Consider the following 113,951-nt stretch of genomic DNA (forward strand, 5'->3'; position numbering starts at 1 on the left):
GCTCCTGCCCCGCTTCGCGCTGCGGACCGGACTGATGGACCCGGGCGCACCGGCCGACGGGGTGCGCTTCTCGCTGGGCCGGGGCAGGTTCCTGAGGTGGCGCGACGAGTACGAGGACTCGGTCTCGGGCGACTGGGGCGGCACGGGCCACGGGGACCATTCGGGCGGCTGCGGTTCGGGGGGCGGCGGCGGCTCGGACTGAGCGCGCGCACATGGGCTCCGTACACACGTAGGGCCCGCACACCACGGGCCCGTACACGTGGGGGCTCGCACACGTGGGGCCCGCACACGTGGGGCCCGTACACAGGTGAGAGCGGCCCGTCCCCCCGAGGAGTGGGACGGGCCGCTCTCGGCCCTGGGCGCCGGGTCCGTCAGACCTTCAGCGTCCTGACCGCGGTCGGGGCGTGCCCCGGCTCCGTGGCCACCTCCTCGAACTCCACCACGTTGGAGATGTCGTTGGTGCCCGACATCGAGATGTTGGTGACGCGCTCCAGGATCGCCTCGACGACGACCGGCACCCGGTGCTCGGCGGCCAGCTTCTTGGCCTGCTCCAGGGCCGCGCCCAGCTCGTTCGGGTCGGTCACCCGGATCGCCTTGCAACCCAGGCCCTCGGCCACCTTGACGTGGTCGACGCCGTAGACGCCCAGCTCGGGCGAGTTGATGTTCTCGAACTCCAGGTTGACCTGGAAGTCGATGTCGAACGCCCGCTGCGCCTGGCGGATCAGGCCCAGGTAGGAGTTGTTCACCAGGACGTGCACGTACGGGATCCGGTGCTGCGCGCCGACGGCCAGCTCCTCCAGCATGAACTGGAAGTCGTAGTCGCCGGAGAGCGCCACGACCTGGGCGTCCGGGTCGGCCTTGGCGACGCCGAGGGCGGCCGGGACGGTCCAGCCGAGCGGGCCGGCCTGGCCGCAGTTGATCCAGTGCCGCGGCCGGTAGACGTGCAGCATCTGGGCGCCGGCGATCTGGGAGAGGCCGATGGTGGAGACGTACCGGGTCTCCGGGCCGAAGGCCTTGTTCATCTCCTCGTAGACGCGCTGCGGCTTGATCGGGATGTCGTCGAAGTGCGTACGGCGCTGGAGGGTGGCCTTGCGCTCCTGCGCGGAGGCGGCCCACGCGGAGCGGTCGGGCAGCTTGCCGGCCGCCTTCAGCTCGCGCGCCACCTCGACGAACAGCTCCAGGGCCGCCTTGGCGTCGGAGGCGATGCCGTAGTCCGGGGCGAAGATCTTGCCGATCTGGGTCGGCTCGACGTCGACGTGGACGAACTTCCGCCCGGCGGTGTAGACGTCCAGCTTGCCGGTGTGGCGGTTGGCCCAGCGGTTGCCGATGCCGAGGACGAAGTCGGACTCCAGGAAGGTCGCGTTGCCGTAGCGGTGCGAGGTCTGGAGGCCGACCATGCCGGCGTTCAGCTCGTGGTCGTCGGGCAGCAGGCCCCAGCCCATCAGGGTCGGCACGACCGGGGTGCCGGTCAGCTCGGCGAACTCCACCAGCAGGTCGGCGGCGTCGGCGTTGATGACACCGCCGCCGGCCACGATCAGCGGCCGCTCGGCGGCGTTGAGCAGGCCGATCGCCTTCTCGATCTGGGCGCGGGTGGCGGTGGGCCGGTAGACCGGGAGCGGCTCGTAGGTCTCCGGGTCGAACTCGATCTCGGTCGTCTGGACGTCGATCGGCAGGTCGATCAGGACCGGGCCGGGACGGCCGGAGCGCATCAGGTGGAACGCCTGCTGGAAGACCCCGGGGACCTGCGCGGCCTCCAGGACGGTGACCGCCATCTTCGTCACCGGCTTGGCGATCGAGGCGATGTCGACGGCCTGGAAGTCCTCCTTGTGGATCACGGCGGTCGGCGCCTGGCCGGTGATGCACAGGATCGGGATCGAGTCGCCGATCGCCGAGTAGAGACCGGTGATCATGTCGGTGCCGGCCGGGCCCGAGGTGCCGATGCAGACGCCGATGTTGCCGGGGTGGGTGCGGGTGTAGCCCTCGGCCATGTGCGAGGCGCCCTCGACGTGACGGGCGAGGGTGTGCTGGACACCGCCGGACGCCTTGAGCGCCGCGTAGAAGGGGTTGATCGCCGCACCGGGCACACCGAACGCGTCGGTGACGCCCTCGCGCTTGAGGATCTCAACTGCCGCTCGGGCAGCGGTCATACGAGCCATCGAGTACTCCTGATCCGGCTGTCGGATTCGCACTCCCGTCGCGCCCCGCGGTGAGCTTCTTCCGTAGCAACTTCCGTATAGCGAAATTTGTTTTCTACGATCTGGAAGTAATGTAAGTGGGCAGCCGGGGGCCGTCAAGAGAGGACGATGGGGTCATGTCCGAGACCATCTCGGTGTGCTGCACCGCCTGCGGGCGCCGGCACCGCTACACGGCACCGTCGTACCCCTGCGTGTGCGGGGCGCCCGTCGCCCCGGAGCTGGATCCGCGCGGGGCCGCCACCGCGGTCACCCGGCGGGCCTGGGACGAGGAGTGGATCGGGGTGCGCTGCGCGGCCTGCGGGACCGAGAGCCGGTGGCCGCGGCCGGAGCTGGGCTGCCCCTGCGGGACGGTGCTGTGCGTGCCGGTGGACGCCGCGGCCGCGGGCCGGTCCGGGCGCACTCCGGGGTCACGGGTCCCGGCGCACCGGGCCGTTCCGGTCCGCACCGCCCGCGACGCGGTCACGGCCGCCGTGCTGTACCTGCGCGGCCTCGGCCACCGGGACGTGCGCCGCGCGGACCAGCGCCCGCTGTCCGGCATCGGACTGGCGGCGCCCGGCCTCGTCGTCCAGGTGGATCCGACGGTGGGCCCGGCCTCGGTGCGGGACGTGGAGTGCCTGTGGCTGACGGCCATGGCGGAGTCGGCGCGGGGGGTGTACTTCTCGCTCGCCGGGTACGCCGAGGACGCCCGGGTCCGCGGCGACCTGCTGGACGTCGCGCTGTTCGTGCTCGACCCGTCGGGCGTGCCGCGCCCGGCGAACGCGCCGGCCGTGGCGCTGGACGCCACGGCCGGCCGGGACTGACGCGGCGGCTACCTCGCCGCGAACCCGAAGGTGGTGCCGGAGGCGGGGAGACCGCCCTGTCCCGGCTGGTAGGCGGTGACCGCGGTGTTGGTCTCGCCGAGGGTCACGTTGGACATCGGCAGGGCGTACAGCGCACCGGTGCTGGTCGGACCGTAGGGCATGCCCACGTACAGGTGGGTGCCGGTGAAGTGGAGACTGGAGCCGAGGCGCTGGTTCGCGCCCGGGGTCCCTGGGATGCCGTCGCCGTCGCCGGACTCGATCCACTTGTCGTTGGCGCCGGGCGAACCGAGCAGCGAGAAGACGTGCACCGCGCCGGCACTGGCCGCCGAGCCGAGTGCCTCGTCCGGGATGCCGACGGCCAGCTTCATCGTCGCCGTGGTGCTCACCGCGCGCGGCGCGGTGTTGACGGCGGTGAGGGTGGACCCGAAGTGGTCGCCCGCCTCCGAGGCACCGGAGACGTCGTCCTCGTTGGTGCCGGAGTAGAAGCCGTTGAGCTGCTTGTAGGTGCCGTCGGCGGCGATCCGGAAGGTGTAGACGCTGCCCGCCTCCGCCTTGTTCGCACCGTTGATGCTCAGGGTCTCGCCCGGTGAACCGACCGCGAGGATCGACTCGTCGGCGCGCGCCGCACCGGACGGACGGTACGGGGCGAGGGCCAGGGCCGCGCCGAAGCGGTCACCGGCCTCGGCACCGCCGGAGACGGTGTCCAGGTCCTGGTCGAGACCGAACAGCGGGGTGGGCCGCTTCTCGCTGTTCAGCGTGTGCGAGAAGACCGCGAGGTTGCCGGCGGCGGCGTCCGCGCCGATGGCCTCCTCGGGCGCGCCGATGACGAGGTGGTTGGCGTCGGCGGCGAGCACCGCGCCGAAACCGTCGTTCGCCTCGACGGCGCCGGGCACGTCCAGCCGGTCCTGGTGGATGCCCGCGTTGGTGCCGCCCCGGACGTAGTAGACCTGGCCCGCCTTGGCGACGGTGCCGAGGCTCTCGCCCGGTACACCGATGGCGAGGAACGGCTCACCGGCGGCGGTGGTACCGGCCGCGAGTGCCTGCCCCATCAGGTCGCCGGTCTCCGACGCGGAGGCGCCGATGGTCCCGTTTCCGGCCCCCTGCTCGAAGTGGGTGGCCTTGGTCGCCGAGGTGCCGAGACCGCCCCGGCCGCCGTGCAGGATGTCGACCATGCCCGCGTCGACGGCCTCGCCGAGGTTCTCGCGCGGAGTGCCGACCGCGAGGTCGCTGCACCCGTCCTCGTCGTAGTCGACGACGGCCAGCGCGGTGCCGAACTGGTCGTTGCCCTCGGAGCCGCCGGGGACCCAGTCGAGGTCCTGGGTGATCTCGGCGGTGCCCTTGCCGCCGCCGTAGACGACCCTGACCAGGCCCGCCTTGGCGTGTGTGTCGACGTCCGCCATCGGGTCGGCGACGGCGACGTCCTCGACGCCGTCGCAGTTGAAGTCGGTGATCCGGTTGGCGCCGGTCTTGGACGCCACCCAGGAGCCGAGGTCGTCGACGCGGGCGACGATGCCGCCGGTGCGCGTCTCGGCGGCGTCGATGCCGAAGCAACCGCCCTGGTAGGAACGGCTGCTCAGGGCGGCCAGCCGCCGGGTGCCGTCCGCGGTGCGCACCAGCGGGCCGCCGGTGTCGCCCATGCAGGCGGCCGCGCCGTCCTTGCCGGTCACCGTCGCGGTGGTGGCGTCCGGCGCGTCCACCGAGAAGACGCCGGTGTGCAGGTTCAGCGGCGCCCACTCGGACGCGCTGCGGCCGTACCCGGCGAGCGTCAGCTCCTCGCCGGCGGTGGGGGCGGTGGTGGCCAGGGCGAGCGGGGTGACATTGGTGACCGGGCGGTTCAGCCGGGCCAGTACCACGTCACGGTCGGTGCGCGGCACCAGCTCCACGACCTTGCGGACCGCGCCCCCCGTGCCGGTGAGGTCGGCCCGGCCGATGGTCGCGGTGGTGGCGAGGGCGGGCTTGCCCGGGGGCACCGCGAGGCTCTCGGCGGGGTTGTCGGCGAAGCAACTGGCGGCGGTCAGCAGCCACTCGGTGTCGACCAGGACGCCGGAGCAGCCGCGGTCGTGGCCGCCGATCACCAGCTGCGCGGTGTAGGCGTGCGTGGTGTCGGAGTCGGCGGCGGCGGGGCCGGTGACGGCGGCGGCCGGTGACGCCGTCATGAGCGCGGAGCCCGCGGCAAGGGCGACCGCTAGTGCGGCGAAGCGTATGGATCGGGGGTGGCCCACTGGTCTCGCGCGGTGCACGGATAACTCCTCAACTTTCAATCAACGAAGTGCCAGAAATATGCCCCCACCCCGATGCAGACCGTGGCCGACCCAAACATCCAGTACAACGAGGGCATATTGACCGGAACTTTGTCCCAGGGTTTTTCTTCCTGTTCCGCGATATCGGCCGCAACTCTTTTCGCAACGGGTACGAACATAACGACGAACATCAAGAGGGCGCCACAGTAGATGTACAAGGTGTGCGCGACGGAATAACTCTTCACCACAGCACTGGGCAGCAGGAAAACCCAGCCCGCAGGCGGGACCAGGACCATGCGCAGCCTTGCCTTGGGTGTCGGCATGACCCATGCCATCGCAGCCATGTATATGACAGTGACGCCTGCCGAAACCAGGAACCATTGGGTTGTGGTGATGTCAGCAGTCACGGTCGGAAGCCTCCTGAGCAGGATATTTCCCGCTGCTCCTCGAGCATTGAAATCCCGCCCAGGAGACTACCATTGTCATTTCACCAAGGCGTCAGATCGTGCCAGGTATCGCTGACGGCGTCACCCACGGCCCTTCCGGCATCAACAACCGTACTGGTGGCCGGGGACAGGATGGCCGCACCCACGCGCCGGGCCTGGACGCCGACCGACATGGCACCCGCCCCCAGTCCGCGGAACGCGTCGTCGATCGCGCCGACAGTGCCCCCGAACTTGCCCCAGGGAAGACCGGTGGTGAAAACACCGATCGCGACACTGAATGCCGAGGTGAGGAATTCCTCGGACATGATGCCGTCGGTGAAACCGTAGATGACCGTGCTGGCGACGCCCGTGAGGAAGGAGACGCCTCCGAAGAACGCGAAGCCCGCCTCCCCGAACGGCGGCGGGACCAGAAGACTGCCCGCGGCGGCGTATCCGGTCCACGTGGAGATGGTGCCGAGCGTGGAAGCGGCGCTCCGCCACTCGTCCTTGTCGGCGCCGAGGAAGGTCCCCGGCTCCTTCACCCCGTCGTTCTCCGCGGTGTCGGCCTGGTCGATGGCGTTCTGTTTGGCCTTGTTCGCCTCCTCCTTGGCCTTCCTCGCCGCCTCGATCTGCTCCTGCCTGCGCTTCTGGTGGTAGATCTGCTTCGCCTCGGACGCGGCCGCCGCCGCCTCCCTCGCGTCCTTGCCTGCCTGCGTCGCCGAGGCACGGGCCGAGTTCGCCGAGGCCTGGGCGTTGTTGGCGGACACCACCGCCGATGCGGCGGCCGCGGTCGCCCGGTTGGCGGAGTAGTTGGCGTGCCGGGCGGCGGTGCGTGCGGTCAGGGCCGCGTTCTTCGCCTTCTCGGCGGAGGCCTGGGCCTCCTTCGCCGACTTCTCGGCGTCGTCCGCGTGGGCGTCCGCCTGCTTCTTGTACTCCTCAGCCTGCTCGGCGGACTTCGAGGCGGCCGTGGCCCACCGCTGCGCGTCCTCTGCCGCCTTGCGTGCCTCCGCCGCCACCTTCTGCGCGTAGGCCGCGTTCGTCACCGCGTCCTGAGCGTGCTTGGCCGCCTGGGCGAGCAGCGCCTGCATCGCGGCGATGTGCGCGGCGGCGTCCGCGTCGATCTGCAGCATCCGCTGGTACACAGTGTTGACGAAGTTGCGGCGCATCCAGCTCGGGCCCTCGAGCGCCACGGTAGCGGCCGTCTTGGTGTACGGACCCGCGGAGTCGAGCTTCGAGAAGACGGCTACGTTGTCGTCCTCCGCCAGCGCCGGCCCGTACTTGACGGTGAAGAACTCGTGCACCGCCTTCGCCGAACCGTCGTTGAGCGCCTCGGTCGCCGCCTGGGTGACCGCCTTGCCGGGATTCTCACCGAGGATTCGGAAGATCGCCGCGGTCTGGTCCTCCCGGGCGGCGTCGATGGCGCCGGTGGTGAGGAACGCGGTGGGGGCGGCATCGTCCGAGGACTCCAGCGCCGTCTGCGCCGCGCTCGCCACGTCGACGGTGGAGACCTGGGCGATGAACAGGACGGTCTCGCGGTCGTCCTGCTTCTGCGCGATGGACCGGTCCGTGTCGACCCAGTTCAGGACCGATTCCTCGCCCGCGGCGAGGGCGAACGCCGCCGCCTCGCGGGTCCAGGTGCCGCTGGAGGAGCACAGGCTGAAGCAGGCCTTGCGGCCCTGCTCGACGGCGGTCGCGCGGTCTCCGGCCGCGAGTGCCTGCTCGGCCGCCGCGATCAGGTCCCGCGTGGCCGAGTCCATGGCCTGCTGCTGGGTCAGCTGATTACGGGCGTTCTCGTTGTCCTGCTGCTCGATCCTGGCGAGCTCGACGGCCTCCGCCTTGCCCTGATCGGCGTATTCCTCGAGCTTGGCCAGTTCCGCCTCGCGCGCCTCCTTCTCCACGGCCTGGGCGTCCAGCACCGCCTTTATCGCGGCGTCGGCCGCCTCCTGGGCGTCGGCGGCCCAGGCGGTGCTCTTGTTGGCGAAGTCGACGGCCTGGCCCGCGGCCTTCGCGGCCTCCTCGGCCGCGGCGGCGGCCTTCTCGGCGTGAGCGGCCGCGGAGTTGGCCGCGTCGCGCGCGGCTCCGGCCGCGGCCGCCGCCTTGTTGGCCAGGGACTGTGCCGCGGAGGCGGCGCGGGTGGCACGAGCCGCCTGGGCATCCGCCTGCTGGGCGGCGGCACGGGCGGCGGCCGCCTCCGCCTTGGCGGCACCGGCGGCACCGGCCGCGGTGGCCGACGCGTTGGCGGCGACCGCGGCGTCCCGCGCGGCTGCGGCGGCCGAGTTGCCTACCACCACGGACTGGGCGGAGGCGATCTTGGCCTGGTCGGCGGCCGCGGCGGCCGTCCGTGCCTTGGCGGCGGCGTTGCGGGCGGCGACGGCGGCGTTCTTCGCGGCCGCCGTCTTCGACGCGTCCTTCGACGCGGCCATGGCGGCCTGGTAGGCCGTGGAGGCGGCGCGTGCGGCCGTGGCCGCGGCGGACGTCGCCGCGTGGGCGGCCCAGGCGGCCTTGCGGGCCGCGGTCTGGGCCGCGTAGGAAGCGGAGATGGCGGTCGTCGCCGCGTTGGCCGCGCCCTTGGCGGCGCTGGCCGCCTTGCGGGCGGCGGCGGCGGACTTCGCCACGTCCTCCTTCGCGGCCTGCGCCTCGGCGGCGGCCTCCTGTGCCGCCGCCTTGGCCGCGGCTGCGGCCTTCTTCGCCTTGTCCGACTCCTCCTTGGCCTTCTCCGTCGACAACTCGGCGCGCGCGGACTGCCGTTGGGTCACGGCGACGAGCTGCTCGATGGACGCGGCCTCCTCGTCGCGCGCCCGGGCTATGTTCTGGCCGATCTCCAGGAACCAGCGGATGGCGTCGGCACTGCCGTCGTTCAGCGCGCGCTGCGCGTACGTGGTCAGTTCGGGTCCGGCGCCGTTGAGGAGCTTGAACACCTCGGCCGTCTCGTCCTCGAGGCGCGCCGTGAACTGGGTCTCGGTGATGAACTTCAGCAGGGCGTCGCCGGAGCCGTCGTTCAGCGCGGTGTCGGCGGCGGCCTTGACGCTCCTGCCGCCCAGGCCCTTCAGCGTGAAGGTGAGGGCGCTCATGTCCTCCCGCTGCGCCGCCTCGTACCCACCGGCGAGGAAGGCCTCGATGGCCGCGTCCCCGGCGGTCAGAGCGTCGGAGACGGCCGCCGTGGTGCCCTTGCCCGCGAGGGCGAGCGCCTTGAAGAGGGCGACCTGGTTGTCCTCGGCGACTGCGGCGGGCAGCTTCGTGGCGACGAACTCCTCGACGTCGGCGTCGGTGCCGACGAGAGCGGCGGCCGCGGCGGCCTTGGTCGCCTTTCCGCCGGTCTGCCATGCGGTCACCGCTCGCGCGCGGGCGGTGTCGGGAAGCGACGGCAGGTTGGGGGCGTCACCCGACGCGGCCGTGGCGGCGAAGACCCGGGCGGTGGCGGTGAGGGGCAGCGCTGCCGCCGCCGTCGTGGCGGCAGCCACGCTCAGGACCCGGCGTCTGCTCCAGTACGTGGTGTTCAAGAATCGACTCCCGATCGTTCTGCGGTCGGCGGCCCTTGGGCATGCCTGAGCGCCACCGACGGTGGATGAGAGGAAGAACGAGACGTGCGCTGCCGCGACGCAGCACCCTGCCCACGGGAGAACCGGCCCGGCACAGGGCACACGAAGGCCCCGGGCCGGACGGGCATGACCCCCCACGGCGACCGGATCACCGGATCACCGCCGACAACGATGTCCCGGCAGGACGGCTGCGAGGCGGCGGCGACTACTTGGTGGTGGTGATCTCCAGGAGCATGTGGTCGCGGCCCTCGGGATCGGCGGTCTCGCCCACGTTCGTGAGCGCGCCGGCGGGGATTTCGTAGTGCGACTCTTCGTTGTCGACGGTCATCGTCACGTCGGCGGACTGGTCCGCGGCACCCTTGATGCCGTACACCGCGGGAATCTCCACGCTGAGGTAGCCGCTGTTCCCGGTGACGCGGAAGCAGACGTGTTCGGGCCGGTAGCGCACCCACAGCTCCATGAGGCCGCTCTCGCTGCCGCACTCGGCGAGCACGATGTGCCCGTCGCCCCGCTTGAGGACGAGGCCCTGTTCTTCCTGGATCTTGTCTGCCCCGGGGTAGTTGAAGTCCTCGACGGCGTAGCCGGGGCCCTCGTCCGCGACGGTGGCGGTCGCGGGCGGAGACGGCTGGGCCGAGGAAGAGGCGGTCCAGGCGACGGCAGCCGCCGTCGCCAGACAGACGGCCACACCTGTACGAGCGATGGGTCTCAAAGCACGTCCTAACTGGCTGAGCGCCCTCGGAGGAGTGACTGAGTCCGCAGGCAGGACGAACTCAGGGCGCACTCCCGGACGGCGCCACGAGACTTTGTCAACTCGCCTTATCCAAACAACAGTTCCTTCACATGTCCACCAGATCAAAACGGACGATCACCGGGATTGGCGGGCGAACCGGCCCTCTTGTCTCACGCTCCGTACCGCTCCCGCAACTCCACTTTGCGCACCTTCCCCGACACGGTCATCGGGAAGGAGTCGAGGAGCTGGAGGCGGCTGGGCACCTTGTAGTGGGCGAGCTGCCCGGCGCAGTAGGCGCGCAGTTCCTCCAGGGTGAGCGGGTCGGCGGCGTCGCGCACGACGACGCAGGCCAGGACCTCCTCGCCGTAGCGTTCGTGCGGGACGCCGACGACCTGGACGTCCGCGATCTTCGGGTGGGCGTACAGGAACTCCTCGATCTCGCGCGGGTAGACGTTCTCGCCGCCCCGGATGATCATGTCCTTGATGCGGCCGACGATCTCCACGTATCCGTCCTCGCGCATCACCGCGAGGTCCCCGGTGTGCATCCAGCGGCCCGGGTCGACGGCCTCGGCGGTCTTCCCGGGCTCCTCCCAGTAGCCGAGCATCACGCTGTAGCCGCGGGTGCGCAGTTCGCCCGCCTCGCCGCGCGGCAGGGTCACGCCGGTGACCGGGTCGGCGACCTTGACCTCGATGTGCGGCAGGACGCGGCCGACGGTGCCGGTGCGGTGTTCGAGGTCGTCGTCCATGCGGGTCTGCAGGGAGACCGGGGAGGTCTCGGTCATGCCGTAGCAGATGGAGACCTGCTCCATGTGCATCTCGGCGACCACCCGCTTCATCACCTCCACCGGGCAGGGCGAGCCCGCCATGATGCCGGTGCGCAGGGAGGTGAGGTCGTAGGAGGCGAAGTCCGGCAGGTTCAGCTCGGCGATGAACATCGTCGGGACGCCGTACAGGGACGTGCACCGCTCCCGCTGCACCGCCTCCAGCGTGGCCGCCGGCTCGAAGGACGGGGCCGGGATGACGATGCAGGCGCCGTGGGAGGTGGCGCCCAGGTTGCCCATGACCATGCCGAAGCAGTGGTAGAAGGGCACCGGCAGACAGACCCGGTCCTGCTCGGTGTAGCCGACCGTGCGGCCCACCCAGTAGCCGTTGTTGAGGATGTTGTGGTGGGAGAGGGTGGCGCCCTTCGGGAAGCCGGTGGTGCCGGAGGTGTACTGGATGTTGACCGGGTCGTCGCAGCTCAGTTCGGCGGCGAGGGCGTCGACCCGCTCCTGCTCCACCGCGGCGGCGCCCGCGGTGAGCGCGTCCCAGGACGGGTCGCCGATGTAGACGGTCTCGCGCAGCGCGGGGCAGCGGCCGCGGACCTGCTCCACGATCGCCCGGTAGTCGCTGCTCTTGTGGGCGAGCGAGGCGACCAGCAGGGTGATGCCGGACTGCTTGAGGACGTACTCCAACTCGTGGGCCCGGTAGGCCGGGTTGACGTTCACCATGATGACGCCGATGCGGGCGGTGGCGTACTGGACGAGGACCCACTCGGGGCAGTTGACCGCCCAGATGCCGACCCGGTCGCCCCTCGTGACGCCCTTCGCGAGCAGCCCCCGGGCCAGCTCGTCGACGGCTGCGCCGAACTCGGCGTAGGTCCAGCGCCGTCCGGACGGGACGTCGACGAGGGCCTCGCGGCCCGGGTGGGCGGCGATCGCACGGCCGAGGTTGGCGCCTACGGTGTCGCCGAGCAGCGGGGTGGTGCTGGTGCCGTGCGCGTACGACGGCTGGGGCGCGGGTGCGGTCACCGGAAGTCCTCCTCGCGGTACTCGTTCGCGGAACCGGCCGCCGTGGCCTCGCGCAGTTCGATGCGGCGGATCTTGCCGGAGACGGTCTTGGGCAGCTCGCCGAACTCCAGGCGGCGCAGCCGCTTGTAGGGGGCGAGCGTGTCGCGGGAGTGCTCGAAGAGCACCTTCGCGGTGTCCGATCCGGGCTCCCAGCCCGCCGCGAGCACGATGTACGCCTTCGGCACCGCGAGGCGCAGTTCGTCCGGGGCGGGCACGACCGCGGCCTCGACGACCGCCTCGTGCTCCAGCAGCGCGCTCTCCAGCTCGAAGGGGCTGATCTTGTAGTCGGAGGCCTTGAACACGTCGTCGGCCCGGCCCACGTAGGTGAGGTAGCCGTCCTCGTCGCGGGCGCCGATGTCGCCGGTGCGGTAGTAGCCGCCGGCCATCGCCTCGGCGGTGCGGTCGGGGTCGCCGTGGTAGCCGGTCATCAGGCCCACGGGGCGGCCGGACAGGTCCAGGGCGATCTCGCCCTCGGCGGCGCCGGGCGCGCCGGTCACCGGGTCGAGCAGCTCGACGCGGTAGCCGGGGCTGGGGCGGCCCATCGAGCCGGTCTTCAGCACCTGGCCGGGGCTGTTGGAGACCTGGACGGCGGTCTCGGTCTGGCCGAAGCCGTCCCGGATGGTCCTCCCCCACAGGCGGCGGACCTGTTCGATCACCTCGGGGTTGAGCGGCTCACCGGCGGCGACGACCTCGCGCGGCGGGGTGGCGAGCCGGGTGAGGTCGGCCTGGATGAGCATGCGCCACACGGTGGGCGGGGCGCAGAAGGTGGTCACCCCGGCCCGGTCCATCTCGGCCATCAGGCGGGTCGCGTCGAACCGCGTGTAGTTGTACAGGAAGACGGTCGCCTCGGCGTTCCACGGCGCGAACAGGTTGGACCAGGCGTGCTTGGCCCAGCCGGGCGAGGAGATGTTGAGGTGGACGTCCCCGGGCTTCAGGCCAATCCAGTACATGGTCGCCAGGTGGCCCACGGGGTACGACACGTGGGTGTGCTCGACCAGCTTGGGGCGGGCGGTGGTGCCGGAGGTGAAGTACAGCATCAGCGGGTCGTCGGCGGCGGTCGGGCCGTCCGGGGTGAAGGTGTCCGGGGCGCCGTACACGTCCTCGTAGGCCCGCCAGCCGGCGGCCGGCGTTTCGCCGCCCACGGCGACGCGCGTGTAGTCGCCCGGCACGTCGTCGAACTTGCCGGTGTCCTCGGCGCGCGCGATCACGTGCGCGACCCGGCCGCGGTCGACGCGGTCGCGCAGGTCGGCGGGGCCGAGCAGGGTGGTGGCCGGGATGACGACCGCGCGCAGTTTCATCGCGGCCAGCGCGGTCTCCCACAGCTCGGCCTGGTTGCCGAGCATCACGAGGATGCGGTCCTCCGGGCCGACGCCCCACTCGCGCAGGCGGTTGGCGACCCGGTTGGAGCGGGCGGACATCTCGGCGAAGGAGACCCGGACCTCGCGGCCGTCCTCCTCGACGATGTGCAGGGCGGTGCGCCCGTTGCCCTCGGCGATGACGTCGAACCAGTCCAGCGCCCAGTTGAAGTTCCCGGGGCGGGGCCACCGGAACCCCTCGTAGGCGGCGGTGTAGTCCTCGCGGTGTTCCAGCAGGAAGTCCCGTGCGGTGCGGAACAGCTCCGTGGCCGTCGTCATCTGTCCTCCTCGGTGCCGGACCTTGCCGGGCGGCTCTGTGCCATCGTGTAATCCGTGATGTGGGTCTCACTACCCCCGAACGGGGGTGTGCGTCCCGCAACGGTCACGAGGGAGGGCGGAACGGGTGGCGGTGGACGCGGTGGACGCGGCGCAGATCCGCAGCGCGCTGGTGCGGCTGCGGCGCACGACCGGGCTGCCCGTCGCCTTCGGCGGTCTCGTCGAGTCCGGACGGCGCCAGGTGCGCATCAGCGAGCTGAGCGGCACGGCCACGACGGCGCTCAGCGCGCTGGCGGTGACGGCCGGCAACGGGCTCGGGGGCCGGGCGGTGGCGCTGTCGCGGCCGTGCGCGGTGACGGACTACTCCGTCTCCCGGCAGATCAGCCACGAGTACGACCTGCCCGTCGCCGCCGAGGGCCTGCGCTCGGTCCTCGCGGTGCCGGTGGTCGTACGGCGCCGGGTGCGCGGCGTCCTGTACGGCGCCCTGCGCACGGCCCAGCCGCTGGGCGACCGCACGCTGGGCGCGGCCGTGGCGGCGGCGCGGGACGCGGAGCAGGCGCTGGTGCTGCGGGACGAGGCGGACGACCTGCTGGCGGCGGCCGCACCGGGTGCGGCCGGGCCGGGTGCGTCCGCCCCGGGTGCGGCGGGCGGCGCGGGCTGGGAGCAGGTGCGGGAGGCGCACGCCGCGCTGCGGGCGCTGGCCCCGAGGATCACGGACCCGGCGCTGCGGGACGAGCTTTGCGCGCGTGCGGTCTGCTGGTGGCGGGGGACGGCCCCGTGCCGGGGCCGCGGCTGGCGCCGCGCGAGGTGGACGTGCTGGCCTGCGTGGCGGCGGGCGCGACGAACGGAGCGGCGGCCGAGCGGCTCGGGGTGGGCCCGGAGACCGTCAAGAGCTATCTGCGCTCGGCGATGCGCAAGCTGGGCGCCCGCACCCGCACGGAGGCCGTCGCGGCCGCCCGCCGGACGGGGTGGCTGCCGTAGGAGACGGGCCGGGACGCCGGGCCGGCGCGGGCCTTGTCCGGCCGTGCTCGATTCCACCGGTGGCCCGTTTGTTGTTCGGGTCACCTCGCCGACCCTCCGTAACGCGATGCGCCGTTGCCTAATATTGGCCCGGACACGCCACACGGAGGGGAGCGGTCACCGTGCCACGGGACTTCGCGGAGGCTGCCGGAGGCCGCTCCGACCTGGTCATCGGGCGGGAGGGGTCGTTCGGCGCGGCACGTGAGCAGCTCGCCCGGGGCGGCAGTGTGCTGCTGCACGGCCCCGCCGGAATCGGAAAGTCGACGGTCCTGCGCACCCTGGCCGCGGAATACGCCCGCACGGCGCACACCGTACTGCGCTGCTCGGCCACCGAGTCCGAGTCCCATCTCCCCTTCCTCGCCCTCGCCGACCTCCTGGGGCAGGTCCTCGACGAGGTCTCCGGGGCCTTGCCCGCCGCCCAGCGCACCGCGCTGGAGTCGGCGCTCACCGGCCGCGGCGAGTCCACCCTCCAGCGCGACGGGCTGGCGCTGCGCCTGGCCGTGCTGTCCGCGCTGCGCGCGCTCGCCGCCGAGGGGCCCGTCCTCGTCGTCGCCGACGACCTCCAGTGGCTCGATCCGGCCAGCGCGGAACTCCTCGGCTTCGCCGCCCGCCGCCTGGGCGAGACCCCGGTACGGCTGCTGTGCGCGGTACGGACCGAGGGGACCGAGACGGACGACGCCGAGTACGACCGCCATCTGCGGGCCTCCCCGCCGGACACCCGCGCGGTCCGCCTCGGGCCGCTGACCCGCGCCCAGGTGTCGGCGCTGCTCGACGAACGCGGCTACTCGGGCCTGCACCGTTCCACCGTCCGGGACATCCACCGCACCAGCGGCGGCAACCCGCTGTTCGCCCTGGAGCTGGGCCGGGCCCTGGCCGAGAGCCCCGCCGCACCGCGTCCGGGCGAGCCGCTGCCGGTGCCGACCTCGCTGCGCGCCCTGGTCCTGTCCCGCCTGGAGATGCTGTCGGGCGAGGCCCGCCGCACCCTCCTGGTGGCCAGCGCCGGCGCCCGCCCCACCCCGGCGCTGCTGCGCGCGGCCGGCCGGGAGAACGCCGAGGCGGAGACCGCGCAGGCGGCGGCGCTCGGGCTGCTGGCGCCCGACCCGGAGGGTCCGACCCTACGGTTCGCGCACCCGCTGATCTCGGCCGCGCTGTACGCCGAGGCTCCGGCGCCGGAGCGGCGGGCCGCGCACGCCGCGCTGTCCACGGCCGCCTCCGACCCGATCGAGCGCGCCCGGCACCTGGCGCTGGCCACCACCGGCACCGACCCCGAGGTGGCGGCCCGGCTGGCGGAGGCCGCCGCGCTGGCCCGGGACCGCGGGGCGCCGTCGGTGGCCGCCTCGCTGGGGCTGCTCGCCGCCCGCCACACCCCGGCGGACGGCACGCCGGGCCCGGACGAGCGCCGGCTGACGGCCGCCGAGGACGCGATCACCGCGGGCGAGCAGGACCTCGCCCGGGACGTCGCCCGGGAGGTGCTGACCCGGGCCACCGCGCCCGGCGAGCGGGTGCGGGCCTGGATGGCGGTGATCGAGGCGGCCGGACAGGCCATCGGCGAGGTCGACGCCGTCTTCCCGCAGGCCCTGGCCGACGCGGGCGACGACCCCCGGCTGCTCGCCCTGGTCCACTACCAGCTGGCCTGGCGCTCCCTGGTGGTGCAGGGCGACTTCGCCCAGGGCCGGGAGGAGGCCGCGCACGCGGCCCGGCTGGCGGCGCGGGCCGGGGACCGGAGTACCGAACTGCTCGCGCTCGCGTTCCAGGCGCAGGCGGAGACGCTGATGGGTCATCCGGGTGCTCCGGCGACCATCCAGCGGGCGCTCCAGGAGCCGCAGGACCCGCGGGTGGCGTGCCATCACAACGGGGCCGGCTCCTCCCGGTTCCGGTGGCTGGTGATGAGCGACCGGCTGGCCGAGGCGCGGACCACCGTCACCGCGCTGCTGCGCGAGGTGCGCCGCCGCGGCATGGCCGAGAGCGAGGTCCACTACCTGCGTTTCCTCGCGGAGACCGAGCTGCACTCCGGCCACTGCGGCCGGGCCCTCGAACTGTCCCGGGAGAGCCTCACCCTGGCCCGCGACGCGGGCATCGGGGAGGGCGCGGGCGCGATGCAGGCCGCGCTCGCCGAGGCCGCGGGCGGCGACCCCGACCGTGCCCTGGAGCTGGCCCGGGAGGCGGTACGGCGGTCGGAGGGCGACGGCGACGCCGTGTACCTGTCCCGCGCGCTGGCCGCGCTCGGGCACGCGCACCTGGTGGCGGGCGACGCGGCGGCGGCCGTACGGGCGCTGCGCCGGGTGCGGGAGCTGGAGGCGGGGGCCGGCATCACCGACCCGGCGCGCGGCCGGTGGCAGGGCGATCTCGCGGAGGCGCTGGTGCGCACCGGGGAGCCGGCCGAGGCCATGGACGTCATCGAGGTCGCCCGGGCGCACGCGCTGCGGCTCGGGCGCCAGAGCGTGCTCGCCGTCCTCGACCGGTCCGAGGCGCTGGTGCGGGCGGCGCGGGGCGAACACCGGGCGGCCGTCGCCCGGTTGACGTCGGCGCGGGAGCGGCTGGCCGGGCTGGGCTTCGGTCTGGAGGAGGCCCGGGCGGTCTTCGCACTGGCCGAGTTGCACGCCGAACGGCCGGGGCGGGCCCCGGAATCGGCGTCCTACGACGAGGCGGCGCGGCTGTTCCGGCGGTGCCGGGCGCTGCCCTGGCTGCGGCGGGTGGAGGCCGCCGTCGCGGTGCGGGCGTCCGGACCGGCCCCGGTGCCGGCCGCCGAGCCGGACGGTCTGGCGGGGCTGGCCTCGATGGAGCGTCAGGTGGCGGCGCTCGTGATGGAGGGCGCGACCAACCGGGAGATCGCCGCCCGGCTGTTCGTCAGCGTGAAGACCGTGGAGGCGACGCTCACGCGCGTCTACCGCAAGCTGGGGATCCGGTCCCGGGTCGACATCGTCCGCCTGGCGGCGGGTCGGCGCCCCGACTGACAACGGCCGGGTTTACCGGCGGTAAACCGAGGGTTTTCCCTGCCCGACGCCCTTAGGGGGTTCCCTCATTGGGCGGTCCGGACCGCCGGTTCTAGCGTGAGCCTGTGCCGCTCGCCCGGGCAAACGGGGGTCTGTCCCGAGACCCCCGTCAAACCCCCCCACGCCCGTGCGACCCCCCACCGGCTACCCCTTGAGGAGACTCATGCCCGGGCTCACCCGCTCCAGACCGAACGCCACCGTTTGACACCCTGAGCATCCCTCAGGTGCAAGACCGGGGGCGCTGCGGGCCTCCACGAGCGGCCCGCAGCGCCCCTCTCCATGTCAGTCCCGTACGGTCCCGAAGCGGACGTCGTACGCGGTGCCGGTGTGCATCGTCGCGAGCATCCGCTCGCCCTCGGCCACGATCTCGTCCCGCTGCCGCTTCGGGGGGCGGTCGAAGGCCTCGACGACCAGGGCGTCGTCCTCGAGCTTCCACAGTCCGGCCACGAAGCCGTCGACGAGCAGGACGCGGTAGGCCTGGTTCTTCTTCCAGGTGCGGCCCTTGTGCGCGGGCGGTACGACGCGGGCCCGGTCGGCGTGGGAGAGGAGCAGGTTGTCGAACTCGGGCAGGAAGCGCGGCGGGGCCGGAGTGTCCGGGTCGGGGCGCGGCGCGTCGGGGAGGTCGAAGAGTTCGGTGCCGCCGGGGTCGCGGAAGGTGACGAGTCGGGGGCGCAGCCGCTCGAAGGCGTCCCGGAGCCGGGTCAGGCCGGCCCAGGTCTGCATGTCCTTCACCGACGCGGGCCCGAAGGCGGCCAGGTAGCGCAGGACGGTGTCGTCCGGTGCGGGCTCCGGGCGCGCGGGGCGGCCCAGCCAGTGCTCGGCGGTGGTGAGCGTGACCTGACCGCTCCGGCCCCACAGGCCGCGCGGCGTCACCTGGACGAGCGGGAGCCGGCAGCGGGCGGCGACGGACAGCGCCTGCGGGTCGGCGGCGGGCCACTCGGCGAGGAGGGCCGCGCGCAACTGCGCCGGGGTGCGCGGCTCGGCCTCGACCAGTTCCCGGGAGAGGCGGGCGAGCCGGTCCAGGTCGACGCCGGTCAGGCCCTTGCGGAAGGTCCTCAGCTCGCGCTCCCGGGCCTGCTGCACCAGTGGCCGCAGGGTGAGGCAGTCGTCGGCGGTGTGGGTGTGGATGGTGGAGCGCAGGGTGACGAGCCGGGCGACGCGGCGGTCGGCCATCGGCCCGGACAGGTCCTCGGGCGTGAAGCCGTCGAGACGGGCGGCGAGCGCGTAGTACGGGGGCTTCACGTTCTGGGCCTGGAGCCCGACGAGGTGCGCGACGGCGGCCTCGGCGGACATCGCCGCCCGGCGCAGCAGCAACTGGCGGGCCAGGGTGGCGCGGTTGAGGGCCCGGATGCCGAGGACGGGGCCGGTCGTTCCTGCCTTGGTCGTCATGCCCTGCACGCTAGCGGGGAACGAGGACGGGTCCTGTCCTCTTTCCCCGGCGAGCGCCGGGGTCCGCGGCCGGACGGGGGCACGGCGCGCTCCCGGAGCCGGGCCGGGCGCGGTCGCGCAGGCCGGCGAGGCCGTCCCGGTCCAGCGGCACCGTCCGCGCCGCCCGGTGGGACAGGCGTCCGGGCGGTCGCCCGGCGGCCGGCGGCGCCGTCTCCCCGGCCCCGGGGACCCGCTGACCCGGCGTACGCGGTCGCCGTGCCGTTGGTTGCGGGGCCGTCGGCTGGGCACCCGGTGGCACTGTGCACGGACGGGACGCAATCCTGGTGACCGGCTGGTTCAGCTTCCTGCACGGGGAGGCGACGGCCGGGGACGTGCTGGCGCTGGCGCGGGTGGAGCGGGTGCTGCGGGACGCGGGGTTCGTGTACGACGTCGTGTGGAGCCCCGGGTTCCGGGCCGGCGGTACGCACTTCGCGGACCTGGACCCGGCGGCGTACTCCCGGCTGGTGTTCGTGTGCGGGCCGGTGCACGGGCCGCAGGTCGAGGAGTTGCACCGGCGGTTCGCGCACTGTGTGCGGATCGCCGTCGGGGTCTCCGTGGTCGATCCCCGCTCCCCCGCCGTCATCGGCTTCCACCGGGTGCTGGCCCGGGACGCCGCCGGTACCGGTCCGGGCGTGGACCTCGCGGCCCGTGCTCCGGCGCTCCCGGCCGTGCCCGTCGTCGGGGTGGTGCTCACCCACGGGCAGCACGAGTACGGGGGGCGGCGACGCCACGAGGAGGTGGCCGCCGTGCTGACCCGCTGGCTGGCCGGGCGGGACTGTGCCCGGCTGGAGCTGGAGACCCGGCTGGACGCGCACGACTGGCGGCTGTGCGGCACACCGGCCCAGCTGGAGGCCGTACTGGCCCGCCTCGACCTGGTCGTCACCGACCGGCTGCACGGTCTGGTGCTCGCGCTGCGGGCCGGTGTGCCGGTGCTGGCGGTGGATCCGGTCGAGGGCGGCGCGAAGGTGACGGCGCAGGCCCGTGCCTGCGGCTGGCCGGCGCTGGTGGCCGCCGAACGGCTGGCCGGGGCGGCCGCGGAGGGGGTGCTGGGGCCCTGGTGGGACTGGTGTCTGGCCGACGGGCGGGCGGCGGCGGCGCGGATCGCCGCGCGGTTCCGGGCGGCGGACCCGGTGCCGGACGCGGCGGACGGCCTGCTGGCGGCCTTGCGGGACACGTCGGGAGCGGCGCCGGGGCGGTGACGGCGCCGCCGGGCGGTCGGTCGGGTGCCGGTACGGCGGCGGGCCCGGATCAGCCGGTGTAGCTGCGGGCCGTCGAGTCGCGCTGGGCGGGTTCCAGGGCACGCAGCCGGGCCTCGACCTCCGGCGGCAGCACCCGGCGTTCGCGCAGCACCCACGGCAGGGCGGCCGTCGCCTCCGCGAAGGCGCGCAGGGACGCGGTGTCGCGGGGGACGGTGCGGGCCAGGTGCAGGGTGCGGCGCAGGGCGGGGCCGACCGGGCGGCGCAGCCAGGTGAACCACAGGGTGTTGCGGATGCCGTGGGACCGGCGCACGGTCGAGTCCCGCGTCCCGGACGGGTGGTGATGGATCGTCAGCTGTTCGGCGTACGTCAGCCACCAGCCGTTCGCGGCGAGGTCGGCGGCGAGCAGCTCCTCCTCGCCGCCCAGCCACAGCCGGGGGTGGAAGCCGCCCGCGGCCCGGAAGGCGTCGGTGCGCAGGACGGTCGCGGCGGCCAGGAAGGAGCCGAGCGCCGGTCCCGGGAGCCAGTCGGGGCGGGGCACGGGCGAGTCGCGCAGTTCCTCGACGATCGGGTCCTCGGCGCCCTCCGGTTCGACCAGGATGCGGGCGGTGACCGAGCCGACCGCCGGGTACCGGTCGAGCAGGTCCGCGGCCCCGGACAGGGAGCCGGGCGCCCACCAGGAGTCGTCGTCGCAGAAGGCGACGTAGGGGGTCGTGACCTGGCGGACCGCCAGGTTGCGGCCGACGGCGCCCAGGTTGCGGCCGGGGCGCAGAAGCCGTACGCCGGGGTGGTGGCGGGCGACGGCGGCGGCCGTGCCGTCGGTGGAACCGTTGTCCGTGACGATCACCGCCGGCCGCTCGGGGAGTTCGGCGAGCCGGTCCAGGGTGCGCAGGAGTTCGGGGCACCGGTTGTGGGTGATGACGACGACGGTGGTCCGGGCGTCCGTCATGAGACCGCTCCGCCCGGTCCGTCGGCTCCGTCGAGGAGGCGTGCGGCCCGTTCCACGTGCGGGGGCAGGGGCCTGCGGGCGCGCAGCGCGGCGGGCAGGCGGGTGAGCGTCTCGCGCAGGGCGTGCCGGGCGTGCGGGTCGCGGCGGGCGTCGGCGGCGAGGGCCCGGGTGCGGGCCAGCGCGTGCGGCAGGGGGCGGCGCAGCCAGGCGGTGAGGAGTTCGTTGCGCCGTACGACGGCCGGACGGCCGGTGCGCGGGCGGGGGTGCGGGTGGTGGTGGGCGATGACGTCGGGGCAGTGCGTGACGCCCCAGCCGCGGGCCGCCAGGTCGTAGGCGAGGAGGGTCTCCTCGCCGCCGAAGAAGAGCAGCGGGTGGTAGCCGCCCGCGTCGAGGTAGGCGGTGCGGCGGGCGACGGCGGCGCAGCCGAGGAAGCCGAGCACCTGGGTGCCGGGGAGGTCGGTGGCCGTGCCGAGGGGGGAGTCGGCGAGCAGGTCGTTGAGGGGGTCGGCGGCGTCGCCGGGGCCGACGAGGGTGCGGGCGGAGAGCAGGCCGAGCCGGGGGTGGTCGTCGAAGTGCCGGGCGGCGGCGCCGAGGGCGCCCGGCGCCCACCAGGAGTCGTCGTCGCTGAACGCGACGTAGGGGGTGTCGAGGGCGCGCACGCCGTGGGTGCGGGCGAGGGCGCCGCGGTTGGACGGCAGGGGGAGGACGCGGACCTCGGGGAAGTCGCGGGCCAGCATGGCGCGGGTGTCGTCGGTGGAGGCGTTGTCGACGACGAGGACGTCGGGCCGTTCGGGCAGGGCGAGCAGGTTCCGGACGGTGACGGCGAGGCTCGCGCGGCGGTTCCTGGTGGCGATGACGATGCCGACGGGGGCGGGTCGGGTGGAGTCGGAGTGGTGCCGTTCCGGGGTGACCGTCGGGCCGTGGTGCGCGGGGTGGTTCATGGTCCCTCTTCCGGGGCGTCCGGGTCGTCCGGGGGGTCGAGCGCGTCGAGCGCGTCGAGTGCGTCACATGCGTCGAGTACGGCGTCGGGGGTGATCCGCAGCAGCGCGGGGTCGGTGCGGCGGCCGTGCGGGTCGCCGTCCGGGCCCGGATGCCACAGCGCGCGGTGGCGGGGGTCGGGCGGCGGGCCCCAGCGGCTGGGCGGGACCGGGCCGAAGAGGGTCACGGAGGGCGTGGCGTGGGCGACGGCGAGGTGGGCGATGCCGGTGTCGCCGCTGACGACGGCGCGGGCGTCCGCGACCAGGGCGGAGAGCCGGCCGTAGGGCAGGCCACCGCCGAACACGTCCGTGTCGGGCAGATCGGCGCGCTTGGCCAGCCGGGCCACCAGGTCCGCCTCGTCCGCCCCTCCGGTGACCACCACCCGGCGTCCGCGGGCACGCAGCGCCTCGGCGACGGCCGCGTACCGTTCCACGGGCCAGCAGCGGGCGGGGGCGCCCGCCCCGGGGTGCAGGACGACGGCGCCGGGGGCGGGGGACGGTGCGTCGGGGCGCGGCAGCCGCAGGTCGCGGGGGTCGGCGTCGATGCCGTACGCGCGCAGCAGCCGGCACCACCGCTCGCGCTCGTGTTCCTCGGCGTACCAGGGCGGGCCGTCCACCTCGGGGGTCCCGGGGTGCGCGAACGCCAGCAGCCTCCGCGGGCGCAGGCCGGCGAGGAGGCGGTGACTGGGCGGGCCGTTGCCGTGCAGGTCGACGGCGACGTCGGGGGGCGGCCCGGTCCAGTCCAGGGTGCGCGGGACGGCACGCCCGGGTGCGGCGGCGGGCAGTACCCGGTCCACGGCGCCGGTGGCCGCGGCCACGGGGGCCAGTTCGGCGGGGGCGGCCAGCACCAGTTCGTGCCCGGGGTACGCCCGCCGCAACGCCCGCAGGGCGGGCACCCCGGCCAGCAGGTCCCCGAGCCCGAGGGCACGCAGCACGAGCACGCGGGGGACGCCTCCGCCCCCGACGGCGACCGAGTCCGGTCCGCCCCGCACCGCCCCGGCGACCGGCGGGTGGACGGGGTCCCCGGTCATCGGCCCGCCGGCCGACCCGGGGATTCCGGATCCGCCGGATCCGCCCTCCCCGGGCCGGGACGGCGGCACCACCGCACCCGTACCGGCCTCCCGGCCGCCCGCGGACACGGCACGGCCGTCCACCGGCCGGGCCGGGGTCTCGCCGCGGACGGCGCGGGCCTCGTGCCCCCGGCCGGTCGCGGCCGGGTCCCCGCCGCGCCGCCCGGCACCGGCGCTTCCGCCGGCCTCCGTCCCGACCGGTTGGCCAAGGGCCGGGCTAGGCCGGTGGAGGGCCGGGCGCGGTGGTCGGCGCGGGCCGTGCTCCGCGGCGGGTGGGCTGCGGTCCCGGCGGACGGAGCGCGTGCGTCGGCGTGGGCGGGGCGGTCGGGTGGCTCGCGGGGGCCGCGGGCGGGGAGGTGCCCGGCGCGGTCCCGGCGAGGGGCCGGGCGGGGGCGGCGGGCCTCATCGGGCCCCCTCGGCGGCGCGGGCCAGCAGGGCGGTGGAGGAGCGGCCGTCGAGGTAGGGCAGGAGGACCGCCTGTCCGCCCCACTCCTTCAGGAGCCCGGCCTCGGGGAGGTCGGCGCCGGCGTAGTCGCCGCCCTTGACCCAGACGTCGGGGCGCAGTTCGCCCAGGAGGCGTTCGGGGGTGTCCTCGTCGAAGACGGCGACCGCGTCGACGCAGGCGAGGGCGCGCAGGACGCGGACGCGGTCGGCGAGGGGGTTGACGGGGCGGCCGCCGCCCTTGCGGCGCCGGACCGAGGCGTCGGAGTTGACGCAGACGACCAGGCAGTCGCCGAGCCGCCGGGCGGCCTGGAGCAGGCCGACGTGTCCGGCGTGCAGCAGGTCGAAGCAGCCGCCGGCGGCGACGACCGTGCCGTGTCCGGCGCGGATCCGGGCGGCCAGGGCGCCGGGGTCGTCGGTGTCGGGGAGCGCGGCGAGCGCCCGTTCGGAGCCGGCCGGCGGCACGGCGGCCGCGCCGCCCGCGGCGACGAAGGCCGTGGCGGCGCCCACCGCGCCCTCGACGGCCTCACCCACCAGCGCGCCGTCGGCGAGCAGCCCGGCCGCGGTGGCCGCGAACCGGTCCCCCGCGCCGCAGGAGTCGCCGTGGTGGGCGGCGGGCGCGGGGACGAGGAGGGGTGTTCGCCGTAGGACAGGAGCGCGCCGCGCGAGCCGAGGGTGACCGTCACGGCGGCCACCCGCCAGTCGCGGACCAGGGCGGCGGCGTTGAGCGCGGCGGCCCGCAGCCCGCCGCCCGGGCGGCCCTCGGACGGCGCGAAGCCGTGCGCCTCCTTCTCTGCGGGCGTCACCAGGCGGGTGCCGGCAACCGGCGGTCCGCCGCGCGGGTGCGGGTCCCAGACCAGCGGCGGGCGCGCGGTGAGCACGTCGCGCAGGGCGTCCGCCGCGCCGCGGCCGTAGTCGGAGACCAGGACGGCGCGGGCGGAACCCAGCGCGTCGCGGGCCTCGTCCGTCGCCTCGCGGACCCGGCCGCCGCCGCGGTCGAGGCGGACCACGGGGCGGTCCTGGGCGAGGACCCGGGTCTTCTCCGGCACCGTGCCGGTCAGCGGCAACGGGATCAGCTTCAGCCAGGGGGCGAGCAGTTCGCGCAGGGCGAGACCGGCCGGGTCCTCGCCCACGCCCGCGATCAGCGTGACCTCGCGGCCGTCGCGGGCGGCGAGGTACGCGGCGAGGGCTGCGCCGCCCGGGCGGATCCGCTCGGCGCACTCCTGGACGACCGGGACGGGCGCGTCCGGTGCGAGCCGGTCGGCGGTGCCGGTCAGGTCGCGGTCGAGCAGCGCGTCGCCGACCACGACCAGGGGGGTCCTGTCCGTCCTGACGGCCATCTGTCCGGTCACCTCCGCTTCCGCTGCGCCGCGCGCCCAGCGCGCCCCGTACCCGCCGCGCGCTCCCTGCCCGCCGCGCGTCCCGTGCTCGCCGCGCTCCCCGCGGCCCGTGTGCCGCGCACGCCCCGCTCCAGGGCCGCGTCGAAGGCCGCGCAGATCATGTGGACGGCGACCAGGTGGATCTCCTGCACGGTGGCCGTGGACGGCGCCTCGACGCACAGGGACTCGTCGCTGCCCGCCATGAGCGGGTTGGGGGCGCAGCCGGTGAGCGCCCACACCCGGACCCCGGCCGAGCGGGCCGCGTCGGCGGCGGAGAGCAGGTTGGCGCTGGCGCCGCTGGTGGACAGCAGCATCAGGACGTCGCCCTCGCGGCCGTGGGCGCGGACCTGGCGGGCGAACACCTCGTCGACGCCGTAGTCGTTGGCGATGGCGGTGGTGGAGGAGGTGTCGGCGTGCAGGGCGATCGCGGAGAACGGCGGACGGTCGTCGCGGTAGCGGCCGACGAGTTCGGCGGTCAGGTGCTGGGCCTGGGCGGCGCTGCCGCCGTTGCCCGCGGCGAGCAGCCGGCCGCCGCCGCCCAGTACGGCCGCGAGCCGGTCGCCCCAGCGTTGGGTGACGTGCGCGGAGGCACGGAACGCGCCGAGTGCTTCCAGGAGTTCGTCGCAGTGCCCGGCGACGGGCGGCTGCGGCGTCACGACGCCACCCCTGTCGTCACCGCGTGTTCGGAGCGGGTCAGGCGGTACACCTGTTCCGCGCCGTCGGCGACGCGCGCCCAGGTGTAGTGCCGCAGGACGCGTTCGCGGCCGTTCCTGCCGTACTGGCGGCGCAGCCGCTCGTCGGCGAGGAGTTCACGGGCCGCCTCGGCCACGGCCTCGGGGTCCTGCGGGGCGACCAGGCGGCCGGTGATGCCGTCGGCGACGGAGTCGCGGTGGCCGCCGACGTCGGTGGCGAGGACGGACACGCCGCACGCCATGGCCTCCAGCGGCACGATGCCGAACGGCTCGTACACCGGGGTGCACAGCACCAGGTCGGAGCTGCGGAGCAGGGCGGGCATGTCGTCCGGGTCGACCGCGCCGAGCAGCCGGACCCGGTCGGCGACGCCGGCCCGGCGGGCGATGCCGGTCAGGCGCCGGGCCTCGGGGTCGGCCTCCAGGGCACCGGCCGGCGGGCCGCCGGCGATGAGGAGTTCGGCGTCGGGGATGTGGGCCAGGGCGCGGACGGCCTGGTCGTAGCCCTTGCGGGGGACGAGTCGTCCGCAGGCCAGCAGCCGGTGCCGCAGGCGTCGTTCGGGGGTGCGGCCGGTGTCGGCGGCGGGGTGGAAGTGCTCGGCGTCCACGCCACAGGGCACGACGGAGACCTGCCGGGTCGGGACGCCCATGTCGCCGAGTTCGACGACCTCGTCGGTGCAGGTGGCCAGGACCCGTTCGCAGGTCCGGCCGAGCTGCCGTTCGATGCCGATGCGCTCGTAGGGGCTGGTGTCGCGCATGCCCTGGTGGCGGCGCTTGACGGTGCCGAGGGCGTGGAAGGTCTGGACGAGGGGGACGCCGTGCGGGGCCGCGCCGATCTGCGCGGCCATGCCGGACATCCAGAAGTGGGCGTGCACCACGTCGGGTCTTTCCCGGGCCCAGGCGCGGGCCAGGTGGGCGCCGAAGGCGGGCATGTGGGGGAAGAGTTCGTCCTTGGGGACGGACACGGGTGGCCCGGCCGGCACGTGCTCCACGACCGTGCCGCCGGGCAGGGGCACCCGGGCGGGCAGGTCGGTGGCGTCCCGGCGGGTGTAGACCGTGACGTCGTGGCCGCGTCCCGCCAGCTCCTCGGCGAGACGGGCCACGTAGACGTTCTGTCCACCGGCGTCGACGCCGCCGAGCGCGGCGAGCGGGCTCGCGTGCTCGGACACCATGGCGATCCTCATCGGGTCACCTCCTTGAGCAGCCGCTCCCAGTCGTCCAGGAAGCGGGGCAGCCCGTAGTGGGCCAGGGCCGCCGCACGGGCCGCCTCGCCGACCGCCCGCGCGTGCGGCGGGTCGGCGAGGAAGTCGCGTACGGCGTCGGTCAGTACGTCGATACGGTTGGAGACCACCCCGGCGCCGGGCGGCACGGCCTCGGTGACCTCGGTGGTGGCCAGGGCGACCACGGGCATGCCCAGGTGCATGGCCTCCAGCAGGGACAGGCCGAGGGAGGTCCAGCGGACGGGGTGGACGTAGACGCGGCGGCGGGCCAGTTCGGTGTGCAGCTCGCTCTGCGGGACGTCCTGGGTGCGGCAGCGGCCGGGGTCGACGCCGAGGTGTTCGGCGAGGCCTTCGGTGCGCATGCCGAACACGTCGAGCGGCGCGGCCCGGGAGAAGACGGGAAGCAGGTCGGTCCCGGTCGTGCGGCCGCGCCTGATCGGCTCGTTGACGACGACGGCGGCGCGGTCCAGCTCGCCGGTCCAGCGGTGGCCGGGGTCGACGATGCCGTGCTCGACGACGGTGGTCGGGGTGGCACCCGCGTCCCACATCAGCCGGTTGAAGTGGGTGACGTGGACGAGTGTGACGCCCGGGACGTCCGCGGCCGGGTGGCGGGTGTGGGGCACGTCGCCGTCGGGGGCGTTGTGCTCCAGGTAGACCAGCGGCGGGCGGCGGCCCAGCCAGCGGTCGACCAGGGCGAGTTCGTGCGGGCGCTGGAGGATCACGAGGTCGATGTCCTCGTCCCGCAGCCGCTCCGGCGGTACTTCGACGACGGAGTCGGGCCAGTCCCAGGTGCGGGCGCGGCCGAGGCCGTCGGGACCGCGGTCGGGGGTGACGGGGACCAGGTAGGTGTGCGGGCCCTGCACGAAGGCCGTGGTCCACGACCCGTGCACGTGCCACATGAGGATCCTCATGTCTCCCCCATCGGTTGCGCGACGGCGATCAGCTTCTCGACGGCGGCGGCCACGTCGGTGGCGGTGACGGTGTTCAGGCAGGGATGCCCGGGGACGGGGCAGTCCCGGGCCCTGCTGTCGGCGCAGGGCGCGTCCTGGTCGCCCAGCAGGACGTAGGGGACGCCGTACGGGCGCCAGCGCTCGGCGGGTACGACGGGGGCGAACAGGGAGACGACGGGGGTGCCGACGGCGGCGGCGAGGTGGGCGGGCGCGGTGTTGCCGGTGACGACGGCGGCGGCGCCCGCGAGGACGCCGGCCAGGGTGGGGGCGTCGGTGCGGCCGCCGAGGTCGGTGCCGTGGGCGCCGGCGACGTGCGCGGTGAGGCCGCGCTCGCCGAGGCCGCCGGTGACCAGTACGCGGTGTCCGGCGGCGGCGAGTTCGCGTACGGCCTCGGCGGCGCGCCCGGGACTCCAGGCGCGGGCCGGGACGCTGGCGCCGGGGTGCAGGACGACGTAGGGGCCGGGACCGGTGAGGGCGTCGGCGCGCGGCGGGTGCGCACGCGCAGCCGTCCGTCGTCGGGCGCGGGGAACCCGGCCGCCTCGGCGAGGTCGAGCGCGGCCTCGGCCTCGTGGGCGTGCGGGGCGCGGTGGTGGCGCAGGTCGAGGAGGGAGCCCGGGTAGTCCTCGCTGTCGGCGGCGATGTACCGGACACCGGCCAGGCGCAGCACCAGGGCGGTGGGCAGCGGGGACTGGTGGAAGGAGGTGAGGATCAGCGCGGTGTCGGCGTCGACGCGTTCCACGAGCGCGTCGATGTCCGCGCGGCTGACGTCGGGCGGCTCGAACCCGCCCCAGGGCGCCTCCCACACGAGCACCTCGTCGACGCCGGGCAGCAGCCGGGCGGCGGGCGCGCCGCGGGACCCGCACACCATGGTCACGTGGTCGGCCCGCGCGGCGACGGCGCGCACGGCGGGCCCGGCGAGCAGCACGTCGCCGAAACTGTCGAGCCGGGTGACGACAGCCTTCACGACGACCTCCTGCGTCTGTCACCGACGCCCGGCCCGCGTACCGACCCGGCATCCGGTACGGCACGCGTACGGACCGGCTCGGCGGTGTCCGCGGGGGGCGGCCGGTGGGCGGCGTCACCGGGGCGGAAGACGCCCGGTCCGGGAGCCGTGGCGAACGGGGTCCCCGCGGGGCCGGAACGGTCGTCGTCCCGGGCGGCGGCGGTCCCCGGACCGGTGCTCGCCGGGCCCGTCCCGTACGCCGCCTCGATGGGCCGCTCGTCGGCCGTCACCCGGCCCCTGGGCGGGCCGCTGACGAGGGCCCGTACGGCGGTGAGGAGGTCGGGGGCGACGTGGGCCGCGGCGGCCGTCTCCGCCGGGCGGGTGCGGTCGTTGGGGACGAGGATGCCGTGGGCGCCGGCGCGTTCGGCGGCCTCGGTGTCGGCGCCGATGTCGCCGATGACGACGCAGGCGGCGGGGGCGGCACAGACGCGGCCCGCCGCCCACAGGATCAGGCCGGGCTGCGGCTTGCGGCAGTGGCAGCCGTCGTCGGGGCCGTGCGGGCAGACGGCCCAGACGTCGAAGGGGCCGATCAGGTCGTCGACGCGGCGGTTGACCCGCCGGACGTCGGCGTCGCTGATCAGGCCGCGGGCCACGCCGGACTGGTTGGTGACGACGCCGACGCGGATGCCGTGTGCGCGCAGCAGTGCCACCGCCTCGCGGGCGCCCTCGACCGGACGGACCCGCTCCGGGTCGCCGTTGTAGGGGACGTCGTGGACGAGGGTGCCGTCGCGGTCGAAGAGGACCGCCTTGACCGGGTTGTCGGCGGGGGTCATGCGGCCACCTCCCGCCACGCGGGGGCACCGCGGTGGCGCCAGAGTCCGCTGAGCCGGTGCCAGGTCGCGGCCGGCGGAATGAGCACGCTGGTGATCAGCATGGTCGTGATCTCGTGCGGGGTGCGCGGTCCGGGCCCGATGCGGGCCCAGGCGAACTCGGCGGTGCCCGCGGCCCAGCCGGCCCCGGCGAGGGCGGCGGCCCGGGGCGTCCGGCCGCCGCGAGGACGAGGGCGGCGGTTCCGGCGGCGGTGATCGCCGCGTGCCGCCGGATCCGGCCCCGGGGCGCGACCGCCTTGGCCCACCAGTCGGGGCCGTGCAGCCGCCGCATCAGGGCGTCGTCGGCGTTGCCGCGCTGCTGCTTCAGGGAGACCCAGCGTGCGGCGGGGCGTACGGGGTGGCGGGTGGTGCGGCGGCCGCGCCGGATGCGCCAGCCCGCGTCGAGGACGCGCAGCGCGAGGTCGGCGTCCTCGCGGAAGGCGCGGGTGAAGCGTTCGTCGAAGCCGCCGACCTGTTTGAGCACGTCGGTGCGGTAGGCCATGTCGGCGGTGATCCACCGGGCCTGCGCGAGACCGGCGGTGCCGCGCTCCCAGTCGGTGGGGCGGCGCTCCCCCGGCAGCGGTACGGCGATCACGCCCTGCACGGCGCCGGTGTCGGGGGCCGCCTCGGCGAGGTCCTGGAGCAGCTGGTCGCACCAGTGCGGGCCGACCTGGACGTCGTCGTCGAGGAAGGCGGTCCAGGGCGAAGCGACCGCGCGGGCGCCGGTGTTGCGGGCGGCGGCGGGCCCGCGGCCCCCGCTGCGCAGCACCACCGTGCGTTCGCGCAGGTCGCCCAGGACGGTCAGGGCGTGTTCCAGCGCGTCCGGGTCGGCGTCGGGGTCGGGCCGGTCGTCGACCAGGACGATCTCGTCGGGGTCGGGTCCGTGCGCGGCGACCAGCGCGGCCAGGCAGTCGGCCAGCGTGTCGCGCACGAGGGTGGGGACGACGACGGCGTAGCCGGTGCGGGGGCCGCCGGTTCCGGGGGCGGTGCTCATGCGAACGCCCGTCCCCGGCGCACCGCGAAGGGGCCGATGGCCAGCAGGTCGACGGGTGCCGAACCGAAGCACTCCAGGGCGTCGCGAGGGTCGTCGACCATCGGCCGCCCGGCGGTGTTGAGGCTGGTGTTGACGACGACCGGCAGCCCGGTGCGCCGTTCGAAGGCGGCCAGCATCCGCGCGACGAGCGGCTCGCGGCGCTCCTCGACGGTCTGAATGCGGGCGGTGCCGTCCACGTGGACGACGGCCGGGATGCGGTCGCGCCAGGCGGGGGCGACGTCGTGCACGAAGAGCATGTACGGGCTGGGGACCGGCCCGCTGAAGATGTCGGCGGCCCGGTCGGCGAGCACCATCGGCGCGACGGGGCGGAACTCCTCACGTCCCTTGACGTGGTTGAGGCGTTCGAGGTTCTCCGACCGGCCGGGGTGGGCCATCAGGGAGCGGTGCCCGAGGGCGCGCGGCCCGAACTCGCTGCGGCCCTGGAACCAGGCGACGACGCCGTCCCGGGCCAGCTCCTCGGCGACGGTCTCGGCGATGTCGTCCGGCTCCTCGTAGGGGATCGCTGCCGTCTCCAGCCAGGCGCGGATCTCCTCGTCGCTCCAGCCGCGCCCGAGGTCGGCGCCGGGCATCGGTTCGGGCGCGGCGCCCTCCTGGGCGGCGGCCACGTGCAGGGCGCCGCCGAGGGCGGTGCCGGCGTCGCCGGCGGCGGGCTGCACCCACACGTGCCGGTACGGGCCGCGCGCGGCGATCTTCGAGTTGGCGACGCAGTTCAGCGCCACGCCGCCGGCCATGGTCAGGGCCTCGCCCCCGGCCTCGCCGTGCAGCCAGTGGACGAGTTCGAGGAGCAGTTCCTCGAGGACGGCCTGGGTGCTCGCGGCCAGGTCGGCGTGGTCCTTCGTCCAGTCCTCGGCCTTGGCGCGCGGCGGGGCGAGGGCCGCCCAGTCGACGCCGTTCGCGCGGAAGCCGCCGTCGCCGGTGGCGTGGATGTGCTCACGGAGCCGGTCGCGGTGGCGGGGGGTGCCGTAGGAGGCGAGGGCCATCACCTTGTACTCGTCGCTGCTGCGCAGGAAGCCGAGGTGCTCGGTCAGTTCCTCGTAGACCAGGCCGAGCGAGTGCGGCAGCGCCTGGGTGGCGAGGACGTCGAGCTTGCCGTCGCGGTAGCGGCCGGCCAGGTGGGAGGCGGACTCGCCGCGGCCGTCGAGGACGAGGACGTCGTTGTCGGGGTGCGGCGAGGCCGGTCCGGCGGAGGCGGCGTGCGCCACGTGGTGCGGGACGAAGACGACCCGGTCGGGGTCGAGCCCGGGCAGCGCGTCGGCGAGGAACTCGGGGGCCCGGCGGGCGTACTCGAGCCGCAGCGGGTCCCAGGGGTCGTCCAGGCCCATGTCGCGGGCGGGCCGGGCGAGTTTGGGGTCGAAGGAGTAGGCGACGGCGTCCAGTTCTCCCGGCCGCACCCCGGCGTGCTCCAGGCACCACCGCGCGGACAGCTCCGGGACCTCCCACGCGGAGAAGGGCACCGGGCGCTTGCCGTGCTTGCGCCGGCTGAACCGCTCTTCCTCGGCGGCCGCGACGGTCCGGCCGTCGACGACGAGCGCGGCGGCCGGGTCGTGGAACAGGGCGTTGATACCAAGGATGCGCATGGGGCGGGCTCCTCTCTCGGCGTCGCGGGTGCCGCGGGGCGGTTGCCTCAAACACTTGGAGACAGGTCACTTCCGGAGAAAAGCGGATGTATCACCGTAAGTGATCGTCTTGGGCCTGCGTCAGGCGGCGACGGCGTGCGCGAACCAGCCGATGGTCCGCTCCAGCCCCTCGTTCCAGCTCACGCCCGGCCGCCAGCCCAGCCGTTGCCGGGCCAGGGTGGTGTCCGGCTTGCGTCGGCAGGGGTCGTCGACGGGGCGTTCGACGAAGCGGATGCGGGAGCCGGAGCCGGTGAGGTCGACGACCCGGCGGGCCAGTTCCAGCATGGTGATCTCGTCGTCGCCCCCGATGTTCATCGGGCCGCTCTCCCCGGACGCGGCGAGGGCCAGGACGCCCGCCACGGTGTCGTCGACGTAGCACAGGGAGCGGGTCTGGCCGCCGTCGCCGGCGACGGTGAGCGGCATGCCGTCCAGCGCCTGCGCGATGAAGGTCGGGACGGCCCGGCCGTCGCCGGTGCGCATACGGGGGCCGTAGGTGTTGAAGATCCGGACGATGGCGGTGTCGGTGCCGTGCACCTGGCGGTGGGCGGTGACCAGGGCCTCGGCGAAGCGCTTGGACTCGTCGTAGACGCTGCGCGGGCCGATCGGGTTGACGTTCCCCCAGTACGTCTCGCGCTGCGGGTGCTCCAGCGGGTCGCCGTAGACCTCGGAGGTGGAGGCGAGCAGGAAGCGGGCGCCGTCGGCGTGGGCCCGTTCCAGGGCGTTGCGGGTGCCGGTGCTGCCGACGTCGAGGGTCTCCAGGGGCAGCCGGAGGTAGTCGACGGGCGAGGCGGGGCAGGCGAAGTGCAGGACCAGGTCGAACCGGCCGGGCAGGCCGCGCAGGGCCGCCGGGTGGGTGGCATCGCCCCGGACGAACCGGAATCCGCGCCGACGCTCCAGGTCGGCCACGTTGGCGCGGGAGCCGGTGGCCAGGTTGTCGAGGCAGACGACCTCGGTACCGGCGTCGAGCAGACGGCCGCACAGGTGGGACCCCACGAACCCCGCTCCGCCCGTCACCAGGGCCCGACGCCAGGCGCGTCGGCTCACGGAGGGCTCGCTCATGGAGGGCTCACTCACGGGGGTCTCGCTCACGAAGGGCTCGTTCACGGGGTCTCCTCGCTCTCGCCGTCACTTGCATGCCGGCTGAGTAACCCGGTGAAGACCACCACTACCCCGAACGCGCATTCGAAGGGGGCACTATAAACCGCGTATATACACGCAGCGTATAGTCCTCGCATGCCTTCGCTGACCAGGAAGATGACGAAAACGGGGACCAGGTTGCGTGTGCTCGCGACCTTCGCGGCCGCGACCTCACTGACCCTCGCGCTGAGCGGCTGCACGAAGCTGGAGACGCAGTCCCCCAGCTCCGTCCGCAACGCCGCCGGCACCGGGGCCGCCGTGCCGGCGGACACGGCCGGCACCCAGGCCCGCGCGGGCCTGCTCGGCACCGTGGACTGCGCGCACACCAAGTGCATCGCGCTGACCTTCGACGCCGGGCCGAGCGAGAACTCCGCCCGGCTGCTCGACATACTCAAGGAAAAGAAGGTCCCGGCGACCTTCTTCCTGCTCGGCAAACGGCACATCGACAGGTACCCCGAGCTTGTCAGGCGCATGGCCGACGAGGGCCACGAGGTGGCGAGCCACACCTGGACGCACAAGATCCTCACGGACGCCGAGCCGGACGAGATACGCGAGGAGCTGGAGCGCCCGAACAAGGAGATAGAGCGCCTGACGGGCAAGCGGCCGACCCTGATGCGCCCGCCGCAGGGCCGCACGGACGACACGGTGCACGACATCTCCCGCGAGCTGGGGCTGGCGGAGGTGCTGTGGACCGTGACCGCCAAGGACTACAAGACGGACGACTCCGACCTGATCACCGAGCGGGTCCTGGACCAGTCGTCGCGGGACGGCATCATCCTGCTGCACGACATCTACGACGGCACGGTGCCCGCGGTGCCCGGGATCATCGACGCGCTCAAGAAGCGGGGCTACGTCTTCGTGACGGTCCCCCAGCTGCTGGCCCCGGGGAAGGCCGAGCCGGGCAAGGTCTACCGCTGAGTCGTGCCTACGATCGTCCGGTGGCCGTCTTCTCGCTCGAACGCACCGTTCCGCTCACCCCGGACGAGGCCTGGCGCCGCCTCACCCGGTGGGAGCGGCACGGCGACACCGTGCCGCTGACCCGGGTCACCGCCCGCCCGCCCGGCCCCACCCGACCGGGCACGGTGGTCGTGGCCCGCACGGGGGCCGGGCCGCTCGCCTTCGACGACACCATGGAGGTCACGGTCTGGCGGCCGCCGCGGGGGGACGCCCCAGGCCGGTGCCGGCTGGAGAAGCGCGGCCGGGTGGTCGGGGGCTGGGCGGAGATCGAGGTCGGGGCCGGGCCCGGCGGCCGGGCGCGCGTCGTGTGGCGCGAGGAACTGGACGTCCGGCTCCTCCCGTCCTTCTTCGACGGCCTCCTCGCCCGCTCGGGACGCCACGTCTTCGGCCGCACGGTCACCCATCTGCTGCGGCACCCGTGAACCGGAGGTTGCGGGCCGGGGACGGGGCGCGGTCGAAAGCGCGCCGCACGCCTCGCGGAGGCCGTTTCCCGCGTACCGTGCCGGCATGTCTCTCAGAGCGCGCACCGTCACCCAACTGTCCCTCTCGGGTGCATTGTTGACCCTGGCCGTGACCGCCCAGCCCGCCTTGGCCGCCGACCGCGGCCACTCGGTCCCGCTGCGCATCGCCACCTACAACATCCACGCCGGGGCGGGCTCGGACGGCGTCTTCGACCTCGACCGGCAGGCCGCCGCGCTGCGCGCCCTGGACGCGGACGTGATCGGCCTCCAGGAGGTCGACGTGCACTGGGGAGCCCGCAGTCAGGGGCTCGACGTGGCCGGGGAGCTGGCCCGGCGGCTCGGCATGCGGGTGTCCTTCGCGCCGATCTACAGCCTCGACCCGGTGACGGCGGGGGAACCCCGGCGCGAGTACGGCGTGGCGGTGCTCTCCCGCTTCCCGGTCCGTTCCGCGACGAACCACGAGATCACGCGCCTGTCCACGCAGGACGAGAACCCGGTACCGGCGCCCGCGCCCGGATTCGGCGAGGTGACGCTCAAGGTGCGCGGGGTTGCGGTGCAGGTCTTCGTGACCCACCTCGACTACCGGGCGGACCCGGCGGTGCGCCGGGCCCAGGTCGCCGACACCCGGCGGATCATGGCCCGGGAGCGGGCGGAGCTGCCGGGCGCGCACCAGTTCCTGCTGGGCGACTTCAACGCCGAGCCCTCGGCACCCGAACTGGCGCCGCTGTGGCAGGAGCTGGGCGACGCGGGGGCGGGGACCCCCGCCACGTATCCGGCCGAGGCCCCCGTGAAGCGCATCGACTACGTGACCGCGGGCAAGGACGTGCGGATCCGGAGCGCCGCGGTGCCGGAGGAGCCCAGGGCATCGGACCACCGCCCGGTGGTCGCGGACGTGTCCCTGCCCAGGAGGACGCCCGGCCGGGACTGAGACCGGCCCTACCCCGCGAGCGTGTCCAGGACGTCCGCGACCGGGGTGGGGTCGAGCGGGCCGACGTGTGACGCCTCGGGGAAATCGTGCACGCGGAAGCCGTTGCCGGGGGTGGCCGCGTCGGCTTCCGCGATCATCCTGTCCTGGAGCGCGGTGGCGATCGTACGGTCCCTGCCGAATCGCAGGTACGTGCGGGGGATCCGTCCCCACCTGCCGGCCCGGCCGACCGCTCGGCCCGCATAGGCGGCGACGGGCTCGTCGGTCTGCATGCCGGCCAGGATCCGGCGGAAGTCGGCGTCGGGGTAGTCCGCGCAGATCATCTCCTTCAGGAGGGCCAGCTCACCGCCGACGCCCGTACGGAAGTTCAGCCGCAGCACCCCGAGCCGGTCGGGGTCGCCCACCGTGAGCTCCACCGGGCTGACGGCGTTCGCGTTCTCGGGTGCCGCCGTACAGGCGTCCGCCGTGGGCAGGACGCGGCTGGGACAGAAGGCCGCCATGTAGCAGATGTGGTGAAGCAGGTGCGGGACGGCTTCGCCGACACGGCTGACCGAGACGCCGCCCAGGCTGTGCCCGACCAGCACCACCGGGCCGTTCCGTGCGGCCCGCCGCACGACACCCGTGACGCGCGCCTCGTAGTCGTCCAGCCCGAGGCCCTTCAGCGGGGAGGGCTCGACCGCCATCGCGGTGAGGTCCTGCCGCTGGTAGGACTCGGCCACGAAGGCCTCCGCTCCGTGCCGCGGCTGGTCCACGGTGACGACGCGGTGGCCGCGCAGCACCAGTTCCCGCGCGATCGGCGTCCAGAACGCGCCGGCGCTGTGCGTACCGTGCACCAGCACGTAGGTGACGGGTCGGCGACGCGGGGCCGCCGCGGCCGGCGAGGTTCCGGGCCCGGTGGCCAGCGCCATGCCTCCCACCGCGAGGCCCAGCCCGCGCAGCGCCGTCCGCCGGGTGGCGCCTTCTCGTTCTTCGTTCGTGTCATCCGTCATGAACGCAACGCTATGAAGGGCCCGTTCGGCCCACCAGCGGTCCAGCACCCCCACCGGGGTGGCCCCAGGACCACCCGGCCGGCGGGCCGTCGTGGTGGATGGGGGTGTGGGCGCCGGTCAGGGAGGTGCCCGTGCCGCCGCGGCGGGCCGCGACGATCTCGGCGGCGATGGACAGGGCCGTCTCCTCGGGGGTGCGGGCGCCGAGGTCGAGGCCGATCGGCGACCTGAGGCGGGACAGCTCGGGCTCGCTCACCCCGGCCGCACGCAGGCGCGACTCACGGTCCAGGTGGGTGCGGCGGGAGCCCATCGCGCCGACGTACGCCACCGGGAGGCGCAGCGCCAGCCGGAGCAGCGGGATGTCGAACTTGGCGTCGTGGGTGAGGACGCACAGCACCGTGCGCGCGTCCACGGCGGTGCGCGCCAGGTACTCGTGCGGCCACTCGACGACGACCTCGTCCGCGTCCGGGAAGCGGGCCGGGGTGGCGAAGACGGGGCGGGCGTCGCACACCGTCACGTGGTAGCCGAGGAACTTGCCGGCCCGCGCCAGCGCCGAGGCGAAGTCGATCGCGCCGAAGACGATCATGCGGGGTGCCGGGACGGAGGACTCGATCAGCAGGGTGAGCGGTGTGCCGCAGCGCGAGCCCCGCTCACCGATTTCAAGGGTGCCGGTGCGCCCGGCGTCCAGGAAGGCGCCCGCCTCGGCGGCGGCCGTGCGGTCCAGCTCGGGGTGGCCGCCGAAGCCGCCGGTGCGGGAGCCGTCCGCGCGGACGACCAGCGCACGGCCCAGCAGTGCCGCCGGGCCGCTCACGACGCGTGCCACGGCCGCCGTCTCCCCGCCCGCGGCCGCGGCGAGGGCCGCGGCCAGGGCCGGGCGGACCGGGTCGGCCGCCCGCACCGGGGTGACGAGGACGTCGATGACCCCGCCGCAGGTCAGGCCCACGGCGAAGGCGTCCTCGTCGCTGTAGCCGAAGCGCTCCAGGACGGTGTCGCCGTCCTGGAGGGCCTGTCGGCACAGCTCGTACACGGCTCCCTCCACGCACCCGCCGGAGACCGAGCCGACCACCGTGCCCCCGGCGTCCACCGCGAGGGCGGCGCCGGTCGGCCGGGGGGCGCTGCCGCCGACGGCCACCACGGTGGCCACGGCGAAGTCGCGCCCCTGCTCGACCCACCGGTGCAGCTCTTCGGCGATGTCCAGCATGTTCCGGTCCTCCTCGGCCGACGGGTACGGGAAGGGTTCCCGTCGTGGCGGCTAGTGCACGCCCAGCCAGCCCTCGATCGGGTTGAGGGCGAAGTAGACGACGAAGATCACCGTCAGGGCCCACATGAACGCCCCGATCTCCCGCGCCTTGCCCTGCGCGACCTTGATGGCGACGTAGGAGATGACTCCGGCGGCGACACCGGCCGTGATCGAGTACGTGAACGGCATCAGGACGACGGTCAGGAAGACCGGGATCGCGGTGGCCCGGTCGGCCCAGTCCACGTGCCGGGCGTTCATCATCATCATCGCCCCGATGACGACCAGCGCGGCGGAGGCGACCTCCTGCGGGACGATCGCGGTGATCGGGGTGAAGAAGAGGCAGGCCGCGAAGAACAGGCCGGTGACGACCGAGGCGAGCCCGGTGCGGGCCCCCTCGCCGACGCCGGTCGCGGACTCGACGAAGACGGTCTGGCCGGAGCCGCCCGCCACGCCGCCGATGGCACCGCCCGCGCCGTCGATGAACAGCGCCTTCGACAGGCCCGGCATGCGGCCCTTGTCGTCGGCGAGCCTGGCCTCGGTGCCGACGCCGATGATGGTGGCCATCGCGTCGAAGAACCCGGCGAGCACCAGCGTGAAGACGATCATGCCGACCGTCATCGCGCCGACCTCGCCCCAGCCGCCGAACTCCAGGTCGCCGAAGAGCGAGAAGTCCGGCATGGAGACCGCGCTGCCGTGCAGTTCGGGTGCGCCGTTGGCCCACTGCTTGGGGTCGATGACCCCGGTGGCGTTCAGGATCGCCGCGACGATCGTGCCGGTGACGATGCCGATCAGGATGGCGCCGGGCATGTTTCTGGCCTGCAGCATGAAGATCAGCAGCAGGGTGCCCGCGAAGAGCAGGACCGGCCAGCCGGCGAGTTCCCCGGCCGGGCCGAGGGTGAGCGGGGTCGCCTCGCCCGCGTGCACGAAGCCGCCCTTGACCAGGCCGATGATGGCGATGAACAGGCCGATGCCCATGGTGATGCCGTGCTTGAGGGCGAGCGGGATCGCGTTCATGATCATCTCGCGGAGCCCGGTGACCACGAGCAGCATGATCACCACGCCGTACATCACACACATGCCCATGGCCTGCGGCCAGGTCATTTGGGGGACGACCTGGCCGGCGATCACGCCGGACACCGAGAGCCCGGCGGCCAGGGCGAGCGGCACCTTGCCGACGAAGCCCATCAGGAGCGTGGTGAGCGCCGCGGCGAAGGCCGTCGCGGTGATCAGGGCCTTCTGGCCCAGGGTGTCCCCGGCGGCGTCCTTGCCGGAGAGGATCACGGGGTTGAGCAGGACGATGTAGGCCATCGCCATGAAGGTGGTGATGCCGCCGCGCACCTCACGCGCGACCGTGGATCCCCGGTGGGATATGTGAAAGTACCGGTCGAGCCAAGACCGTCCGCCGGGGACGCGGGAGCCCGCGCCCGCGTCTTCGGCGGTGATCTCGGGCTCCACTGACTGCTGGGTCATGGGGCCGTCTCCCAAGGTTCATAGGTGCACCCGGCCGGCCGCTGGGGCGGCCGCGGGATTTGGGATATGCACGACCCGGGGGACGGCCCGAGACGAACGCATGTGTGGTGGTACTGGTACTGGTGACACTGGTGGTACTTCAAGTGCCGCGAGCGGAGCGGGACTTGGTCGGTGCTCCGGGCGGCGCGGAGGGTGTGACGTTCCGTGCGCCGCCCGGAGGGTCCTGGGGGTGCCGATCGGAGCCCGCCGTGCCGGTGAGGTGTTCCGGTCGTACGGGCGTGCGGTCGAGCGCCAGCCCGGTCGCGTCCCTGATGGCCGCGAGGACCGCCGGGGTGGACGACAGGGTGGGTGCCTCGCCGACGCCGCGCAGCCCGTAGGGCGCGTGGTCGTCGGCGAGTTCGAGCACGTCGACCGGTAGGGCCGGCGTGTCGAGGATCGTGGGGAGGAGATAGTCCGTGAAGGACGGGTTGCGGACCTTGGCGGTCACCGGGTCCACGACGATCTCCTCCATCACCGCGATGCCCAGGCCCTGGACGGTGCCGCCCTGGATCTGGCCGACCACGGAAAGGGGGTTCAGCGCCTTGCCGACGTCCTGGGCGCAGGCCAGCTCGATCACCTTGACCAGGCCGAGTTCCGTGTCGACCTCGACGACGGCGCGGTGCGCGGCGAAGGAGTACTGGACGTGTCCGTTGCCCTGGCCGGTGCGCGGGTCGAAGGGTTCGGTCGGCCGGTGCCGCCACTCCTCCTCGACCTCGACCGCCTCGTCCTCCAGGACGTCCACGAGATCGGCGAGGACCTCGCCGCCGTCGGTGACGACCTTGCCGCCCTCCAGGAGGAGGTCGGCGGTGGCCCAGGCCGGGTGGTGGGAGCCGAGCTTGCGGCGCCCCAGCTCCAGGACCCGTTCCCGCACCAGCTCGCAGGCGTGCTTGACGGCGCCGCCGGTGACGTAGGTCTGCCGGGAGGCGGAGGTGGAGCCGGCCGAGCCCACCCGGGTGTCGGCGGGCCGGATGGTGACCTGGGTGACGCCCAGCTCGGTGCGGGCGATCTGCGCGTGGACGGTGACGCCGCCCTGGCCGACCTCCGCCATCGCCGTGTGCACGGTGACGACGGGGCGGCCGCCCGCGACCTCCAGGCGGACCCGGGCCGTGGAGTAGTCGTCGAAGCCCTCGGAGAAGCCGACGTTCTTGATGCCGACCGCGTAGCCGACGCCCCGTACGACGCCCTCGCCGTGGGTGGTGTTGGACAGGCCGCCGGGCAGCTGCCGTACGTCGGCGCCCTCGCTGGACTCCCACTGGCGCTCCGGCGGCATCGGCATCGCCTTGACACGGCGCAGGAGTTCGGCGACCGGCGCCGGGGAGTCGACGGGCTGCCCGGTGGGCATGAGCGTGCCCTGCTCCATGGCGTTGATCCGGCGGAACTCCACCGGGTCCAGACCGAGTTCGGCCGCCACCTTGTCCATCTGCGCCTCGTAGGCGAAGCACGCCTGGACCGCGCCGAAGCCCCGCATGGCGCCGCACGGCGGGTTGTTGGAGTAGAGGGCCAGGGCCTCGATGTCCACGTCCTCGCACACGTAAGGCCCGACCGACAGCGAGGCGGCGTTGCCGACGACCGCCGGGGAGGCGGAGGCGTAGGCGCCGCCGTCCAGGACGATGCGGCACTTCACATGGGTGAGCCGGCCGTCCCGGGTGGCGCCGTGCTCGTAGTGGAGCCTGGCCGGGTGGCGGTGGACGTGGCCGAAGAAGGACTCGAAGCGGTTGTAGACCATCTTGACGGGCTTGCCGGTGCGGAGCGCCAGCAGGCAGGCGTGGATCTGCATCGACAGGTCCTCGCGTCCGCCGAAGGCGCCGCCGACGCCGGACAGCGTCATCCGCACCTTGTCCTCGGGCAGGCCGAGCACGGGGGCGATCTGGCGCAGGTCGGAGTGGAGCCACTGGGTGGCGATGTAGAGGTCGACGCCGCCGTCCTCGCCGGGCACCGCGAGACCCGACTCGGGGCCGAGGAAGGCCTGGTCCTGCATGCCGAAGTAGTAGTCGCCCTCGACGATCACGTCGGCGCGTGCGGCGGCCGCGGCGGCGTCGCCGCGCACGATCGGCTGGCGGTGCACGATGTTGGGATGCGGGACGTGGGGGATGATGGGGGTCCCCCCGGCGCCGGAGCTTGTCGGAGGCGAGAGGGGGAGGTCGTCGCGGTGCTCGTGGACGAGGACCGCGTCGGGGGCGGTCGCGGAGGCCTCGTCGGTGACGAGGGGCAGCTCGCGGTACTCCACCTTGATCCTGGCGGCGGCGCGGCGCGCGGTCTCCGGATGGTCGGCGGCGACGATCGCGACCGGCTCGCCGTGGTGACGGACCTTGCCGTGGGCGAGGACCGGGGTGTCCCGGATCTCCAGCCCGTAGTGGCGCACGTCGGTCGGCAGGTCGTCGTACGTCATGACGGCGTGGACGCCGGGGGTGGCCAGCGCCTCGCCGGTGTCGACGGAGACGATCTCGGCGTGCGCGACGGTGGAGCGCAGGATCTGGCCCCAGAGCATGTCCTCGTGCCACATGTCGGACGCGTACGCGAACTCGCCGGTGACCTTGAGGACGCCGTCCGGGCGGAGCGTGGACTCGCCGATGCCGCCCTTGGTTCCGGAACCCTGGGTGAGGCCGGCGGGTGCGCCGTTGGCAGCCATGTCAGGCCTCCTCGGACCGGCGGGCGGCGGCCAGGCGGACCGCGTCCATGATCTTCTCGTAGCCGGTGCAGCGGCACAGGTTGCCCGACAGCGCCTCGCGGATGTCCTCGTCGCTCGGGTTCGGGTGGCGCTCCAGCATCTCGTCGGCGGCGACCAGCAGTCCGGGGGTGCAGAAGCCGCACTGGACGGCACCGGCGTCGATGAACGCCTGCTGCACGGGGGCCAGTTCGATGTTCTCGCCGGTCTGCGAGTCGGTACCGCCGGCCTGCCACCGCCGTGCCGCGTCCAGCGAGGCGCTCGCCCCGTCGCGGGTGCCGGTGGCGGCGCCGCCCTCGGCGCGTTGCCGGGCGGACTCCGCCAGGCCCTCGACCGTGAGGACCTCGCGGCCCTCGGCCTGGCCGGCCGCGACCAGGCAGGAGCACACCGGCACGCCGTCCAGGCGGACCGTGCAGGAGCCGCACTCGCCCTGTTCGCAGGCGTTCTTGGAACCGGGCAGACCCATCCGCTCGCGCAGCACGTACAGCAGGGACTCGCCCTCCCACACGTCGTCGGCCTGCTGCGGACGTCCGTTGACCGTGAAGTTGACGCGCATCACGCGGCTCCTTCCGTGGTGCGGCGGGCGCCGCGGTACGACTCCCAGGTCCAGGTGAGCGTCCGGCGGGCCATGACGCCGACCGCGTGGCGGCGGTAGTCCGCGGTGCCCCGGACGTCGTCGATGGGGTTGCAGGCGGCGGCGCACAGGTCCGCGAACCGTTTGACCGCCGACGGGGTGACGATCTTCCCGTTCTCCCAGAAGCCGCCCTCGTCGAGCGCCGCGTTCAGGAACTCCTCGGCGGCCGTCGCGCGGACCGGGGTGGGCGCGGCCGAGCCGATGCCGGTGCGGACGGTACGGGTGGCGGGGTGCAGGGCGAGACCGAAGGCGCACACGGCGATGACCATGGCGTTGCGGGTGCCGACCTTGGAGAACTGCTGCGGTCCGTCGGCCTTCGCGACGTGCACGGCGCGGATCAGCTCGTCGGGCTCCAGCGCGTTGCGCTTCACGCCGGTGTAGAACGCGTCGATGGGGATGCGGCGGGTGCCGCGCACCGACTCGGCCTCGACCTCGGCGCCGGCGGCGAGCAGCGCCGGGTGGGCGTCGCCGGCCGGGGACGCGGTGCCGAGGTTCCCGCCCACACCGCCGCGGTTGCGGATCTGCGGGGAGGCGACCGTGTGCGAGGCGAGGGCGAGACCCGGCAGCTCGGTGCGCAGGTTCTCCATGATCCGGGTGTAGGGCACGGAGGCACCGAGCCGTACGGAGCTCTCGCCGACCTCCCACTCGGCCAGGTCGCCGACGCGGCCCAGGTCCATGAGGTACTCGGGCCTGCGGTGATCGAAGTTGATCTCGACCATCACGTCGGTGCCGCCCGCGATCGGCACCGCGGTGGGGTGCTCGGCCTTCGCGGCGAGCGCCTCCTCCCAGCTGGCGGGGCGAAGGAAGTCCATGACCGGCTCTCTTCCTCGTCTGATCGGGTGCGCGTTGCTCGGGGCGTCGGTGAGCGGGGCGTACGGATTGAGCCAACTGCGGGTACGGGAGGCCCGGCTCGTTCATGTGCTGTTCACGTGGAATGGCCTCAGTACACCGTCGTGTACTCCACCAGGGTCAGTCGCAGAAACCATGAAGGAGTTGGCTGGCCAGGGCGGGCATCTTGTAGATTCGTATGAACGGAGGTGCTCAATTGCCTCCCTGTTCTCCTCTGGAATCGGGCGACACAGCCGCGTGACCTGGAACACTTCGAGACAAAGAACGGCGGCGACGAGAATGCGGCTGCGCGCACTGCTGGACACCGACGCGCTGGGCCTCAAGCTGCTCGGCGGCGAGGACGAGCTGGACCGCACGGTCCGGGGCGTGATGACCACCGACCTGCGCGACCCCAGCCGCTACCTGTCGGGCGGCGAACTGGTGCTCACCGGTCTGGCCTGGCGCCGCGGCGCCGCCGACTCCGAGCCGTTCGTCCGCCTCCTGGTGCAGGCCCAGGTGGCGGCGCTGGCCGCCGGTGAGGCGGAGCTGGGGGACGTGCCGGAGGACCTGGTGGCCGCGTGCGCGCGGCACCGGCTGCCGCTGTTCGCGGTGCACGAGTCGGTGGCCTTCGCGACGATCACCGAGCACGTAGTGCGCCAGGTGTCCGGAGAGCGGGCCGGGGACCTGGCGGCCGTGGTGGACCGGCACCGCCGGATGATGACCTCGGGACCGGCGGGCGGGGGCCCCGACGTGGTCCTGGACCTGCTCGGCTCCGACCTCGACCTGCGGGCCTGGGTGCTCTCCCCCACCGGGCGGCAGGTCGCCGGGCCGAAGGACGCGGAGCCCGCGCTCTCCGCGCAGGTGTGCGCCGAGCTGGCGGCCGAGCACCTGGCGGCCACCCGCACGGGCCGGCGCGCACCGCACCGGGTGACCGTGGGCGCGACGACGTACAGCCTCTTCCCGGTGCGCGGCCGGGGGCAGCCCCCGGTCACGCCGCCGGGGGCGCGCTCCCCGCAGGGCGCCGGTGCGGGGCGCGACGTGCGCGAGACGGTGCTGTCCGACTGGCTGCTGGTGGTGGAGGCGGACGCCGGGGACTGGGCCGAGGAGCGCCTCGACCTGCTGTACGGCGTCACCCAGCTGATCGCGGTCGAGCGGGACCGGCGGGACGCGGCGCGCACGGTGCGGCGGCGGCTGGCCCAGGAGGTCCTGGAGCTGGTGCAGACGGGTGCCGCGCCGGCCGAGATCGCCGCCCGGCTCCGGGTGGCGGCGCCGGTGCTGCTGCCCGGCCTCGGCGCCGCGCCGCACTGGCAGGTCGTGGTGGCCCGGGTGGAGTGGGAGGACGGCGACGAGCAGACCGGCCGGGTCGCGCAGACCCTGCTGGAGGAGATACTCGTCGACCCGCACGCCACCGGGCCCGAGCAGTCGGACCGTATCGCCGTGGCGCACACCGGTGAGGAGGCGGTCGCCCTGGTACCGCTGCCGGCGGTCTCCAGCGAGCACGACGGCTCCGAGGCGGGGGTCCTCGCGGAAGCGCTGCTCGCCTCCGTACGGGAGCCGCTGACGGCGGGGCTGGACGGCGACGGGCGCGTCACGCTCGGCGTCAGCGCGGCCGTGCACTCGGCGGAGGGGCTGCGCGGGGCGCTGGAGGAGGCCCGGCACGCGCGCCGGGTCGCCGCGGCCCGCCCCGGCCGGGTCTGCGCGGCCGGCCACCAGGAGCTGGCCTCGCACGTGCTGCTGCTCCCCTTCGTCCCCGACGACGTCCGGCGCGCCTTCACCGCCCGGCTGCTGGACCCGCTGCGGGACTACGACCGCCGCCACCGCGCCGAGCTGATCCCGACGCTGGAGGCGTTCCTCGACAGCGACGGCTCCTGGACGCGCTGCGCGAACCGGCTGCACCTGCACGTCAACACGCTGCGCTACCGCGTCGGGCGGATCGAGCAGTTGACGGGGCGTGACCTGTCGCGCCTGGAGGACAAGCTGGACTTCTTCCTGGCCCTGCGGATGAGCTGAGGCCCGCGGGGCGCGCGGGGCGTGTGGAAGGCGCCGGAGGGCCCGGCGCGCTCCCAAACCTCGGCGGCCCGAAGTCCACGACTTTGTGAAATCTTTCACCCATCCCCTTGGCCGGGCCGCCGGATCCGTGCTGAGATGCGGCCACCACTCGAGAGCTCGATGGCGTGCTAAGGGGAGGGCGACGTGGCGCATTCCGCCATGGCTGGTTCTGGCTGGGGAACGACCGAAGGTGACGATCCGCTCCAGACCGCGGTATGGCGGTTGCGCTCGCGCGGCTGCTGGGCCGACGCGGCCGCCCTGCTGGAGCCGGTCACCGCGGACACCGCCTTGCAGCGGACCGCGCTGCTGGTGGAGCGGTGCCTGTACACGGAGCAGGGCTGGGCCGAGGCCGAGGACGCGCTGCGCACCGCGGAGGCCCTGGCGCACACCGACGACGAGCGCGGGGCCGCCGCGTGCGAACGGGGGCAACTCGCCTACGCCGCCACGGTGCACGGGGTGCGCGACCGGGCCGACGAGGCGCGGGCCGCGCTGGGGCGGGCGGCGGCACTGATCGCGCCGGGGGCCGGGGGCGGGCGCTGCTGGACTTCCGGCGGGGGCTGCTCGCGGAGAACCTGACCCGCTCGCCGCAGGCCGCCCGCGCGGCGTACCGGCGGGCCCACGCCGGCGCCACCGCGCACGCCGACCCGCTGCTCCAGTCCTTCACCTGGCGGCATCTGGCCGGACTCGCCCTGCGGGAGGGGGAACTGGCCGAGGCGCGGCACGGTTTCGCGGAGTCGCTGCGGATCCGCGAGGAGCTGGGGTACCTCGTCGGCACGGCCCCGGCACTGGCCTCGCTCGCGGACGCCGAGTCGGAGCCGGAGGCGTCCCGGCTGCGGGAGGAGGCGCGGCGGCTGTTCCGGCTGCTGGGCGGCGTACCGACGTGGCTGGCGCGGCAGTTGGCGCCGCCGGCGGCGGGGGCGGCGACGGCGTGAGGGACCCGCGGCCGGACGGACGTCACGGGTGTCTGCTCCAGCGCGGGGCCGTGTTGGCCCAGGCCGCGTCCCACTGGGCGAGGTTGCGCCGGTGCAGCACGAGGCCGGTGGCGGCGTGCGCAGCGAGGCCGGTGACGACGACGCCGAGGAAGGCGAGGATCGCCCAGCCCATGGTGCGGCTGCGGATCTGCTCCGCGGTCAGCGGCGGCTCGGTGATCCGGCCCTGGTCGTCGACCCAGACCAGGACCGTGCTGTCCGCCGGCAGTCCCGGTTCGACCTCGGTCCTCCCGGTCCTGCTCGCCCCGTCGGGGCCGGTGAAGCGGACCGGGACCGGGTAGCGGGTCTTCTTCGCCTCGTCCGACCCGGGCTCGGGATGGCGCGGGGCGTCGTGGGTCAGGACCGCGGGGCGGTGGTCCCGGGTACGCGCCTCGTGCTCGGCGGTGCTCCGGTAGTGCCGGTACGCGCTGTCGCCGACCCCGAACATCGCGGCCGGGGCCGCCACCAGCACGGCGAGCAGGAGCCCGAGCGAGACCCACGCCCGCAGCCGGTCGCTCGGCCGCCGCAACGGGTTGCGCCGCCAGCGCCACAGCAGGAGATACGGGTACCGCCCGCGATCCGGGTCGGGATCGGGAACGGCGGGTGGTGGCTGGGCCTGAGGGATCTCTCCGGCCACGGGGTGCCTCCTTCCTGGGACGGGGCGGTTGTCGGGTCGGGTCGGTCGGGTCGGGTCGGGTCGGGTCGGGTCGCACGGTCACCCACGCGAGACACGGGGTACGGCCGACGCCGGGGCGGACGCCGGCCGTACGAACGGGGGACGGGGACGGATCAGGAACGGGACGAGGGCTGAGGACGGGAACGCGGGCGAGGGCGGAGAACGGGACGGAGACGGGGGACGGGGCGAGGGCGGAGGACCGGACGGAGACGGAGGACCGGACGGGGACGGTGATCGGACGAGGACGGTGATCGAGCGGGGGGATGGTGGCCGGGCGACGGAGGACGGTGGTCGGGCGACGGGGGACGGCTTCCGGGCGAAGTAGGTGCGGTGCTTCCGGTCCGGTCCGGCGGGCCGGGGCGAGCGGTGCCCGGCCCGCCGGACGGCTGGTGCCGGCCCAGCCCGACGGGTCGTGGACGCCGGAGCCTCGGGCCGGTCCCGACGGTCGGCGTCCCACGCCGGCGCCGGTGCTGTGGCCCCGGAACCGGTTCCGGGGCGGTTTCCGTGTGGCGGTTCCGGACCGGCCCCGACGTCCTACGCCGGTGCCGGTGCCGTGGACCCGGAACCCGTTCCGGCAACCGGTTTCCGTGCGGCGGCCGGTACCGGTGGCGCCTGTCTCCCGGGTGGGTGGCCGGGCGCCGAAGTGCCGGGCCCGTGCCCGCCGGGCCAGGACCTGCCCGGCACCGCAGTGGTGCGAGTGCACCCTCCGGCGGCGCCCCGCCCGTCCCACGGACGAACGACCGACACCCTCGACACCCAGCCCATCCCCGGCGCACCAGGAGACCGACCCGGCACCGCAGCCGAGCGAGCGACCCCACCGGCGGAGCCACCCCGCCCCGCGGACGAACGACCGACACCCTCGGCCCGCTCGACGTCCAGCCCGCCCACGGCGCGCCGGAAGCCGAACCGGCGACCCGGGCACCGGCCCCGTACCGGATCAGTGCGGGTGGCCGTCCGGGGGGTCCGTGCCGGTGGTCGACGGGTGGGTGTGCGCGGCCTCCAGGAGCTTCGCGGCGCCGCGTACGGCCGCCGTGTGCGGTGCGGGCACCGCGCGCAGCGGCACGTGCAGCCGGTCGGCCAGCCGGCAGGTGATCTCGGGGCGCAGCGCGCCACCGCCCGCCAGCAGCGGACCCCGGCCGAGCGCCTCGACCGTGAGGGACGTGCCGTCCTGGCGCAGCATCGAGGTCGTCATGTCGGCCAGCGCCTCGCCGATCCGCGCGGACGGGGTCGCGTCGTCGATGTCCCCCGTGCCGAGCGCCGTGCGGCGGGCGTCGAAGACGGCGCCGTCCACCAGCAGCACCACCTCCGTGAGATGGGCGCCGATGTCCATCACGAGCAGCGGCCGGGTCAGGTCGGCACCCGCCGCGAGGGCCACGGCCCGCGCGCTGGGCACGGTCAGCACCGTGCGCGGGCGCAGCACCTCCACGGCCGTACGGGCCTCGGTGCGGTAGGCCAGCCCGTCGAGGACCGGCGCGGTCACCACGACCACCGGACGGGCGAAGCGGGGCAGCCGGTGGCCCAGCAGCCGGTCGAGCATCCGGGCCGTGCCCTGGGTGTCGACGATGGAGCCGCGCTGGATGGGGTAGACCGCGCCCGCACCGGGGAAGGTCACGGTCGGCACGTCGAGGATCATGCCGCGCCCGGCGACCCAGGCACGGGTACGGGCGCTGCCCATGTCGAGGGCGACGCCGCTGCACTGCCGGCACAGCGGCCACGGCCGGTGCCGGGACAGGGCGGCCCGGGGCCGCCGGAGCACGGTCATCGTCCGGCCTCCCGCACCTGCTGGCAGCGGGCGCAGTAGCGGGCCTGCGGCACGATCACCAGGCGCTCGCGGTCGATGCCGCGCCGGCACAGATGACAGTTGCCGTAGCGGCCCTCGGCGATGCGGTCGAGCGCCGCTTCCACGTCGGCGAGGACCATGCGTGCGGAGGCCGCCAGCTTGACCCGGACCTCGGTCTGCGCGGCGGACCGCCGCTGGATCGACTCGTCGGTGCGGGACGGGTACGCCGCGATCTGCCGCAGTTGCTCCTCGCGGAACAGCCGTTGCTCCTGGAGGTTGTCCCGGAGCGCGGCGAGGTCCTCGGGCGACAGGGGCGACAGACGCGTGTCGCGGTCGCCGATGATCTGGTTGTTCACCACTTCACCCCTTGGGCAGGGCGGGAGGGACGGTACTGGACGGGGAAGGTGGGACGGGGCGTCAGGCGGCGGCGCGGCGCTGGCAGGCGACGCAGTACCGCGTGTAGGGGAGGATCTCCAGGCGCTCCCCGGGGACGGGCTTGCCGCAGCCGAGGCAGGCGCCGTAGGTGCCGTCCTCGACCCGGGCGAAGGCCTCGTCGATCTCCTTGAGCACCCGCTCGATCGCGGCCTTCTGCGCGGACATCAGCTGGTCGTCCGCCTGGCCGCTCTCGGCGAGGGCCTGCAGCTGGGTGACGCGGGTGTTGCGGGCGTGTTCGAGGCGCTGGCGCGCCTCGTGAGCGGTCAGCCGCTCGGGGCGGGGTTCGATGCGGGAGGCGTCGAGCGACACGATGAGTGGTCCTTTTCTCGGAAGGTTCTGCGGGTATGCCGAGTGCCGGGCCGATCGGACCCGGTCATCCTCAACCTTGGCCGGGCCGCCCGGGGAAACCCATCGGGCGCAGGACCCATTTGCCCGGGGGTGCGGGATCCACTCGGCGGTGCGCCGGGGCGGCCATATGGGTATGCCGCGGGCCGGAAATGGGGGTCGGGCCCCATCGACCGGACGGGTCCGCGAGGAGCACGCTGGTCGCTTGCTCGGTCGCTACCTGGGCCGCAGCTCCCACCGAGGGTGCGCGATGACCGACAGTAGAGGCGTACCAAGTCGACACGTCGCCGAAGGAGGCGTACCCCCGGTGTCCCTGTTCTGGCGGATCTTCGGGCTCAACGCGGTGGTGCTGGGCTTCGCCACGGCGCTGCTGCTGTGGGCTCCGGTGACCGTCTCCGTGCCGATCCTGCTGACCGAGGCCGTCGTCCTCGTGGTCGGCATGGGCGTCATGCTGGTGGCCAACGGCGCCCTGCTGCGCTGGGGCCTGGCGCCGCTGGAGCGGCTCACCAAGCTGATGACCACCGTCGACCTGCTGCGCCCCGGCCAGCGGCTGCCGATCTCCGGCGGCGGTGAGGTCCCGGAGCTGATCCGCACCTTCAACGCCATGCTGGACCGCCTGGAGAACGAGCGGGCCACCAGCAGTGCCCGCGTCCTGCTCGCCCAGGAGGCGGAGCGGCGCCGCATCGCCCAGGAGCTGCACGACGAGGTCGGGCAGAGCATGACCGCGATCCTGCTGGTCCTGGGGCGTGCCGCGGACGACGCCGAGGAGCCGCTGCGCGACGAGCTGCACCAGGCGCAGGAGATCACCCGGGAGAGCCTGGACGAGGTCCGGCGCCTGGTGCGCCGGCTGCGGCCCGGCGTCCTGGACGACCTCGGTCTGATCAGCGCGCTGTCCTCGCTGACGCACGACTTCGCCACCCACACCGGTCTGCGGGTGGTGCGCCGTTTCGACGCCGATCTGCCGGTCCTGGACCACGAGACCGAGCTGGTCCTCTACCGGGTGGCCCAGGAGAGCCTGACCAACGCCGCCCGCCACGCGGACGCCGAGCGCCTGGAGGTGGGCCTGGCCCGTGCCGACGGCGCGGTGACGCTCACCGTCGCCGACGACGGGCGCGGCATCGAGGCGGCGCACGAGGGCGCCGGCATCCGCGGCATGCGGGAACGGGCCCTGCTCATCGGGGCCGCCCTCGACATCACGTCGGCACCCGGCGCCGGCACCCGCATCCGGCTCACCGCACCCCTTCCCAGGAAGTAGCACCGACCATGTCCGACCCGTCCCTGCCCGAGCCGTCCGAGCCGTCCGCGCACGGCCGCCACGCCGGCGCGTCCACGACGCCCACGACGCCCGCGTCCACGACGTCCGCGTACGGCACGCCCCCGGCGTCCGCCCCCTCGAAGATCCGCATCCTGCTCGCCGACGACCACGCGCTGGTGCGCCGCGGCGTGCGCCTCATCCTCGACCGGGAGCCGGACCTGGAGGTGGTGGCCGAGGCCGGGGACGGCGCGGAGGCCATCGACATGGCGCGGGCCCACGAGGCCGACCTCGCCGTTCTGGACATCGCGATGCCGCGCCTCACCGGCCTCCAGGCGGCCCGCGAACTGGCCGCGCTGAAGCCGGGGCTGCGCATCCTGATGCTGACGATGCACGACAACGAGCAGTACCTGTTCCAGGCGCTGAAGTCGGGGGCCTGCGGATACGTGCTCAAGTCGGTCGCCGACCGGGACCTCGTCGCCGCCTGCCGCGCCGCGATGCGCGACGAGCCGTTCCTGTACCCGGGCGCGGTGACCGCGCTCATCCGCAACTACCTCGACCGGGTGCGGCACGGCGAGGAGACCTCCGACCACATCCTCACCCCGCGCGAGGAGGAGGTCCTCAAGCTCGTCGCCGAGGGCCACTCCTCGAAGGAGATCGCCGAGATCCTCTTCATCAGCATCAAGACCGTCCAGCGGCACCGGGCGAACCTGCTGCAGAAGCTCGGCCTGCGCGACCGCCTGGAGCTGACCCGGTACGCCATCCGCGCCGGGCTCATCGAGCCCTGACGGTCCCCCGAACCGCCCGTGGCTCTGGCCGCCCACTCCCCGGCCGGAGCCCCGGGCTCCTCCGCCCGCCAGGCCCGCTCATCCACCACGAAAGGGGACGGTGCATGCGACGACGGCTCGCGAGCGTGCTCACCGTCCTGCTGACCGTCCTGCTGCCCCTGGTCCCGGCCTGGCCCGCGGCCGGTGCGCAGGTCGGTCCGAGCGGTCCCCTCGCGGCGGCCGCCGCCACGGCGGTGCCGCACCCGGCCCTCGACCTCCACGCCGACGACGGCTGCACGCCGGTGTGCGCCGCCCAGCCCCGGGCCCGGCACGACCAGCCGGCCGGTCGTCCGACGGCACCGGACCAGCACCCGGCGACCACCGCGCACCTCGGGGGCGGCGCCGTCCCCGGCGGCCACGCACGGACGTCGTTCGCGCCCGGCCCGGTGCCGGTCTCCCCCGGCCGCGCGAGCCACGACAGCGGCCGGGCACCGCCCGTCTCCTCCGGCATCTGAGACGCACACCCGACCACCCGTCACCTTCTTCCGCCGCGGCCGCGCTCGGCCGCCGCCGCGGCGTGCCCGCCGGAGGCCCGTCTTGAAACGCTCCCGTCCCCCTTCCCGCTCCCGTTCCCGTACGCGGTCCCGTTCCCTGAACGTCCGCGCGCTCCTCGCGCTGGCCGTGCTGGCCGGGGCCGTGGCCATCGCCCTGACCATGCCGGTCCGCCTGGGGCTCGACCTGCGCGGCGGCACCCAGATCGTGCTGGAGACCAAGTCCACCGAGACCACCGAGGCCGACCGGGAGGCCACCGACCGCACCGTGGAGGTGCTGCGCGGCCGCATCGACGCCCTCGGTGTCGCCGAGCCGACCATCGTCCGCTCCGGCGAGAACCGGGTCGTCGTCGAGCTGCCGGGCGTACAGGACCCGAAGAAGGCCGCCGACGTGCTCGGCCGCACCGCGCAGCTCACCGTCCACTCGGTGCTCGGCCCGGCGGAGAACCCCGCCGACGCTGCCGCCGACGGCAGGACCGAGGCCGCCGAGGACGGCAAGGACGGCGAGCGGGTACTGCCGGACGAGTCCGGGCAGTCCCTGCGGCTGAAGGCCGCCACGCTGACCGGGCAGGACGTCAAGGGCGCCGACGCCCGCTTCGACCAGCAGAACGGCGCCGGCTGGACCGTCACCGTCGACTTCAAGGACTCCGGCAGCGACCGCTGGGCGCAGGTGACCGGCGAGGCGGCCTGCAACCCGGCCGGTGACCCCAAGCGCCGGGTCGCCATCGTGCTCGACGACAAGATCATCTCCTCGCCGCAGGTCGACCCCTCCGTGTCCTGCGGGGCGGGCATCACCGGCGGCTCCACGCAGATCACCGGCTCCTTCGACGACGCCGAGGCGCGCGAACTGGCCCTGCTCATCAAGGGCGGCGCCCTGCCCGTGCCGGTCGAGACCATCGAGCAGCGCACCATCGGCGCCACCCTGGGCGACGAGGCCATCAACGCCGGCGCCTGGGCCGCCGTCATCGGCACCGCGCTGACCGCGCTGTTCATCATCGTCGTCTACCGCCTGATGGGCGCCCTGGCGACCGTGGCCCTGCTCTGCTACGGCCTGATCTCCTACGCCGCCCTGGCCGCGGTCGGCGCGACGCTGACCCTGCCGGGCCTCGCGGGCTTCGTGCTGGCGATCGGCATGGCGGTGGACGCCAACGTCCTGGTCTTCGAACGGGCCCGCGAGGAACAGGCGGCCCGGACCCGTCCCAGTACGCGCGCCGCGCTGACCGCCGGTTTCCGCAGCGCCTTCAGCGCGATCGCCGACTCCAACATCACCACGCTGATCGCCGCCGCCCTGCTGTTCTTCCTGGCCTCCGGCCCGGTCAAGGGCTTCGGCGTCACGCTCGGCATCGGCGTGCTGGCCTCGATGGTCAGCGCCCTGGTGATCACCCGGGTGCTCGCCGAGTTCGCCGCGAGCCGCCCGGCGGTCTTCCGCCGCCCCGGCATCACCGGCATCTCGACCACCGGCCCGGTCCGGGACGCCCTGCTGCGCCGCAACCCCTTCCTGATGCGCCGGCCGCGCCGCTGGCTGGCGGCCTCGCTGATCGTCCTCGTGGTGGCGGGCTCCGGCATCCTGGTGCGGGGCCTGAACTTCGGCATCGAGTTCACCGGCGGGCGGCTCATCGAGTACTCCACCGCCACCCAGGTCGATCCCGACCGGGCGCGGGACGCCCTGGCCGACGCGGGCTTCCCGCGCGCCGTCGTCCAGTCCTCCGGCGACGGCGACCTCACGGTGCGCACCGAGGAGCTGACCGACACCGAGGCGGCGACCGTCACGAAGGCCGTCGCCGAACTGGGCGGCGAGACGGAGAAGGTGCGCGACGAGCTGATCGGCCCGAGCCTCGGCGAGGAACTGCGCCGGGACGCCCTGATCGCCCTCGGCCTGGCGCTGGCCGCGCAGCTGGCGTACCTGGCGGTCCGGTTCCGCCTGCTGTTCGGCACGGCGGCGGTCGGCGCGCTCGCCCACGACGTGGTCATTCTGGTCGGTGTGTTCGCCTGGCTGGGCAAGCCGATCGACGGGGTGTTCCTGGCGGCGCTGCTGACCGTGATCGGCTATTCGGTCAACGACTCGGTGGTGCTCTTCGACCGCATCCGGGAGCTGCTGGGCAAGGAGCGGAAGACACCGTTCGACCGGCTCACCAACGACGCGATCCTGCAGACCCTGCCGCGCACGGTCAACACCGGCATGGGCGCGGTGCTCATCCTGGCATCGCTGGCGGTCCTGGCCGACGACTCGCTCACCGACTTCGCGCTCGCGCTGCTGATCGGCGTGGGGGTCGGCACGTACTCGTCGGTCTTCACCGCCTCTCCCCTGGCCATCGAGCTGCACAACCGCGACACCGGTTCCCGCCCAGGGCGCCGCAAGGGCGGACGGGCCCGCGCCACGGGGAAGTCCGAGAAGCCGGGGAAGCAGGTCCCGACGAGCCGTACGGAACGGCAGGAGGTCCGCTAGCGGGGGCGGGGCAGGCAGGTCCGCGCCCCCTCGCTCGAGGGCGCCCGGGTCCGGGGCGCGCGCGGTCCATGGCGCGCGCCCGGGCCGGGCTCCCGGCTCAGGACGCCGACCCGGGAGCCCGGTCCGGGCGGAGCCCGGCCAACGACCGGCCCGAGGCACGTCCCACCCGAGGCACGTCCCACCTAGGCACGTCCGCCCGAGGGACGTCCGGTCCGGGCGCCCGAGCTTGGCGCCCGGGCGAAGGCCGCCCTGCCGGGGTTCCGGCTCACGACGTGACCGTGAAGTGGTCCCCGACCAGGGCCCGCACCGCGTCCGGGTCGCCGGCGATCAGCGCGTCCAGCAGCGCGGTGTGCTGGTGCGCGTCGGCGACCAGGTCGGCCCGGCCGCGCACGGAGGGCGAGCCGGCCGGCGGCCACTGGGCGCGGCGGTGCACGTCACCGGCGATCCGGACGAGCTGTTCGTTGCCGGCCAGCGCGAGCACGGCGCGGTGGAAGGCGCGGTCGGCCTCGGCGTAGGTGGCCGGGCAGCCGGAGGACGCGGCCCGGACGGTGGCCTCGGCGAGGGGGCGCAGCTCCGCCCAGTGCTCCGCGGGCACCGTACGGGCCAGCCGGAGCCACACCGGCACCTCGATCAGGGCCCGGACCTCGGCCAGTTCGGCCAGCTCGCGGTCACCGCGTTCGAGGACGCGGAAGCCCCGGTTGGGGACGACCTCGACGGCGCCCTCCAGGGCGAGCTGCTGCATGGCCTCCCGCACGGGTGTGGCCGAGACGCCGAAGCGCTCGCCGAGCACCGGTGCCGAGTAGACCCCGCCGGGCCGCAGTTCACCGGTGACCAGCGCGGAGCGCAGGGCGTCGAGGATCTGTCCGCGCACGGAGGAACGCCGGACCAGGGCCCGCGGGCGGGACACCGGCGGTTCGCCGTGGGTGTGCTCGCCGCGTGCCGGGCCGTCCGGTTCCCCGCCGCCGGGGGCCCGGTCCCGTGCCCTGTCCGCCGCTCCCGGCTGCACCGGGATCCGCACCGCTTCGGCCGCCGCACCCGTACCCGCCCCGGCACCCGTACCTGCGGCGCCCTGCGCGCTGTGCTTCACGGGTCCTCCTGCGGGACGTGTCGGTACTTGGGGTCATTACGGCGGGTTGTCACCTGTCCGTCAAGCACCATAAGCGCAGGGGCCGTCAGTTCAAATCCCGAACATATTGGGTAAGGTAAGGCTTACCTTTAAGCAGCCCGTTGTCCCGACGTGGATCGGTGGTCCCGCATGCCTGTCGCCCGCACGGCCCTCACGGACGCCTACGCGCGCCTGTGCGAGGTCCTCCCCGGGCTGGGCGTGACCGAACTGGCCGCGGCCGAGGAGGTCCCGAGCGGCGACGGCTGGGTCACGGCCGCCTCCCTCGCCGCGGGCGGGACGGAGCTGGCGGCCTTCCTCGCCCGGGACGAGGCCCAGGTGCTGCGGGACTACGGGCAGCGGGCCCGGCCGGACGTGATCGCGAGCTTCGGCCTGCACCGGTACGCGTGGCCCGCCTGCCTGCTGATCACCGTGCCGTGGTTCCTGCACCGCCGGGTGCCCCGTCACCCCGCGGCCCAGGTGTCCTACGACCGCACGGCCGCCGGGCTCCCCCTCGGCCGGATGGCGGTGCGTGCCGCGTCCTTCGCCTGCCTCCCCGGCGACCCCGCCGCCGCGCTGCCCGGCGCCCGGGTGGTCGCCGACGAGGAGGCGCTGCGCGGCGAGGTGCGGGCCGCGGTCGCCGAGCACCTGGAGCCGGTCCTGGCCGGATTCGGCCCCCGGATGCGGCGGCGCGGACGCGCCCTGTGGGGGATGGCGACCGACGAGGTCGTCGAGGGCCTGTGGTACGTCGCCCATCTGCTCGGCGAGCAGGAGCGGGCGCGGCACGAGCTGGAGCTGCTGCTGCCGGGCGCCACCAAGCCGTACGTCGGGGACGCGGCCTTCCGCGAACTGAAGGGGCCGGACGGCGAACCGCTGCACACCCGGGACCGGGCGAGCTGCTGCCTGTTCTACACCCTGCGCCCCGAGGACACCTGCGCCACCTGCCCGCGGACCTGCGACGCCGACCGCGTGGACAAGCTGCTCGCCGCGGCGGGCTGACGGGCCGTCGGCTAAGATCGTCCGCGTTGTTCCACAACTCCCCCACACGTGGCGGGAACTTTCCGTGGAACCACCCGTACGGGTAGTCTTAATCGAACTCAACTCCCGCCCCTCACGCGGCAGTTCGAGCAGAACGCCGCCCTGGGCACCCCCTCTGCACTCCCTTGGCGGCCTCTTGCCCCGAAACCCCCTGAGGGCCGCTGGGTTTGGGCCACCATGGCGGGCGTTACGCCCTATCCCACTGCAAGGGACCCCAGATGAGATTGACCGACATATCGCTGAACTGGCTGCTTCCGGGCGCCGTGCTGCTCCTGGGCATGCTGGCGGCGGTGGCGGTGCTCGCGCGCGGCAAGCGTTCCTCGGGGAAGGACGCGGGCGCGGACGACTCGTGGGAGCGCATGGAGGAGCGCCGCCGGCGCAAGGAGGCCCTCTACGGCACCTTCTCCTACGTCCTGCTCTTCTGCTGTGCCGCGGTCGCCGCGGCGCTCTCCTTCCACGGTCTGGTCGGCTTCGGCGAGCAGAACCTCGGCCTGAGCGACGGCTGGCAGTACCTGGTCCCGTTCGGGCTCGACGGCGCGGCGATGTTCTGCTCCGTCCTCGCGGTGCGCGAGGCCAGCCACGGTGACGCGGCGCTCGGCTCGCGGATACTCGTGTGGGCCTTCGCCTTCGCCGCGGCCTGGTTCAACTGGGTGCACGCGCCGCGCGGCCTGGGGCACGCGGGTGCCCCGCACTTCTTCGCGGGCATGTCCCTGTCGGCGGCGGTGCTGTTCGACCGGGCGCTGAAGCAGACCCGCCGGGCCGCCCTGCGCGAGCAGGGCCTGGTGCCGCGTCCGCTGCCGCAGATCCGCATGGTCCGCTGGCTGCGCGCGCCCCGCGAGACGTACCGCGCCTGGTCGCTGATGCTCTTGGAGGGCGTGCGCAGCCTGGACGAGGCGGTCGAGGAGGTGCGCGACGACCGGCGCCAGAAGGAGGAGAAGAAGCTCCGGCGGCGCGAGCAGGAGCGGCTGGAGCGGGCGCAGCTCAAGGCGATCAGCCGGGGCCACGGCCACCGCGGCTTCCCCGGGCGCGGCGGCCGTCAGGTCGAGGTCGAGGTGCAGCAGGTCGAGCGGGGCTCGGAACGCGCCACCGCGGAGCCTGCCATATCGACCCCGGAGCAACTGCCCGCGGCGAGCCGGCGGCCCTCCCTTCAGCCCGTGCGGAGCGGGTCTGAGCAGATGTCCGTGGAGACCGTCGACCTCACCGCGGAGGACGACACCCAGGCCCTGCCCCGCCTGGACTCCCTGGAGCGCAAGCTCAAGGACCTGGAGCAGCAGTTCGGCTGAGCCGAGCGCGCCCCGTATCCGTGCCGATGGCCTGAGGCGCCGGTCTTCCCGGCGGCCTCAGGCCGCTTCCGCCTCCGCCCCCGCGCCCAGTTCGAACCAGACCGACTTGCCCACCTCGCAGGGCTGTACGCCCCAGTCGTCGGCGAGCGACTCGACCAGGACCAGCCCTCTGCCGTTGGTGCTCTCCTCCCGCTGCGGTGCGCGCGGCCGGGGCTGCCGGCCCCGGCCCACGAAGTCCCGTACCTCGACCCGCAGGGCGCGCGGCCCGACCGTCGCGGTCAGGACCGCGCCCTCGTCGGTGTGCACGAGCGCGTTGGTGACCAGCTCGCTGGCGAGCAGCTCCGCGACCTCCGACTGGCCGGGCCCGCCCCAGTGCCGCAGCAGCTCACGCAGGGCCCGCCGGGCCTCGGGCACCGCCCGCAGGTCCGCCCGGCCGAGCCTCCGCCTGAGCTGTGGCACCGCCTGCTCCTTCATGTCCCCCGTCGGCGCGCTGATGTCGTCTCCCCCCGTCTGTCCCGCTCCGGTCGAACAACTTCACGGGGAAAGCCTTGCCCGTTCGAGCCCTCGCCAGTCATCCGGTTTCGGACCGGCTGTCCGTACGGTCACGGGCGGGGGACGTTGCGCAGGTTCGACCGGGCCATCTGGAGCATCCGTCCGACCCCGCCGTCCAGGACGATCTTCGAGGCGGACAGGGCGAAGCCGGTGACCATGTCGGCGCTGATCTTCGGCGGGATGGACAGGGCGTTGGGGTCGGTGACGACGTCGACGAGGGCGGGGCCCTTGTGCTTGAACGCCGCCTTCAGCGCCCCGGCCAGGTCCTTGGGCTTCTCCACCCGGACGCCGAAGGCGCCGCAGGCCTCGGCGACGGCGGCGAAGTCGGGGTTCTTGTTGGCCACCCCGTGCGAGGGCAGGCCCGCGACTAGCATCTCCAACTCGACCATGCCGAGCGAGGAGTTGTTGAAGAGGACGACCTTCACCGGCAGGTCGTGCTGGACGAGGGTGAGGAAGTCGCCCATCAGCATGGTGAAGCCGCCGTCGCCGGACATCGACACGACCTGCCGGCGCCGGTCGGTGAACTGGGCGCCGATCGCCATCGGCAGCGCGTTCGCCATCGAACCGTGGGAGAAGGAACCGATGATGCGGCGGCGGCCGTTGGGCGAGATGTAACGAGCCGCCCAGACGTTGCACATCCCGGTGTCGACGGTGAACACCGCGTCGTCGTCGGCCATTTCGTCCAGCATGGCGGCCACGTACTCGGGGTGGATCGGGACGTGCTTGTCGACCTTGCGGGTGTACGCCTTGACGACGCCCTCCAGGGCGTCGGCGTGCTTCTTCAGCATCCGGTCCAGGAAGCGGCGGCTCTTCTTCTCCTTGACCCGCGGGATCAGGCAGCGCAGCGTCTCCCGCGCGTCGCCCCACACCGCGAGGTCCAGCTTGGAGCGCCGGCCCAGGTGCTCGGGCCGCACGTCGATCTGGGCGATCTTCACGTCGTCGGGCAGGAAGGCGTTGTACGGGAAGTCGGTGCCGATCAGGAGCAGCAGGTCGCACTCGTGGGTGGCCTCGTAGGCGGCGCCGTAGCCGAGCAGTCCGCTCATGCCGACGTCGTACGGGTTGTCGTACTGGATGAACTCCTTGCCCCGCAGGGCGTGCCCCACGGGTGCCTTGAGCTTGCCCGCGAACTCCATGACCTCGGCGTGCGCGCCCGCGGTGCCGCTGCCGCAGAACAGGGTGACCCTGTCGGCGTCGTCGATCATCCGGACCAGCCGGTCGATCTCCTCGTCGCCGGGGCGGACGGTGGGCCGGGAGGTGACGAGGGCCGTCTCGGCGGCCCCCTGCGGGGCGGGCTCGTCCGCGATGTCGCCGGGCAGCGAGACGACGCTGACGCCGCCCTGGCCGACGGCGTGCTGGATGGCGGTCTGGAGCAGCCGGGGCATCTGCTTCGGGCTGGAGATCAGCTCGCTGTAGTGGCTGCACTCGCGGAACAGCTGGTCGGGGTGGGTCTCCTGGAAGAAGCCGAGCCCGATCTCGCTGGACGGGATCTGGGAGGCCAGGGCGAGGACGGGGGCCATGGAGCGGTGGGCGTCGTAGAGCCCGTTGATGAGGTGGAGGTTGCCGGGTCCGCAGGAGCCGGCGCACGCGGTGAGCTTCCCGGTGATCTGCGCCTCCGCCCCGGCGGCGAAGGCTGCGGTCTCCTCGTGCCGCACGTGCACCCATTCGATGCCGGAGTGGCGGCGCACGGCGTCCACGACGGGGTTGAGGCTGTCCCCGACGACTCCGTAGAGGCGCTCGACCCCGGCGCGGGTGAGGATGTCGACGAACTGTTCCGCGACGTTCTGTTTGGCCATGGGTCCAGCTATGCCACAGCGCGCGGCCTCACGCCTCCCAAACGGCGGCGGCGGTACGGTCGTCCGCGTATCCCTTGACCCGCACGCCGCTGTCGGCGAGGAACTCCCCCGGTCCGGGCGCCGGGCGGGCGGCCCATCGCCGCGCGAGGAGTTCGCCCAGCTCGGGCTCGCTCAGCAGTGGCTCGGCGAGACCCGCGGTGCACATCAGGAGCACATCACCCGGGCGGGCTACGGAGGCCCGGAACCGGAAGGGCTCGCGGGGCGGCCCGGCGGGCGGCCCCTCGTACGGGCCCGGGGGTGTGGTGATGCCGAGGTCCATGGTCAGCCGGTCGCCCTCGGGCGTCTCGCTCGGCGCGTCGCGGGGTGCGTCGTGGGGTGTGGAGCCGAAGCCGAGGACGGGCTCTCCGGTGACCTCACCGGCGTCCGGCTCCATGTCCTGCCAGGCGCCGTCGCGCAGCCTGAGCAGTCCGCCCGCGCCGACTCCGAAGAACACCCGCGTGCGGCACCCGGGATCGGCGGGCAGCAGCAGGCAGCGCAGGGTGGCCGCGTACTCGTCCGGGGCCAGGCCCTGTTCGGCGGCACCGGCCCGGAGCCGGCCGAGGCTGCGGTCGGTGAGGCGGTGCAGGCCGGACTTCAGGTCGCCGCGCCGGGCGGCCCGCAGGTCCTCGGCGAGCCGGGCGTGGCTGCGGCCCACGGCCCGTCCGATCCACCGGCACACCTCGGCCGCCGCCCGGTGCGCCCCGGCGGTGGCACGGGCGCCGGTCGCCATCGCCACCAGGACCAGCGCCTGCTCCCCGGCGCCGAACCGGGCGACGAGCAGCGCGTCGCGCCGCGGCTCGCCCCGGTACCGCGCGGAGTCCCCGCGCACGGAGACGGCCCGCAGCGTGCACGTCCCGTACCGGGCGCCCTCCAGGACGGTGTCCGGCACCAGCCCGTCGAGGCCGTCGGGATCGGCGGGCGGCAGCGCGGTGGGCTCGGCGTCGTAGGTGGGCGGCCCGCTGCCGACGTAGTCGCGGTCGGCCTCCGACGAGGGGAGGAAGGGCGGCGGAAGCGGCGGCAGGTCGGACACGGTCGGGGTCGGCGGGACCGTCTCGGGCGGCTCCCTGAGGTCGGCGGCCCCGGACCCGGACGTGGTCCGCCCACGCGGATCCGGCCGCCTCGGCGCGGGAGGCCGCCCCGCACCGGCCGCCGGCGACGGCACGGGACCCGACGCTTCACCCGGCGGCGGCGTTCCGGCGGGCGTGGGCCGTGGCGCTTCCGGCGCGCCCGTGTCGCCGGGGTCGGGGCTCCCGGCCGGAAAGCCCCTAGGGTCGCCGTTGCCCGGTCCCGGCAGGTCCGCGCGGAGCGGCGGGGCGTCGTCCCCGGTGCGGGGGCCGGGGACGGCGGCGGGCGGGGTCCTGGACCACCAGGGCCGTCCCGGTTCGGGCGCGGTGGGGGACGGTGGTGGCACCGGGTGCGTGGGCTCGTCGGGGCCCGCGGCCGCCGGTCCGCGGGCCAGTGTGTCCGACGCCGAGGCGAAGCGGTCGTCCAGGGAATCGGGGGCGGCCGTGGGGCCGGTGTCGTCGGTGGAGTCGTCGTACAGCTGCCCCCACCAGTGGTCCTCGGGTCCGGTGGGACCGGCGGGACCGGTGGGCCTTCCCCCCTGCTGACTCATGCTCCTGATTGTCCACCGATGGGGCCGGATGGAAACGGGGCATCGGGAAATTCGGGGCGGACCGGCGTGCGCCGGGCAGCGTGTCGGGGGACGCGTCGAACAGTTCTCCGAGGTGGGGTGGCCGAGCGGCCCCACCCCCCACGGGAGGACCGCCCGGCGACGCCACCTTGGCAGAGTGACCGGCGGTACGGCGATGATGTCCCGAGGCGGGTTTGCGCCGTGGCCGTTTCCCGCCACGGACGTCCGCGCAGGTGGAGGTGGGCATGGTTCTGGGGAGGGGCGACACCTGATGCTGGGAGTGCTGGGGCTGGAGGACACGCACGAGGCGGCGTACCGGGCGCTGGTGTCGGTGGGCGCGGCCGACGTACCGGATCTGGCCAGGCGGCTGGCGCTTGGCGAGCGGGACACCGAGCGCGCGCTGCGCCGGCTGGAGCAGAACGGGCTCGCCGCCCAGTCCTCGGCCCGCCCGGGACGCTGGGTCGCGGCCCCGCCGGGCGTCGCGCTGGGCGCCCTGCTCACCCAGCAGCGGCACGAGCTGGAGCGGGCGGAGCTGGCGGCGGCGCTGCTGGCGGAGGAGTATCGGGCGGCGGCGGCCGAGCCCGCGGTGCACGACCTGGTGGAGGTGGTGACCGGCGCCGGGGCCGTCGCCCAGCGCTTCCTCCAGCTCCAGCTCGGCGCGAGCGCGGAGGTGTGCGCGCTGGTCACCGACAAGCCGGTGGCCGTGACCGGCATGGAGAACGACGCGGAGGAGCAGGCCACCGGGCGCGGTGTCCGCTACCGGGTGGTGGTCGAGCGGTCGGTCCTCGACCTGCCGACCGGCATCACCGAGCTGACCGCCGCGCTGGGCCGCGACGAGCAGGTCCGGGTCGTGGACCGGGTGCCGACCAAGCTGATCGTGGCCGACCGCTCCCTCGCCCTGGTCCCGCTCACCGCGCGCTCCTCGGAGCCCGCCGCACTGGTGGTGCACGCCAGCGGTCTGCTCGAACTGCTGTGCGGCCTGTTCGAGGCCGTGTGGCGGGACGCCCTCCCGCTGCGTCTGGGTGTCTCCGGCGTGACCGAGCAGGCCCCGGACGGCCCCGACGGCACCGATCTGGAGATCCTCTCCCTGCTGCTCGCCGGGCTGACCGACGCGAGCGTGGCCAAGCAGCTCGACCTGGGCCTCAGGACCGTGCAGCGACGGGTGAAACGCCTGATGGAGCTGACCGGGGTCACCACCCGGCTCCAGCTGGGCTGGCACGCCTATGAACGGGACTGGGTGGCCAGGAAGCACTGAGGCGGCCTCGCCCGCCGGGCCGGACTTCTGCGGACCTGGCCGGGCTCCTGCACCCTGGACAGATGGGAGCGTGGGACCTCCTGCTGGCCGGCCTGGTCATTCTGCTCGGGCTGTGCGGCGTCCTGCTGCCCGGCGTGCCGGGATCGTGGCTGGTGTGGGCCGGGGTGCTGTGGTGGGCGCTGAAGGATCCGCGGCCGCTCGCGTGGGCGGTACTGGTCGGCGCCACCGTCGTGCTCCTGCTGTCCCGGGCGGTGCGGTGGGCGCTGCCGACCCGCAGGAAACGCCGGGACGAGGCCATGCGCCGGCTGACGGCGTACGGGGGCGCGGGCGCCGTCCTCGGCTTCGTCCTGGTCCCGGTGCTCGGCGCGATCCCCGGCTTCATGGGCGGCATCTACCTCGCCGAGCGGCTGCGGCTGGGCCGGCACGGCGAGGCGATGGCGTCGCTGCGGACGGCGATGCGCCAGGGCGGCGCCGACCTGCTGACCGAGCTGTTCGCCTGCCTGCTGATCACCGGGGCGTGGCTGGGAGCGGTGCTGGCCGGCTGAGCGGGGCGCCCTCCAGCGACAGCAGCCGCGTCTTGCGTTCCAGCCCGCCCGCGTATCCGGTCAGGGAGCCGTCGGCGCCGATCACCCGGTGGCAGGGGCGCAGGATCAGCAGCGGGTTCGCGCCGATCGCACCCCCGACGGCGCGTACCGCGGGCCGCGACGCCCCGATGCGCGCGGCGATCTCGCCGTACGTCGTGGTCGCGCCGTAGGGCACGTCGTCCAGTGCCGCCCACACGCGCTCCCGGAAGGCGGTGCCCTCCGCGCGCAGCGGCAGCGAGAACTCCGTCAGCTCCCCGGCGAAGTAGGCGCCGAGCTGTTCCTCGGCCGCCCGGAAGGGCCCGGCGTCGCGCCGCCACCCGTCCCGGACGCTCCGGCCGCCCTTCTGCCCGGGCACGGACAGGGAGGTGAGCGCGCCGTCGGAGCCGGCGGTGAGGAGCAGCGGCCCGACGGGGCTGCCGACCTCGTGCCAGTACGTCTCGGCGGGGACGGTCGTGGGCGTGGGCGTCGGGGTGGCCGTCGGCGTGGTCGTGGTCGTGGTCATCGGTCGTTCTCCCACTCTCCTGCTGCGCGCAGGTGGTTCAGTGCGTACGAGCGCCAGGGGCGCCAGGTGTCGGGGACGGCGGGGCCGGGCGGGGCGACGTCCGGGTCGCCGAGGGCGCGGGTGCGCACGACGGCGACGGTACGGGCGTCCAGGCCGGGCACGGCGAGCAGCGCGCGCTCGGCGTCGTCCCGGTCGGCGCCGGGGTCCAGGCGTACGGCGCCGTCGGCGAGGGCGGCGGCGAGCGCGCCCGGGGTGCCGTGCGGCGCGGCCCCGGCGAGGACGGCCGGTTCGGGGAAGAGGTGGGTGAGGGTGCCGCAGGGCGCGTCGAGCGCCTTGCCATACCGCTGGACGAGCCGCTCGGCCTCCGTGCGCCCCACCAGGGCGCGCACCGCCAGTTCCTCGGGGTCGGCGGTGCCCGGTGAGCGCAGCCCGGGGCGGGCGGCGACCATGGGGGCGAGCCGGGGGTCGGCGCCGAGCCGCTCGTCGACGGCGTACGGGTCGGCGTCGAGGTCGAACAGCCGCCGCAGCCGCTGTACGGAGGTGGTCAGGTCGCGCAGGTCGGTGAGGTGGAGGCGGGCGTCGAGCCAGCCCCCGCTGCCGGTACCCGTCCGGCCCGGCCGTTCCCGGACGGCGACGATCCCGGTGCCGTACGGCAGGCGCAGGGTGCGCCGGTAGAGGCGGCGGCCGGTCTCACCGCTCACCTCCTCGACGCCGGTGACGGCCTCCCGCTGGAGCAGGTCGAAGACGGGACCGGCCTGGTAGGGGCCGCGGTGGGCGAGGCGCAGCGGGACGCCGGCCGAGGGGGTGGCCGTGCGCCGGGCGGCCCGGTCGCGGGCCGGGGCGGCGGCGCGCAGCTCGCTCGGGGTGGCCGCGTACACGGCCCGGATCGTGTCGTTGAACTGCCGCACGCTGGCGAACCCCGACGCGAAGGCGATCTCGGTGACCGGCAGGACGGTGGTCTGCAACAGGACCCGCGCGGTGTGCGCCCGCTGGGCGCGGGCGAGGGCCACGGGTCCGGCGCCCACCTCGGCGGTGAGCTGCCGCTGGACCTGGCGGGCGCTGTAGCCGAGCCGTACGGCGAGTCCGGCGACGCCCTCCCGGTCCACCACGCCGTCGCCGATCAGCCGCATGGCCCGGCCGACGACGTCGGCGCGGACGTTCCAGTCGGCGGAGCCCGGCACGGCGTCGGGACGGCACCGCCGGCAGGCCCGGAAGCCCGAGCCCTGCGCGGCGGCGGCCGTCGCGAAGAACCGCACGTTGCGCCGCTTCGGTGTGACGGCGGGGCAGCTGGGCCGGCAGTAGATGCCGGTCGTCTCGACGGCGAAGAAGAACGCGCCGTCGAACCGGGCGTCCCGGCTCCGCACTGCCTCGTACCGGACGTCCTCGCGAGCGTCCGCGTACTTCGTCGGCTGCACTGTCTGTGGTGTCACGCCGTCCAGTCTCCGCCGGACCGGCGGACCGGGCTGGCGGAAATCGGACATCGTGTTGGCGGCCGGCGGGCTACCTCAGGCCACCCCGCTTGGCCTCCATCGCCGCCTTGCCGATGGCGCCCCGGCGCTTGTACTCCTTGCGGATCTCGGCCCGCACCCGGGCGTCGGTCTTGGCGACGATGCGCTGGTTCTCCCGCATCAGCTTGCGGTAGCTCTCCAGCCGCCGCTCGGGCAGTTCACCGCTGTCGATGGCGGCGAGAACGGCACAGCCCGGCTCGCTCTCGTGGGCGCAGTCGTGGAACCGGCACTCCTCGGCCAGCTCCGCGATCTCGGCGAACACCTGGTCCACCCCGTTGCCCGCGTCCCAGAGCCCGACGCCCCGCAGTCCGGGGGTGTCGATCAGCACGCCCCCGCCGGGCATGGCGAGGAGGTTGCGGGTGGTGGTGGTGTGCCGGCCCTTGCCGTCGACGTCGCGGGTGGCCTGTACGTCCATGGCGTCCTCGCCGAGCAGGGCGTTGGCGAGGGTGGACTTGCCGGCGCCGGACTGGCCGAGCAGCACGGCGGTGCCGTCGGAGACGACGGCGGCGAGCACGTCGAGCCCCTCGCCCTGCTCGGCGCTGACCGGCAGCACCGGCACGCCGGGCGCGGCGGTCTCCACGTCCTGGACGAGGTACGCCAGGGTCACCGGGTCGGGCACGAGGTCGGCCTTGGTGAGGACGACCAGGGGCTGGGCCCCGGATTCCCAGGCGAGGGCGAGGAACCGTTCGATCCGGGCGAGGTCCAGCTCGACCGCGAGCGACACGGCGACGATGGCGTGGTCGACGTTGGCCGCGAGGATCTGCCCCTCGGACCGCTTGGACGAGGTGGAGCGCACGAAGGCGGTACGGCGGGGCAGGTACGTGCGTACGTAGCGCGGGTTGCCGTCCGGTTCGACGGCGACCCAGTCGCCGGTGCAGACGACCCGCAGCGGGTCGTGCGGCGTGACGAACGCGGTGTCGGCACGCAGGACGCCGTCCGCGGTGACGACGTCGCACTGCCCGCGGTCGACCCGCACGACCCGGCCGGGCAGCAGCCCTTCGGCGGCGTACGGCGCGAACGCGTCGGCCCAGGCGTCGTCCCAGCCGTAGGAGGACAGGGTGGAGTAGCTGGAGTTGGAAGACGTGGAAGTCAAGGGGTGACCCTTCAGGGTGCGGCCCCGGCGCGAGGACTCAGGGAGCGGCTGAGATCAGCCGGTGGCCGCGGAGGTGGACTCGATGGACTCCTGGATGCGGGCAGCGCCCATCACAGTGACAGCCATTGGTCGACACCTCCTCGGAAAAGACCCCTGTCGGCGGCCGCTGGGGCCGCCGCTCGGACATCGGTCACCTTAGCCGCGCGCCCGAGGACCGCGCCACCTGTTAACCACGAACCGTGCGCTCACACCTCCACCGGCGCGTCCTCCGGCAGGCTGTCCATGAAGGAGCTGACCGAGAAGACCGCGTTGCCGGCGCCGGGCGGGCCGTAGCCGGGGGGCGAGGAGAGCCCGTAGTCCTCCATGGTCTGGCGGTAGGCCTGGAGCAGGCGGATGTGGTACTCCAGCGGGGCGCCGTCGGGGTTGGTCTTGCCGAGCGGGGTGGTGGGCTCGGGGCACCAGGTGGTGAAGCGGGGCGTGATGCCGTGCGACATGAAGAAGCGCAGGCCCTCGGTGGTGGACTCGATGGCCTCGTCGACGGTCTTGAAGCCGAAGGGCTCGGCCATCTCGACGCCCGCGACGAAGTTGGGGATGACGTTGCGCGCGCCGAAGACCTCGGTGGAGTCCAGGATGCGCCGGTGCCACTCGTCGCGGCCGACGTAGCGCTCCTTGCCGGGGCAGTACATCTTGAACAGGTACTCGTCCCACACCTCGAAGTTGGGGTGGTAGATCTGCACGCCGTAGTCCTTGAAGCGCTGGACGTCCGGCTTGGGCAGGGCCTGGGCGACGACCTTGCCGATCCAGCGGCCGGGGAAGTGCTCCTCGATGGCCTTGGCGTACCGCCCGTAGAAGTCGGCCTCGTCCAGGCCCTGGACCTTCGACGTGATCGCGCCGCCGGTGAGGGTGTACGCGGTGGAGATCTTGGCGGTGTCGTACTTGTCGATGATCTCCAGTGCTTCGAGGACCTCGTCGACGTCCTTCACACCGGTGTACGGCCGCCCGGCCGCCTTGTGCTGGCGCCAGTTGTGGTTGATGTCGCAGTACTGGCACTCCTCCTTGGCGCCGAAGTACTGGCAGACGCGGAACGCGGTCAGGTAGATCAGGTAGCCCCACTGGATGGTCGGGGCCACCTCCATGACCGACTTCCCGTTGGAGAGCTTGTGCCGGTAGTACTCGGGCATGGGCGGCACGCCGACGTCGGCGATGCGCTTGCCGTCCAGGTAGAGGCCGAGGACGCCGTCGTCGTCCGCGGCGACCCGGTAGGGCGAGGCGGGGTTCACGCGGACCGAGACGACGGTGCGGCGCAGGTCGTAGGGGCCGCCGGTGAGGATGATCTCCTCGGGCGGGCGGCGCAGCGCGGCCTCGCCCAGTTCGGGCAGGGTGCCGTGGTCGAAGGAGAAGATGAAGTACGACTTCGGCTTGACCTCGCCCGACTCGTTGTCGCTGAGCGCCGAGGGGTCGAAGGCGACACCGCCGCGCAGCAGGTCCTCCTTGAAGACGGCCTCGCGCGGTACGTGCGGGAACCGCTCCATCAGATCCTCGACCAGCGCGGTACGGCTGTCCATCCCGTGTCTCCTCCCGGGTCCGGCGTTCGACTTCTCACGGTATGCCCCCGCGGAAGCGGCTTCCCGCGCGGGGCCCCTCCAGACGCGCCGGGTAGGTTTCCGCGCTATGAGCGACATCACGGTCACCAACTGGGCCGGCAACATCACGTACACCGCCAAGGAGCTGCTGCGGCCGCGCTCCGTGGACGCCCTGCGGGCCCTGGTGGCGGACAGCGCCGGGGTGCGGGTGCTGGGCAGCGGGCACTCCTTCAACGAGATCGCCGAGCCGGGCGACGGGGGTGTCCTGCTGTCGCTCGCGGATCTGCCGTCCGAGGTGGAGGTGGACACCGCGGCCCGCACGGTGCGGGTCGGCGGCGGGGTGCGGTACGCGGAGCTGGCCCGGGTGGTGCACGCGCGGGGCCTGGCGCTGGCGAACATGGCCTCGCTGCCGCACATCTCGGTCGCCGGGTCGGTGGCGACCGGCACGCACGGCTCCGGGGTGGGCAACGGTTCGCTGGCGTCGGTGGTGCGCGAGGTGGAGCTGGTCACCGCGGACGGTTCGACGGTCACCCTGGCGCGGGGCGACGAGCGGTTCGACGGGGCGGTGACCTCGCTCGGCGCGCTGGGCGTGGTGACCTCGCTCACGCTCGACCTGGAGCCGGCCTACGAGGTGGAGCAGCACGTCTTCACCGAGCTGCCGCTGGCCGGGCTGGACACGGCAGCGTTCGAGGCGGTGATGGCGGCGGCGTACAGCGTGAGCCTGTTCACCGACTGGCGGGCGCCCGGTTTCCGGCAGGTGTGGCTGAAGCGGCGCACCGACCGGCCGCTGGAGGATTTCCCCTACGCGGCCCCGGCCGCCGAGAAGATGCATCCGGTGCCGGGCATGCCCGCGGTGAACTGCACGGAGCAGTTCGGGGTGCCGGGGCCCTGGCACGAGCGACTGCCGCACTTCCGCGCCGAGTTCACGCCCAGCAGCGGTACCGAGCTGCAGTCGGAGTACCTGATGCCCCGGGAGCACGCCCTGGCCGCCCTGCACGCGATGGACGCGATACGGGAGACGCTCGCGCCGGTGCTCCAGACCTGCGAGATCCGCACGGTCGCCGCCGACGAGCAGTGGCTGAGCCCGTCCTACGGCCGGGACACCGTGGCGGCGCACTTCACCTGGGTCGAGGACACGGCGGCGGTGCTGCCGGTGGTGCGGCGGCTGGAGGAGGCGCTCGCCCCGTTCGCGGCCCGCCCGCACTGGGGGAAGGTGTTCACCGTCCCGGCGGGCGAGCTGCGCGCGCTGTACCCGCGGCTGGCCGACTTCGGGGCGCTGGCCGGGGCGCTGGACCCGGCGGGGAAGTTCACCAACGCGTTCGTGCGCGGGGTGCTCGCGGGCTGAGCACCCCGCGCCCCTCGGCGCCGGGCCGGGTCAGTGGTCGGCACAGCAGGGTGTCGGGTCGGGGTCCTCGAACGGTACGAGGGTGCCGCCGGCCGCGGGCATGGCGGCCAGCACGAGGCGGCCGTCCTGCCAGTGCGGGCGGACGTGATTCCGGGTGACCAGCCGGGTGTCCGGGCTCGGCTCGTCCGGTGTGCCCAGGACGGTCACCCGGTCGACGGCGGAGCGGGCGAGCAGCTCGCCGAGCGTCAGGGTGCCGGTGAGGGCGGCCGCACCGGGGAAGAGGACCGCGCGGCCGGTCTCGTCCCAGGTGCCGTCGCGGACCTCGTGGCCGCGGGCCGTGAGCCGGTCCCGGGCGGTGCGCAGGACCGGCTCCGCCTCGGCGGCGAGGGACAGGGCGACCCGCGGGCGGCCGTCCCGCACCAGGTGCGTGCAGCCGAAGACGCCCTCGGGGAGGGCGAGTTCGGCCGCGAGCGCCTGGAGCAGGTGGTCGGCCTCGCGCAGGGTCGTCACGTCGGTGTCGATGCCGAGGACGTACGGCGCGCGGGGCGGGGTCACGAGGGCAGGACCCAGACGGGGTTGGAGTAGAACCACAGGTCGCGCCACGGGTCGGCGTCGCCGACGACGTCGATGGCGGGGCCGGCCGGGTCGACCTTGGCGCCCAGCGAGCCGACGGCGGACCGGTTGCCGTCGGTGCCGCGGGTGCGGAGGTAGACGGGGCGGTCGACGCGGCCGAGGTCGTAGGTGAGGCGGACGGTGCCGGTGTCCTTGTTCACCTCGTAGGACTTGACGACCCGGGCGGTCGGCGCGGTGAAGGTGTCCTGGTCGGCGGCCGGTCCGGTCACGTCGCCCTGGATGACGTCGACGCGGGCCAGCTTCGGCACGAATCCCGCCCAGTTGGGGCCGCCGGCCAGGGCGACGTCGATGGACAGGGTGACCCGGGTGCCCCTGCGGACGTGCAGGGCGCCGCCGAGCGTGGCCCAGCGGCCGCCGCCGGAGACGCGGATGTCGAGGCCGCTGACGAGCTGCCCGTGGTCGACCCAGACGCGGCCGGCCCGGATGCCGTCCATGACGGCGGCGTAGGAGAAGCCGTCGGAGCCGACGTGGGTGCGGCTGTACTGACCGGGCCAGAAGTCGTTCTGGGTGATGTCGATCTGCCCGGCGTAGACCGGGTCGTCGTAGCGGCCGTTGGCGTTGAAGTCACCGCCGCCGCGGGCGCCGGTGTCGGCGTAGACCTGGTGGGAGTCGGAGTTGGCGGTGATCCACCAGGGGCGGCCCTCGGCGATGAGGCTGTCCCACAGGCCGCCGACGGTGGCGGTCATCCAGTCGAAGCCGCCCCAGGTGCGGTAGCTCTCCAGGGGGTAGCCGGCGAAGGAGTTGGCGCTCGGGCTGCCGTCGTAGATGCCGCGGGCGCCGCCCGGGCCGAGGGGCTTGGGGAGGCCGCCGGCCTGGTGGCCCGGGGCGCCCTCGAAGCCGACGGCGATCTGGTGGCCGCGGGAGGTGGCGTCGCGCCAGGCGCGGATCTCGTGCGGGGAGTCGATGCCCTTGCGCGCCGGGTGGTTGGCGAGCATCAGGGCGTCCTTGACCTTGCGCCGCTTGACCTGGTCGGCGAGGAAGGAGAGTCCGGCGATGGCGAGGGCCTCGTTGGCGGGGGTGGAGTCGCCCGCGCCCTTGACGCTGCCGTCGTAGTCGGTCTCGAACTGCTTGAGGACGGAGACCTCGTGCTTGCCGGGGTGGACGAAGACGGTGCCGTGCTCGGCGGCCGGGATGTTCCACTCCAGGCCCTGGAAGACGAGGGTGTCCTCGTGGGCGTCGCGGGCCTCGCGGATGTCCGGGTTGACCTTCTCCACGCCGATCTTCGCGTGGGTGGCGCTGCCGTGGTCGGTGATGACCAGCCAGTCCATGCCGTGCCGGGCGCCCTGGCGGACCTGGTCGACGACGCGGTACTTGCCGTCGCTGCTGTACTGGGTGTGGATGTGGTGGTCGCCGGCCAGCCAGAGGAAGCCCTTGCCGCGGCGGCCGTTGCCCGCGGTCCGTGCGGGGGCGGCGGTGGCGGTGGCGGCCGGGGCGAGGACGGTACCGGCGGCCAGTCCGGCGCCGAGCAGACCGGCGCGGCGCAGCAGGCCGCGGCGCGACTGCTGTGCGGGGCTCAGCGCCTCGTCGGGGACGCTGGTGTCGAAGGCGGCGGGCAGGGCCTGTGCGGTGGCGTGCTCGTGGTCGTGCGGGTGTTCGTGGTGGTGGTGACCGTGCGGGTGTGCGTGTCCGTGCCCCATGCGTGTTCCTCCTGAATACCGCCGCCGTGCGCGGCTCCGAGGAGAATCGGCGCGGAAGGTGAACGTTGAACGACCTGCGGGTGATCCGCGGCTGCCGCCCGTCCTGCCCTAGCATGAAACCTAGGAACTCTAGGTTGCGGGAAGGCGGCCCATGCCCCGAGTGGGTCTCACCACGGACCGTGTCGTCGCCGCGGCCGCCGACCTGGCCGACGAGACCGGCTTCGAGTCGGTCACCGTCTCCGCGCTCGCCCGGCGCTTCGGGGTGAAGGACGCCAGCCTGTACACGCACGTGCGCAACCTCCAGGACCTGCGCGTCCGGGTCGCGCTGCTGGCCGGGGGCGAGCTGATCGAGGAGATCGCCGGGGCGGTGGCGGGCCGGGCCGGCAAGGAGGCGCTGGCCGCCTTCGCGGGCGCCTACCGGGCATACGCCCTGCGCCACCCGGGCCGCTACGCCGCCACGCAGATCCGCGTCGACCAGTCCCTGGTCGCCGACTCCCCCGCGCTGCGCCGTACCGCCGAGATCACCTACGGCATGCTGCGGTCCTACGGCCTCACCGAGCCCGACCTCACCGACGCCGTGCGCCTGCTGCGCAGCACCTTCCACGGGTACTGCGCGCTGGAGTCCTCCGGCGCCTTCGGCGCCCCGCGGGACGTGCGGGCGTCCTGGGACAAGGCGGTCGACGCGCTGCACGTGGCCCTGGAGAACTGGCCGCGCGCCTGAGCCCCAGGTCCAGGTGGCGGAGCCTTTTCCCGCGGTGACACCGCGATCCACTCGCGCCGAGGCATTGACAATCTATTCACGCACCGAGAGTCTGCATGACTATATGCAGGGGGCGTGAGCGTCTTCGTGTCGCCGGGCCGCGGCAGGACGACCAGCCTCCGAGTGATCAAGAAGCAGGAGGGCCTTGACCATGGCAGCGGTAGTCGAGAAGCACTCCATCGACGTCGTCCCGGACAGCGAACGGCACGGCACCGCCTTCAACCAGTTCACGCTCTGGCTCGGCGCGAACCTCCACATCACGGCCGTCGTCACCGGTGCCCTCGCCGTCGTCTTCGGTGGCGACGTGGTCTGGTCGCTGCTCGGGCTCGTGCTCGGCAACTTGCTCGGCGGCGCCGTCATGGCACTGCACTCGGCGCAGGGCCCGAAGCTCGGGCTGCCGCAGATGATCCAGTCCAGGGCCCAGTTCGGGGTGAAGGGCGCGGTCGTCCCGCTGCTCCTCGTGATCCTGATGTACGTGGGGTTCTTCGCCAGCGGCACCGTGCTCGCAGGTCAGGCCACGGCGCGGCTCACGCACACCGGAGACACGACGGGCATCATCGTCTTCGCGCTCGTCACGGGGGTCGTGGCGACGGTCGGCTACCGGGTCATCCACGTTCTCGGGCGGGTGGCGAGCGTGGTGTGCGCGCTCGCCTTCGTCTACCTGGGCATCCGGCTGTTCGACCAGGTCGACGTCGGGGCGCTGTTCTCGGACGCGCACTTCTCGCTGCCGATGTTCCTGCTCGCGGTGTCGCTGTCGGCCTCCTGGCAGCTCGCCTTCGGACCGTACGTCGCCGACTACTCGCGCTATCTGCCGCGGACCACCAGCGGCAGGGCCACGTTCTGGTGGACGCTCGCGGGCTCCGCGCTCGGCTCGCAGTGGTCCATGGCGTTCGGCGTGCTGGTCGCGGCGAGCGCCGGCGAGAGGTTCGTCGACAACCAGGTCGGGTACGTCGTCTCGCTCGGCGGAGCGGGACTCGCGGCCTCGTTCTTCTACTTCGTGATCGCCCTCGGCAAGCTCACCGTCAACGTCCTCAACACGTACGGCGGCTTCATGTCGATGGTGACGGGGATCAGCGGGTTCCGCGGGCAGCGGGAGCTGTCGCGGCGCGGCCGGGCCGTCTACATCGGCACCATCATGGTCGCGGGCACGGTCGTCGCGCTCGCGGGCAAGGACAGCTTCCTGACCTCGTTCAAGGACTTCCTGCTGTTCCTGCTGACGTTCTTCACGCCGTGGTCCGCGATCAACCTGGTCGACTACTACCTGATCTCCCGCGAACGCTACGACCTCCCCGCCCTCTTCGACCCGGACGGCCGCTACGGCGCCTGGCGCTGGGACGCGCTCGTGGTGTACGCGGTCGGGCTTCTCGCCCAACTGCCGTTCCTGGCCACCGCCTTCTACACCGGCCCGCTGGTCGGACCGCTCGGCGGCGCGGACATCTCATGGATCGTGGGGCTCGTGGTGCCCGCCGCCCTGTACTGGCTGCTCGCCCGGGATCGGGCAGGTGACCGGCCGCCCGGCGAGAAGACGGAAGACAGCCCTGCTCCGTTGGGCGCGCCGGCTCCGTGAGACGGTCCTCTCCGGGAGCGTTGCGAGGCCGGGGGGGAAGCGGGTCACTCCGGCGCGCGCACCTCGTCGTAGGTGGGCGTCGGACCGCCCGGGTCCTGGCCCGCCCGGATGGCGGTGGCCGTCTCCAGGGCGGCGCCCAGCGCCCGCCGGTAGAGCAGCGAGCCGAGGCTGACGCGGCGCACACCGAGGTCGGCGAGGTGCGCGAGGGTGGGTCCGGCGGGCGAGTACAGGACGTTGAGGGGCACGTCGAAGCGGGCGGCGAGGGCGGCGATGCGGGCGGGGTCGGTGAGCCCGGGGACGAAGACGCCGTCGGCACCGGCCTCGCGGTAGGCCACCAGGCGCCGCATGGTCTCCGCGGGGTCGCCGTCGCCCGACCAGTACGTGTCGGTGCGGGCGTTGACGAACAGGCCGGGGGCGGCCGAGCGGACGGCGGCGATCTTCGCGGCGTGCCGGTCGGCGGGCCCGAGGGCGTCCTCCAGGTTGATCCCGACGGCGCCGACCGCCGCCAGCTCCCGGGCGAACTCCCCCACCTCGTCCGGGTCGTCGCTGAAGCCGTCCTCCGCGTCGACCGAGAGCAGGAAGGGTGCCGAGCCGAGGGTGAGCGCCAGTCGCAGGGTCTCGTCGCGGGTCGCGGACGCCCCGTCGGGCAGTCCGGCCGCCGCCGCGACGCCGAGGCTGGTCGTGCCGACGGCGCCGAAGCCCTGCCCGGCGAGGGCGTGCGCGGAGGCGTGGTCCCAGGCGCACGGCAGCAGCAGCGGTTCACCGGCGCGGTGCAGGGCGGCGAAGGCGGTCGCGGTCACGCTCACGAGAGGTCGCCCACCGCGTCGGCGTAGTACGCGGACTCCGCCAGGTGCGTGGCGAGTTCGCGGAAGCTCCAGCCCTCGCCGGGCGAGTGGTCGAGCTGCTCGTCGGTGAGCGCGTCGAGGCGGTTGGCCCAGATCCGGGCGAGCCGGGTGAGGCGGCTGCGGGCCTCGTCGAGGTCCTCGGCGGTGAAGGCGGCGCGGTCCGCTTCCGTGGTGACCAGGGAGGCGTGCCAGTGGTCGGGCTGCGTCTCCTCCCCCGCCAGCCGGGCCTCCAGCTCCGCGAGGTGGTCGACCAGGTGGTCGGCGACCCGCCGGATCGCCTTGTGCGGGGTGTAGACGCGGCCGTCGACGTGGGCGGGCGTCCCGTCCCAGCGGGTCCAGCCGGCGGCCAGGGCCAGGACGTGGTCGACCATGCCGGTGACGGCGTCGGCGGGTGCGGTGACGGTGTTCGTGTCGCTCATGTCCCGAACGCTAGGAGCCCGTTGCTTCGGCCACGGCCGAAGTGTTCCGGGGGATCGGGGGTATCCGGCCTGCACCGGACTTCCCCATCTTCCCCGGGAGAGGTGACATGGCGAGCGCAGACAGGGACGACGACCGTCCGCGGCCGCGGTGGCAGGACAGGCTCTGGGCCATCGGTGGGATCGCGCTGGTCGTGGGCGTCGGGATACGACTGCTCATGAACGGCGCATCGGCGTGGCCGTCGGCCGTGGTGGGCGCGGTGCCGGCCGCCGCCTGGATCGTGTGGTGGGTACGCCGGCGGCGCGTGCGCGACGCCGGAGCGGTCGGTGCCCGACCGCAGGACGTGCCGGGCATGGAGCGGCAGATCCTCAAGGGCGGACCGGCGCCCCGGGACCCCGCACGGCGGCGGGCGCTGGCGGCGCTGGTCGACTCGCGCCAGGAGCGGCTGCGGCGCAACCGCTGGTGGGCGTTCCCCACTCTGGCGCTCATCTTCTTCGGTACGTCGGCCCTGTGGTTCGTCTCGGGTTCGGTCGGCGCCGGGAGCCTGACGCTCGGCCTGGCCATCGTGTTCATGGGCTGGCTGACCTGGTACAACCTCCGTTTCGACCGGCGTCTGTCGCAGATGCGCAGCCGGTTGCAGGACTGAGCGGCCCAAAGCCGGGCGTCAGGTCACCAGCCCGTGGCGGTAGGCGAAGACGACCGCCTGGACGCGGTCGCGCAGGTCGAGTTTGGTGAGGATGCGGGAGACGAAGGTCTTGACGGTCTCGGGGCTGATCACGAGGGCCGCGGCGATCTCGCTGTTGGACAGCCCGTCCGCGATCAGGCGCAGGACCTCCGTCTCCCGGGGGGTCAGCGGAATGTCCCGCGCGGTGCCCTCGGCGGGGCGGATCCGGGCCGCGTACCGGCCCACGAGGCGGCGCGTCACGTCGGGGTCGAGCAGCGCCGCGCCCATGGCCACGGTGCGGATGCCGTGCAGCAGCCGGTCCGGCGGCGCGTCCTTGAGCAGGAAGCCGCTGGCGCCCGCGCGCAGCGCCTCGTAGACGTACTCGTCCAGGTTGAACGTCGTCACCACGAGCACCTTCACGGGGTGCGCCACCCCGGCACCGGCGAGCAGGCGGGTGGCCTCCAGGCCGTCGAGCACCGGCATGCGGATGTCCATCACCACGACGTCCGGGCGCAGTTCGCGGGCCAGGTCGACCCCGGTCCGCCCGTCCCCGCACTCGCCGACCACCTCGAGGTCGGGCTGGGCGTCGACGATCGTCGCGAGCCCGGTGCGGATGAGTGCCTGGTCGTCGCAGATCAAGACCCGGATCGGCGCGCTCATGCCGTGCTTCCCCCGCTCCCGCCGGGTATCCGGGCCCGGACGACGAAGCCGCCGTCCGCCGGGCGGTCGGTGCTGAACTCGCCGCCCAGTACGTCGACCCTCTCCCGCAGGCCCGCCAGCCCCCGCCCGCTTCCGCCGGGGGACGCGGCCCCCGTGCCGGAGCCGTCCGTGCCGACCTCCACCGTGATCTCCCGTTCCCCGTGGCGCACCAGGACCGAGGTCCTGCCGCCGTGGTCGTACTTGAGGGCGTTGGTCAGGGCCTCCTGGACGACACGGTAGGCCACGAGGTCGGAGCTGCCGGTGGCCGCCGCCGGGGTGCCCTCCTCGGTGAACTCCACCGGCTGCCCGGCCCGGCGGGTCTGCTCGACCAGCGTGAGCACCCGGCCGACGGGTGGTGTCCTGGGCTCGCCGGTGCCGTGGTCGGGGTTGAGGAGGTCGAGCAGGTGCCGCAGGTCGGTGATGGCCCGCCGGCCGGTGTCGCTGACCGCGGCCAGGCTCTCGTCGAGCCGCTCGGGCGCGGCGGTCAGGTACCGGGCCGCCTCGGACTGCACGACCATCGCCGTCACGTGGTGGGTCACCACGTCGTGCAACTCGCGGGCGATGCGGGTCCGTTCGGCGTTGCGGGCGTCCTCGGCGACCCGGCTGCGGCGTTCGGCCTCCGCGGCCCGCGCGGAGCGCATCCACGCGCCGATGCCCCACGCCAGGGCGAGGATCAGGTAGAACGTCACGTACTCGACCAGCGTCTCGTCGCCGCCGCGCGCGTTCAGCCCGACGGCCATGGCCACGTACGCGAGGGTGGCGGCGACCTGCGTGGCACGCCGGTACTTCTCCTGGTGGGAGCCCGCGTTGATCAGCACGATCGGGAGCGCGGCGCCCGCGAACAGGTGGTAGCCGCGCAGTTGGTCGAGGGCGAAGCCGAGCGAGACCAGGGCGAGGCACAGGAGTGTCCACCGCCGGCGCACGGCCAGCGGGACGGACTGGAGAACGGCCGCCACCCCGGCCAGCGCGTCGGCGGGTCGGGTCGGCAGGCCGCCGATCTCCGTGCCCTGACCGCGGAGCGACGGCAGCAGCGACGCGACGAGCAGCAGCACCCCGAGCGGGAGGTCCCGGACCGTGACGTCGAGTCGACGCCACAGCTCCAGGACCCGTCGTCGATCGATCACCGGGGAAGTGTAGCGGCGGAGTTGGCGCCCGCGGCACGGCGCCGCGAGCCGAACGCCACGACGTTCCCGCGCCGGTGCGCCAGCCACAGGAACACCAGGGTCAGCAGCGCCCCGAAGCCCACCGAGTACACGCTGCCCTCCGGGCCGAAGTCGCCGCCGGTGAGCAGCTTGGGACCCGACATGGTGGCGTCCAGCAGGCCCTCGCTGTCGCCGTTGCCGGAGACGACGGTGCTGAAGATGCCGCCCGCGGCGAAGTTCCAGCCGAAGTGCACACCGATGGTCAGCCACAGGTTGCGGGTGGCGGCGTACGCCGCGGCGAGCATGAAGCCGGCCTCGATGGCGATGGCGAGGGCGCCCCACAGGGTGGCGTCCTCGTTGAGCAGGTGCATGAGGCCGAACGCGAGGCCGGTCAGGCCCAGTGCGAGGTACGTGCCGATGTGCTCCTCGATGATCCGGAACAGGACCCCGCGGAACACGACCTCCTCCGTCGCGGCGGCGGCGGCCATGAACCCGACCAGCCCGACCGCGCCCTGCACCGAGCCCAGTCCCTCGACCTCGTAGTGCCCGGAGGTGTAGAGGTTCACGATGACGGCCGAGAACATCCCGACGCCGATCAGCGTCCCCCAGCCCGCCTTGGCCGCGGCGGTGTCCAGGGCCACGTCCAGGGCCTCCCGGCGCTCGGTCCGCCGCACCACCCAGGCGTACACGAACACCACGAGCGCCACCGACGTGAGACCGACCACCAGCGTGAGCCAGTCGTTGTCCTTCACCGCCTGAACGGCGATGCCGCCGATGGCGTAGGCCACCAGCACGGCCAGGAACTGCCACACGAACCTCACGGGAACTCCTTCGTCGGGCCCGTGACTCGAGTGCCGCGGGACTGCACCGGACGCTACGGATCCGGCGGCCGCAGATCGTCACCTCACGGTGGACACCTGTCTGTAGCTCGCTCGGGGGACAAGGGCCCGTGGCCCCGCGGGACAGGTCGTAGCCTCGTGCCATGACCAGCGACTTCGCCGACGCCCTCGCCTCCGGCCCGCTCGTGCTGGACGGCGGGCTGTCCAACCAGCTGGAGGCGGCCGGGCACGATCTGGGCGACGCGCTGTGGTCGGCCCGGCTGCTCGCCGACGACCCCGAGGCGATCACGCGGGCCCACCTCGCCTACTTCGAGGCGGGCGCCGACGTGGTGATCACCTCCAGCTACCAGGCCACCTTCGAGGGCTTCGCCCGGCGCGGCATCGGGCGGGAGCGGGCCGCCGAACTGCTCGCGCTCAGCGTGGCCTCGGCCCGCGAGGCCGCCCGCCGGGCACGGACGGCCCGCCCGGAGCGCGCACTGTGGGTGGCGGCGTCGGCGGGCCCGTACGGGGCGATGCTCGCGGACGGCTCCGAGTACCGGGGACGGTACGGCCTCGGCAGGGGCGAACTGGAGCGCTTCCACCGCCCCCGCCTGGAGGCGCTGGCCGCCGCACGGCCCGACGTCCTCGCGCTGGAGACGGTCCCGGACACCGACGAGGCGGCGGCGCTGCTGAGGGCGGTGCGCGGGCTGGGCGTGCCCGCCTGGCTGTCGTACACGGTGGCCGGGGACCGCACCCGGGCCGGGCAGCCGCTGGACGAGGCCTTCGCCCTGGCCGCCGACGCGGACGAGGTGATCGCGGTGGGCGTCAACTGCTGCGCCCCCGAGGACGTGTCCGGCGCGGTCGAGACCGCCGCCCGCGTCACCGGCAAACCGGTCGTCGCCTATCCCAACAGCGGGGAGACGTGGGACGCGAAGTCCCGTGGCTGGCGGGGGCCTTCGTCGTACCCGGCCGAGCGGGTGCGGGACTGGCGGGAGCGCGGGGCGCGGCTGGTCGGCGGCTGCTGCCGAGTGGGCCCGGAGACGATCGCGTCGATCGCGCGGTCCCTGTCCCGGGAGTGAGCGGTACGGCGTGTGCCAAGATTGCCGTGAACAGGCGTTCGGGGGCGGCGGCGGGTTCGGCGGGGGGACGGCATGGGACGCGGGGAGCGGACGGGACACGGGGCGGCACCGGGGGTGCTGGTCGCCGCCGCGGTGGTCGGGACGCTGTCCGTCGCCGCGCTCGCGCTGCGGCCCGCGGAGGGGTTGCTCCACTCCGGCCGGGGTCCGCTCGGTCACTGGGGTTTCGTGGCGATCGGGGCGTCCGTCGCCTGGACCTTCGGGGCCTGGACGGTCGTACAGCGTCTTCGCTCCCGTTTCGGCGCCGATCGCCTTTCGCTGCCGCCGGGTGAGGAGCGGCTGCGGGAAGCCGCCGCGCCCCTGCTGCTCGCCGCGACGGGCGTCATCGGCCTCCTGGCCCTGGTCCTGCACCGGTTCTCCACCGGCGGCAGCACGACCGGCCCGCCGCCGCCCCTCGCGACGCGACCGGCGCCCTCACCGACCCTCGTCACTCTCCCGCCCGGGCAGCCGCACAGCTCGACGGACCATTCCTCCCTGCCGCTGTACCTCGTGCTCGCGCTGCTGGCCGCGGTCGCCGTCGTGCTCGTCGTGGTGGCCGTCGTACGGCGGCTGCGGCGGTTCGGCCTGCGGGTGCCGCAGCGTCCCGGACCGCAGGGCACCGCCGCGCAGGACGACGACGCGCGGCTGCTGCTGTCCGCCGTGGACTCGGGCCGCCGCGCCCTGGCCGGCCAGGACGACGACGCCCGGGCGGCCGTGATCGCCTGTTACGCCGCGATGGAGGAGGCTCTCGCGGCGTCCGGTGTACCGCGGCACGCCTCCGACAGCCCCGCCGACCTGCTCACCCGCGCCGCCGGTACGGGCTTCGCCCCGGGTCCGGCCGCGCCGCGTCTCACCGCGCTGTTCCGCGAGGCCCGTTACTCCTCGCACCCGATGCACGGCTCGCACCGTAAGGCCGCGGCGGACGCCCTGGAGGAGATCGCCTCCCTGCTCCGGGACCGTGACGCGGACGCGGACGCGGGCCGGGAGACGGGGCGGTGAACCGGCCCGCGGAGGAGACCTCGGTGGCGAAGACCTCAGTGGTGGAGACATCAGTGGTGGAGACATCAGTGGCCAGGACCTCGGAAGACGACATGCTCAGCCTGCCGCGGCTCGGGCTGCTCGGCGGCGCGGTCGCCGGCTCGGGCGTCCTGCTCGTCCTGCTCTTCGACGGCCCCGTGGCCGCCGGTGCCCTGGTGGCCCTGCTCGTCGCCGTGGCCGTGCTCGCCGCCCGGTACGTCGCCGGGGCGGGCGCCCTGGACTCGGCGTACCGCGACGAGGTGCGGCTGCTGCGGACCCGGGCCCCGGGCATGGGCGAGTGGCGGCGGAACGTGGGCACGTCCACCGGCCCCGACGGCGCCCTCTACTACCGTGCGGTGCTCCGGACCGAGCTGCGCCGCCTGTACGCGGCCGCGCTCGCCGAGCACCACCACGTGTCCCTGGAGCACCAGCCCGAGCGGGCGGCCGAACTGGTCGGCCCCGAGCTGTGGCCGTGGCTCGGCCCCGTGCCACCGGGCACCGGACCCGACGGCGAGGTGCCCCTCGACGTACTGCGCCGCCTCGTCGACCGCCTCGAGGCACTCGGCTCACCCCGTACTCCCGGCGCCCACACCCCCAGCACCAGCACCCGCACCCGCAACCCCCGCACCGGTAAGGACCAAGCGACGTGACGACTACCTCCACGCCCCAGCTCCGCACCGCCGAGCAGGTCGGCGAGCAGGCCGGTGCCGTACTGCGCGAGATCGGCCGTGCGGTCGTCGGCAAACCGGACGCCCTGGAACACGTGATGCTGGCCGTGCTGGCGGGCGGTCACGTCCTCGTCGAGGACCTGCCGGGACTCGGCAAGACGCTCCTCGCCCGGTCCTTCGCCACCACCCTCGGCCTGGACTTCCGGCGGATCCAGTTCACGCCCGACCTGCTGCCCTCCGACGTCACCGGGACGCCGCTGTACGACCAGCGCTCCGGCGAGATGGTGTTCCACCCCGGCCCGGTCTTCACGCACCTGCTGCTCGCCGACGAGATCAACCGGACGCCCCCGAAGACCCAGGCCGCGCTGCTGGAGGCGATGGCCGAGTCGCAGGTGACCGTGGACGGCGAGACCCGGCCGCTCGCCGACCCCTTCCTGGTGATCGCGACCGCCAACCCGGTGGAGTACGAGGGCACCTACTCGCTGCCCGAGGCGCAGCTCGACCGGTTCCAGCTGCGGGTGCGCATGGGGTATCTGGCCGCGCGGGAGGAGCTGGCGATGCTGCGGGCCCGGATCGACCGGGCCGCGCCCGAGGCCGTACTGGAAAGGCTCGCCGGGCCGGACGACGTCGTGGCGTGGCGGGCCGTCGTGGAGCGGGTGGAGATCGACGACGACCTGCTGGAGTACGCCGTCGCGCTCGTCGGCGCGACCCGCGACCACCCGCAGATCAGCATCGGGGCCTCGCCGCGCGGCGGACTCGCCCTGGTCCAGCTCGCCCGCGCCCGCGCCGTGCTGGACGGCCGCGACTACGTCGTCCCGGAGGACGTCAAGGGCCTCGCGGTGCCCGCGCTGGCCCACCGGGTTTCGCTGCGGCCGGAGTTGTGGGTGCGCGAGATGTCCACGGACGACGTGCTGCGCGAGATAGTCGACAGTGTGGATACGCCGACGACGCGGCGTACGGCCGCGGCCTCGTCGTGACCGCGCCCGCGCCGCGCCCGGCACCGGCTGTCGCGCCGACTCCCGTGCCCCGGCCGAGCCCGGCGGTGGTCCGCGCCCTGGAGGGGCGCACCGCCCCGACGCAGCCACCGGCACCGCCGCCCGGTGGCCCGCGCCCGAGCGAGCGCACCCTGCGCCTGCTGACCGTCGCGGTCGTGGCACTGGCCGCCGCGCTGGTCACCGGCCGGGCGTGGCTGCTGGCACTCGCGGCGGCACCGCTGGTCCTGCTCGCGCTGGCACTGCCCCGCGCCCACGCCCGCCGCGTCGAGACGTCCACGACCGTCGAGCCGGGGCGCTGCTTCGAGGGTGACACGGTCACCCTCCGCATCGCGCTGGCCCACGACGGCGAGGCCGTGCGCCTCGACCCCGGTGTCACGCTCGGTCCCGGCCTGCGCCTCGACGAGGTCGTCGTCGGCCCGTCCACGGTGACGCTGCGCCACACCGCGCTGCACTGGGGCCGCTGGTCGCTCGGCCCGGTGGACGTCGACGTGTACGACCCCGGCGGCACCGTCCGGCGCACCGTACGCGTCGAGGCGGCCGAGGTGGCGGTGTTCCCGCGCGCCACGCAGGCCCGGTTCACGCCGATCCCGGTGCGGCTGCCGCAGCGGCTCGGCGAGCACGCCTCGCCGCAGTCCGGGGAGGGCGTCGAGGTCATCGGGGTGGGCCCCTGGGTCCCCGGGGAGCGGCAGCGGCGCATCCACTGGCCGTCGACGACCCGGCGCGGGGCCGTGCAGTTGCACCGGTTCGCGGCCGAGCGGGCCGCCGACACCGTGATGCTCGTCGACGCGTTCGGAGACGTCGTCGACCCGGTGACCGGACTGTCGTCCCTGGACGAGACGGTGCGGGCCGCCGCCGGGCTCGCCCGGGCCTATCTGCGCACCCACGACCGGGTCGGCGTCGTCTCCACCGGCGGCACCACGCGGTGGCTGGCGCCGGGCACCGGGGACGCGGCGTTCTACCGCATCGTGGAGAGCGTCCTGGACGTCCGCAAGGACCGCGCCTTCGGCGGCGACGGACTCGAACGGGTCCCGCCGCCCGCGCTTCCGGAGGGAGCCCTGGTGTACGTGTTCACGCCGCTCAGCGACGCACGGATCCTGGAGGTGCTGCGGGACCTCCAGGCGCGCGGGCGCCGCCCGGTCGTCGTGGAGATACCGAGCGGGGACCCGGTGGTGGAACCGGGCGACGAGGCGGGCGAGTTGGGGCTGCGGCTGTGGCGCGCGGAGCGCGACGCGATGCGGTTCGCCCTGCGCGACAGCGGGGTGCCGGTCCTGCGGCACACCGAGGGCGAGTCACTGGATCTGGCGCTGGCGCCGCTGCTGGCGGGGCGGGTCGGCGGAAGGGGGCGCGCGGGATGACGGCGCTGGACACGCGGGTCGGCGTCCGTGAGTACCTCGGCTACTGGATCGGCACCGTGCCGGTACGGGTGCTGGGGGCGGCGGCGGTCGTGACGGCCTGGCGGCCGTGGGCGACGGTGGACACGGCCGGGGAGGCCGTGCCCTTCGTCTGCGCGGTCGCCTTCGCGCTGTGGGCGGCGCCCTCGCTGGACCGGCGGCCGTCGGTGGAGGCCGTCTGGTGGTCCTACCGGCTGCTGCGCCACCGGACGACGCTGCTGGCGTCGGGCGTCGTGGTGGTCGCGGCCTTCAGGGAACCGGCCTGGTGGGAGGGCGCTGGTGTGGTCGCGCTGTCGGTGGCCTACCTGGTGACCAGTGAGACGTGGCCGTGGCGATGGGGCCGTGGGACCGCCCGGGTGTGGGGCGAGGCGGTAGCGGCGTGCGCCGGCGCGGGTGTGGTGGCGGCCGCGGCGGCGGTTCCGGTGTCCGGGACGGGCTCCGGGCTGGGACGGTTGATCGCCGCCGCGGCGGTGGCGGGCCTGGCGGTGGCCGGCGGCGCGGTACTGCGGGCCCGCTGGCGGAACGATGCCCCGAAGTCCCGAGTTCCGGGGAACTGAGGGGCAACGGGATTTCCCGTTCGGCAGCGGGAGAATCCCCGTCGCGAAACCCTTCGGACGGCCATCCGTTAATTCGGTCGCAAGACATTCACACTCTGTCAATTTCCGTCCCAGCCCTTCATATGACGGCTGGTAGCGTGCCCAACGCTTCACCCCCACAGAACGAAGTAACCGATCTTTGGATTTCACTTCATGACTGGTACGCCAGAGGAAACCCCCACGAACACCTTCACCCCGGGCGGACGGCGCAGGCACCGCCGGGCGAGAGTGAGCCGCATCGGCGCCCGCCGGGCCCTCGTGCTCGCGATGGCCGTGCCCGTGGCCTCCGCCACGCTGGCCGGAACCTCGGCCTTCGCCGCCGACGACAGCTCCCCGCGACCGCAGGGCATCTCGGTCGACGACCTCGCCGCCGACGACGCGCAGTTGGTCAAGAACCTCAACGAGCGCCTCGCCGACGAGCGCCTGGGCAACGATGTCAGCGGCGTCGTGCTCGACGCCGACTCGGACACCGCCCTGTGGGACCACAACGGCTCCACCGCCCTCATGCCGGCCTCCAACGCCAAGCTCGCCACGGCCACCACGGCCCTGACGCTGCTGGGCGCGAACCACGAGTTCACCACCAAGGTCGTGTACGGCGAGGGCACCCTCACCCTCGTCGGCGGCGGTGACCGCACCCTCACGAGCGAGGACGTGGCCGGGCTGGCCAAGACCGCCGCCGACGGCCTCAAGGCAGCCGGCCGCACCGACGTCCAGGTCCGGGTGGACGACAGCCTGTTCGCCGATCCGAGCCTCGCCGAGGGCTGGAACGAGGGCTACTACCCCACCGAGATCGCGCCGGTCCGTTCACTCGTCGTCGACGGCGCCGCCGTCCAGGACACCTCGATCGACGCGGGCAAGGTCTTCGCGAAGCAGCTCGCGGCGCAGGGCATCACGGTCGACGGCGAGGTGTCCCGCACGACGGCGAAGCAGTCCGACGTCCCGGTGGCCCAGCACAAGTCGGCGCCGCTGTCGGACATCGTCAAGAAGATGCTCAAGACCAGCGACAACAACATCGCCGAGACCCTGCTCCGCATGACGGCCGTGGAGCTGGGCAAGCCGGGCACCTTCGAGGCCGGTACCGCGCTGGTCCGCCAGGTGCTCAGCTCGTACGGCATCTCCCTCGACAACTTCGAGATGCACGACGGCAGCGGCCTCTCCCGCGCCGACCGCATCCCGGCCGCCACCCTCGCGCAGCTCCTCGACGCGATCACGGAGTCCCCCGCGCTGGGCTCGATCCTGGAGGGCCTGCCGGTCGCCGGCGAGGCCGGTGCCAGCCTGGGCCCGGAGTGGGGACGCTTCGACGACCCCGACTCCGAGTGCGCCGTCGGCAAGGTGCACGCCAAGACCGGCACGCTCACCGGTGCCATCGCCCTCAGCGGGGTCACCCGGACCGACGACGGCGACTGGCGGATCTTCTCCTTCATCGAGAACAACTCGACGGCCGACCCGAGCGACATCAAGGACGCGATGGACGGCCTCGCCGCGACCGTGAACGGCTGCTGGGCCTGACGCGCCGCACGTGACGGAGCGTGGAGATCCGGTGAAGGCCCCCGAGGGCAGACGGGTGTGCCCCGTCAGTCCGCAGGGACGCCGCACTCGAACCACACGACCTTGCCGGGCTCCCGCTCCGCCACACCCCACTTGTCCGCCAGCTCCGACACCAGCAGCAGCCCGCGCCCGCCCTCGTCCGGCCCACCGGATTCCAGGGGCACCGCCGGCACACCGTCCCCGCTGTCGTGGACCTCGACACGTACGCCGTCCCCGCGGGGCAGCAGCCACAGCCGCAGCAGGAAGCCCCGGCCGGGCGGTACGCCGTGCAGCAGGGCGTTGGTCGCCAGTTCGCTGACGCACAGCACCACGTCGTCCGCGCGCCCGCGCACGCCCCAGTCCGCGAGCGCCTCCCTCGCGAACGCCCGCGCGGCGGGAACGGACCGACGCTCACGGCGGTAGAGGCGCTCACGTGGGGACGGGGGTGGAGTTTCACTGTTCACGTGACGAGGGTCACGCTCCGTGGTCATGATGGGACAGTGCGCATGGCCGTACAGCCGGTCTGTACGGGTGCGCGTTGGTGAACGTACGCGCACGGGTGGGGAGTTCGACCTCATGGGCACGACGACACGGAGGAACGCCTCCGCGATGAAGATGGTGGGCGCGCTGCTCGCCCTCTACCGGCAGGCGGCGGGACACACCCAACGGTCCCTGGGCGAGCGCTTCGTCATCGGCGAGCAGCAGATCGCCTCGATCGAACAGGGCCGCCGACCGCTGAAGCCGGATCTCGCCGAGCAGCTCGACGAACTCCTCCAGACCAAGGGGGCGTTGTCGACCGCGTTGAGCAAGATGCCGGAGGTGGATCTGGTCCCGTTGTGGGCGGAGGAGTTCCTGGACCGGGAGCGGGAGGCCATTGCCATCTCCGTCTACGACAATCTGGCCGTACCCGGCCAGCTCCAGACGGAGGGGTACGCGCGAGCGGTCTTCCGCAGTCGCGTTCCCGTTTACGAGGAGGACGAGATTGAACTGCGGGTGGCGACCCGCATGGACCGCCAAGAGATCCTGCAGCGCAAAGTGCCGCCCACCACGAGCTTCGTGATCTGGGAGGCCGCCCTGCGGGACCGACTGGGCGGAAGAGAGGTCTACGCAGAACAGATTCAGAAACTGCGCGCACACGCGGAGATGCCGGGAATCACGCTCCAAGTACTGCCGCTCGGACGCACCTCGCATGCCGGACTCGACGGGGCGTTCGTCCTGATGGAAACACCCGAGTACCAGCGGCTCGCCTACATGGAGACACAGCGTGGCAGCCATCTGATCGCCGACCCCGAAGGGGTGGGGATCCTGACCCAGAAGTATGCGATGCTGCGGACGCAGGCCCTCAACACCGAGGAATCAAGGGCCCTGTTGGACCGTCTTCTGGGAGAAGCATGAGCGACACCGCACTCAAGTGGTTCAAGTCAACCTACAGCGGCAGCGAAGGCGGCCAGTGCGTCGAGGTCGCCCAAGAACCCACCGCCGTCCACATCCGCGACTCCAAAGCCCCGCAGGGACACGTCACCGTCGGACCAGACGCCTGGGCCGCGTTCCTCGGGGCCCGGTGACGTCGGCCTTCCACAGGTCGTACTCGGCGTCCAGCGGGCCGTGGGCCGTGTGCGGGGCGCCGTCTCCGAAGACCCGTACGGGATGCGCGGTGTCCCACGTCTCCCACCCGGGGTCGCCGGTCTCCACGAACCGCACCCACGCCCCGTGCATCGCGTCGGCCAGCTCCTGCGGCGCCCCCTCCCCCGCGAGCCTGCGTGCGTCGGGGCCGTCGCCGGAGTCGAAGACGAAGCCCAGCTCCAGGGCGTGGCAGGCGCCGAGGTCGGGCAGGTTGGACGGCCAGGCGAACTCGTAGACGTGCGAGGAGGCGGGACGCGCGTCGGCCACACGGTGCATCGGGATGCGCAGCAGGTGGTCGGTGACCAGCTGGCCCACGGTCTCGGCGGTCCCCGCGTCGGGGCGCAGCGCGCGGTAACCGCGGATCACCTCGTTGCCGCAGTGGCAGCGGGCGCGGGCACCCGCGAGGGCCACCGCGCCGAGCCGGTCGACGCGTTCGACCAGGCCGCCGGGGACCAGCCAGAGCCGGTACTCGTCGCGGGTCCAGCCCAGCATGAGGTCGACGCCGGGTGCCGCGTCGCCGTCGACGAGCGCCTCCAGGGGGTCGCGGGGCAGCACGTCGCCGTCGACGACGAGGCCGAACCCGGGGCCGCCGAGTACGGGGCTGCTGAAGCGCCCCACCTCGGCCTGGGCGCGCAGCAGCTGGTCGCGGTCGGCGGCGGCGAAGGCCTCGGCGGTGGCGGGGATCTTCAGCCGGGAGGCCATGCGGCGGACCATGCGCCGTACCTTGTCGCGGTCGGTGGCCTCGGGCGCGCCGCTCTGGAGCACGGCCCGTCGGAACAGGCCCTGGGCCGCGGGCGCGGCGAGGAGCGCGCCGGTGCTGATGGCGCCCGCGGACTGCCCGGCGACGGTGACCCGGTCGGGGTCGCCGCCGAAGGCCGCGACGGAGTCCCGCACCCACTGGAGGGCGGCGATCTGGTCGCGCAGGCCGGCGTTGGCGGGGGCGTCCGGGAACAGTCCGTAGCCCTCCACACCCAGTCGGTAGTTGATCGACACGCAGACCACGCCGTCCCGGGCGAAGGTGCTGCCGTCGTAGACCGGTACGGCGGAGGATCCCCTGGTCAGCGCGCCGCCGTGCAGCCAGACCAGGACCGGCAGGCGGGCGCCGGGGCCGGGCTCGGGGGTCCAGACGTTGAGGTTGAGGCAGTCGTCGCCGGGGATCACCGGGTCGGACAGGTAGCGGGCGAAGGCCTCGGAGTACGGCGGTTTCGGGGCCGTGGGGCCGAAGGAGCCCGCGTCGCGGACGCCGTCCCAGGGCTCAGGGGGCACGGGCGGGCGGAAGCGGCCCGGTCCGAAGGGGGGCGCCGCGTAGGGGATGCCGCGAAAGACCGCGACACCGTGCTCGTACCTGCCGCGTACCGCGCCGTGAACCGTTCCGACCACGGGGTTCGTCTGGCCTGACCGCATGCGCCCACCAGCCCTTCGCCGCACTCTCGTACCGCTCAAGGCATAGCGCCGCGCGACCGGGGATCTATTCCGGGAGGCCCCTGTCGCCACGGCTGGGGGACAATGGAGACCACGCACGCGATGCGCGACCGAGGAGGCTGCCGTGACGGACGCACCCGTAAGGATCGCCGAGGCCGACGGGCAGCACGCGGTGCTGGCCTTCTCCGGGGACCTGGACGCGCCCGCGCTGGTCGTGCTGGAGGAACTGCTCCTCGACCCGCGGCTGCGGGAGCCGAGGGCCTGGACCCTGGAGATGAGCGGCCTCGACCACATCGACCTGGCCTGCGCCTACGCGCTGCTGCGGACGGTGACCCGCACGCCGGAGCCGGTCGCCCTCACCGTGCGCGGTGCCCGCCCGGCCGTCCACCGGACACTGCGGCAGGCCGGTCTGGACACGGTGGCGGCCTTCACGGCGTAACCGGGCCGCCGGGTCAGCCGCCCACGTCCACGTGGTTGTCGGGGGCCCCGTCGCCGAACGGCGGCAGGTCGCCGCGCTCGACCGGCGTGGCGGGCGCGGGTTCGGCGGAGGGCAGGAGGCGGTCGGTCTCGGCGGCGTCGGGGCGGTGGGCGGCGAGGGCGGCCGCGCGCAGGACGTCGCGCGGTACGGCGTCCGTCTCGGCGGAGACGCGTACGACGTGCCCCTCCTCGGGCAGCGCGTACTCGTGGCGTCCGGCACCGGTGCGGTACCAGGCCTTGCCGTCGCGCTCGCAGGTGGTGTGCTCGCCGGACATGTCGCCGACGGGCTGCTCGGGGCAGGTGCCGGCGGTGATCGTGCCCCGGTCGACGGCGAGCCGCAGCAGCGCGTTGGTCCCGCCGTCGACCCAGGTGGCGGAGAAGCCGTCGTCGCCGAGGACGCCGACGGACTGCTGGGCGAGGGTGAAACCGGGGGCCTCCGTGACGTAGACCAGTTCGGGGGCCACGCCCATCGCCTGGGCTCGGACCCGGAGTTCGCCCGCGCCGGTGTCGGGGGCCGCCGCGGCCGGGGTGGCCGCCGAGGGGGAACCGGGTGCACCGCCCGCGCCGGCCTTCTCGGAACCACACGCGGTGAGCAGCAGCGGGGTCAGCAGCAGCACCGGCAGGACGCGCACGTGACGAATCATGCGGCCATCCTGCCGTACAGGTGTTCCACGGGACGTGCTCTCAGCCGGCCTCGGCCGCGTCCGGCGCGTCAGGGCCGTCTCCGAGGACCCGCTCGGCGATGCCCGGCAGCGATTCGGTCAGGACGGCGGGCCGGGGTGGCCGGGTGAGCAGGGAGAGCGTGACCTGGCCCGGTACCGGGGAGGGCAGGAGCCGGTCTCCCGCCCGGGCCCACCAGCGGGCGGCCAGGAGCGGCACCAGGGCCGGGGTCCGGCGGTGGCGGGCGATGCGTAGCGCGGCCTCGATGGTGGGGCCGGGCCGCGGGGCGGCGCCGAGTGCGGAAAGCCTGGCCCGGACCGCCTCGCCGGACAGGTCGATCGTGGAGTACAGCACGGTCCGGCCCGCCAGCGGCCGCTTCCCCGCGCGCGGGGGAGCCGCCCCCTCGGGCAGGAACAGGACCAGCGGCGAGACTCCGAGGAGGGTGCCCTGCACCCCCCGGGGCAGGTTGGTCTGGTCGGCGATGGTGATGACGGCGGCGTCCAGCAGACCGTCGTGGACCTGCTGGACCAGCGCCGGCCCGTGGTCGATGCCGGGGTGGACGGTCACGCCGGGCAGTTCGGCGTCCAGGGCGGTGAACACGATCGGGGAGAGGGCCTGGATCGTACCCACGGCCAGCGAGGGGGCGTCGGTGGCGGCGAGGACCTGGTCGGGCAGCGCGTCCAGCTCGGCCAGCAGCCGGGCGGCCCGACGAGCCAGTTCCCGTCCGGCCGGGGTGGGCCGGGCGCCCGTGGTATCGCGCTCGAACAGGCGGGTCCCCAGCCGGCGTTCCAGGGCCGACAGGCGGCGGGACGCCGAGGGCTGGGTGGTGAGCAGCTCCTTGGCGGCCGCACCGACCGAGCCGTGGCGGGCGACCGCCTCGGTCAGCGTCAGGTCCTCGACGCTCAGGCGGGGGGTCATGCCCGCAGTGTATGAGCGGGGCGCGTCAAGCGCTCCCTACCTGCCGTGAGGTCGCCCGCGCAGGATCGGGGACATGCGAAGAGGACCTCTGCTGCTGTTGACCGCGATCACGTTCGTGACCTGGATCGGGACCCGTATGACCGCGGTCGCCCTGCCCCTGGTCGCGCTGGCCGAGACCGGCGGGGCCTGGGCCACCGGGCTGGTCGGCGGGACGGCCGGGCTGCCGCTGCTGACGGTGGGCTGGTGGGGCCGGGGGCTGCGTGACCGCCTGACCTCCGGTCGGGCGCTGGCCGGGGTGATGGCCGTGAACGCCGCCGGTCTGGCCGTGGTTCCGGTGGCGGCCCTGGCCGGGCAGATCGGCGCGGTCACGCTGTGCGCCTCCGGCCTGGTGACCGGGGCGGCGGGCGCGCTGCTGGGACCGGCGGAACGGGCGCTGGTGGCCGACCTCGCCGACGGGTACGTGGCCCGGGGCGGCAGGGCGGGACCGGCCCGCTGGCTGGCCTGGCAGGATCTCGCGCACCGGGTGTCGATGATCTTCGCGCCGCCCGCCGGGGCCTGGCTCGTCGTCGCCTGGGGAGTGCGGCCCCTGCTGTGGTGCGAGACCGTCGTCGTCGCGCTGGCGGCCGGGGCGATGCTCGCGGTGCCCGCGGCCCGGCGGCACGAGCGGGCCCCGTCCGACGGGACGACCGCGGGAGTCTCCGCGCTGGACGTCCTGCGGTCCCGCCCCCAGATCGCCGCGGGGGTGCTCATGGCCGGAGTCGGCGGGCTCTGCTGGTTCGGGTTCACTCTGGGCCTGGCCGTGCTCGGCGTCGAGCACGGCCGGCCCGGCGTGCTGATCGCCGCCGGGGTGAGCGGGTACGGAATCGCCTCCGTGATCGCCTCGCTCCTGGTCCCACTGGTCATCGACCGCCTGCCCCGCCCACCGCTGATGGTGTTCTCCTGGGTCGCGCTCGGGGCCGCCTTCGTCCTGTTGCCCCGGGCGGCACCGGATGTGGCGGGCGTCTCGGCGCTGGCAGCCGTGGCCGGGGCGGCCACGCCGTGGGGGATCGCGGCGCTGAACACCCTGATCGGTGAGCAGACCGCCGGGGCCGAACGCAGGGCGGCGTTCACCATGGAGACCGTCCTGCATTCGGGCGGGGCCTCACTGGGCCTGCTGGTCGGTGGCGTGCTCATCGGGTGGGCCGGGGCCGGGCCGGTCCTCGTGGCGACCGGCTGCGCGCAGATCCTGGCCGGGGCGGCCGGGGCGCTGTGGCTGCGCGGGGCGGGGTCGGGCCGGGCGGCCGGGGAGGTCCGGTGCCCGGAGACTAAGGCCGCTGGGCGGCGGCGTCCTTCGTCAGTCTGACGGCCTGGCGCAGGCTGAGGCCGGGGGTTGTCTCGCGCAGGGTCTTGACGGCGCGGACCGAGTCGACGGGGCCCTCGTGACCGGCCGCGGCGAGGCGTTCGTGCACCCAGCGGGCGAGCAGTGCGGCGTCGGGCTCCGCGGCGGACTGCTCGACCAGGGCGGCGGCGCGCTCCAGTCCGGGCCGTTCCTCCGGCGTCGCCTCGGCGAGCGCCTGACGGATGCGGTGGGCGACGACGTCCGTGTCGCGCAGGACGAGGACGTTGAGTTCCGGTGGGGCGAGTCGTCCGAACATGCGGCCATGATCGGCCGTGCACCGGGTCGCGTTCAACGGACTTGAGCAGCTTCTGAGGCGGGCGGTGCCGCGTCCGGGTGTCCGTTTCCTTCAAGACCCGGTGCGCGCGCCCTGTCTACGGTGGCCCCATGACCGCACGATTCAACGCCATCGGCCTCGTCGTCTCCGACATGGCCGCGTCCGTGACCTTCTACCGCCGGCTCGGTTTCGCCTTCCCCGAGGGCGCCGGGAAGGAGCCGCACGCCGAGGCGGAACTGCCGGGCGGGATCCGGCTGTTGCTCGACACCGAGGAGTCCGTCCGGTCCTTCACGCCCGGGTGGGAGCCGCCGGCCGGGGGCGGGCGGCACTCGCTCGCCCTGCTGTGCGACACACCAGACGAGGTGGACGCCTTCTACGCGGAGCTGACGGGTGCCGGGTGCAAGGGCGAGCGCGAGCCCTGGGACGCCCCCTGGGGGCAGCGGTACGCCGTCGTCAACGACCCGGACGGTCACGGCGTCGACCTGTTCGCGCCGCCAGGGGCTGTCTGACAATTCGCGTCGTCGCCCGAAGGGCGGCAGACGGGAATTGTCAGACAGTCCCTAGCCCCCGCGCAGTAGCTCGCCGGGGGTGGCTCCCGCCAACTCCCGTACGTCCCGGGTCAGATGTGCCTGGTCCGCGTAGCCGGTGCGGGCGGCCGTCTCGGCGAGCGGCGTGCCGTCCCGGGCCAGGGCGAGGGCGCGTTGCAGCCGCAGGACGCGGGCCAGCGTCTTGGGGCCGTAGCCGAAGGCCGCCAGGGAGCGGCGGTGCAGGCGCCGGGCTCCGATGCCGAGCGCGTCGGCGGTCGCGGCGACCGGGCGGCCCGCGTCCAGGGCGGCGACGACCCGGGCAAGGAGCGGGTCCGGGGGCCCGGCCTCGCCGGCGCGGGACAGCGCGGCCTCGTCCAGGCCGGTCGCCGGGTCGGGGGCGGCGTTCACCCGAGCGGCCAGCCGCCTCGCGCGGGCGGCCTACCAGAGGTCGGTCAGCTCGACACGCCGGTCGCGCAGGGCGTCGGCGGGGACGCCGAGGAGGGCCGGCGCGGTGCCGGGGTAGAAGCGGACGCCTGCCCAGGCGCCCGCGCCGCCCTCGGTGACGTGGGCCCGCGTGTCGGGGCCAGCGACCAGGAGCCGGCCGTCGTACCAGAGCAGATCCATGCAACCGTCGGGAAGGACCCGCCCGGGGCCGGACCCGGACGGGGTGTTGGTCCACACCACCGCCCCGCTCAGCCGGGACGCCCGCTCCGCGTACACGCCTGCCAGGTTACGCCGGGGCCGGGACCCGGTACTCCTGCGGGCTGACGCCGTACGTCCGTTTGAAGGCGGTGGACAGGGCGAACGCGCTGCCGTAGCCGACCTGGCGGGCGATGGCGCCGAGGGTGTCCGCGCTGTCGCGCAGCCGGTCGGCGGCCAGGGCGAGGCGCCAGCCGGTGAGGTATCCCATGGGCGGTTCGCCGACCAGGTCGGTGAAGCGCCGGGCGAGCGCGGCACGGGAGACCCCGGCCTCGGCGGCGAGGGACGCGACGGTCCAGGGGTGCGCCGGGTCGTCCTGGAGCAGCCGCAGCGCCCGGCCGACGACCGGGTCGCCCAGCGCCCGGTACCAGGCGGGTGCCTCGGCCGAGGGCCGGGCGAACCAGGCCCGCAGCGCGGCGATGACCAGCAGGTCCAGGAGCCGGTCCAGGACGACTTCCTGGCCCGGCTCGTCCCGCGTGACCTCCGCCATCAGCAGCGGGGTGAGGGGGTTGTCCCACGCCTCGCCGGTGAGGGACAGCAGCGGGGGCAGCGCGTCGAGGAGGCGGCCGCCGATCTCGCCCCGGACCAGGTAGGTGCCGATGAGGAGGACCGCCTCGCCGTCGGCGCGGTCGCCCCAGGTGCGCACGCCGAGGTCCATCGAGCCGTTGAGGGGCCGTCCGTCGGGGTAGCTGCACGCGCCGCCCGGCAGGATCACCGCCTGCGGGGCGGTGCCGGGGTCGTCGGCGCAGACGTACGGGTCGGGGCCGCGCGCGATGGCCAGGTCCCCGGCCCGCAGCCGCAGCCGCTCCCCCGTGTCCGGCACGATCCAGGCACCGCCGCGGACCATGAGCATCACGGTCAGCGGCGCCCGGTCCTCGACGCGCACGGCCCACGGCGGGTCGAAACAGGCGCGGATCATGAAGGCCCCGCGGGCCCGGGGGCCTTCCAGCAGTCCGGCGAGTGCGTCCACGGTGCCAGTGTCCCGGTCGGGTCCGCGGGACGTCACCGAGGGGTGCCCCGGACCTCCTCACTCCGTCGCGACGGCCGCGTCGAGCGCTCTCCTGGCCGCCGCGACGACCGTGCCGTCGGTGACGAAGTGGGTGTCGTCCTCGGCGGAGGTGCCGCCCGCGCCGAGCGGCACCCAGCCGGCCGCGCGCCGGGGGGTCGCCCGGGACTTGGCGGACAGGTGCACCGAGCGGGCGCCCGCCGCGAGCAGACCGGCGATGTCGCCGGTCCTGACTCCGCCCCCGGCGGCCACGTCGAGCCCGGGGTTCGCCGCGGCCATCGCGGCCAGTACGGCGCTCCCCTCGATCGCGGTGGGCGCGCCGCCGGAGGTGAGGACGCGGGTGATGCCGAGCCCCGGCAGCGCCGCGACGGCGGCCACCGGGTCGCTCGCCTGGTCCACCGCCCGGTGGAGCGTCACCTGTGCGGCGGGGGCGGTGTCCCGCGCGGCGCCGGCGAGCGCGGCGAGGGCGTCCGTGTCGAGGGCGCCGTCCGGGGTCAGTGCTCCGACGACGACGCCGCCGGCGCCCGCGCGCAGGGCGGTGCGCACCTCCGCGGTCATCAGGGCGACCTCCTCGGCGTCGTACACGAAGTCGCCGGGGCGGCAGCGGACGAGGACGTGGACGGGCGGCCCGGACTCGACGGCCGCCTCGACCGTCGCGGTCGAGGGGGTCAGGCCGCCCAGTTCGAGTGCGGTGCACAGTTCGACGCGGTCCGCCCCGTTCTCACGGGCGGTGCGGGCGCCGGCCGGGGAGACGACCGCGATCTCCAGCGCTGCGGCCACCGGGGCGGCGGCCTCCGGGGCAGGTCCGGCGCTCATTCGTCGGCCCCGGTCAGCGGCTGGTCGGCGGCCGGGATCAGGCGGGCGGACAGGTCCGGGTCCGCCATGGCGGGGTCGAAGGGGAACATGGGCCGGCGGATGCGGCGGTGGCCGAGGCGTACGAGGTCCTGGTCGACGCCGCCCGGGGTGAGCGCCATCTTCCAGTCGGCGGCCATGGCGAACAGCTCGGGTTCCAGGTAGCCGATCTTCACGACGACGATGTCGGCGCCGCGCGGGTCGAGGTCCAGGTCGGTGAAGTCGTGCTCGTGGTGGTAGGGCTTGCGCAGCTCGGTGAGGATCACGTAGGCGCTGCCGACGCGTATCACCACCTCGGTGCGGGCGTCGCGGTCGCCGAGCCGGACGGCGTGCACGACTCCGGTGAGGGTGACGGGTCCGGCGTGCCGGTCGTCGACCTCGGCGCCCGCCGTCACCGTCACCGTCGCCCCGACGCCCGCGGCGGCGGCCTGCCGGACGGCCTCGGGGCCGGGCACCGAGGCGTACAGGACGGTCGGCCCGTCCTCCTTCTGGAACTCGGGGCGGGCGAGCAGGCGGGCCAGGCCCCAGGTCACGTCGCCGGCGCCGCCCGCGGTCGGGTTGTCGCCGGTGTCGCTGACGTAGTACGGGCGCCGCTCGCCGGCCAGGGCCTCGTCCAGGATGTCGTCGAAGGTGCCGGTGGGGGCGACGAAGTCGAAGTCGTGGCGGGCCTCCCAGAAGCCGCGGGCCAGCTTCTCGGCGCCCGCGGAGACCGCCTGCTCGTCGTGGCCGGTGACGACGACCGCGGCCCGGTTGCGGGGTTCGTCGGCCCAGGCGTAGCCGACCCAGATCGCCGCGTCGAGCACGCCCTCGTGGGCCTCGACCTCGGGAACGGCCCCGTACACGCTCTTCGCGGGCTCGATCCGGGTGGAGGTCTGCTCACCGGCCAGCAGGACGGGCACCGGCACCCATGCCTTCAGCGGACGGGGGGCGCCCGAGGCGAGGTGGGTCAGCAGGTTGCGGACGGCGCGCTCCTTGGTCTCCATGTGGTCCTCGTGCGGGGCCATCCGGTAGCAGGTGATCAGGTCGCTGCGGTGGACGAGGGCGCGGGAGACGTTGCCGTGCAGGTCCATGGAGGTGGAGACGGTCACGTCGTCGCCGACGACGGAGCGCACCTTCTCCAGCAGCAGGGCCTCGGCGTCGTCGAGGCCCTCGACGGTCATGGCGCCGTGGATGTCGAACCAGAGGCCGTCCAGCGGGGGCAGGGCGGCGAGCCGGGTGAGGAGTTCCCGGGTGAGTTCCTCCCAGGCCGCGGCGGTGACGGTGCCGCCGGGCAGCGACTTGCCGACCAGGGCGCCGTGCCAGTCGGCCGCCTCGCGCAGTTCCTCGCCGACGGCGAGGAAGGGGTAGCGGTCCAGCACCTCCTGGCCGCGGGAGGGGTGGAAGGCTGGCGCCTGGGTGCGGGCGGGCGAGAAGGTGGACGACTCGATGCCGAGGCCGGCGATGGCGATGACCGGGCGGCGGGAGGCGGCGGGGGCCGAGGTGGGGGTGCTGGGGTGGGACATGGCTCCTCGTTCGTGCGGGTGGCGCGGGTGGGCGTTGCTTCGGGGCGTCTCAGGAGGTGGTGGGGCTCTGGAACCGGTCCGGGTCCAGCTGCGCCCCGCCGACCTGGCGCAGGGCCTGCCCCAGCGCCCGCTGGAGGGCGAACAGTCCGGCGCCGACCAGACCGGCGTCGCGGCCGAGGACGGCTCGTTCGATGGCGAGGTGTTCGGTGACCAGCGGGTGGCAGCTCTCGTAGAGCTGGCTGCGGACGGCGGCGACGAACGGCTCGACGGTGGAGAGGATGCCGCCCAGGTAGACGGCGTCCGGGTTGAAGAAGTTGACGTTCGCGGCGAGCACCTGGCCGAGGTAGTCCCCGGCCCTGCGCACCGCCCGGTTGGCCTCCGGGTGCGCGTCGGTGGCCAGCCGCACCACGTCCTCGGCGCTGGTGACGTCCACGCCCTCGTCCCGCAGCACCCGCACCAGGGCGGCGCCCGAGGCGACCGTCTCCAGGCAGTCGGTGTTGCCGCAGGAGCAGGGCACGTGGTCGCCGCGGGCGATGCGGATGTGGGTGATCTCCCCGGCCGCGCCCGTGCCGCCGCGGTAGAGCCGGCCGTCGACGAGGGCGGCGGCGCCGATCGCGGTGCCGGTCTTCACCATGATCACCTGCTGGTGGCGTCCCTTGCGGGCGATGTGCTCGCCGACGGCCATGCAGTTGGCGTCGTTGTCGGCGACGGCGGGTACCGCGAAGCGCTCCCGGAGCCAGGACTCGACGGGGAAGCGGTTCCAGCCCGGCATCCGGGAGGGTTGTACGACGCTGCCCGTCGCGGTGTCCACCGGACCGGGCAGGGAGAGACCGACACCGCGCAGTCGCCCCCGGCCGTGGTGTTCGACCAGCTCCTCCAGGGTGGCGGCGAGCCGGGAGAGGGCCGCCTGCGGGCCGTCGGCGATCACCAGCGGCACGGTGGAGACGTCGCGCAGCTCGCCCCCGGGCAGGACCACGCCGACCCGGGCGTGGCTGCCGCCCAGGTCGGCGGCGACGGCGAACTCGTCCTGGCCGCCGAGTCTGAGCACCTTGCGCGGGCGTCCGCCGGTGGAGGACTGGGTCCCCTCCTCGGCGACGAGGCCGTGCTCGACCAGCTGGGCCACGGCCACCGAGACGCTGGAGGCCGCGGCGCCGAGCAGCTCGGCGAGCTGGGCCCGGGAGGTCGCCCGGCCGGAGGCGATGAGTTCGAGGGCCCGCGCCGCCAGTGCCGAGGTGCCTGCCGCCCTCCGGCCGGGCGTACTTATTTCATTCATGTACGTGCTTACTTCCCCATCGTCGGTCCGATGCAGACAGTACGCCTGAAACGGCGTCCCGTGAATGGCGGTCAGTGCAGTAATTCCCGGCCATGACAGGGTCCGGACTTTTTTCAGAAACGGAGATACTTAGTTGTTACTCAACTTTGTTTGTGCATGCACCGAGTCAGGCGTTAGCTACCTCCAGGCCACTCACCTGGAGGAGATACATGTCCCCTGCTCGCACAGCGCCACGCCGACGCCGGGCGCTCGTCGTCGGCGCATGCGCGGCCGTGGGCGTGCTGCTCAGCGGCTGCACGGGCGGCGTGTCCGCCCCCTCCGGCTCCAAGAACGAGATCAACTACGCCCTCCCGGCGAACTTCACCCCGAACTGGATCGTGCCGATCGGGACGCCGGGGCACCTCAACACGAACAACGCCTCCATATCCCAGGTGCTGTGGGAGCCCCTGATCGCCTACGACGGCTCCACCGGCGAGATCGGCTGGAACAAGGACAACTCGCTGGCGACGGACGCGAAGTTCGCCGCGGACGACAAGAGCGTCACCATCACCCTCGGCGACCGTCACTGGAGCGACGGTGAGCCGGTCACCTCACGGGACGTCGAGTTCTGGTTCAACCTGGTCAGGGAGAACAAGAAGGCGTGGGCCAGCTACAGCCCGGGCAAGGCCCCGGACGTCTGGTCGTCCTTCAGGACCATCGACGACCGGCACTTCACGCTCGACTTCGACCGCGCCTACAACCAGCAGTGGATGCTCGCCAACGAGCTGAGCATGATCCGCGTGATGCCGCAGCACGCGTGGGACAAGACCAGCGACTCCGGAACCGTCTCCGACCTCGACCGCACCCCGGCCGGCGCCGAGAAGGTGTGGACGTACCTGATCGACGCCGGGAAGAAGATCTCCCACTACGCGAGCGACCCGCTGTGGAAGACGGTCAGCGGCCCGTACCGGATCAAGTCCTTCTCCACCTCCGGCCGGGTCGAGCTCGTCGAGAACGAGAAGTACGACGGCGGGGGCGCGGCCCACGTCGAGCAGATCAACCTGCTGTCCTTCACCACCGTGGCCGCCGAGGAGAACGCGCTGCGGGCGGGCACGGTCGACTACGGCTACATCAGGGCCTCCGACCTCGGGATCAAGAAGTCCTTCACGGACCTCGGCTACCACGTCGAGCGGTGGTCCGGCTGGGCCGTCACCTACATGCCGTACAACTTCAACAACCCCGAGATGGGCGCGGTCTTCCGGCAGCTGTACGCACGGCAGGCCATCCAGATGTCCGTCGACCAGAAGACGCTGTCCAAGGTGCTCTACAACGGCACCGCCGTACCCACCTACGGTCCCGTCCCGCAGGGGCAGCCGTCCGCCTTCCTCTCGGACGAGCAGAAGGCGGAGCCGTACCCGTTCTCCAACTCCGCGGCGCGCAAGCTGCTGACGGACCACGGCTGGACCATGAAGGACGGCACGATGGTGTGCACCTCACCGGGCGCGGGCGGGGGGCAGTGCGGCGAGGGCGTCGAGAAGGGCACCGAGTTCAGGATGCGGGTGCTCTCCCAGTCCGGCTCGACGGAGACGGACAACATGATGAGCGCCCTGCAGTCCTCCTTCGAGGAGACCGGCATCGACTTCGACATCAAGACCGCACCGGTCAACTCGGTCCTCTCGCAGACCGGACAGTGCAAGGAGGACGACCCCGCCTGCAAGTGGCAGCTCTCCTTCTTCGGCAGCGCGGGCAGCTGGTACTTCCCCGCCTACCCCAGCGGTGACGCGCTCTTCGCGAGCGGCGGCGGCTCCAACTTCGGCAGCTACTCCAACCCCGAGGTGGACCGGCTGATCGACCGCACCACCACCTCCTCGTCCCTGGACGCCATGCCCGACTACAGCAAGGCGCTGGCCGAGGAACTGCCCGTGATCTGGCTTCCCGAGCCCGACTACCAGGTCTCCGTGATCAGGGACGGTCTCGGCGGATTCGCCCAGGACTCCCTCGCCAACTTCCATCCCGCCATGTGGGCGTGGACCGAGTGAGCCCGCACCCCGCCCCCTCACCCGCAGCCGTCCCGTCCCCACCCAGTCACCCGGAAACCCATGAGCACATACTCCTTCCTGATCAGGCGGGTCCTGCAGGCCCTGGCGGTGGTCCTCCTCGTGACCGTCGTGGTGTTCTGCCTGCTGCACGCCCTGCCCGGGGGACCCGCCCGCGGCATCCTCGGCCCCCAGGCCACCGCCTCGCAGATCGCCGCCTTCAACCACGAGCAGGGGCTCGACAAGCCGCTGCCGGTTCAGTACGTCTACTACCTGAACCAGCTGGTCCACGGCGATCTCGGCATGTCCTACACCCTCAACGAACCCGTCTCCCAGCTGATCACCGAGCGGCTGCCGAAGACCCTGCTGCTGACCGTGCTCTCGGCGGTCGTCGGCCTGCTGGTCGCGGTCCCGCTCGGCGTGTGGCAGGCCGTCCGCCGCAACAAGCCGGTCGACTACGTCATCACCACGCTCAGCTTCATCGCCTACTCCACCCCCGTGTACTTCCTCGGACTGATCCTGGTCCTCGTCTTCAGCCAGGTCCTGCCCTGGTTCCCGGCCCAGGCACCCCAGGGCAACAGCGTCGCCGACGTCCTCTCGCAGCCCCAGGGGCTGGTGCTGCCGGTGGTGGCCGGCGCGGCCACGATGGTCGCCGTCTTCAGCCGCTACATGCGCTCGGCCACGCTGGAGAACCTCACCGAGGACTACGTGCGCACGGCGCGGGCCGGCGGCACCCGTCCCCGGGCCATCCTGACGCGGCACGTCTTCCGCAACTCGCTGACCCCCGTGGTGGCCATGCTCGGCTACTACATACCGGTCCTCTTCGGCGGCGCGCTGGTGGTGGAGCAGCTCTTCAACTACCCCGGCATGGGCCTGCTGTTCTGGACCGCCGCCCAGTCCTCCGACTATCCCGTGCTGCTGGGCTGCGTCCTGGTCATCTCGGTCGCCACCGTGACCGGCACCCTCCTGGCCGACGTCCTGCAACGCGTCATCGACCCCCGAGTGAAGGCAGGTCGGTCATGAGCTCCCTCACCTCCCTTGACGGGCTCGCCGCCAAGCCCGAGCGCGCCGCCTCCGGCACCCGGCTCGCGGTCCGCCGCTTCCTGCGCAACCGCCTCGCCGTGGTCGGGCTCGGGGTCGTGGTCTTCTTCGTGCTGTTCTGCTTCGTGGGTCCGCTGCTCTACACCACCGACCAGACGCACACGCTGCTCCAGCAGGTCAACCAGTCGCCCAGCGGAGCCCACTGGCTCGGCACCGACGCGGTCGGCCACGACGAACTGGGCCGGTTGATGTACGGCGGCAAGGTGTCCCTGATCGTCGGTCTGTCGGCCGGTGTCCTGGCCACGGTCATCGGCACCCTGTGGGGGGCCGCGGCCGGCTACGCGGGCGGCTGGATCGACGCGGTCATGATGCGGGTGGTGGACGCGGGCATCGCCATCCCCGCCCTGTTCATCCTGCTGGTGGTCTCCGCGATCACCACCCCCGACCTGACCGGCCTGGTCCTCATCCTCGGTCTCATCTCCTGGCTCGTGCCCTCGCGCCTGGTGCGGGCGGAGACGCTGACACTGAAGAACCGGGACTTCGTCCTCACCCTGCGCGCGATCGGCGGCACCCACGCGCGCGCCATCATCCGGCACATCCTGCCGAACTCGGTGTCGACCGTCATCGTGGCGGCCACCTTCCAGATCGCCGACGCGATCCTCCTGGTGGCCTACGTCTCCTACCTCGGTCTGGGCGTCCAGCCCCCGTCCACGGACTGGGGCGGCATGCTCTCGTCCGGCATGACCGCGGCCTACTCGGGCTACTGGTGGCTGATCGTGCCGCCCGGCCTCGCCATCATCCTGGTGGTGTGGGCGTTCAACGCGATCGGAGACGGACTCCGGGACGCATTCGACGTGAGGGGGCGGGCATGAGCGCCGTTCGACCACCGGCCGCTCCCGCCACCGGCGGGCACATCCTCGAACTCGACGACCTGGGCGTCGTCTTCACCACGGAGACCGGCACGGTGCAGGCCGTGCGCGGCGTGTCCCTGAGCGTCGCGCCCGGCGAGACGCTCGCCCTGGTCGGCGAGTCGGGCTCGGGCAAGTCCACCGTCGCGCTGGCCGCCATGGGCCTGCTCGCCGGCAACGCCCGGGCCACCGGAACGGCCGTCGTCGACGGCACCGACATCGTCGGCGCCGACGAGGAACAGCTGTCGGGGCTGCGCGGCTCGACCGTCTCCATGGTGTTCCAGGAACCGGCCACCGCGCTCGACCCGCTCACCCGGGTCGGCAAGCAGATCGCCGAGGTGATCCGCAACCACCGGCGGATCTCCGCGGCGGACGCCGCCGCGCGCGCCGTCGAACTGCTGCGCCGCGTCGGCATCCCCGAGCCCGAGCAGCGGGCCCGCTCCTACCCGTTCCAGCTCTCCGGCGGCCAGCGCCAGCGCGTCGTCATCGCCATGGCCATCGCCAACGAACCGGCGTTGCTGATCGCCGACGAGCCCACCACCGCGCTCGACGTGACCGTGCAGGCCGAGATCCTCGACCTGCTGCGGCGGCTCGCCGCGGAGACCGGCACGGGTGTCCTGCTGGTCACCCACAACATGGGCGTCGTCGCGGACTTCGCGGACCGGGTCGCGGTGATGTACCAGGGCGCCATCGTGGAGACCGGGCCCGTCGAGGACGTGCTGCTGCGTCCGACGCACGACTACACCAGGCGCCTGCTGTCCGCCGTACCGCGCCTGTCCGTTGCCGAGTCCGGTGCGCCCGGTCAGTCCGGTGCGCCCGGTGCGTCGGGTACGTCGGGTGCGTCCGGTGAGCGACGGGCGGACGAGCCGGGTGCCGCGCCCGGCGGAGAGCCCGCGGTGGAGCTCAGGGACGTCTCGGTGGTCTTCGGCCGCGGGAAGCAGGCGGTGCACGCCCTCAAGGGCGTCTCCTTCGCCGTCCACCCCGGGGAGACCCTCGGCCTGGTGGGAGAGTCGGGCTCCGGCAAGTCCACCGCCTCCCGGGTGGCGCTCGGCCTGATCACGCCCACGGCCGGGTCCGTCACCCTCTTCGGCGCCGACCTGGCCGCCACCCGCGCGCGGGCCCGGCGTGCGCTGCGGGCCGGCATCGGCGTCGTCCTCCAGGATCCGGTCGCCTCGCTCGACGCCCGTATGACGGTCGGCGAGTGTGTCGCGGAGCCGCTGCGGATCCACCGCCGGAAGCTGTCCGGCAGGGAGCGGGAGTCCCTGGTCGCCGACGTGCTGGACCGGGTCCGGCTGCCGCGCGAGGTGGCCCGGCGCGCGCCGCGCGAGCTCTCCGGCGGCCAGCGCCAGCGCGTGAGCCTCGCGCGCGCCCTGGTCCTCGAACCCCGCCTGCTGGTGGCGGACGAACCCACCAGCGCCCTGGACGTGAGCGTGCAGCAGGCGGTCCTCGAAGTGATCGGCGAACTGCAGGAGGAGCTGGGCTTCGCCTGCCTCTTCGTCTCCCACGACCTGGCCGTCGTGCAGCAGTTCGCCCGCCGGGTGGTCGTGATGCGGGCGGGGCGGGCCGAGGAGCAGGGCCTGACGTCGGCCACCCTGCTGCACCCGGAGACCGACTACACCCGACGTCTGCTGGCCGCGGTGCCCGTGCCCGACCCCGTGGTGCAGCGCGGCCGCCGGGCCGAGCGGCTGGCGACCCTCGCCGCCGGGCGGACGGAGGAGCAGGGGTGAGCGGTCCCGACGCCCCGGTCTTCGCCGGGGTCGACATCGGCGGCACCACCACCCAGGTGGTGCTCTGCGACGAGGAACTGAAGGTGCTCGACCGCGCGGACACGGCCACTCCGGCCCGTACCGGCGGCCGGGCGATGATCGCCGCGACACTCGACGCGCTCGCCGTCGTGCGGGCGCGCACCCCCGGCCGGCTGGCCGCCGTGGGGGTGGGCGCGGCCGGAGTGGTCGACGCGGCCGGCGGTCACATCCTGGTGGCCAGCGACTCCTTCACCGACTGGGCCGGTTTCCCGGTGACCGCGGCCCTGCGCACCGCACTGGGCGTACCGGCCTTCCTCGACAACGACGTCAACGCGTTCCTGCGCGGCGAGATCGCGTGCGGTGCGGCGGCGGACGAGGAGGACGTCCTCGGCATGACCCTGGGCACCGGCGTCGGCGGGGCGTTGTGGACGGGGGGCGAGCTGCGCACCGGAGCGCACGGTGCGGCCGGCGAGATCGGCCACGTCCCCGGCTTCGGCGACCTGCCGTGCACCTGCGGCGGCCGCGGCCACCTGGAGACGCTGGCCTCGGCCCGTTCGCTGCGGGCCCGCTACGGCGAGCGCACCGGGCGGGAGCTGACGGCCCGCGAGGTGGCCGAGGCGGCCCGGGACGGGGACGCCGACGCCCACGCCGTGTTCGCGGCGGCGGGCGCCGGTATCGCCCGCGCGATCGTGATGACCGCCGGCCTCGTCGACATCGGCACGGTCGTGATCGGAGGAGGGGTCAGCGGCGCCTGGACGCTGCTGGAACCGCTGATCCGGGGTCCGCTCGCCGCCGAACCGCCGATCAGCGGCCACCCCGTCAAGCTGCTGCGGGCGGCCCTGGGAACCGACGCCGTGCCGCTGGGCGCGGCGGCCCGGGCACGCCACGAGCTGACCGCCCGCTGGGCCCCGGGCCGCTGGGCCCCGGGCCGCTGAGCCGGACGAGGGCCGGAGCTCCGGAGGCCCGGAGCTCCGGCGGGCCGGGCGGAGGGCCTACTGCGCGGGGCGCATGGCCACGCCCTTGTTGAGCGTGCCGGTGCCGGTCCCGGTGTACAGGAGCAGCGTGCCCTGACCGCCGACGGCGGCGATGTCTCCCTTGCCGTCACCGTTGAAGTCGCCGCCGACGATGCGCTTCATGGGGGTCCAGGTGTTGTCCGGCCACAGCTTGCGGGCGAGGTCGAGGCCCCCCGCGGAATTGCCCGCGTACCAGTTCAGGCTGCCGTCGTCCCGCACCGCGGCCAGGTCGTCGCGGCCGTCGGCGTTGATGTCGGTGGTGCCGGTGAGGCGGGTTGTGCCCCAGGTGGCGTCCGGCCACATCTTGACCTTGTCGCCGGTCAGCACGCCGTCGGCGCCGGTGTAGTAGCCGTAGAGGTTGCCGTTGCCCCACTGGGCGATCAGACCGTCACGGCCGTCGAAGGTGAACCGGGAGACCTGCTCGATGGTCTTCCAGGACGTGTCGTGCCACATGGGCTTGCTCTTGTTGAGCATGCCGGTGGGGGTGCCCGTGTACAGGTTGAGGGTGCCGTCGCTTCGCACCGCGGCGATGTCTGCGTTGCCGTCGTCGTCGAAGTCACCGCCGATGATCTGCACCATCGGGCCCCAGGTGTTGTCGTTCCACAGTTCGCGCCCGTACTCCAGCGTCCCGTCGGGCTTGGTGTAGAAGGCGTGCAGGGATCCGTCGTCCAGGACGGCGGCGATGTCGGTGCGGCCGTCGGCGTTGAAGTCCGCGGAGGCCACCAGGTCGCTCAGGTTGCCGGTGCCGAGATCGCGGTTGACGGTCTGTCGCACGAAGTCGACGTCGTTCGCCGCGGCGACGGCTTCCGTACTGGTCGAGTCCGACCCGAAGCAGCCGCCCTGCATCGAGCGGCTGTTGACGCCCACCAGCTGGAGGGCACCGTCCTTGTTCCGGAGCAGCGGGCCGCCGGCGTCACCGGCGCACACGGCGTCGCCGTCCTGGCCGGTGACGTTGACCGCGTCGGCGGTGACCGAGGTGACCGTGAAGGCGCCCTGGTGACGCTGGACGGGCACCCATTCGTCCTTCGTGCGTCCGAAGCCGACGGCCGTGAGTGGTGCGCCGGGGTCCGGTGCGCCGGCCGCGAGGGGCACCGGGGCGATGTCGGGGACGGCCTTGTCGAGCCGGGCGAGAACCATGTCCCGGTTCGGGTGCGGGACGAGTTCGACCACCTCGCGCACATAGCCGTTGGCGACGCCGGAGTCGGCACGGCCCACGGTGGCCCGGGTGAGCCGCTCGGGCTTTCCGGCCGGGACGGCGACCGACCGGGCGGGGTCGTCCGCGAAGCAGCTCGCCGCGGTGAGCACCCACTGCGCGTCCACCAGGGCGCCCGAGCACGCGCGGTAGTCGGTGCCTATGGTCAGCCGGACGGCGAAGTCCAGTTTCGCTTCGGTGGCCGGGGCGCCGGCGGTGGCGTGAGCCGGGACGGAGCTGGACGCCAGGGCGCCGGCCAGCAGGGCGGCGGACAGGGCGGTGAGCCGGGCGGGGCGCGGCATGGCAAACATGGGAGTCCTCATTCGGGAGTGTGCGGGAAGGAAGGTCAGAGCGTGATCATGAACTTGCCCTGGTCCCAGTAGGTGCCGTGGTTGGTGCGGAGGGCGATCTTCCCGTCCTTGGTGTGGACGAGCAGGTCGGCCTTGCCGTCACCGGTGGCGTCGCCGAACTCGAGGGACCCGAGGTCGCTGCCGTCGACGAAGCGGCCCCAGCCGCCGGACCAGTGCGTGCCCTGGTCCCAGTAGGTGCCGTGGTTGAAGCGCACCTCGACGTTGCCGTCGTTCGTGTGGACGATCATGTCCGCCTTGCGGTCGCCGTCCACATCGGCGAAGTAGAGCCGGCCCAGGTCCTTCCAGGTCACGAAGCGGCCCCAGCCGCCGGACCAGTGCGTGCCCTGGTCCCAGTAGGTGCCGTGGTTGAAGCGCACCTCGACGTTGCCGTCGTTCGTGTGGACGATCATGTCCGCCTTGCCGTCGCCGTCGACGTCGGCGAAGTAGAGCCGGCCCAGGTCGCTGCCGTCGATGAAGCGGCCCCAGCCGCCGGACCAGTGCGTGCCCTGGTCCCAGTAGGTGCCGTGGTTGAAGCGCACCTCGATGTTGCCGTCGTTGGTGTGGACGATCATGTCGGCCTTGCGGTCGCCGTTGACGTCGGCGAAGTAGAGCCGGCCCAGGTCCTTCCAGGTCACGAAGAGGCCCCAGCCGCCGGACATGACCCGGCCGGGGGCGAAGCTGTCGCCCAGGTTGCGGTGGACGACGACGTCGCCGTTCGAGCGGAGGACGACGAGGTCGGCCTTGCCGTCGCCGTCGACGTCGGCCGAGTGGGTCCGGTCGCGGTTGCGGACGTCCTTCACCCAGTCCGCCAGGCCGTCGGTCCTGGAGTCCACCGCGCCGGTCCGGGTCTCCGTCTCGCCGAAGCACCCGCCCTGCCAGGACCGGCTGTGCACGGCGGCCAGCTCGACGTCACCACCCGTGCCGCGCAGGGCCGGGCCGCCGGTGTCGCCCTTGCACACGGACACCCCGTCCTGACCGGTCAGCTCCACGGTGGTGTCGGTGACGGAGTCCACCCGGAACTCACCGGTGTGCAACAGGTCCGGGACCCACTCCGTCCGGGTCCGTCCGAACCCGGCACCGAGCAGGGTCTCGGCCGCCACGGGGGCGTCCGCGGCAAGTCGCACGGGCTCGATGGTGGTGACGGGCTCGGCGAGCCGGACCATGGCCACGTCCCGGTCGTCGCGCGGAACGACCTCGACTATGCCGAGGGTCTTGCCGCCCAGGGTCGCCGTCGACTTCAGCGCGGGCTTGCCGGACTTGACCTCGCCGCCCGGCGTGGCGGCGAAACAGCTGGTGGCGGTCAGCAGCCACTGCTGGTGCACCAGAGCGGCGGAGCAGCCGCGGAGGGTGTCGCCCTCGCCGATGTGCAGCCGGGCGGTGAAGGCGTGGTCGGTCGCGGCCGCGGGCTCGCCGGAAATCGCCTGCGCGGCCGGCCCCGCGGTGAGCAGGGCGGCGGCGGCCGTCAGGACCATGCCGCCGGCCAGGGCCCCGCGAGCCTGCCGCGTGCGGATTCCTTTGTTGAGCAACGTACTTCCCTTCTTCGGAATCGTCGTGGCCACTGAAGGGCCTTCCGAATTGGCAATGGAAATACCTGACACGTGACGCATCGTACACAAGCCGCCCCGAACAGCTACACAGCAAAGTCACCGACAGCCCAGGATTTCTTCACGGAAAACTTGCGTGGTATGTGAATGAAATGCAGCACTACCCCTGGAAGCGGACACAACGCCCAAGGAGTGGATCACTGCCACATAGAGTGTGATCTTGCTCGTCGAATTTCCGGAAGCCGCATTCTTCCGCCATCGAGAAATTGCCCTCGAATGAAGCGGCGTGTATTTCGTTTTTCCTTGCCCTCAGGAAGCGTCGTCGCCGTTGTCGTGGTTGTGGGTGTGGTTCGCGGGGGGCGCGCTCTTCGGGTGGGTGCGCAGCCGGGCCGTGACGTCCTCGGGGGGCAGGAAGCGGGACCAGCGCTCGGGGAACTCGGAGGGCATGTCGGGGTCGCCCTCGCCGTTCGCGGTCGTACGGGCCACGTACTCGGCGACCTGGGCCTGGCGCAGTCGCTCGTTGGCCTCGCGGGCGGCGGCGGTCGCGGCGGCCGGCCACACCCGGTCGATGGCCGCGTTGACCGCAGCGCCGACGAGCACCGCGAACGCGGACACCCCGATCCACAGCAGCACGGCGACGGGCGCGGCGAGGGAGCCGTAGATGGTGGGGCCCTCGACGGTGCTGGTGAGGTAGATGCGCAGCAGGAAGCTGCCCAGCACCCACATGGCGAGGGCGACCAGCGCGCCGGGGACGTCCTCGATCCAGGGCGAGCGCACCGGTACCGACACGTGGTACAGCGTGGTCAGGAAGGCCACGGAGAGGATGATGACGACCGGCCAGTACAGCACCTGCACGACCGTCGTCGACCAGGGCACGACCCGCACCACGGCGTCCGGTCCGGCCACCATCAGCGGCAGCGCGATCGACCCGATCAGCAGGGCCACGATGAAGAGGAGGAAGGCCATCAGGCGGGTCCTGACGATGCCCCGGACGCCGTCGAGGCCGTACATCACGGTGATGGTGTCGATGAAGACGTTCACCGCGCGGGATCCGGACCACAGGGCGAAGAGGAAGCCGATGGAGATGACGTCGGGCCGGCCGCCCTTCATCACGTCGTCCAGGATCGGCTCGGTGATCTGCCGGACGCCCTTCTCGGAGAGCACCGCGCGGGAGGCGTCCAGGATGTTGTCACGCAGGCTCTCGGTGGTGTCGGCGCCGATCCAGGAGTCGACGTAGCCGAGCAGTCCGAGGAGGCTCAGCAGCAGGGGCGGCACCGAGAGCAGGGTGAAGAAGGCGGCCTCGGCGGCCAGGCCGAGGATGCGGTACTCCATGCACGAGTTGACCGTGTCCTTCAGCAGCAGCCAGGCGGTCCTGCGTTTGGAGACGTTCCGGTACAGGACCCGGGCACGGTGGAGCCGGCCCGAGGGCCGTTCGGGAGAGTCACTTGCTGGCTGCACGCCCTAAAGGTATCCGGCGCGGAGGGCGGCACTCGTCCGCGGACGCCCGGTGATCGCGTACCGCCCCGTCGCGGTCCCCCGGCACGGTAGGTTCACGTCCATGGCAGGCAGCACCCACACCGTGACGAATCAGGCGCCGCCGCTGACCGGCTACGACGTCTTCACCTCCGACCGCGCCCTGACGGAGGCGGTCGGGCGGCAGCTGGCGGCGGAAGCGCGCGAGGAGGCGCTCGCCGAGCTGTCGGGGCTCGGCCGGAGCTGCGGGTCGTGGCAGACCCAGGAGTGGGGCGCGCAGGCCAACGCGCACCCGCCGGTGCTGCGCACCCACGACCGATACGGCCACCGCGTCGACGAGGTCGACTTCCACCCGGCCTGGCACCGGCTGCTCGGCAAGGGCGTCTCGGCGGGCCTGACCGACGCCTGGTCCCGGCCGGGCGGGCACGTGCGGCGCGCGGCGGCGTTCCTGATGTGGACCCAGGTGGAGGCGGGCAACTGCTGTCCGCTGTCGATGACCCACGCGGCGGTGCCGGCCCTGCGCGCCGACCCGGCACTGGCCGCCGAGTGGGAGCCCCGGCTGACCTCCCGGGTCTACGACCGGGAGCTGCGGCCCGCTCACCTGAAGGCCGGGGTGCTGTTCGGGATGGGCATGACGGAGAAGCAGGGCGGCAGCGACGTACGGGCGAACCGCACGGCGGCGCGGCCGCTTTCCGAGGACGGGACCTACGAGCTGACCGGGCACAAGTGGTTCTGCTCGGCGCCGATGTCGGACGGCTTCCTGGTGCTGGCCCGGGCCCCCGGCGGGCTGACCTGCTTCCTGGTGCCGCGCGTGCTGGCGGACGGCACCCGCAACGTGTTCCTGATCCAGCGGCTCAAGGACAAGCTGGGCAACCGGTCCAACGCCTCGGCCGAGGTCGAGTTCGCCGGGACCTGGGCGCGCCGGGTGGGCACGGAGGGGCGCGGGGTGCCCACGATCATCGACATGGTGGCGGCGACCCGGCTGGACTGCGTGCTGGGCTCGGCGGGCCTGATGCGCCAGGCGGTGGCGCAGGCGGTGCACCACTGCGCGTACCGGGAGGCGTTCGGCGCCAAGCTGGCCGACCAGCCGCTGATGCGCAACGTCCTCGCGGACCTGGCGATCGAGTCGGAGGCGGCCACGACGCTCGGGCTGCGGCTCGCGGCGGCCTGCGACGCCGCCGCCGGAGGCGACGAGCGGGAGCGGGCGCTGCTGCGGCTCGCGGTGCCGGCGGCCAAGTACTGGGTGACCAAGCGGTGCGCGCCGGTGGTGGTGGAGGCGGCCGAGTGCCTGGGCGGCAACGGGTACGTCGAGGAGTCGGGCCTGCCCCGGCTGGTGCGCGAGTCGCCGCTGAACTCGGTCTGGGAGGGCGCCGGGAACGTGCAGGCGCTGGACGTGCTGCGGGCGCTGGGCCGGGAACCGGCGGCGCTGGACGCCTACCTGACGGAGGTGGGCGCGGCGCGCGGGGCCCGATCACCGGCTGGACGCGGCGATCCGCGGGCTGCTGACGGAGCTGGCCGACCTGGCGGCCGCCGAGGGACGGGCCCGGCTGCTGGCGGAACGGCTGGCACTGGTGCTGCAGGGCGCGCTGCTGGTGCGGTACGCGCCGCCGGAGGTCGCCGACGCGTTCTGCGCCTCGCGGCTGGGCGGCGACGGGGGCGCGGCGTTCGGCACGCTGCCGCCGACCCTGGACCTGGCGGCGGTGGTGGAGCGGGCGCGGCCCGTGGTCTGATTCCGGCCGCGTGGCGCGGGGGTGGTGCTGCGCCGACACGGCACCACCCCCGCCACACGGGCCCGTTCAGGCCGCGTACGCCGCTCGGGACGGCGTGGTTCAAGTCTGGCCACCCGCGAAGCGGTCCACCAGGGTTGCAGGGGGTTGCAACTTGCGGTCGGCTGTGTGCGGACTGTGCCCGCGGGGCATGGGCAACCGGTCGGTATGAGACGAACATTCGACATTCGGAAGGACGAGGACCCGTGGCGCTCTCGCCCATGGACGTGACACGGTTCGCCGCCGCCGACACGGCGCGGGCGGCCCGGATGCTCAACGAGGTCCGCACCGCGAGACTCTCGGGCGGGCGGGCTCCGGTGGCGCCGCGCCCGGTGATCGAGCAGTCCTGGGACCGGATGCTGCGCAGCGGCGTCGATCCGGAACACGACTTCCGGTCCGGCCTGCTGACGCCGGAGGAGGTGCTGCGGCGGCGCGAGCGCTCCCAGCTGCGGCACGTCCTGCCGGTGCTGCGGGAGGCGCTGCTGTCGGTCGCGGACGTGGCCCAGCACATCATGGTGGTCGCGGACGAGGACGGCCGGGTGCTGTGGCGCGAGGGCAGCGCGCGGGTGCTGCGCCGGGCCGACGGGCTCGGGTTCGAACTCGGGGCGGACTGGCGCGAGGAGGTGGTCGGCACCAACGGTGTGGGGACGCCGGCGGTGACCCGGCGGCCCGTACAGGTCTTCGCCTCCGAGCACTTCGTGCGGTCGCAGGCGACCTGGACCTGCGCCGGGGCGCCGATCACCGACCCGCGCAGCGGGCGGCTGCTCGGCGTGGTCGACGTGAGCGGCCCGCTGGAGACGATGCACCCGGCGACCCTGGCCTGGGTCGACTCGGTGGCCAAGCTGGCCGAGGCCCGGCTGAGGGAGCTGCACACGCGCTCGCTGGACCGGTTGCGGGCGGTGGCGGCTCCGGCGCTGGCCCGGCTGGAGGGGCGGGCGCTGGTCACGGACCGGGACGGCTGGACGGCGGCCGTGACGGGGATGCCCTACCTGGACCGGGTGGTGCTGCCCAAGTCGCCGGAGGCGGGCATCCGGTGGCTGCCGGCGTTCGGGGCGTGCACGGTGGAGCCGCTGGGCGACGGCTGGCTGGTGCGGGCGGCGGCGGGGCCGGTGCCGCAGGACGCGACCCGGATCGTGCTGGACCTCGCGCAGCCGCGCCGCTGGTCGGTACGGGTGCTGGGCGGCGCGGAGGACTGGGTGCGGGAACTGAGTCCGCGGCACGCGGAGTTGCTGTACCTGCTGGCGGTGCACCGGGGTGGCCGCAGCGCCGCCGGGCTGGCCGAGGACATGTTCGGCGACCCGGCCCGCACGGTGACGGTACGGGCCGAGATGTCACGGGTGCGGAGGTACCTCGGGACCTATCTGGAACACCGGCCGTATCGTTTCTGCGAGGACGCGGAGGTGGAGGTCCTGCTCCCGGCCGACCTCCGGGACCTGCTCCCCCACTCCACGGCTCCGGCGGTGGCGCGGCGGCGGGTGTCGCCGGGGGTGCCGTGACGGGCGTCCGGGGGTGCCGTGACGGGCGTCCGGGGGTGCCGTGACGGGCGTCCGGGGCGCCCCGGATGGCCGTAAAGGAGGCTTGATTCCGCATATTTGCATCGTCTGCGTCCGCCGGGCCGCCCGTCTGTCGTAGCATCCTTGATGGACCGTCCCATCCGCTCCTCGGGCAACGCGACCACCGTCGAGCGCAGTTGGTCCG

At 74.0% G+C, this 113,951-nt stretch carries 90 protein-coding genes and 9 pseudogenes (1 of these 99 only partly in view); 41 read left to right on the plus strand and 58 right to left on the minus strand.

Annotated features, from left to right (window positions below):
• Window positions 1-202, plus strand: partial view of a TIGR04222 domain-containing membrane protein gene (locus Sru02f_RS27005; protein WP_109029590.1) — the end only. It extends 446 nt beyond the left edge of the window; 202 of the gene's 648 nt are visible here — the last part of the coding sequence; its start codon lies off the left edge, out of view; it ends in the stop codon at window positions 200-202.
• A 169-nt stretch (window positions 203-371) separates the two neighbouring features.
• On the opposite strand, the gene gcl is transcribed toward Sru02f_RS27005, so the two are convergent.
• Entirely contained in the window at window positions 372-2,156 is a 1,785-nt protein-coding gene (gcl, locus tag Sru02f_RS27010; protein ID WP_109029591.1) for a glyoxylate carboligase, read from the minus strand.
• 155 nt (window positions 2,157-2,311) lie between these two features.
• Between gcl and Sru02f_RS27015 the strand changes: the two genes are divergently transcribed.
• A complete protein-coding gene (locus Sru02f_RS27015) occupies window positions 2,312-2,995 on the plus strand; it encodes a hypothetical protein (protein ID WP_109029592.1) in 684 nt (227 codons plus the stop codon).
• An 8-nt stretch (window positions 2,996-3,003) separates the two neighbouring features.
• Here the strand turns inward: Sru02f_RS27015 and Sru02f_RS27020 are convergent, their stop codons facing one another.
• From Sru02f_RS27020 to ibuL, 6 genes are all read right to left on the minus strand, one after another.
• Window positions 3,004-5,151: a trypsin-like serine protease gene (locus Sru02f_RS27020; RefSeq protein ID WP_167469315.1), complete on the minus strand. Its 2,148-nt coding sequence runs from the start codon at window positions 5,149-5,151 to the stop codon at window positions 3,004-3,006.
• A gap of 101 nt (window positions 5,152-5,252) precedes the next feature.
• Window positions 5,253-5,642, minus strand: coding sequence for a hypothetical protein (locus Sru02f_RS27025; RefSeq protein ID WP_244941735.1), 390 nt, complete (start codon window positions 5,640-5,642; stop codon window positions 5,253-5,255).
• 80 nt (window positions 5,643-5,722) lie between these two features.
• The gene (locus Sru02f_RS27030) at window positions 5,723-9,160 is read right to left on the minus strand and encodes an ALF repeat-containing protein (RefSeq protein ID WP_373103583.1); all 3,438 of its coding nucleotides are present in this window, start codon (window positions 9,158-9,160) and stop codon (window positions 5,723-5,725) included.
• A 244-nt stretch (window positions 9,161-9,404) separates the two neighbouring features.
• Entirely contained in the window at window positions 9,405-9,884 is a 480-nt protein-coding gene (locus Sru02f_RS27035) for a hypothetical protein (protein WP_244941736.1), read from the minus strand.
• Between the two features lie 215 nt (window positions 9,885-10,099).
• Window positions 10,100-11,719 carry a linear/branched/unsaturated fatty acid:CoA ligase LbuL gene (lbuL, locus tag Sru02f_RS27040; protein WP_109029595.1) on the minus strand — a complete coding sequence of 540 codons (1,620 nt, stop codon included), beginning with the start codon at window positions 11,717-11,719 and terminating at the stop codon, window positions 10,100-10,102.
• Window positions 11,716-13,392, minus strand: coding sequence for an isobutyrate:CoA ligase IbuL (gene ibuL, locus Sru02f_RS27045; protein WP_109029596.1), 1,677 nt, complete (start codon window positions 13,390-13,392; stop codon window positions 11,716-11,718). The genes lbuL and ibuL overlap by 4 nt, the downstream gene beginning before the upstream one ends.
• A gap of 124 nt (window positions 13,393-13,516) precedes the next feature.
• Here ibuL and Sru02f_RS27050 point away from each other — a divergent pair.
• Window positions 13,517-14,370: pseudogene (locus tag Sru02f_RS27050) on the plus strand (response regulator transcription factor).
• 161 nt (window positions 14,371-14,531) lie between these two features.
• Complete coding sequence (locus Sru02f_RS27055; protein WP_109029598.1) at window positions 14,532-17,363, plus strand: ATP-binding protein; 2,832 nt, start codon at window positions 14,532-14,534, stop codon at window positions 17,361-17,363.
• A gap of 321 nt (window positions 17,364-17,684) precedes the next feature.
• Here the strand turns inward: Sru02f_RS27055 and Sru02f_RS27060 are convergent, their stop codons facing one another.
• On the minus strand, window positions 17,685-18,791 hold the full coding sequence (locus Sru02f_RS27060; protein ID WP_109029599.1) for a winged helix DNA-binding domain-containing protein: 1,107 nt from the start codon (window positions 18,789-18,791) through the stop codon (window positions 17,685-17,687).
• Window positions 18,792-19,114: 323 nt separating this feature from the next.
• On the opposite strand from Sru02f_RS27060, the gene Sru02f_RS27065 reads away from it, so the two are divergent.
• Entirely contained in the window at window positions 19,115-20,029 is a 915-nt protein-coding gene (locus tag Sru02f_RS27065) for a polysaccharide pyruvyl transferase family protein (RefSeq protein WP_109029600.1), read from the plus strand.
• Between the two features lie 49 nt (window positions 20,030-20,078).
• On the opposite strand, the gene Sru02f_RS27070 is transcribed toward Sru02f_RS27065, so the two are convergent.
• The 12 genes and pseudogenes from Sru02f_RS27070 to Sru02f_RS27125 all read right to left on the minus strand — a co-directional run bounded on the left by Sru02f_RS27070 (window position 20,079) and on the right by Sru02f_RS27125 (window position 33,242).
• Window positions 20,079-20,975 (minus strand): glycosyltransferase family 2 protein, encoded by an 897-nt coding sequence (locus Sru02f_RS27070; RefSeq protein WP_109029601.1) that lies wholly within the window; start codon window positions 20,973-20,975, stop codon window positions 20,079-20,081.
• Window positions 20,972-21,916 (minus strand): glycosyltransferase family 2 protein, encoded by a 945-nt coding sequence (locus tag Sru02f_RS27075; RefSeq protein WP_109029602.1) that lies wholly within the window; start codon window positions 21,914-21,916, stop codon window positions 20,972-20,974. Before Sru02f_RS27075 ends, Sru02f_RS27070 begins: the two co-directional genes overlap by 4 nt.
• Entirely contained in the window at window positions 21,913-22,983 is a 1,071-nt protein-coding gene (locus Sru02f_RS27080) for a glycosyltransferase family 9 protein (RefSeq protein WP_373103586.1), read from the minus strand. Before Sru02f_RS27080 ends, Sru02f_RS27075 begins: the two co-directional genes overlap by 4 nt.
• Before the next feature lie 441 nt (window positions 22,984-23,424).
• Window positions 23,425-24,803: pseudogene (gene rfaE2 / locus Sru02f_RS27085) on the minus strand (D-glycero-beta-D-manno-heptose 1-phosphate adenylyltransferase).
• Between the two features lie 8 nt (window positions 24,804-24,811).
• Window positions 24,812-25,498, minus strand: coding sequence for a D-sedoheptulose-7-phosphate isomerase (locus Sru02f_RS27090; RefSeq protein ID WP_109029605.1), 687 nt, complete (start codon window positions 25,496-25,498; stop codon window positions 24,812-24,814).
• The gene (locus tag Sru02f_RS27095) at window positions 25,495-26,715 is read right to left on the minus strand and encodes a glycosyltransferase family 4 protein (protein WP_109029606.1); all 1,221 of its coding nucleotides are present in this window, start codon (window positions 26,713-26,715) and stop codon (window positions 25,495-25,497) included. The genes Sru02f_RS27090 and Sru02f_RS27095 overlap by 4 nt, the downstream gene beginning before the upstream one ends.
• Window positions 26,712-27,662 (minus strand): glycosyltransferase, encoded by a 951-nt coding sequence (locus Sru02f_RS27100; protein WP_109029607.1) that lies wholly within the window; start codon window positions 27,660-27,662, stop codon window positions 26,712-26,714. The genes Sru02f_RS27095 and Sru02f_RS27100 overlap by 4 nt, the downstream gene beginning before the upstream one ends.
• Window positions 27,659-28,665 (minus strand): annotated as a pseudogene (locus tag Sru02f_RS27105) (glycosyltransferase family 9 protein). The gene Sru02f_RS27100 and the pseudogene Sru02f_RS27105 overlap by 4 nt, the downstream one beginning before the upstream one ends.
• Window positions 28,666-28,913: 248 nt before the next feature.
• Window positions 28,914-29,477, minus strand: a pseudogene (locus Sru02f_RS27110) (D-glycero-alpha-D-manno-heptose-1,7-bisphosphate 7-phosphatase); the annotation flags it as partial.
• Window positions 29,474-30,507: pseudogene (locus tag Sru02f_RS27115) on the minus strand (glycosyltransferase family 2 protein). The pseudogenes Sru02f_RS27110 and Sru02f_RS27115, both read right to left, overlap by 4 nt.
• Window positions 30,504-32,144, minus strand: a complete 1,641-nt coding sequence (locus tag Sru02f_RS27120; RefSeq protein WP_109029611.1) for a carbamoyltransferase family protein — start codon at window positions 32,142-32,144, stop codon at window positions 30,504-30,506. Before Sru02f_RS27120 ends, Sru02f_RS27115 begins: the two are co-directional and overlap by 4 nt.
• Window positions 32,145-32,264: 120 nt before the next feature.
• Complete coding sequence (locus tag Sru02f_RS27125; RefSeq protein WP_109029992.1) at window positions 32,265-33,242, minus strand: NAD-dependent epimerase/dehydratase family protein; 978 nt, start codon at window positions 33,240-33,242, stop codon at window positions 32,265-32,267.
• Between the two features lie 174 nt (window positions 33,243-33,416).
• On the opposite strand from Sru02f_RS27125, the gene Sru02f_RS27130 reads away from it, so the two are divergent.
• The 3 genes from Sru02f_RS27130 (at window position 33,417) to Sru02f_RS27140 (ending at window position 35,666) form a co-directional block, all read left to right on the plus strand.
• The gene (locus Sru02f_RS27130; RefSeq protein ID WP_174854998.1) at window positions 33,417-34,238 is read left to right on the plus strand and encodes a polysaccharide deacetylase family protein; all 822 of its coding nucleotides are present in this window, start codon (window positions 33,417-33,419) and stop codon (window positions 34,236-34,238) included.
• Window positions 34,239-34,258: 20 nt separating this feature from the next.
• A complete protein-coding gene (locus Sru02f_RS27135; protein WP_109029613.1) occupies window positions 34,259-34,699 on the plus strand; it encodes an SRPBCC family protein in 441 nt (146 codons plus the stop codon).
• 85 nt (window positions 34,700-34,784) lie between these two features.
• Window positions 34,785-35,666, plus strand: a complete 882-nt coding sequence (locus tag Sru02f_RS27140) for an endonuclease/exonuclease/phosphatase family protein (RefSeq protein ID WP_167469316.1) — start codon at window positions 34,785-34,787, stop codon at window positions 35,664-35,666.
• Between the two features lie 8 nt (window positions 35,667-35,674).
• Here Sru02f_RS27140 and Sru02f_RS27145 read toward each other — a convergent pair whose 3' ends face one another.
• The 6 genes from Sru02f_RS27145 to Sru02f_RS27170 all read right to left on the minus strand — a co-directional run bounded on the left by Sru02f_RS27145 (window position 35,675) and on the right by Sru02f_RS27170 (window position 43,509).
• Entirely contained in the window at window positions 35,675-36,571 is an 897-nt protein-coding gene (locus Sru02f_RS27145; protein WP_174855009.1) for an alpha/beta hydrolase, read from the minus strand.
• A gap of 91 nt (window positions 36,572-36,662) precedes the next feature.
• Window positions 36,663-37,850, minus strand: a complete 1,188-nt coding sequence (locus tag Sru02f_RS27150; protein WP_109029616.1) for an XdhC family protein — start codon at window positions 37,848-37,850, stop codon at window positions 36,663-36,665.
• Between the two features lie 51 nt (window positions 37,851-37,901).
• Window positions 37,902-39,359 (minus strand): NCS2 family permease, encoded by a 1,458-nt coding sequence (locus Sru02f_RS27155; protein WP_109029617.1) that lies wholly within the window; start codon window positions 39,357-39,359, stop codon window positions 37,902-37,904.
• A 139-nt stretch (window positions 39,360-39,498) separates the two neighbouring features.
• Complete coding sequence (locus Sru02f_RS27160) at window positions 39,499-42,027, minus strand: xanthine dehydrogenase family protein molybdopterin-binding subunit (protein WP_109029618.1); 2,529 nt, start codon at window positions 42,025-42,027, stop codon at window positions 39,499-39,501.
• A gap of 1 nt (window position 42,028) precedes the next feature.
• The gene (locus tag Sru02f_RS27165) at window positions 42,029-42,619 is read right to left on the minus strand and encodes a (2Fe-2S)-binding protein (RefSeq protein WP_109029619.1); all 591 of its coding nucleotides are present in this window, start codon (window positions 42,617-42,619) and stop codon (window positions 42,029-42,031) included.
• Window positions 42,619-43,509: an FAD binding domain-containing protein gene (locus tag Sru02f_RS27170; RefSeq protein ID WP_109029620.1), complete on the minus strand. Its 891-nt coding sequence runs from the start codon at window positions 43,507-43,509 to the stop codon at window positions 42,619-42,621. The genes Sru02f_RS27165 and Sru02f_RS27170 overlap by 1 nt, the downstream gene beginning before the upstream one ends.
• 316 nt (window positions 43,510-43,825) lie before the next feature.
• Here Sru02f_RS27170 and Sru02f_RS27175 point away from each other — a divergent pair, with 316 nt between their 5' ends.
• Window positions 43,826-45,535 (plus strand): PucR family transcriptional regulator, encoded by a 1,710-nt coding sequence (locus Sru02f_RS27175; protein WP_109029622.1) that lies wholly within the window; start codon window positions 43,826-43,828, stop codon window positions 45,533-45,535.
• A gap of 198 nt (window positions 45,536-45,733) precedes the next feature.
• Window positions 45,734-46,506, plus strand: a pseudogene (locus Sru02f_RS27180) (hypothetical protein).
• Between the two features lie 22 nt (window positions 46,507-46,528).
• Here Sru02f_RS27180 and Sru02f_RS27185 read toward each other — a convergent pair.
• From Sru02f_RS27185 to Sru02f_RS27200, 4 genes are all read right to left on the minus strand, one after another.
• Complete coding sequence (locus Sru02f_RS27185; RefSeq protein ID WP_109029623.1) at window positions 46,529-47,179, minus strand: Rv1733c family protein; 651 nt, start codon at window positions 47,177-47,179, stop codon at window positions 46,529-46,531.
• A gap of 976 nt (window positions 47,180-48,155) precedes the next feature.
• The gene (locus tag Sru02f_RS27190) at window positions 48,156-48,980 is read right to left on the minus strand and encodes a rod shape-determining protein (RefSeq protein ID WP_167469317.1); all 825 of its coding nucleotides are present in this window, start codon (window positions 48,978-48,980) and stop codon (window positions 48,156-48,158) included.
• A complete protein-coding gene (locus Sru02f_RS27195) occupies window positions 48,977-49,357 on the minus strand; it encodes a TraR/DksA family transcriptional regulator (protein ID WP_109029624.1) in 381 nt (126 codons plus the stop codon). Before Sru02f_RS27195 ends, Sru02f_RS27190 begins: the two co-directional genes overlap by 4 nt.
• Before the next feature lie 58 nt (window positions 49,358-49,415).
• Window positions 49,416-49,742 (minus strand): TraR/DksA C4-type zinc finger protein, encoded by a 327-nt coding sequence (locus tag Sru02f_RS27200; RefSeq protein ID WP_109029625.1) that lies wholly within the window; start codon window positions 49,740-49,742, stop codon window positions 49,416-49,418.
• A gap of 343 nt (window positions 49,743-50,085) precedes the next feature.
• Between Sru02f_RS27200 and Sru02f_RS27205 the strand changes: the two genes are divergently transcribed.
• The 4 genes from Sru02f_RS27205 (at window position 50,086) to secD (ending at window position 54,794) form a co-directional block, all read left to right on the plus strand.
• The gene (locus Sru02f_RS27205; RefSeq protein ID WP_164271016.1) at window positions 50,086-51,033 is read left to right on the plus strand and encodes a HAMP domain-containing sensor histidine kinase; all 948 of its coding nucleotides are present in this window, start codon (window positions 50,086-50,088) and stop codon (window positions 51,031-51,033) included.
• A gap of 8 nt (window positions 51,034-51,041) precedes the next feature.
• Window positions 51,042-51,818: a response regulator gene (locus Sru02f_RS27210; protein WP_109029626.1), complete on the plus strand. Its 777-nt coding sequence runs from the start codon at window positions 51,042-51,044 to the stop codon at window positions 51,816-51,818.
• A 104-nt stretch (window positions 51,819-51,922) separates the two neighbouring features.
• A complete protein-coding gene (locus tag Sru02f_RS27215; RefSeq protein WP_109029627.1) occupies window positions 51,923-52,312 on the plus strand; it encodes a hypothetical protein in 390 nt (129 codons plus the stop codon).
• 82 nt (window positions 52,313-52,394) lie between these two features.
• The gene (gene secD, locus Sru02f_RS27220) at window positions 52,395-54,794 is read left to right on the plus strand and encodes a protein translocase subunit SecD (protein ID WP_109029628.1); all 2,400 of its coding nucleotides are present in this window, start codon (window positions 52,395-52,397) and stop codon (window positions 54,792-54,794) included.
• Window positions 54,795-55,059: 265 nt separating this feature from the next.
• Here secD and Sru02f_RS27225 read toward each other — a convergent pair whose 3' ends face one another.
• The gene (locus Sru02f_RS27225; RefSeq protein WP_109029629.1) at window positions 55,060-55,881 is read right to left on the minus strand and encodes a GntR family transcriptional regulator; all 822 of its coding nucleotides are present in this window, start codon (window positions 55,879-55,881) and stop codon (window positions 55,060-55,062) included.
• Window positions 55,882-56,049: 168 nt separating this feature from the next.
• Here Sru02f_RS27225 and Sru02f_RS27230 point away from each other — a divergent pair, with 168 nt between their 5' ends.
• Window positions 56,050-56,895, plus strand: coding sequence for a (2Fe-2S)-binding protein (locus tag Sru02f_RS27230; protein WP_109029630.1), 846 nt, complete (start codon window positions 56,050-56,052; stop codon window positions 56,893-56,895).
• Between the two features lie 257 nt (window positions 56,896-57,152).
• Window positions 57,153-58,217, plus strand: coding sequence for a DUF2637 domain-containing protein (locus tag Sru02f_RS27235; protein WP_109029631.1), 1,065 nt, complete (start codon window positions 57,153-57,155; stop codon window positions 58,215-58,217).
• A gap of 57 nt (window positions 58,218-58,274) precedes the next feature.
• Here Sru02f_RS27235 and Sru02f_RS27240 read toward each other — a convergent pair whose 3' ends face one another.
• The 3 genes from Sru02f_RS27240 to Sru02f_RS27250 all read right to left on the minus strand — a co-directional run bounded on the left by Sru02f_RS27240 (window position 58,275) and on the right by Sru02f_RS27250 (window position 62,216).
• Window positions 58,275-58,676 carry an ATP-binding protein gene (locus Sru02f_RS27240; protein ID WP_078653092.1) on the minus strand — a complete coding sequence of 134 codons (402 nt, stop codon included), beginning with the start codon at window positions 58,674-58,676 and terminating at the stop codon, window positions 58,275-58,277.
• Between the two features lie 143 nt (window positions 58,677-58,819).
• Window positions 58,820-60,562 (minus strand): pyruvate dehydrogenase, encoded by a 1,743-nt coding sequence (locus tag Sru02f_RS27245; protein WP_109029632.1) that lies wholly within the window; start codon window positions 60,560-60,562, stop codon window positions 58,820-58,822.
• A gap of 28 nt (window positions 60,563-60,590) precedes the next feature.
• Window positions 60,591-62,216 (minus strand): protein phosphatase 2C domain-containing protein, encoded by a 1,626-nt coding sequence (locus Sru02f_RS27250; RefSeq protein WP_174854999.1) that lies wholly within the window; start codon window positions 62,214-62,216, stop codon window positions 60,591-60,593.
• 289 nt (window positions 62,217-62,505) lie between these two features.
• Here Sru02f_RS27250 and Sru02f_RS27255 point away from each other — a divergent pair, with 289 nt between their 5' ends.
• Window positions 62,506-63,489 carry a helix-turn-helix domain-containing protein gene (locus Sru02f_RS27255; RefSeq protein ID WP_109029633.1) on the plus strand — a complete coding sequence of 328 codons (984 nt, stop codon included), beginning with the start codon at window positions 62,506-62,508 and terminating at the stop codon, window positions 63,487-63,489.
• 62 nt (window positions 63,490-63,551) lie between these two features.
• Entirely contained in the window at window positions 63,552-64,034 is a 483-nt protein-coding gene (locus Sru02f_RS27260; protein WP_109029634.1) for a DUF456 domain-containing protein, read from the plus strand.
• Here Sru02f_RS27260 and Sru02f_RS27265 read toward each other — a convergent pair.
• The 4 genes from Sru02f_RS27265 to Sru02f_RS27280 form a co-directional block, all read right to left on the minus strand.
• Window positions 63,997-64,575: a methylated-DNA--[protein]-cysteine S-methyltransferase gene (locus tag Sru02f_RS27265; RefSeq protein ID WP_109029635.1), complete on the minus strand. Its 579-nt coding sequence runs from the start codon at window positions 64,573-64,575 to the stop codon at window positions 63,997-63,999. The genes Sru02f_RS27260 and Sru02f_RS27265 overlap by 38 nt on opposite strands.
• The gene (locus Sru02f_RS27270) at window positions 64,572-66,056 is read right to left on the minus strand and encodes a DNA-3-methyladenine glycosylase 2 family protein (RefSeq protein WP_167469318.1); all 1,485 of its coding nucleotides are present in this window, start codon (window positions 66,054-66,056) and stop codon (window positions 64,572-64,574) included. Before Sru02f_RS27270 ends, Sru02f_RS27265 begins: the two co-directional genes overlap by 4 nt.
• A gap of 19 nt (window positions 66,057-66,075) precedes the next feature.
• The gene (gene rsgA / locus Sru02f_RS27275; RefSeq protein WP_109029636.1) at window positions 66,076-67,176 is read right to left on the minus strand and encodes a ribosome small subunit-dependent GTPase A; all 1,101 of its coding nucleotides are present in this window, start codon (window positions 67,174-67,176) and stop codon (window positions 66,076-66,078) included.
• Between the two features lie 245 nt (window positions 67,177-67,421).
• Window positions 67,422-68,741: a radical SAM protein gene (locus tag Sru02f_RS27280; RefSeq protein ID WP_109029637.1), complete on the minus strand. Its 1,320-nt coding sequence runs from the start codon at window positions 68,739-68,741 to the stop codon at window positions 67,422-67,424.
• 106 nt (window positions 68,742-68,847) lie between these two features.
• On the opposite strand from Sru02f_RS27280, the gene aldO reads away from it, so the two are divergent.
• Window positions 68,848-70,104: an alditol oxidase gene (gene aldO, locus Sru02f_RS27285; protein WP_109029638.1), complete on the plus strand. Its 1,257-nt coding sequence runs from the start codon at window positions 68,848-68,850 to the stop codon at window positions 70,102-70,104.
• Window positions 70,105-70,134: 30 nt separating this feature from the next.
• On the opposite strand, the gene Sru02f_RS27290 is transcribed toward aldO, so the two are convergent.
• Both Sru02f_RS27290 and Sru02f_RS27295 read right to left on the minus strand, forming a co-directional pair.
• Window positions 70,135-70,659 carry a hypothetical protein gene (locus Sru02f_RS27290; protein WP_109029639.1) on the minus strand — a complete coding sequence of 175 codons (525 nt, stop codon included), beginning with the start codon at window positions 70,657-70,659 and terminating at the stop codon, window positions 70,135-70,137.
• A complete protein-coding gene (locus tag Sru02f_RS27295) occupies window positions 70,656-72,374 on the minus strand; it encodes a PHP domain-containing protein (RefSeq protein WP_109029640.1) in 1,719 nt (572 codons plus the stop codon). Before Sru02f_RS27295 ends, Sru02f_RS27290 begins: the two co-directional genes overlap by 4 nt.
• Window positions 72,375-72,525: 151 nt before the next feature.
• Here Sru02f_RS27295 and Sru02f_RS27300 point away from each other — a divergent pair, with 151 nt between their 5' ends.
• Both Sru02f_RS27300 and Sru02f_RS27305 read left to right on the plus strand, forming a co-directional pair.
• Complete coding sequence (locus Sru02f_RS27300) at window positions 72,526-73,095, plus strand: TetR-like C-terminal domain-containing protein (RefSeq protein ID WP_109029641.1); 570 nt, start codon at window positions 72,526-72,528, stop codon at window positions 73,093-73,095.
• Window positions 73,096-73,285: 190 nt separating this feature from the next.
• Window positions 73,286-74,701, plus strand: coding sequence for a purine-cytosine permease family protein (locus Sru02f_RS27305; RefSeq protein WP_109029642.1), 1,416 nt, complete (start codon window positions 73,286-73,288; stop codon window positions 74,699-74,701).
• A 44-nt stretch (window positions 74,702-74,745) separates the two neighbouring features.
• Here the strand turns inward: Sru02f_RS27305 and Sru02f_RS27310 are convergent, their stop codons facing one another.
• Complete coding sequence (locus Sru02f_RS27310) at window positions 74,746-75,501, minus strand: isocitrate lyase/PEP mutase family protein (RefSeq protein WP_109029643.1); 756 nt, start codon at window positions 75,499-75,501, stop codon at window positions 74,746-74,748.
• A 2-nt stretch (window positions 75,502-75,503) separates the two neighbouring features.
• Window positions 75,504-75,965 carry a hypothetical protein gene (locus tag Sru02f_RS27315; RefSeq protein WP_109029644.1) on the minus strand — a complete coding sequence of 154 codons (462 nt, stop codon included), beginning with the start codon at window positions 75,963-75,965 and terminating at the stop codon, window positions 75,504-75,506.
• A gap of 107 nt (window positions 75,966-76,072) precedes the next feature.
• Between Sru02f_RS27315 and Sru02f_RS27320 the strand changes: the two genes are divergently transcribed.
• Window positions 76,073-76,609, plus strand: a complete 537-nt coding sequence (locus tag Sru02f_RS27320; protein ID WP_239106717.1) for a hypothetical protein — start codon at window positions 76,073-76,075, stop codon at window positions 76,607-76,609.
• Between the two features lie 18 nt (window positions 76,610-76,627).
• Here Sru02f_RS27320 and Sru02f_RS27325 read toward each other — a convergent pair whose 3' ends face one another.
• From Sru02f_RS27325 to Sru02f_RS27335, 3 genes are read right to left on the minus strand one after another with little or no spacing between them, the layout of a single operon-like run.
• Window positions 76,628-77,287, minus strand: coding sequence for a response regulator (locus Sru02f_RS27325; RefSeq protein WP_109029646.1), 660 nt, complete (start codon window positions 77,285-77,287; stop codon window positions 76,628-76,630).
• Window positions 77,284-78,450 (minus strand): sensor histidine kinase, encoded by a 1,167-nt coding sequence (locus tag Sru02f_RS27330; protein ID WP_109029647.1) that lies wholly within the window; start codon window positions 78,448-78,450, stop codon window positions 77,284-77,286. The genes Sru02f_RS27325 and Sru02f_RS27330 overlap by 4 nt, the downstream gene beginning before the upstream one ends.
• Window positions 78,447-79,289, minus strand: a complete 843-nt coding sequence (locus Sru02f_RS27335) for a CPBP family intramembrane glutamic endopeptidase (RefSeq protein ID WP_109029648.1) — start codon at window positions 79,287-79,289, stop codon at window positions 78,447-78,449. The genes Sru02f_RS27330 and Sru02f_RS27335 overlap by 4 nt, the downstream gene beginning before the upstream one ends.
• 161 nt (window positions 79,290-79,450) lie before the next feature.
• On the opposite strand from Sru02f_RS27335, the gene mmuM reads away from it, so the two are divergent.
• From mmuM to dacB, 7 genes are all read left to right on the plus strand, one after another.
• Complete coding sequence (mmuM, locus tag Sru02f_RS27340; protein WP_109029649.1) at window positions 79,451-80,365, plus strand: homocysteine S-methyltransferase; 915 nt, start codon at window positions 79,451-79,453, stop codon at window positions 80,363-80,365.
• A gap of 72 nt (window positions 80,366-80,437) precedes the next feature.
• Entirely contained in the window at window positions 80,438-81,400 is a 963-nt protein-coding gene (locus Sru02f_RS27345) for a DUF4129 domain-containing protein (RefSeq protein WP_244941738.1), read from the plus strand.
• Window positions 81,401-81,423: 23 nt separating this feature from the next.
• On the plus strand, window positions 81,424-82,068 hold the full coding sequence (locus tag Sru02f_RS27350; RefSeq protein ID WP_244941739.1) for a hypothetical protein: 645 nt from the start codon (window positions 81,424-81,426) through the stop codon (window positions 82,066-82,068).
• Window positions 82,065-83,063 (plus strand): AAA family ATPase, encoded by a 999-nt coding sequence (locus tag Sru02f_RS27355; RefSeq protein ID WP_109029651.1) that lies wholly within the window; start codon window positions 82,065-82,067, stop codon window positions 83,061-83,063. The genes Sru02f_RS27350 and Sru02f_RS27355 overlap by 4 nt, the downstream gene beginning before the upstream one ends.
• Entirely contained in the window at window positions 83,060-84,436 is a 1,377-nt protein-coding gene (locus Sru02f_RS27360; protein WP_109029652.1) for a DUF58 domain-containing protein, read from the plus strand. The genes Sru02f_RS27355 and Sru02f_RS27360 overlap by 4 nt, the downstream gene beginning before the upstream one ends.
• Window positions 84,433-85,029 (plus strand): hypothetical protein, encoded by a 597-nt coding sequence (locus Sru02f_RS27365; protein WP_109029653.1) that lies wholly within the window; start codon window positions 84,433-84,435, stop codon window positions 85,027-85,029. The genes Sru02f_RS27360 and Sru02f_RS27365 overlap by 4 nt, the downstream gene beginning before the upstream one ends.
• A 192-nt stretch (window positions 85,030-85,221) precedes the next feature.
• Window positions 85,222-86,577: a D-alanyl-D-alanine carboxypeptidase/D-alanyl-D-alanine endopeptidase gene (gene dacB, locus Sru02f_RS27370; RefSeq protein ID WP_109029654.1), complete on the plus strand. Its 1,356-nt coding sequence runs from the start codon at window positions 85,222-85,224 to the stop codon at window positions 86,575-86,577.
• Window positions 86,578-86,642: 65 nt separating this feature from the next.
• Here dacB and Sru02f_RS27375 read toward each other — a convergent pair whose 3' ends face one another.
• Window positions 86,643-87,086 carry an ATP-binding protein gene (locus Sru02f_RS27375; RefSeq protein WP_109029655.1) on the minus strand — a complete coding sequence of 148 codons (444 nt, stop codon included), beginning with the start codon at window positions 87,084-87,086 and terminating at the stop codon, window positions 86,643-86,645.
• Between the two features lie 85 nt (window positions 87,087-87,171).
• On the opposite strand from Sru02f_RS27375, the gene Sru02f_RS27380 reads away from it, so the two are divergent.
• Window positions 87,172-87,990: a helix-turn-helix domain-containing protein gene (locus Sru02f_RS27380; RefSeq protein ID WP_244941741.1), complete on the plus strand. Its 819-nt coding sequence runs from the start codon at window positions 87,172-87,174 to the stop codon at window positions 87,988-87,990.
• Complete coding sequence (locus Sru02f_RS27385) at window positions 87,987-88,160, plus strand: DUF397 domain-containing protein (RefSeq protein ID WP_109029657.1); 174 nt, start codon at window positions 87,987-87,989, stop codon at window positions 88,158-88,160. The genes Sru02f_RS27380 and Sru02f_RS27385 overlap by 4 nt, the downstream gene beginning before the upstream one ends.
• Here the strand turns inward: Sru02f_RS27385 and Sru02f_RS27390 are convergent.
• Entirely contained in the window at window positions 88,114-89,622 is a 1,509-nt protein-coding gene (locus Sru02f_RS27390) for a carboxylesterase/lipase family protein (protein ID WP_109029658.1), read from the minus strand. The two genes, Sru02f_RS27385 and Sru02f_RS27390, sit on opposite strands and share 47 nt — an antisense overlap.
• Before the next feature lie 142 nt (window positions 89,623-89,764).
• Between Sru02f_RS27390 and Sru02f_RS27395 the strand changes: the two genes are divergently transcribed.
• Window positions 89,765-90,079 carry an STAS domain-containing protein gene (locus tag Sru02f_RS27395; protein WP_109029659.1) on the plus strand — a complete coding sequence of 105 codons (315 nt, stop codon included), beginning with the start codon at window positions 89,765-89,767 and terminating at the stop codon, window positions 90,077-90,079.
• Between the two features lie 13 nt (window positions 90,080-90,092).
• Here Sru02f_RS27395 and Sru02f_RS27400 read toward each other — a convergent pair whose 3' ends face one another.
• Together Sru02f_RS27400 and Sru02f_RS27405 are read right to left on the minus strand one after the other, a co-directional pair.
• Window positions 90,093-90,761 (minus strand): hypothetical protein, encoded by a 669-nt coding sequence (locus tag Sru02f_RS27400; RefSeq protein WP_109029660.1) that lies wholly within the window; start codon window positions 90,759-90,761, stop codon window positions 90,093-90,095.
• Between the two features lie 40 nt (window positions 90,762-90,801).
• The gene (locus tag Sru02f_RS27405; RefSeq protein WP_109029661.1) at window positions 90,802-91,695 is read right to left on the minus strand and encodes a LysR family transcriptional regulator; all 894 of its coding nucleotides are present in this window, start codon (window positions 91,693-91,695) and stop codon (window positions 90,802-90,804) included.
• Window positions 91,696-91,768: 73 nt separating this feature from the next.
• On the opposite strand from Sru02f_RS27405, the gene Sru02f_RS27410 reads away from it, so the two are divergent.
• Window positions 91,769-93,037 carry an MFS transporter gene (locus Sru02f_RS27410; protein WP_167469319.1) on the plus strand — a complete coding sequence of 423 codons (1,269 nt, stop codon included), beginning with the start codon at window positions 91,769-91,771 and terminating at the stop codon, window positions 93,035-93,037.
• Here Sru02f_RS27410 and Sru02f_RS27415 read toward each other — a convergent pair.
• Entirely contained in the window at window positions 93,000-93,329 is a 330-nt protein-coding gene (locus Sru02f_RS27415) for a hypothetical protein (RefSeq protein WP_109029662.1), read from the minus strand. The genes Sru02f_RS27410 and Sru02f_RS27415 overlap by 38 nt on opposite strands.
• Before the next feature lie 128 nt (window positions 93,330-93,457).
• Between Sru02f_RS27415 and Sru02f_RS27420 the strand changes: the two genes are divergently transcribed.
• A complete protein-coding gene (locus Sru02f_RS27420) occupies window positions 93,458-93,856 on the plus strand; it encodes a VOC family protein (protein WP_109029663.1) in 399 nt (132 codons plus the stop codon).
• Between the two features lie 51 nt (window positions 93,857-93,907).
• On the opposite strand, the pseudogene Sru02f_RS27425 reads toward Sru02f_RS27420, so the two are convergent.
• The 5 genes and pseudogenes from Sru02f_RS27425 to Sru02f_RS27445 form a co-directional block, all read right to left on the minus strand.
• A pseudogene (locus Sru02f_RS27425) lies at window positions 93,908-94,594 on the minus strand (helix-turn-helix domain-containing protein).
• Window positions 94,595-94,604: 10 nt separating this feature from the next.
• Window positions 94,605-95,543 (minus strand): AraC family transcriptional regulator, encoded by a 939-nt coding sequence (locus Sru02f_RS27430; protein WP_167469320.1) that lies wholly within the window; start codon window positions 95,541-95,543, stop codon window positions 94,605-94,607.
• A 57-nt stretch (window positions 95,544-95,600) separates the two neighbouring features.
• Window positions 95,601-96,395: a copper homeostasis protein CutC gene (locus tag Sru02f_RS27435; protein WP_109029666.1), complete on the minus strand. Its 795-nt coding sequence runs from the start codon at window positions 96,393-96,395 to the stop codon at window positions 95,601-95,603.
• Window positions 96,392-97,933 (minus strand): M81 family metallopeptidase, encoded by a 1,542-nt coding sequence (locus tag Sru02f_RS27440; RefSeq protein WP_109029667.1) that lies wholly within the window; start codon window positions 97,931-97,933, stop codon window positions 96,392-96,394. Before Sru02f_RS27440 ends, Sru02f_RS27435 begins: the two co-directional genes overlap by 4 nt.
• Before the next feature lie 49 nt (window positions 97,934-97,982).
• Window positions 97,983-99,206 (minus strand): ROK family protein, encoded by a 1,224-nt coding sequence (locus Sru02f_RS27445; RefSeq protein ID WP_109029668.1) that lies wholly within the window; start codon window positions 99,204-99,206, stop codon window positions 97,983-97,985.
• A 209-nt stretch (window positions 99,207-99,415) separates the two neighbouring features.
• Between Sru02f_RS27445 and Sru02f_RS27450 the strand changes: the two genes are divergently transcribed.
• From Sru02f_RS27450 to Sru02f_RS27470, 5 genes are read left to right on the plus strand one after another with little or no spacing between them, the layout of a single operon-like run.
• Window positions 99,416-101,224, plus strand: coding sequence for a peptide ABC transporter substrate-binding protein (locus Sru02f_RS27450; protein ID WP_109029669.1), 1,809 nt, complete (start codon window positions 99,416-99,418; stop codon window positions 101,222-101,224).
• 60 nt (window positions 101,225-101,284) lie between these two features.
• A complete protein-coding gene (locus Sru02f_RS27455) occupies window positions 101,285-102,244 on the plus strand; it encodes an ABC transporter permease (protein ID WP_109029670.1) in 960 nt (319 codons plus the stop codon).
• Window positions 102,241-103,134 (plus strand): ABC transporter permease, encoded by an 894-nt coding sequence (locus tag Sru02f_RS27460; protein WP_109029671.1) that lies wholly within the window; start codon window positions 102,241-102,243, stop codon window positions 103,132-103,134. The genes Sru02f_RS27455 and Sru02f_RS27460 overlap by 4 nt, the downstream gene beginning before the upstream one ends.
• Complete coding sequence (locus Sru02f_RS27465; protein ID WP_109029672.1) at window positions 103,131-104,897, plus strand: dipeptide ABC transporter ATP-binding protein; 1,767 nt, start codon at window positions 103,131-103,133, stop codon at window positions 104,895-104,897. Before Sru02f_RS27460 ends, Sru02f_RS27465 begins: the two co-directional genes overlap by 4 nt.
• Window positions 104,894-105,850 (plus strand): ROK family protein, encoded by a 957-nt coding sequence (locus tag Sru02f_RS27470; RefSeq protein WP_109029673.1) that lies wholly within the window; start codon window positions 104,894-104,896, stop codon window positions 105,848-105,850. Before Sru02f_RS27465 ends, Sru02f_RS27470 begins: the two co-directional genes overlap by 4 nt.
• Before the next feature lie 57 nt (window positions 105,851-105,907).
• Here the strand turns inward: Sru02f_RS27470 and Sru02f_RS27475 are convergent, their stop codons facing one another.
• From Sru02f_RS27475 to Sru02f_RS27485, 3 genes are all read right to left on the minus strand, one after another.
• A complete protein-coding gene (locus Sru02f_RS27475) occupies window positions 105,908-107,431 on the minus strand; it encodes a trypsin-like serine protease (RefSeq protein WP_109029674.1) in 1,524 nt (507 codons plus the stop codon).
• A gap of 35 nt (window positions 107,432-107,466) precedes the next feature.
• A complete protein-coding gene (gene fusH, locus Sru02f_RS27480; RefSeq protein WP_280524872.1) occupies window positions 107,467-109,077 on the minus strand; it encodes a fusidic acid esterase FusH in 1,611 nt (536 codons plus the stop codon).
• A gap of 246 nt (window positions 109,078-109,323) precedes the next feature.
• Window positions 109,324-110,472 carry a YihY/virulence factor BrkB family protein gene (locus tag Sru02f_RS27485; RefSeq protein ID WP_174855000.1) on the minus strand — a complete coding sequence of 383 codons (1,149 nt, stop codon included), beginning with the start codon at window positions 110,470-110,472 and terminating at the stop codon, window positions 109,324-109,326.
• 100 nt (window positions 110,473-110,572) lie between these two features.
• On the opposite strand from Sru02f_RS27485, the pseudogene Sru02f_RS27490 reads away from it, so the two are divergent.
• Both Sru02f_RS27490 and Sru02f_RS27495 read left to right on the plus strand, forming a co-directional pair.
• A pseudogene (locus Sru02f_RS27490) lies at window positions 110,573-112,217 on the plus strand (acyl-CoA dehydrogenase family protein).
• 560 nt (window positions 112,218-112,777) lie between these two features.
• A pseudogene (locus Sru02f_RS27495) lies at window positions 112,778-113,749 on the plus strand (GAF domain-containing protein); the annotation flags it as partial.
• Between the last annotated feature and the right edge of the window lie 202 nt (window positions 113,750-113,951).

Source organism: Streptomyces rubrogriseus (assembly GCF_027947575.1).
In the GTDB taxonomy this organism is placed as follows: Bacteria; Actinomycetota; Actinomycetes; order Streptomycetales; family Streptomycetaceae; genus Streptomyces; species Streptomyces rubrogriseus.

What these genes read in the sequence shown, in the direction of transcription:
- gcl (WP_109029591.1), bottom strand. Translation starts at nt 2,156, where the DNA reads ATGGCTCGTATGACCGCTGCCCGAGCGGCAGTTGAGATCCTCAAGCGC.
- Sru02f_RS27015 (WP_109029592.1), top strand. Translation starts at nt 2,312, where the DNA reads ATGTCCGAGACCATCTCGGTGTGCTGCACCGCCTGCGGGCGCCGGCAC.
- Sru02f_RS27020 (WP_167469315.1), bottom strand. Translation starts at nt 5,151, where the DNA reads ATGACGGCGTCACCGGCCGCCGCCGTCACCGGCCCCGCCGCCGCCGAC.
- ibuL (WP_109029596.1), bottom strand. Translation starts at nt 13,392, where the DNA reads ATGACGACGGCCACGGAGCTGTTCCGCACCGCACGGGACTTCCTGCTG.
- Sru02f_RS27060 (WP_109029599.1), bottom strand. Translation starts at nt 18,791, where the DNA reads ATGACGACCAAGGCAGGAACGACCGGCCCCGTCCTCGGCATCCGGGCC.
- Sru02f_RS27070 (WP_109029601.1), bottom strand. Translation starts at nt 20,975, where the DNA reads ATGACGGACGCCCGGACCACCGTCGTCGTCATCACCCACAACCGGTGC.
- Sru02f_RS27075 (WP_109029602.1), bottom strand. Translation starts at nt 21,916, where the DNA reads ATGAACCACCCCGCGCACCACGGCCCGACGGTCACCCCGGAACGGCAC.
- Sru02f_RS27080 (WP_373103586.1), bottom strand. Translation starts at nt 22,983, where the DNA reads ATGACCGGGGACCCCGTCCACCCGCCGGTCGCCGGGGCGGTGCGGGGC.
- Sru02f_RS27095 (WP_109029606.1), bottom strand. Translation starts at nt 26,715, where the DNA reads ATGAGGATCGCCATGGTGTCCGAGCACGCGAGCCCGCTCGCCGCGCTC.
- Sru02f_RS27100 (WP_109029607.1), bottom strand. Translation starts at nt 27,662, where the DNA reads ATGAGGATCCTCATGTGGCACGTGCACGGGTCGTGGACCACGGCCTTC.
- Sru02f_RS27120 (WP_109029611.1), bottom strand. Translation starts at nt 32,144, where the DNA reads ATGCGCATCCTTGGTATCAACGCCCTGTTCCACGACCCGGCCGCCGCG.
- Sru02f_RS27125 (WP_109029992.1), bottom strand. Translation starts at nt 33,242, where the DNA reads ATGAGCGAGCCCTCCGTGAGCCGACGCGCCTGGCGTCGGGCCCTGGTG.
- Sru02f_RS27130 (WP_174854998.1), top strand. Translation starts at nt 33,417, where the DNA reads ATGCCTTCGCTGACCAGGAAGATGACGAAAACGGGGACCAGGTTGCGT.
- Sru02f_RS27140 (WP_167469316.1), top strand. Translation starts at nt 34,785, where the DNA reads ATGTCTCTCAGAGCGCGCACCGTCACCCAACTGTCCCTCTCGGGTGCA.
- Sru02f_RS27145 (WP_174855009.1), bottom strand. Translation starts at nt 36,571, where the DNA reads ATGGCGCTGGCCACCGGGCCCGGAACCTCGCCGGCCGCGGCGGCCCCG.
- Sru02f_RS27150 (WP_109029616.1), bottom strand. Translation starts at nt 37,850, where the DNA reads ATGCTGGACATCGCCGAAGAGCTGCACCGGTGGGTCGAGCAGGGGCGC.
- Sru02f_RS27155 (WP_109029617.1), bottom strand. Translation starts at nt 39,359, where the DNA reads ATGACCCAGCAGTCAGTGGAGCCCGAGATCACCGCCGAAGACGCGGGC.
- Sru02f_RS27160 (WP_109029618.1), bottom strand. Translation starts at nt 42,027, where the DNA reads ATGGCTGCCAACGGCGCACCCGCCGGCCTCACCCAGGGTTCCGGAACC.
- Sru02f_RS27165 (WP_109029619.1), bottom strand. Translation starts at nt 42,619, where the DNA reads ATGCGCGTCAACTTCACGGTCAACGGACGTCCGCAGCAGGCCGACGAC.
- Sru02f_RS27170 (WP_109029620.1), bottom strand. Translation starts at nt 43,509, where the DNA reads ATGGACTTCCTTCGCCCCGCCAGCTGGGAGGAGGCGCTCGCCGCGAAG.
- Sru02f_RS27175 (WP_109029622.1), top strand. Translation starts at nt 43,826, where the DNA reads ATGCGGCTGCGCGCACTGCTGGACACCGACGCGCTGGGCCTCAAGCTG.
- Sru02f_RS27190 (WP_167469317.1), bottom strand. Translation starts at nt 48,980, where the DNA reads ATGACCGTGCTCCGGCGGCCCCGGGCCGCCCTGTCCCGGCACCGGCCG.
- Sru02f_RS27210 (WP_109029626.1), top strand. Translation starts at nt 51,042, where the DNA reads ATGTCCGACCCGTCCCTGCCCGAGCCGTCCGAGCCGTCCGCGCACGGC.
- Sru02f_RS27215 (WP_109029627.1), top strand. Translation starts at nt 51,923, where the DNA reads ATGCGACGACGGCTCGCGAGCGTGCTCACCGTCCTGCTGACCGTCCTG.
- Sru02f_RS27230 (WP_109029630.1), top strand. Translation starts at nt 56,050, where the DNA reads ATGCCTGTCGCCCGCACGGCCCTCACGGACGCCTACGCGCGCCTGTGC.
- Sru02f_RS27235 (WP_109029631.1), top strand. Translation starts at nt 57,153, where the DNA reads ATGAGATTGACCGACATATCGCTGAACTGGCTGCTTCCGGGCGCCGTG.
- Sru02f_RS27245 (WP_109029632.1), bottom strand. Translation starts at nt 60,562, where the DNA reads ATGGCCAAACAGAACGTCGCGGAACAGTTCGTCGACATCCTCACCCGC.
- Sru02f_RS27250 (WP_174854999.1), bottom strand. Translation starts at nt 62,216, where the DNA reads ATGAGTCAGCAGGGGGGAAGGCCCACCGGTCCCGCCGGTCCCACCGGA.
- Sru02f_RS27255 (WP_109029633.1), top strand. Translation starts at nt 62,506, where the DNA reads ATGCTGGGAGTGCTGGGGCTGGAGGACACGCACGAGGCGGCGTACCGG.
- Sru02f_RS27260 (WP_109029634.1), top strand. Translation starts at nt 63,552, where the DNA reads ATGGGAGCGTGGGACCTCCTGCTGGCCGGCCTGGTCATTCTGCTCGGG.
- Sru02f_RS27265 (WP_109029635.1), bottom strand. Translation starts at nt 64,575, where the DNA reads ATGACCACGACCACGACCACGCCGACGGCCACCCCGACGCCCACGCCC.
- Sru02f_RS27270 (WP_167469318.1), bottom strand. Translation starts at nt 66,056, where the DNA reads ATGTCCGATTTCCGCCAGCCCGGTCCGCCGGTCCGGCGGAGACTGGAC.
- Sru02f_RS27280 (WP_109029637.1), bottom strand. Translation starts at nt 68,741, where the DNA reads ATGGACAGCCGTACCGCGCTGGTCGAGGATCTGATGGAGCGGTTCCCG.
- aldO (WP_109029638.1), top strand. Translation starts at nt 68,848, where the DNA reads ATGAGCGACATCACGGTCACCAACTGGGCCGGCAACATCACGTACACC.
- Sru02f_RS27295 (WP_109029640.1), bottom strand. Translation starts at nt 72,374, where the DNA reads ATGGGGCACGGACACGCACACCCGCACGGTCACCACCACCACGAACAC.
- Sru02f_RS27300 (WP_109029641.1), top strand. Translation starts at nt 72,526, where the DNA reads ATGCCCCGAGTGGGTCTCACCACGGACCGTGTCGTCGCCGCGGCCGCC.
- Sru02f_RS27305 (WP_109029642.1), top strand. Translation starts at nt 73,286, where the DNA reads ATGGCAGCGGTAGTCGAGAAGCACTCCATCGACGTCGTCCCGGACAGC.
- Sru02f_RS27315 (WP_109029644.1), bottom strand. Translation starts at nt 75,965, where the DNA reads ATGAGCGACACGAACACCGTCACCGCACCCGCCGACGCCGTCACCGGC.
- Sru02f_RS27320 (WP_239106717.1), top strand. Translation starts at nt 76,073, where the DNA reads ATGGCGAGCGCAGACAGGGACGACGACCGTCCGCGGCCGCGGTGGCAG.
- Sru02f_RS27325 (WP_109029646.1), bottom strand. Translation starts at nt 77,287, where the DNA reads ATGAGCGCGCCGATCCGGGTCTTGATCTGCGACGACCAGGCACTCATC.
- mmuM (WP_109029649.1), top strand. Translation starts at nt 79,451, where the DNA reads ATGACCAGCGACTTCGCCGACGCCCTCGCCTCCGGCCCGCTCGTGCTG.
- Sru02f_RS27345 (WP_244941738.1), top strand. Translation starts at nt 80,438, where the DNA reads ATGGGACGCGGGGAGCGGACGGGACACGGGGCGGCACCGGGGGTGCTG.
- Sru02f_RS27365 (WP_109029653.1), top strand. Translation starts at nt 84,433, where the DNA reads ATGACGGCGCTGGACACGCGGGTCGGCGTCCGTGAGTACCTCGGCTAC.
- dacB (WP_109029654.1), top strand. Translation starts at nt 85,222, where the DNA reads ATGACTGGTACGCCAGAGGAAACCCCCACGAACACCTTCACCCCGGGC.
- Sru02f_RS27375 (WP_109029655.1), bottom strand. Translation starts at nt 87,086, where the DNA reads ATGACCACGGAGCGTGACCCTCGTCACGTGAACAGTGAAACTCCACCC.
- Sru02f_RS27380 (WP_244941741.1), top strand. Translation starts at nt 87,172, where the DNA reads ATGGGCACGACGACACGGAGGAACGCCTCCGCGATGAAGATGGTGGGC.
- Sru02f_RS27385 (WP_109029657.1), top strand. Translation starts at nt 87,987, where the DNA reads ATGAGCGACACCGCACTCAAGTGGTTCAAGTCAACCTACAGCGGCAGC.
- Sru02f_RS27390 (WP_109029658.1), bottom strand. Translation starts at nt 89,622, where the DNA reads ATGCGGTCAGGCCAGACGAACCCCGTGGTCGGAACGGTTCACGGCGCG.
- Sru02f_RS27400 (WP_109029660.1), bottom strand. Translation starts at nt 90,761, where the DNA reads ATGATTCGTCACGTGCGCGTCCTGCCGGTGCTGCTGCTGACCCCGCTG.
- Sru02f_RS27405 (WP_109029661.1), bottom strand. Translation starts at nt 91,695, where the DNA reads ATGACCCCCCGCCTGAGCGTCGAGGACCTGACGCTGACCGAGGCGGTC.
- Sru02f_RS27410 (WP_167469319.1), top strand. Translation starts at nt 91,769, where the DNA reads ATGCGAAGAGGACCTCTGCTGCTGTTGACCGCGATCACGTTCGTGACC.
- Sru02f_RS27415 (WP_109029662.1), bottom strand. Translation starts at nt 93,329, where the DNA reads ATGTTCGGACGACTCGCCCCACCGGAACTCAACGTCCTCGTCCTGCGC.
- Sru02f_RS27420 (WP_109029663.1), top strand. Translation starts at nt 93,458, where the DNA reads ATGACCGCACGATTCAACGCCATCGGCCTCGTCGTCTCCGACATGGCC.
- Sru02f_RS27435 (WP_109029666.1), bottom strand. Translation starts at nt 96,395, where the DNA reads ATGAGCGCCGGACCTGCCCCGGAGGCCGCCGCCCCGGTGGCCGCAGCG.
- Sru02f_RS27440 (WP_109029667.1), bottom strand. Translation starts at nt 97,933, where the DNA reads ATGTCCCACCCCAGCACCCCCACCTCGGCCCCCGCCGCCTCCCGCCGC.
- Sru02f_RS27445 (WP_109029668.1), bottom strand. Translation starts at nt 99,206, where the DNA reads ATGAATGAAATAAGTACGCCCGGCCGGAGGGCGGCAGGCACCTCGGCA.
- Sru02f_RS27450 (WP_109029669.1), top strand. Translation starts at nt 99,416, where the DNA reads ATGTCCCCTGCTCGCACAGCGCCACGCCGACGCCGGGCGCTCGTCGTC.
- Sru02f_RS27455 (WP_109029670.1), top strand. Translation starts at nt 101,285, where the DNA reads ATGAGCACATACTCCTTCCTGATCAGGCGGGTCCTGCAGGCCCTGGCG.
- Sru02f_RS27460 (WP_109029671.1), top strand. Translation starts at nt 102,241, where the DNA reads ATGAGCTCCCTCACCTCCCTTGACGGGCTCGCCGCCAAGCCCGAGCGC.
- Sru02f_RS27465 (WP_109029672.1), top strand. Translation starts at nt 103,131, where the DNA reads ATGAGCGCCGTTCGACCACCGGCCGCTCCCGCCACCGGCGGGCACATC.
- Sru02f_RS27475 (WP_109029674.1), bottom strand. Translation starts at nt 107,431, where the DNA reads ATGTTTGCCATGCCGCGCCCCGCCCGGCTCACCGCCCTGTCCGCCGCC.
- fusH (WP_280524872.1), bottom strand. Translation starts at nt 109,077, where the DNA reads ATGCGTCACGTGTCAGGTATTTCCATTGCCAATTCGGAAGGCCCTTCA.